The organism is Ensifer sp. ENS08 (assembly GCF_014852195.1).
GTDB classification, from domain to species: Bacteria; Pseudomonadota; Alphaproteobacteria; order Rhizobiales; family Rhizobiaceae; genus Ensifer; species Ensifer adhaerens.
Window position 1 is genome coordinate 56893 of record NZ_JACVBF010000015.1, and the last position, 114495, is coordinate 171387.

103 protein-coding genes (2 of these 103 cut by a window edge) are annotated in these 114495 nt (G+C 63.5%); 47 read left to right on the forward strand and 56 right to left on the reverse strand.

Features of this window, described 5'->3' with window-relative positions; genetic code table 11:
* From IB272_RS25735 to IB272_RS25775, 9 genes are all read right to left on the reverse strand, one after another.
* A protein-coding gene (locus IB272_RS25735; protein ID WP_034787086.1) for a Na+/H+ antiporter subunit E crosses the window boundary here: on the reverse strand, positions 1-128 show its start. Its footprint begins 358 nt before the window's first position; the window shows 128 of its 486 coding nt (coding positions 1-128); the start codon lies at positions 126-128; its stop codon lies off the left edge, out of view.
* Positions 129-131: 3 nt separating this feature from the next.
* Positions 132-1748 carry a monovalent cation/H+ antiporter subunit D gene (locus IB272_RS25740; RefSeq protein ID WP_034787084.1) on the reverse strand — a complete coding sequence of 539 codons (1617 nt, stop codon included), beginning with the start codon at positions 1746-1748 and terminating at the stop codon, positions 132-134.
* On the reverse strand, positions 1741-2088 hold the full coding sequence (locus tag IB272_RS25745; RefSeq protein WP_034787081.1) for a Na+/H+ antiporter subunit C: 348 nt from the start codon (positions 2086-2088) through the stop codon (positions 1741-1743). The genes IB272_RS25740 and IB272_RS25745 overlap by 8 nt, the downstream gene beginning before the upstream one ends.
* A complete protein-coding gene (locus IB272_RS25750; RefSeq protein ID WP_318267645.1) occupies positions 2088-5006 on the reverse strand; it encodes a monovalent cation/H+ antiporter subunit A in 2919 nt (972 codons plus the stop codon). Before IB272_RS25750 ends, IB272_RS25745 begins: the two co-directional genes overlap by 1 nt.
* 311 nt (positions 5007-5317) lie before the next feature.
* Complete coding sequence (locus IB272_RS25755; protein WP_060581251.1) at positions 5318-7957, reverse strand: EAL domain-containing protein; 2640 nt, start codon at positions 7955-7957, stop codon at positions 5318-5320.
* Positions 7958-8089: 132 nt separating this feature from the next.
* Positions 8090-8275: a DUF3008 family protein gene (locus IB272_RS25760; protein WP_034787077.1), complete on the reverse strand. Its 186-nt coding sequence runs from the start codon at positions 8273-8275 to the stop codon at positions 8090-8092.
* A gap of 63 nt (positions 8276-8338) precedes the next feature.
* Entirely contained in the window at positions 8339-9958 is a 1620-nt protein-coding gene (locus tag IB272_RS25765; protein WP_060581252.1) for a cisplatin damage response ATP-dependent DNA ligase, read from the reverse strand.
* Between the two features lie 4 nt (positions 9959-9962).
* Positions 9963-10973 (reverse strand): ligase-associated DNA damage response exonuclease, encoded by a 1011-nt coding sequence (locus IB272_RS25770; protein ID WP_060581253.1) that lies wholly within the window; start codon positions 10971-10973, stop codon positions 9963-9965.
* An 88-nt stretch (positions 10974-11061) separates the two neighbouring features.
* Positions 11062-12015, reverse strand: a complete 954-nt coding sequence (locus tag IB272_RS25775; RefSeq protein ID WP_113135909.1) for a nucleoside hydrolase — start codon at positions 12013-12015, stop codon at positions 11062-11064.
* A gap of 204 nt (positions 12016-12219) precedes the next feature.
* Between IB272_RS25775 and IB272_RS25780 the strand changes: the two genes are divergently transcribed.
* Both IB272_RS25780 and IB272_RS25785 read left to right on the forward strand, forming a co-directional pair.
* Complete coding sequence (locus IB272_RS25780) at positions 12220-12543, forward strand: hypothetical protein (protein WP_060581254.1); 324 nt, start codon at positions 12220-12222, stop codon at positions 12541-12543.
* A 199-nt stretch (positions 12544-12742) separates the two neighbouring features.
* Entirely contained in the window at positions 12743-13402 is a 660-nt protein-coding gene (locus IB272_RS25785) for a hypothetical protein (protein ID WP_034787288.1), read from the forward strand.
* A gap of 98 nt (positions 13403-13500) precedes the next feature.
* Here the strand turns inward: IB272_RS25785 and lysS are convergent, their stop codons facing one another.
* Positions 13501-14997: a lysine--tRNA ligase gene (gene lysS / locus IB272_RS25790; protein WP_034787063.1), complete on the reverse strand. Its 1497-nt coding sequence runs from the start codon at positions 14995-14997 to the stop codon at positions 13501-13503.
* A gap of 10 nt (positions 14998-15007) precedes the next feature.
* A complete protein-coding gene (gene gltX, locus IB272_RS25795) occupies positions 15008-16465 on the reverse strand; it encodes a glutamate--tRNA ligase (protein WP_034787058.1) in 1458 nt (485 codons plus the stop codon).
* Positions 16466-16722: 257 nt separating this feature from the next.
* Between gltX and IB272_RS25800 the strand changes: the two genes are divergently transcribed.
* Together IB272_RS25800 and IB272_RS25805 are read left to right on the forward strand one after the other, a co-directional pair.
* Positions 16723-17070: a metalloregulator ArsR/SmtB family transcription factor gene (locus IB272_RS25800; protein WP_060581255.1), complete on the forward strand. Its 348-nt coding sequence runs from the start codon at positions 16723-16725 to the stop codon at positions 17068-17070.
* Between the two features lie 226 nt (positions 17071-17296).
* The gene (locus IB272_RS25805) at positions 17297-17677 is read left to right on the forward strand and encodes a VOC family protein (RefSeq protein WP_060581256.1); all 381 of its coding nucleotides are present in this window, start codon (positions 17297-17299) and stop codon (positions 17675-17677) included.
* A gap of 239 nt (positions 17678-17916) precedes the next feature.
* On the opposite strand, the gene IB272_RS25810 is transcribed toward IB272_RS25805, so the two are convergent.
* From IB272_RS25810 to IB272_RS25820, 3 genes are all read right to left on the reverse strand, one after another.
* On the reverse strand, positions 17917-18666 hold the full coding sequence (locus IB272_RS25810) for a TerC family protein (protein ID WP_034787044.1): 750 nt from the start codon (positions 18664-18666) through the stop codon (positions 17917-17919).
* 169 nt (positions 18667-18835) lie between these two features.
* A complete protein-coding gene (locus IB272_RS25815) occupies positions 18836-19675 on the reverse strand; it encodes an AraC family transcriptional regulator (protein WP_034787039.1) in 840 nt (279 codons plus the stop codon).
* 111 nt (positions 19676-19786) lie between these two features.
* Positions 19787-20458, reverse strand: coding sequence for a TetR/AcrR family transcriptional regulator (locus IB272_RS25820; protein ID WP_226020723.1), 672 nt, complete (start codon positions 20456-20458; stop codon positions 19787-19789).
* 191 nt (positions 20459-20649) lie between these two features.
* Here IB272_RS25820 and IB272_RS25825 point away from each other — a divergent pair, with 191 nt between their 5' ends.
* From IB272_RS25825 to xylB, 5 genes are all read left to right on the forward strand, one after another.
* A complete protein-coding gene (locus IB272_RS25825; RefSeq protein ID WP_113135910.1) occupies positions 20650-21861 on the forward strand; it encodes an HlyD family secretion protein in 1212 nt (403 codons plus the stop codon).
* A 148-nt stretch (positions 21862-22009) separates the two neighbouring features.
* On the forward strand, positions 22010-23599 hold the full coding sequence (locus tag IB272_RS25830) for a DHA2 family efflux MFS transporter permease subunit (protein ID WP_089044924.1): 1590 nt from the start codon (positions 22010-22012) through the stop codon (positions 23597-23599).
* Positions 23600-23688: 89 nt separating this feature from the next.
* Positions 23689-24804 carry a metallophosphoesterase gene (locus IB272_RS25835; RefSeq protein WP_060581258.1) on the forward strand — a complete coding sequence of 372 codons (1116 nt, stop codon included), beginning with the start codon at positions 23689-23691 and terminating at the stop codon, positions 24802-24804.
* Positions 24805-24948: 144 nt separating this feature from the next.
* Positions 24949-25986, forward strand: a complete 1038-nt coding sequence (locus IB272_RS25840; RefSeq protein ID WP_034787022.1) for a LacI family DNA-binding transcriptional regulator — start codon at positions 24949-24951, stop codon at positions 25984-25986.
* A gap of 50 nt (positions 25987-26036) precedes the next feature.
* Positions 26037-27491 carry a xylulokinase gene (gene xylB, locus IB272_RS25845; protein ID WP_060581312.1) on the forward strand — a complete coding sequence of 485 codons (1455 nt, stop codon included), beginning with the start codon at positions 26037-26039 and terminating at the stop codon, positions 27489-27491.
* Positions 27492-27526: 35 nt separating this feature from the next.
* On the opposite strand, the gene IB272_RS25850 is transcribed toward xylB, so the two are convergent.
* A complete protein-coding gene (locus IB272_RS25850; protein ID WP_060581313.1) occupies positions 27527-27889 on the reverse strand; it encodes a nuclear transport factor 2 family protein in 363 nt (120 codons plus the stop codon).
* A 142-nt stretch (positions 27890-28031) separates the two neighbouring features.
* Here IB272_RS25850 and xylA point away from each other — a divergent pair, with 142 nt between their 5' ends.
* The 4 genes from xylA (at position 28032) to IB272_RS25870 (ending at position 33677) form a co-directional block, all read left to right on the forward strand.
* Positions 28032-29342 carry a xylose isomerase gene (gene xylA / locus IB272_RS25855; RefSeq protein WP_060581259.1) on the forward strand — a complete coding sequence of 437 codons (1311 nt, stop codon included), beginning with the start codon at positions 28032-28034 and terminating at the stop codon, positions 29340-29342.
* Positions 29343-29668: 326 nt separating this feature from the next.
* Positions 29669-30721 (forward strand): sugar phosphate isomerase/epimerase, encoded by a 1053-nt coding sequence (locus IB272_RS25860; RefSeq protein ID WP_060581260.1) that lies wholly within the window; start codon positions 29669-29671, stop codon positions 30719-30721.
* A gap of 260 nt (positions 30722-30981) precedes the next feature.
* On the forward strand, positions 30982-32163 hold the full coding sequence (locus IB272_RS25865) for a Gfo/Idh/MocA family oxidoreductase (protein WP_060517518.1): 1182 nt from the start codon (positions 30982-30984) through the stop codon (positions 32161-32163).
* A 146-nt stretch (positions 32164-32309) separates the two neighbouring features.
* Positions 32310-33677 (forward strand): GH1 family beta-glucosidase, encoded by a 1368-nt coding sequence (locus tag IB272_RS25870; protein ID WP_060581261.1) that lies wholly within the window; start codon positions 32310-32312, stop codon positions 33675-33677.
* A gap of 54 nt (positions 33678-33731) precedes the next feature.
* On the opposite strand, the gene IB272_RS25875 is transcribed toward IB272_RS25870, so the two are convergent.
* Positions 33732-34604: an NAD(P)-dependent oxidoreductase gene (locus IB272_RS25875; protein WP_034787004.1), complete on the reverse strand. Its 873-nt coding sequence runs from the start codon at positions 34602-34604 to the stop codon at positions 33732-33734.
* Positions 34605-35018: 414 nt separating this feature from the next.
* Between IB272_RS25875 and IB272_RS25880 the strand changes: the two genes are divergently transcribed.
* From IB272_RS25880 to IB272_RS25900, 5 genes are all read left to right on the forward strand, one after another.
* The gene (locus IB272_RS25880) at positions 35019-36101 is read left to right on the forward strand and encodes a methionine ABC transporter ATP-binding protein (RefSeq protein WP_034787001.1); all 1083 of its coding nucleotides are present in this window, start codon (positions 35019-35021) and stop codon (positions 36099-36101) included.
* Positions 36091-36756, forward strand: coding sequence for a methionine ABC transporter permease (locus IB272_RS25885; RefSeq protein ID WP_034786999.1), 666 nt, complete (start codon positions 36091-36093; stop codon positions 36754-36756). Before IB272_RS25880 ends, IB272_RS25885 begins: the two co-directional genes overlap by 11 nt.
* Before the next feature lie 36 nt (positions 36757-36792).
* Complete coding sequence (locus tag IB272_RS25890) at positions 36793-37569, forward strand: MetQ/NlpA family ABC transporter substrate-binding protein (protein WP_034786995.1); 777 nt, start codon at positions 36793-36795, stop codon at positions 37567-37569.
* A gap of 113 nt (positions 37570-37682) precedes the next feature.
* Positions 37683-38090: a GFA family protein gene (locus IB272_RS25895; RefSeq protein ID WP_063893522.1), complete on the forward strand. Its 408-nt coding sequence runs from the start codon at positions 37683-37685 to the stop codon at positions 38088-38090.
* A gap of 116 nt (positions 38091-38206) precedes the next feature.
* Positions 38207-38677, forward strand: coding sequence for a hypothetical protein (locus IB272_RS25900; RefSeq protein ID WP_060517522.1), 471 nt, complete (start codon positions 38207-38209; stop codon positions 38675-38677).
* 3 nt (positions 38678-38680) lie between these two features.
* Here IB272_RS25900 and IB272_RS25905 read toward each other — a convergent pair whose 3' ends face one another.
* The 3 genes from IB272_RS25905 to IB272_RS25915 all read right to left on the reverse strand — a co-directional run bounded on the left by IB272_RS25905 (position 38681) and on the right by IB272_RS25915 (position 41125).
* A complete protein-coding gene (locus IB272_RS25905; protein ID WP_060581262.1) occupies positions 38681-39637 on the reverse strand; it encodes a rhodanese-related sulfurtransferase in 957 nt (318 codons plus the stop codon).
* Between the two features lie 109 nt (positions 39638-39746).
* Entirely contained in the window at positions 39747-40655 is a 909-nt protein-coding gene (locus IB272_RS25910; protein WP_060581263.1) for a CHAD domain-containing protein, read from the reverse strand.
* Positions 40652-41125 (reverse strand): CYTH domain-containing protein, encoded by a 474-nt coding sequence (locus IB272_RS25915; RefSeq protein ID WP_034786982.1) that lies wholly within the window; start codon positions 41123-41125, stop codon positions 40652-40654. The genes IB272_RS25910 and IB272_RS25915 overlap by 4 nt, the downstream gene beginning before the upstream one ends.
* 201 nt (positions 41126-41326) lie before the next feature.
* Here IB272_RS25915 and IB272_RS25920 point away from each other — a divergent pair, with 201 nt between their 5' ends.
* From IB272_RS25920 to IB272_RS25935, 4 genes are all read left to right on the forward strand, one after another.
* Complete coding sequence (locus IB272_RS25920; protein WP_034786978.1) at positions 41327-41965, forward strand: 2-dehydro-3-deoxy-phosphogluconate aldolase; 639 nt, start codon at positions 41327-41329, stop codon at positions 41963-41965.
* Between the two features lie 206 nt (positions 41966-42171).
* Positions 42172-42885, forward strand: a complete 714-nt coding sequence (locus IB272_RS25925) for a tellurite resistance TerB family protein (RefSeq protein WP_034786977.1) — start codon at positions 42172-42174, stop codon at positions 42883-42885.
* A 120-nt stretch (positions 42886-43005) separates the two neighbouring features.
* Positions 43006-43701, forward strand: a complete 696-nt coding sequence (locus IB272_RS25930) for a GNAT family protein (RefSeq protein ID WP_060517647.1) — start codon at positions 43006-43008, stop codon at positions 43699-43701.
* 42 nt (positions 43702-43743) lie between these two features.
* Positions 43744-43950 (forward strand): hypothetical protein, encoded by a 207-nt coding sequence (locus tag IB272_RS25935; protein ID WP_034786975.1) that lies wholly within the window; start codon positions 43744-43746, stop codon positions 43948-43950.
* 22 nt (positions 43951-43972) lie between these two features.
* Here IB272_RS25935 and IB272_RS25940 read toward each other — a convergent pair whose 3' ends face one another.
* The 3 genes from IB272_RS25940 to IB272_RS25950 form a co-directional block, all read right to left on the reverse strand.
* Positions 43973-45025, reverse strand: a complete 1053-nt coding sequence (locus IB272_RS25940; protein WP_113135911.1) for a nickel/cobalt transporter — start codon at positions 45023-45025, stop codon at positions 43973-43975.
* A complete protein-coding gene (locus IB272_RS25945) occupies positions 45019-45663 on the reverse strand; it encodes a DUF1007 family protein (RefSeq protein ID WP_192445413.1) in 645 nt (214 codons plus the stop codon). Before IB272_RS25945 ends, IB272_RS25940 begins: the two co-directional genes overlap by 7 nt.
* Positions 45664-45764: 101 nt before the next feature.
* On the reverse strand, positions 45765-46658 hold the full coding sequence (locus IB272_RS25950) for a LysR family transcriptional regulator (RefSeq protein ID WP_060517532.1): 894 nt from the start codon (positions 46656-46658) through the stop codon (positions 45765-45767).
* Between the two features lie 695 nt (positions 46659-47353).
* Here IB272_RS25950 and odc2 point away from each other — a divergent pair.
* The 3 genes from odc2 (at position 47354) to IB272_RS25965 (ending at position 49996) form a co-directional block, all read left to right on the forward strand.
* Positions 47354-48493: an ornithine/lysine decarboxylase gene (odc2, locus tag IB272_RS25955; RefSeq protein ID WP_218686560.1), complete on the forward strand. Its 1140-nt coding sequence runs from the start codon at positions 47354-47356 to the stop codon at positions 48491-48493.
* A gap of 88 nt (positions 48494-48581) precedes the next feature.
* A complete protein-coding gene (locus IB272_RS25960; protein ID WP_060581264.1) occupies positions 48582-49172 on the forward strand; it encodes an N-acetyltransferase in 591 nt (196 codons plus the stop codon).
* 197 nt (positions 49173-49369) lie between these two features.
* Positions 49370-49996, forward strand: coding sequence for a LysE family translocator (locus IB272_RS25965; RefSeq protein ID WP_034786964.1), 627 nt, complete (start codon positions 49370-49372; stop codon positions 49994-49996).
* A gap of 6 nt (positions 49997-50002) precedes the next feature.
* Here IB272_RS25965 and IB272_RS25970 read toward each other — a convergent pair whose 3' ends face one another.
* From IB272_RS25970 to IB272_RS25980, 3 genes are all read right to left on the reverse strand, one after another.
* Positions 50003-50410 (reverse strand): VOC family protein, encoded by a 408-nt coding sequence (locus IB272_RS25970; RefSeq protein WP_034786961.1) that lies wholly within the window; start codon positions 50408-50410, stop codon positions 50003-50005.
* A gap of 144 nt (positions 50411-50554) precedes the next feature.
* Entirely contained in the window at positions 50555-51127 is a 573-nt protein-coding gene (locus IB272_RS25975; RefSeq protein WP_060581265.1) for a hypothetical protein, read from the reverse strand.
* A gap of 1 nt (position 51128) precedes the next feature.
* Positions 51129-51761, reverse strand: a complete 633-nt coding sequence (locus IB272_RS25980; RefSeq protein ID WP_060581266.1) for a LysE family translocator — start codon at positions 51759-51761, stop codon at positions 51129-51131.
* Positions 51762-52035: 274 nt separating this feature from the next.
* Here IB272_RS25980 and IB272_RS25985 point away from each other — a divergent pair, with 274 nt between their 5' ends.
* The 3 genes from IB272_RS25985 (at position 52036) to IB272_RS25995 (ending at position 55101) form a co-directional block, all read left to right on the forward strand.
* A complete protein-coding gene (locus IB272_RS25985) occupies positions 52036-52482 on the forward strand; it encodes a glyoxalase superfamily protein (RefSeq protein ID WP_060581267.1) in 447 nt (148 codons plus the stop codon).
* Positions 52483-52792: 310 nt separating this feature from the next.
* Positions 52793-53920: a multicopper oxidase domain-containing protein gene (locus IB272_RS25990; protein WP_060581268.1), complete on the forward strand. Its 1128-nt coding sequence runs from the start codon at positions 52793-52795 to the stop codon at positions 53918-53920.
* Positions 53917-55101: a metal transporter gene (locus tag IB272_RS25995; RefSeq protein WP_060581269.1), complete on the forward strand. Its 1185-nt coding sequence runs from the start codon at positions 53917-53919 to the stop codon at positions 55099-55101. The genes IB272_RS25990 and IB272_RS25995 overlap by 4 nt, the downstream gene beginning before the upstream one ends.
* 17 nt (positions 55102-55118) lie before the next feature.
* Here the strand turns inward: IB272_RS25995 and cysE are convergent, their stop codons facing one another.
* Genes cysE through IB272_RS26010 form a run of 3 tightly spaced genes read right to left on the reverse strand, consistent with a single transcriptional unit; the run spans position 55119 to position 58055 of the window.
* The gene (cysE, locus tag IB272_RS26000; RefSeq protein ID WP_060581270.1) at positions 55119-55946 is read right to left on the reverse strand and encodes a serine O-acetyltransferase; all 828 of its coding nucleotides are present in this window, start codon (positions 55944-55946) and stop codon (positions 55119-55121) included.
* Positions 55947-55956: 10 nt separating this feature from the next.
* Entirely contained in the window at positions 55957-56946 is a 990-nt protein-coding gene (locus tag IB272_RS26005; protein WP_060581271.1) for a WD40 repeat domain-containing protein, read from the reverse strand.
* A complete protein-coding gene (locus IB272_RS26010; protein WP_113135912.1) occupies positions 56946-58055 on the reverse strand; it encodes a GTP-binding protein in 1110 nt (369 codons plus the stop codon). The genes IB272_RS26005 and IB272_RS26010 overlap by 1 nt, the downstream gene beginning before the upstream one ends.
* 187 nt (positions 58056-58242) lie before the next feature.
* On the opposite strand from IB272_RS26010, the gene IB272_RS26015 reads away from it, so the two are divergent.
* On the forward strand, positions 58243-59334 hold the full coding sequence (locus tag IB272_RS26015; RefSeq protein WP_060581273.1) for a glycosyltransferase family 1 protein: 1092 nt from the start codon (positions 58243-58245) through the stop codon (positions 59332-59334).
* 15 nt (positions 59335-59349) lie between these two features.
* On the opposite strand, the gene IB272_RS26020 is transcribed toward IB272_RS26015, so the two are convergent.
* The 3 genes from IB272_RS26020 to IB272_RS26030 form a co-directional block, all read right to left on the reverse strand.
* Positions 59350-60228 carry a glycosyltransferase gene (locus IB272_RS26020; RefSeq protein ID WP_060517551.1) on the reverse strand — a complete coding sequence of 293 codons (879 nt, stop codon included), beginning with the start codon at positions 60226-60228 and terminating at the stop codon, positions 59350-59352.
* 77 nt (positions 60229-60305) lie between these two features.
* A complete protein-coding gene (locus IB272_RS26025; RefSeq protein WP_060581275.1) occupies positions 60306-61700 on the reverse strand; it encodes a hypothetical protein in 1395 nt (464 codons plus the stop codon).
* Positions 61701-61779: 79 nt separating this feature from the next.
* Positions 61780-62571 (reverse strand): creatininase family protein, encoded by a 792-nt coding sequence (locus IB272_RS26030; RefSeq protein ID WP_060581276.1) that lies wholly within the window; start codon positions 62569-62571, stop codon positions 61780-61782.
* A 113-nt stretch (positions 62572-62684) separates the two neighbouring features.
* Between IB272_RS26030 and IB272_RS26035 the strand changes: the two genes are divergently transcribed.
* The 3 genes from IB272_RS26035 (at position 62685) to IB272_RS26045 (ending at position 65367) form a co-directional block, all read left to right on the forward strand.
* Entirely contained in the window at positions 62685-63182 is a 498-nt protein-coding gene (locus IB272_RS26035) for a MarR family transcriptional regulator (protein WP_034786917.1), read from the forward strand.
* A gap of 169 nt (positions 63183-63351) precedes the next feature.
* Positions 63352-64374 (forward strand): LacI family DNA-binding transcriptional regulator, encoded by a 1023-nt coding sequence (locus IB272_RS26040; RefSeq protein ID WP_034786913.1) that lies wholly within the window; start codon positions 63352-63354, stop codon positions 64372-64374.
* 27 nt (positions 64375-64401) lie between these two features.
* On the forward strand, positions 64402-65367 hold the full coding sequence (locus tag IB272_RS26045; protein WP_192445414.1) for a 2-hydroxyacid dehydrogenase: 966 nt from the start codon (positions 64402-64404) through the stop codon (positions 65365-65367).
* 42 nt (positions 65368-65409) lie between these two features.
* On the opposite strand, the gene IB272_RS26050 is transcribed toward IB272_RS26045, so the two are convergent.
* Positions 65410-66168 carry a gamma-glutamyl-gamma-aminobutyrate hydrolase family protein gene (locus tag IB272_RS26050; protein WP_034787271.1) on the reverse strand — a complete coding sequence of 253 codons (759 nt, stop codon included), beginning with the start codon at positions 66166-66168 and terminating at the stop codon, positions 65410-65412.
* A 429-nt stretch (positions 66169-66597) separates the two neighbouring features.
* Here IB272_RS26050 and IB272_RS26055 point away from each other — a divergent pair, with 429 nt between their 5' ends.
* From IB272_RS26055 to IB272_RS26080, 6 genes are all read left to right on the forward strand, one after another.
* Positions 66598-68907 carry an EAL domain-containing protein gene (locus IB272_RS26055; RefSeq protein WP_192445415.1) on the forward strand — a complete coding sequence of 770 codons (2310 nt, stop codon included), beginning with the start codon at positions 66598-66600 and terminating at the stop codon, positions 68905-68907.
* 232 nt (positions 68908-69139) lie between these two features.
* On the forward strand, positions 69140-69913 hold the full coding sequence (locus tag IB272_RS26060; RefSeq protein ID WP_112771906.1) for a hypothetical protein: 774 nt from the start codon (positions 69140-69142) through the stop codon (positions 69911-69913).
* Positions 69914-70147: 234 nt separating this feature from the next.
* Positions 70148-70372 (forward strand): aa3-type cytochrome c oxidase subunit IV, encoded by a 225-nt coding sequence (locus IB272_RS26065; protein ID WP_034786900.1) that lies wholly within the window; start codon positions 70148-70150, stop codon positions 70370-70372.
* Positions 70373-70760: 388 nt separating this feature from the next.
* Complete coding sequence (locus tag IB272_RS26070; protein ID WP_060517563.1) at positions 70761-71906, forward strand: Re/Si-specific NAD(P)(+) transhydrogenase subunit alpha; 1146 nt, start codon at positions 70761-70763, stop codon at positions 71904-71906.
* On the forward strand, positions 71906-72316 hold the full coding sequence (locus IB272_RS26075; RefSeq protein WP_034786897.1) for a proton-translocating transhydrogenase family protein: 411 nt from the start codon (positions 71906-71908) through the stop codon (positions 72314-72316). Before IB272_RS26070 ends, IB272_RS26075 begins: the two co-directional genes overlap by 1 nt.
* 9 nt (positions 72317-72325) lie before the next feature.
* A complete protein-coding gene (locus tag IB272_RS26080) occupies positions 72326-73726 on the forward strand; it encodes an NAD(P)(+) transhydrogenase (Re/Si-specific) subunit beta (protein WP_192445416.1) in 1401 nt (466 codons plus the stop codon).
* A gap of 112 nt (positions 73727-73838) precedes the next feature.
* Here the strand turns inward: IB272_RS26080 and IB272_RS26085 are convergent, their stop codons facing one another.
* The 3 genes from IB272_RS26085 to rpsU all read right to left on the reverse strand — a co-directional run bounded on the left by IB272_RS26085 (position 73839) and on the right by rpsU (position 75814).
* Positions 73839-74315 (reverse strand): DUF992 domain-containing protein, encoded by a 477-nt coding sequence (locus IB272_RS26085; RefSeq protein WP_034786890.1) that lies wholly within the window; start codon positions 74313-74315, stop codon positions 73839-73841.
* A 135-nt stretch (positions 74316-74450) separates the two neighbouring features.
* Positions 74451-75338, reverse strand: coding sequence for a tetratricopeptide repeat protein (locus IB272_RS26090; protein WP_060517567.1), 888 nt, complete (start codon positions 75336-75338; stop codon positions 74451-74453).
* A 263-nt stretch (positions 75339-75601) separates the two neighbouring features.
* A complete protein-coding gene (gene rpsU, locus IB272_RS26095) occupies positions 75602-75814 on the reverse strand; it encodes a 30S ribosomal protein S21 (protein WP_034786884.1) in 213 nt (70 codons plus the stop codon).
* A 324-nt stretch (positions 75815-76138) separates the two neighbouring features.
* Between rpsU and IB272_RS26100 the strand changes: the two genes are divergently transcribed.
* The 4 genes from IB272_RS26100 to IB272_RS26115 are packed head-to-tail and all read left to right on the forward strand — an operon-like array spanning position 76139 to position 81272.
* Positions 76139-77392, forward strand: coding sequence for a sarcosine oxidase subunit beta family protein (locus IB272_RS26100; protein WP_034786880.1), 1254 nt, complete (start codon positions 76139-76141; stop codon positions 77390-77392).
* Between the two features lie 10 nt (positions 77393-77402).
* Complete coding sequence (locus tag IB272_RS26105; RefSeq protein ID WP_034786877.1) at positions 77403-77738, forward strand: sarcosine oxidase subunit delta; 336 nt, start codon at positions 77403-77405, stop codon at positions 77736-77738.
* Positions 77735-80728, forward strand: coding sequence for a sarcosine oxidase subunit alpha (locus tag IB272_RS26110; RefSeq protein ID WP_060581280.1), 2994 nt, complete (start codon positions 77735-77737; stop codon positions 80726-80728). Before IB272_RS26105 ends, IB272_RS26110 begins: the two co-directional genes overlap by 4 nt.
* Entirely contained in the window at positions 80721-81272 is a 552-nt protein-coding gene (locus IB272_RS26115; protein ID WP_060581281.1) for a sarcosine oxidase subunit gamma, read from the forward strand. Before IB272_RS26110 ends, IB272_RS26115 begins: the two co-directional genes overlap by 8 nt.
* Positions 81273-81339: 67 nt before the next feature.
* On the opposite strand, the gene nudI is transcribed toward IB272_RS26115, so the two are convergent.
* The 14 genes from nudI to IB272_RS26185 all read right to left on the reverse strand — a co-directional run bounded on the left by nudI (position 81340) and on the right by IB272_RS26185 (position 103856).
* Positions 81340-81777, reverse strand: coding sequence for a nucleoside triphosphatase NudI (gene nudI, locus IB272_RS26120; RefSeq protein ID WP_060581282.1), 438 nt, complete (start codon positions 81775-81777; stop codon positions 81340-81342).
* A 49-nt stretch (positions 81778-81826) separates the two neighbouring features.
* A complete protein-coding gene (locus IB272_RS26125) occupies positions 81827-82366 on the reverse strand; it encodes a GNAT family N-acetyltransferase (protein WP_060581283.1) in 540 nt (179 codons plus the stop codon).
* Positions 82367-82389: 23 nt separating this feature from the next.
* The gene (locus IB272_RS26130; RefSeq protein WP_034786863.1) at positions 82390-82878 is read right to left on the reverse strand and encodes a MaoC family dehydratase; all 489 of its coding nucleotides are present in this window, start codon (positions 82876-82878) and stop codon (positions 82390-82392) included.
* A gap of 74 nt (positions 82879-82952) precedes the next feature.
* On the reverse strand, positions 82953-84917 hold the full coding sequence (gene glgX, locus IB272_RS26135) for a glycogen debranching protein GlgX (protein WP_060581284.1): 1965 nt from the start codon (positions 84915-84917) through the stop codon (positions 82953-82955).
* 288 nt (positions 84918-85205) lie between these two features.
* The gene (locus IB272_RS26140) at positions 85206-86834 is read right to left on the reverse strand and encodes an alpha-D-glucose phosphate-specific phosphoglucomutase (RefSeq protein ID WP_034786858.1); all 1629 of its coding nucleotides are present in this window, start codon (positions 86832-86834) and stop codon (positions 85206-85208) included.
* A 6-nt stretch (positions 86835-86840) separates the two neighbouring features.
* A complete protein-coding gene (gene glgA, locus IB272_RS26145) occupies positions 86841-88283 on the reverse strand; it encodes a glycogen synthase GlgA (RefSeq protein WP_034786855.1) in 1443 nt (480 codons plus the stop codon).
* Positions 88284-88289: 6 nt separating this feature from the next.
* Entirely contained in the window at positions 88290-89552 is a 1263-nt protein-coding gene (glgC, locus tag IB272_RS26150) for a glucose-1-phosphate adenylyltransferase (protein WP_034786853.1), read from the reverse strand.
* A gap of 112 nt (positions 89553-89664) precedes the next feature.
* Positions 89665-91875, reverse strand: a complete 2211-nt coding sequence (gene glgB / locus IB272_RS26155) for a 1,4-alpha-glucan branching protein GlgB (RefSeq protein WP_034786849.1) — start codon at positions 91873-91875, stop codon at positions 89665-89667.
* Entirely contained in the window at positions 91872-94337 is a 2466-nt protein-coding gene (locus tag IB272_RS26160) for a glycogen/starch/alpha-glucan phosphorylase (RefSeq protein ID WP_089044955.1), read from the reverse strand. Before IB272_RS26160 ends, glgB begins: the two co-directional genes overlap by 4 nt.
* Before the next feature lie 204 nt (positions 94338-94541).
* Positions 94542-95906 (reverse strand): pilus assembly protein TadG-related protein, encoded by a 1365-nt coding sequence (locus IB272_RS26165; protein WP_348646819.1) that lies wholly within the window; start codon positions 95904-95906, stop codon positions 94542-94544.
* A gap of 136 nt (positions 95907-96042) precedes the next feature.
* A complete protein-coding gene (locus IB272_RS26170; protein ID WP_192445417.1) occupies positions 96043-96921 on the reverse strand; it encodes a transglutaminase family protein in 879 nt (292 codons plus the stop codon).
* Between the two features lie 2 nt (positions 96922-96923).
* Positions 96924-99332 (reverse strand): circularly permuted type 2 ATP-grasp protein, encoded by a 2409-nt coding sequence (locus IB272_RS26175; protein ID WP_060517588.1) that lies wholly within the window; start codon positions 99330-99332, stop codon positions 96924-96926.
* The gene (locus IB272_RS26180) at positions 99333-102659 is read right to left on the reverse strand and encodes a transglutaminase family protein (protein WP_192445418.1); all 3327 of its coding nucleotides are present in this window, start codon (positions 102657-102659) and stop codon (positions 99333-99335) included.
* A gap of 162 nt (positions 102660-102821) precedes the next feature.
* The gene (locus tag IB272_RS26185; protein WP_034786838.1) at positions 102822-103856 is read right to left on the reverse strand and encodes an aldo/keto reductase; all 1035 of its coding nucleotides are present in this window, start codon (positions 103854-103856) and stop codon (positions 102822-102824) included.
* A 129-nt stretch (positions 103857-103985) separates the two neighbouring features.
* Here IB272_RS26185 and IB272_RS26190 point away from each other — a divergent pair, with 129 nt between their 5' ends.
* Positions 103986-104897 carry a LysR family transcriptional regulator gene (locus IB272_RS26190; RefSeq protein ID WP_060581288.1) on the forward strand — a complete coding sequence of 304 codons (912 nt, stop codon included), beginning with the start codon at positions 103986-103988 and terminating at the stop codon, positions 104895-104897.
* On the opposite strand, the gene IB272_RS26195 is transcribed toward IB272_RS26190, so the two are convergent.
* The 4 genes from IB272_RS26195 to IB272_RS26210 all read right to left on the reverse strand — a co-directional run bounded on the left by IB272_RS26195 (position 104869) and on the right by IB272_RS26210 (position 109341).
* Positions 104869-106686: a GGDEF domain-containing protein gene (locus IB272_RS26195; RefSeq protein ID WP_192445419.1), complete on the reverse strand. Its 1818-nt coding sequence runs from the start codon at positions 106684-106686 to the stop codon at positions 104869-104871. The genes IB272_RS26190 and IB272_RS26195 overlap by 29 nt on opposite strands.
* Before the next feature lie 453 nt (positions 106687-107139).
* Positions 107140-107907, reverse strand: coding sequence for a VOC family protein (locus tag IB272_RS26200; RefSeq protein WP_060581290.1), 768 nt, complete (start codon positions 107905-107907; stop codon positions 107140-107142).
* 128 nt (positions 107908-108035) lie between these two features.
* Positions 108036-108512, reverse strand: a complete 477-nt coding sequence (locus IB272_RS26205) for a DUF1579 domain-containing protein (protein WP_060581291.1) — start codon at positions 108510-108512, stop codon at positions 108036-108038.
* 100 nt (positions 108513-108612) lie between these two features.
* Complete coding sequence (locus tag IB272_RS26210; protein WP_192445420.1) at positions 108613-109341, reverse strand: thioredoxin family protein; 729 nt, start codon at positions 109339-109341, stop codon at positions 108613-108615.
* A gap of 61 nt (positions 109342-109402) precedes the next feature.
* Between IB272_RS26210 and IB272_RS26215 the strand changes: the two genes are divergently transcribed.
* On the forward strand, positions 109403-109849 hold the full coding sequence (locus tag IB272_RS26215) for a MarR family winged helix-turn-helix transcriptional regulator (RefSeq protein ID WP_060581293.1): 447 nt from the start codon (positions 109403-109405) through the stop codon (positions 109847-109849).
* A gap of 11 nt (positions 109850-109860) precedes the next feature.
* On the opposite strand, the gene IB272_RS26220 is transcribed toward IB272_RS26215, so the two are convergent.
* Positions 109861-110334 (reverse strand): helix-turn-helix domain-containing protein, encoded by a 474-nt coding sequence (locus IB272_RS26220; RefSeq protein WP_113135924.1) that lies wholly within the window; start codon positions 110332-110334, stop codon positions 109861-109863.
* Between the two features lie 95 nt (positions 110335-110429).
* On the opposite strand from IB272_RS26220, the gene IB272_RS26225 reads away from it, so the two are divergent.
* Positions 110430-110837 (forward strand): GFA family protein, encoded by a 408-nt coding sequence (locus IB272_RS26225; protein ID WP_060581294.1) that lies wholly within the window; start codon positions 110430-110432, stop codon positions 110835-110837.
* A gap of 141 nt (positions 110838-110978) precedes the next feature.
* Complete coding sequence (locus IB272_RS26230) at positions 110979-111383, forward strand: GFA family protein (protein ID WP_060581295.1); 405 nt, start codon at positions 110979-110981, stop codon at positions 111381-111383.
* Positions 111384-111401: 18 nt separating this feature from the next.
* On the opposite strand, the gene IB272_RS26235 is transcribed toward IB272_RS26230, so the two are convergent.
* Positions 111402-111830 (reverse strand): lipocalin-like domain-containing protein, encoded by a 429-nt coding sequence (locus IB272_RS26235; protein WP_034786824.1) that lies wholly within the window; start codon positions 111828-111830, stop codon positions 111402-111404.
* A gap of 159 nt (positions 111831-111989) precedes the next feature.
* Positions 111990-113828 carry a dihydroxy-acid dehydratase gene (gene ilvD / locus IB272_RS26240; protein ID WP_060581296.1) on the reverse strand — a complete coding sequence of 613 codons (1839 nt, stop codon included), beginning with the start codon at positions 113826-113828 and terminating at the stop codon, positions 111990-111992.
* Positions 113829-114129: 301 nt separating this feature from the next.
* Here ilvD and IB272_RS26245 point away from each other — a divergent pair, with 301 nt between their 5' ends.
* Positions 114130-114495, forward strand: partial view of a hypothetical protein gene (locus IB272_RS26245; protein ID WP_113135919.1) — the 5' portion only. Its footprint extends 126 nt past the window's final position; only the first 366 of its 492 coding nucleotides appear in the window; the start codon lies at positions 114130-114132; the stop codon falls past the right edge of the window.

Consider the following 114495-nt stretch of genomic DNA (forward strand, 5'->3'; position numbering starts at 1 on the left):
ACCCAGCCAAGACCGGTTGCCAGTACCGTCCCCATCAGGAAGGTGCCGGGCGCAACCGACTGATTGAGCAGGAGCCAGATGATGAGCAGCCCGACGGAGAGCAGGGGATAGGGGAGCCAGGTGCGCATCGCCTATTGCCCTCCCGCCCGCGGCGCTGAGAGCACCCGCTCCGTATAACCCGCAGGATCGAAGAGCGAATCCGCTGTTGCCTGCATGTAGCGCATCGCCGGCCCGGCCTGCACGCTTAAGAAGATGCAGGCAGCGAGCAACACGACGACGGGGGTGATCTCGATGACCACGACGCGCGGCACGGTGTTTTCGATCGACGCCCAGAAGGTGCGGATGCCGACGCGGTTCATAGCGATCATCGCGGCGAGACCGGAAACGATCAGCAGCGTGACATAGGTCCAGTCGGCGGCGGAGACCGCCGGGGTGGCTTCCGCTCCCGACAGGCCGAAGAGACCGCCGAGGATCGCGAACTTGGCGACGAAGCCGGAGAGCGGCGGCAGGCCGGCAAGCAAGAGGGCGCAAAGGCAGAAGCAGAGGCCGAGGATCGCCATCGTGCCGGGGATCGCCGAGCCGACTTCTTCTTCCTCCTCGTCCTCGTCGGCGTCGCCGTAGGCTTCCATCGTCACCGCCAGAACGTCGGCGCCGGCGTCACGTCCGCGCTCGACCAGTTCGATCAGCAGGAAGAAGGCGGCGATCGTCAGTGTCGAGCTGACGAGGTAAAAGAGCGCACCGGCGATCATGCTTGGGTGGCCGAGGCCGATGGCGGCGAGCAGGGTGCCGGAGGAGACCAGCACCGAATAGGCGGCGAGGCGGCCCATGGCCTGCGATGCGAGCACGCCGATGGCGCCGAAGGCGATCGTCAGCAGGCCGCCGGCAAGCAGGATCGGCTGGCCGAAACCGGCAGACGCGCCGGCACTCGCGCCGAAGACCAGCAGCGACAGCCTGAGGATGACATAGATGCCGACCTTGGTGAGGATCGCAAAGACGGCGGCGACCGGCGGCGTCGCGGCTGCATAGGCCGTCGGCAGCCAGAAGCTCAAGGGCCACATGCCGGCCTTCACCAGGAAGGCGACGCCGAGCACGCCGGCACCGACCTCGACCATCTGGCGATCCTCCGGCGAGAGCGTCGCCAGCTTCATGGAGAGATCGGCCATATTGAGCGTGCCGGTCGCGCCATAGATCAGGCTGACGCCGATCAGGAAGAGCGAAGAGGCGGCGAGGTTGATCGCGACATAGTGCAGGCCGGCCTTGACGCGCAGCGGCCCGGAGCCGTGCAGCAGCAGCCCGTAGGACGCCGCCAGCATGATTTCGAAAAAGACGAAGAGGTTGAAAAGGTCACCAGTCAGGAACGAACCGTTGAGGCCGGCGATCAAGAGCTGGAACAGCGAATGGAAATGATGGCCCGCGGTGTGCCAGCGCGCGATCGAATAGGCCTGGGCGGCAAGCGCCAGTCCGCTCGTCAGGCACAGCATCAGTGCCGAAAGGCGGTCGAGCACCAGCACGATGCCGAAAGGGGCGGGCCAGTTGCCGAGCTGATAGACGCCGTTGCCTGCGGGCGCCCCATCCATCGAGGCGATCCGCATCAGCACGATCGAGAGGATGAAGAGCGCGAGCGTCGAGACGAAGCTCAGCACACCCTTGAGCGAGCGGTTGCGCTCGTCGATCGGGATCATCGCGGCGCCGACCATCAGCGGCAGCAGGATCGGCAGGATCAGCAGGTGGTGCATCCAGTTAGTCATGGCGCTGCTCCCTGCCGTCGACGTGGTCGGTGCCGGTGAAGCCGCGCGAGGCGAGCAGCACGACGAGGAAGAGCGCGGTCATGGCAAAGCCGATGACGATCGCTGTCAGCACCAGGGCCTGTGGCACCGGATCGGTGAAGCGGCTGAGATCGCCGACACCGCCTGGCTCCAGCACCGGCGGCGCGTTCACGCGAAGGCGCCCCATGCCGAAGATGAAGAGATTGACCGCATAGGAGAGCAGCGAGAGGCCGATGATCACCTGGTAGGTGCGCGGGCGCAAAAGCAGGTAGACGCCGGATGCCGTAAGCACGCCGATTGCGGCAGAGAGAATGATCTCCATCAGCGTGCCTCCTTTCGCAGGGCGCGTGCATGGGCTCGCGGCGCGCGGATCGACTGGTGGGCGAGCGCGATGAGGATCAGCACGGTTGCGCCGAGCACCAGCGAGAAGACGCCGAGATCGAAGAACAGGGCGCTCGCCAGAGGAAACTTGCCGATGATCGGCAGCGTCACGTATTGCGAATGCGACGTCAGGAACGGATAGCCGAAGAACCAGGAGCCGATGCCGGTCGCAGCGGCCACCAGAAGCCCGATGCTCATCCAGCGCAGCGGATGGATGCGCAGGCGCTCCTCGACCCAGCGGGTTCCGCCGGACATGTATTGCAGGATGAAGCCGATCGACATGGCGATGCCGGCAGCAAAGCCTCCGCCCGGCAGGTCATGGCCGCGCAGGAAGAGGTAGGCTGCGAGCATGCCGATGACCGGGAACATCCAACGCATGATCACCGATGGCACGAACAGGTATTCAGCCACGCTGTCACCCTTGTTGCGATCCGGGTGATCGTCGTCGAAGGCGTTCTGGACGCGCTGCTGTTCCGGAGCCTCCAGGCTGTCGGCCTGCGGGCGGAAGCGCAGCAGCAGGGCGAAGACGGTAAGCGCGACGATCGCCAGCACCGCGATCTCGCCGAGCGTGTCGAAGCCGCGGAAGTCGACGAGGATGACGTTGACGACATTGGTGCCGCCGCCCTCCTTGTAGGCGCGCTCGAGGAAGTAGCTCGCGATCGTGTCAGGCATGGGCCGGGTCATGATCGTATAGGCGATCAGCGCCACGCCGCCTCCGGCGACGACCGCCAGCAGGAAGTCACGCAGGCGCCGGAAGCGGACCTTCAGCGACAAAAGCTCGGTTTCCTCGGTGTCCTCGATGCGCTTCGGCAGCCATCGCAGGCCGAGCAGGATCAGCACCGTCGTGACGATCTCGACGAGGAGCTGTGTTACCGCCAGATCCGGCGCCGAAAGCCAGACGAAGGTGAGGCAGGTGGTGAGCCCGGCGCCGCCGAGCAGCACGAGTGCCGCCAGCCGGTGGAACTTCGCCAGGATCGCAGCACCGATCGCACAGGCGATGCCGACCGCCCAGAGGAGGGCAAAGGCCGGATCGATGCTGCGCACGAGAAGCGGCGGCAGCTCGAAATGATTGAGAAGCAGCGGCAGCGCGCCGGCGGCGATCGCGATGAAGACGAGGAAGCGCATCTGCGGCTGCAGACGCCGCGTGCCGAGGCGCTGCTCCAGCGAACGCGCCCATTTCCAGGAGAGCGTTACCAGCACGCGCTCGAAGATGCGCTGGCCGTGCAGCAGACGGAAGATCGGTGGCCCCTCGACGCTGGTGGCGAGGTAGTTGCGCATCAGGAAGTAGAGACCGATGCCGCCGGCAAGAGCGACGAAGCTCATGATCAGCGGCAGGTTCCAGCCGTGCCAGACGGAAAGGCTGTAATAGGGCGTGTTGGCGCCGAGAATGGAGACGACAGCCGTGTGCAGGAACGGGCCGATGGTGATCGCCGGAATGATGCCGACGACGAGGCAGGCGAGCACCAGGAACTCGATCGGCACACGCATCCAGCGCGGCGGCTCGTGCGGCACCTTGGGCAGGTCCTCCGGCGTCTTGCCGAAGAAGACGCTGTGGATGAAGCGCAGCGAATAGGTAACGGCAAACATGCCGGCGAGCGTCGCGACATAGGGCGTCATCGTATCGAGAATGTTGGCCTGGTGCGTTTCGATCGCTTCGGCGAAGAACATTTCCTTCGAGATGAAGCCGTTCAAGAGTGGTACGCCAGCCATGGCCGCGCTCGCGACCATGGCGAGCACCGCCGTTCCAGGCATGTACCTGATCAGCCCTCCGAGCTTGCGCATGTCGCGCGTTCCAGTCTCGTGGTCGATGATGCCGGCCGCCATGAACAGCGACGCCTTGAAGGTCGCGTGGTTGACGATGTGGAAGACCGCGGCGACCGCGGCCAGCGGGCTGCCGAGGCTCAGGAGCACGGTGATCAGGCCGAGATGGCTGATAGTGGAATAGGCGAGCAGGCCCTTGAGGTCCTGCTGGAAGATGGCGAAATAGGCGCCGAGCAGCAGCGTCGAAAGACCGGCAAGGCCAACGATCCAGAACCAGGCCTCGGTGCCGGCCATGACCGGCCAGAGGCGCGCCAACAGGAAGACGCCGGCCTTCACCATGGTTGCCGAATGCAAATAGGCCGAAACCGGCGTCGGCGCCGACATGGCGTGCGGCAGCCAGAAATGGAACGGGAACTGCGCGCTCTTCGTCAGCGCCCCGAGCAGCACCAGGATCAGTACCGGCATGTAGAGCGGCGAGTTGCGGATGAGGTCGCCGGAGGCGAGCACCACGTCGAGATCGTAGCTGCCGACGATGCGACCCATCAGCAGAAGGCCGACGAGCATGCAGAGGCCGCCTGTGCCGGTTACGGTCAGCGCCATGCGGGCGCCGTCACGAGCGTGGGCATTGTGGTGCCAGTAGCCGATCAATAGGAAGGAGACGATGCTCGTCAGTTCCCAGAAGACGGCGAGCAGGATGAGATTGCCTGATAGCACGACGCCGAGCATCGAGCCCATGAAGGCGAGGAACAGCGACAGGAAGCGCGGCACCGGGTCTTCCGCGGCCATATAGTAGCGGGCGTAAAGCACCACGAGCACGCCGATCGCGGTTACCAGGACCGTGAAGAGCCAGGCGAAGCCGTCCATCCGGAGCGTGAAGTTGAGGCCGAGTTCCGGCAGCCAGGCGATGTCATAGCGCAGGACGCCGCCCGAGGTGACGAAGGGATAGAGGCCGGCGGCGACGAGGAAACAAAGGAGCGCGATCGCTCCTGCAAACCAGGCTGTCGCACCGCGCTGATCGGGCGGAAAGAAGATTGCAAGGAGGCTTCCCACAAATGGGGCGAGAATGAAGACAGAAAGCAATTTTCCCGCGTATTCGATCGTACCGTTCCCTTCGTTCGGGTTCATGGAGAGCGGGCACCCGAGCGCCGTGCTTTCCAAAAGAATGCACAAGGGACGCACCAGGATTTTGATTCTAGAGCATCTTTTCCGCTTTCAGTGGTTCCACTTGAAGCGAGACACTCTAGAGGCCCGAAAGGGCGGTCGCATCAGCGACTGCCGCAGGTGATGCCGCCATTCCCAAGAATGTGGAGGCAGGCAATTGTTTTTATGGCGATTCGCGGCAGGGCTGCCAAGCCTCAAGCCTGCGAAAAATGCACGCACCTGCGCTTTTTAGCTGTGGCCGAAGCCTCTCAGGCTGCCAGCCACCGACGCTCGAAGGCGAAGGTCGCAAGGTCGTTGGCGCTCATGGGCCGCGCGAAAGCATAACCTTGCAGCCCATGGCAGCCGAGTTCCTTCAGGATGGCCGCGTGTTCGAGGGTCTCGACGCCTTCGGCGATCACTTCGATGCCGAGCGACGTGCCGATGTCGATGATCGACTCGACCAGACGCTTTTCGGCTGGGGATTTGAGGATCGGCAGGACGAGCTGGCGGTCGATCTTCAAGCGCCGCGGCGTCAGCTTCAGCAGGCTGACGATGGATGCATAGCCGGTGCCGAAATCGTCGATCTCGATGGCGATGCCGAGTTCCTTGATCCGGCGGATGTTCGACAGGACCGTCATGTCGCTTTCGTCGAAGGAGATCGACTCCAACAGTTCAAACGACAGGCGGCCGGTCGGGATCTGCAACTGTTCCAGGCGCTCGATCAGATTTTCGTCGTGAAGCCGGGCATAGGAGAGATTGACAGAGACCTTGGGGATACGAATGCCGCTTGCTTCCCAGCGATAGATCTGGAACAGCGCCTGCTCCAGGATCGCCTGGTCGATCGCGGCCACGACATTGATGTCTTCGGCCGTCTTCAGGAACGTGTGCGGGCCGAGCAGGCCCTTGGTGGGGTGGTCCCAGCGCGCCAGCGCCTCGACACCGATGATGTCGAGCGAGCGCGGGCAGAACTGCGGCTGGAAATGCGCGATGAATTCGTTGTGTTCGAGCCCGCGCAGGATCTCGTCGGCCGTCTGCTTGGTCTTGAAGACGGCCGTCTTCAGTTCGCCGGTAAAGATCTCGTGGCGGTTGCGGCCGCGGCGCTTGGCTTCATAGAGCGCGATGTCGGCGTTGACGAGCACGTGCGACAGCTCTTCGCTCGCCTGGCTTTGGGCGGCGATGCCGATGCTGACGCCGATGCGGCACTCCTGGTCCTTGTAGCGAACGGGCACGCTCATCGCCTCGATGATGCGTGACGCCAGCCGGGCATCCGGCTCGATGCCTCCATCCTGGCGGACGAGCACGAATTCGTCGCCGCCGATGCGGGCGACGAAGTCCTTTTCGTCGGCATTGCCGCGCAGAAGCTCGGCGGCATGCCGCAGGATCTCGTCACCCGCCGCGTGGCCGAGCGTATCGTTGATCTGCTTGAAGCGGTCGAGGTCCATGTGGAAGATGCTGAGTTTCGCCTCCCGCGCGAAATGCCGGTCGCGATCGGCCAGGACCTGGTCGAGGAACCGGCGGTTTGGCAGGCCGGTCAGCGGATCGTGCAGCGCGTTGAACTCCATGCGATGGCGCGCCGCTTCGAGTTCGACGCTGTGCGCCTCGGCGGTGCGCTTGGCTTCGAAAAGCGTTTCGCGGGTCTCGAAGTCGGCGGTCACGTCCCAGTTGACCCCGACGATCTTCCTGTGGCCGTCAGCGCCGATATAGAAGGAGCCGTTGGCCCGGATGTGGCGCGTGCTGCCGTCGGGCAGGCGAACGCGGAAGTCGGAATTGTAGGCGAGCCCGGATTCCAGCGCCTCGGCAAATTCCCGCTCGGCGCGGTCGAGGTCGTCCGGGTGCAGCGCGTCCTTCCAGTCGTCATAGGCCTGACGCAACGACGTCTTTTGCCCATAGAGTTCCTTGGTGCGCTCGTCCCAGAGCAGCTTCTTGCTGGCGATGTCGAGTTCCCAGATGCCGATCTGGGAGGAGTCGAGCGCGATCTTCAGCCGATGGGACAGTTCCTGGAGCTGCGCCTTGCTGTATCTGAGCGCACGAATGTTGCCTTGCCGCTCGCTCAAGAGGCGCCCGGTCAACACCATCGGCAGGATGATCATCAGTCCGCCGATGACGATGAGGCCGCGGATGAGCCAGGCGTTGCCCGCCGTCGTCGGCCAACCGCCCTTTGGAACGGCTGCGATATTCCAGGAACCGCCGGGTAGGAGCACGGTCATTTCGACCGGCGAGCCACGGAAAATATTGGCGTCGCCGTAAAAGACCGGACCTTGCGCGCCTGTGCCGTCCTGACCGGCAATGGCGACGTCTATGCCGAGTTCATCGGAAGAAAGGCCGCTGTCGCGATAGAGCCGGTCCACGTCGATGATGGCCGAGACGATGCCCCAGAAGCGGTTGCTGCCGCCGCCGGCGTCGATCGATACGGGGAAGCGGCCGATCAGCCCTTTGCCGCCCTGGACGAGATCGACAGGCCCGGCAAGCACCATCTGGCCGGTGTCCTTTACGCGCATGACGGCGGCGCGCTGCGCTTCGTTCCGGCGGTAGTCGAGGCCGAGTGCGCGGCGATTTTGTTCGAGCGGGTAGACAAGCGAGACGATCAGATTGGGCGCAGCCGCGATGCTGCGCAATTGCGAGCGCTCGGTGAAGACGCTGCGCGACAGCGCGGCGAAGCGCTGCTGATCCATTGCCGGCTCGGTGACCAGCGTGCCGATCAGCCCGCGCACGAGCTGGATGTTGCCGTTGACGTTGGCCTCGAGCTTGGAGCGGATGGGATTGAGTTCCTCGGCGACGCGCGCGCGCTGGCGCGCCTCGTCGACCACCTGGTTCTGGTTGTCCGCAAGGATGCCAGCGACCAGAACCACGAAGGCGGCAATGATCGCCGGAAGATAGCTCGGCGTCAAAACCCTGGAGAGCCTCTTCATCCCGAGGTTGAAAGCATGTCTGGCAGGCACGAAACACCCCGGCGGCACGCGAATGGCTATGTCTTGAGCCGGATAATCCCAAAAGGGTCTTAATAAACCTTGTTTTAGGTTCCGCTTTTATTCCTTCGCGTCTCAGTCACCTTTGTGCTCGGGCAGCTTCTTGTGCTTGGTTTCTGCAAGGTCTTCGAGTTCACCTTCACTCATGGATTTCTCCATTTCGCGCGAGGCGCCCTTGAGGCTGGATTTCTTGACGTCGCCGCGCTTGGCGGCAAGGGCAGCGCCGGCTGCACGCTGTTGCGCTTTCGACTTGGCTGGCATGGCACATCGCCTTTCGGTTGGTTGCCCTGGCCAACGCGAGGCAGCGCCGGATGTTCCGCGAAGCTAGGTATTCTCCCGCGCCTCGATCATCGCCTGCAGCGTCTCCAGCCGGTCGGCGTCACGCGGCAACTTGTCCTGTCTCAGGCGCGCGATGCGCGGGAAGCGCATGGCGACGCCTGACTTGTGCCGGCTCGAGCGGTTGATACCCTCGAAGGCGACCTCGACGACGAAACCGAACTCGGGCTCGGCCCTGACGGCGCGCACCGGCCCGAAGCGCTCGGTCGTATTGTCCCGGACGAAACGGTCGAGAATTTCCAGTTCGGCGTCGGTGAAGCCGAAATAGGCCTTGCCGACCGGTACCAGCGTTTCCTTTCCGTCGATGTCGGTCCAGACGCCGAAGGTGTAATCGGAGTAGTAGCTCGAGCGCTTGCCGTGGCCGCGCTGGGCATACATCAGCACCGCGTCGATGTTGAAGGGCGCGCGCTTCCACTTGAACCACGGGCCTTTGACGCGGCCCGGCGTATAGGGCGAATCCAGCCGTTTCAGCATGATGCCCTCGATCACCGGATCGGGCGGGTCGGCGCGCAGGCTGTCGAGTTCTTGCCAGGACGAGAAGGGCACCAGCGGCGACAGGTCGAAATGCTGCGGCGAGGCGCGCTCGACGAGGTCGGCGAGCCGCGAGCGTCGTTCGACGAAACCCAGTGGGCGAACGTCCTCTTCGCCTGAGAAGAGAATGTCATAGGCGCGGACGAAGGCCGGATAGGTCTCTATGAGCTTAGGGCTGACCGTCTTGCGGTTCAGCCGTTGCTGCAGGTCGGCGAAAGTTCGGGTTGCGCGGTTGGTGCGCGCGGTGCCGCCGACGAGCAGTTCGCCATCGATCACCCCGGTGAAATCGGCGGCCTCCAGGACGTCGGGAAAGGCGCCGGAAATCTCGTCGCCACTGCGGGAATAGAGCCGGCGCACGCCGCCGATATTGGCAAGCTGCACGCGGATCCCGTCCCACTTCCATTCGGCAGCGAAGTCCTTGGGGTCGAGCCCGTCGAGATCGCCGTCGCCGACAGGATTGGCGAGCATGACCGAATGAAAGACGGCCGGCGTCGAAAGCTCGGGCTTTTCCGCCTCGCCCGAAAGCCAGCGGAAGAGCGGCAGATAGGGCGGCGACAGGCCGTGCCAGAGGGTCTCGATCTCGGCGACGTCCTTGCCGCCCATGTCTGCGAGCGCCTGCTTGGCGAGCTTCGCCGATACGCCGATGCGAAGGCCGCCCGTCACAAGTTTGAGGAAGGCGAAGCGCGCCGACGTATCCAATCGGTCGAGCATGTCGCGAACGACGCCGCGCACATCGGCCCGTCCGGCCCTTTGCAGACGCTCGATGGCCTCGCCAAGCGGTATGTCCGCCTCTACGGTGCCGGCAGGCGGCTCCCAGACGAGCGACACCGTTTCGGCGAGGTCACCGACATAGTCGTAGGAATACTGGAAAAGCACCGCGTCCATGCGTTCGAGCAAGAGGTCGCGGATCATCGCCGGCTTGACGGTGTTGAGCGACAGCGTGCCGGCGATCGCCGCGAGCGCGTAGCCGCGATCCGGGTCCGGCGCGGTCCGGAAGTAATCGACAAGCAGGCGGATCTTGGCATTGCGCTGCGGGCTGAGGACGAGGCGGTCGAGCAGTTCGGCGAAGGCGCGCATCTCGTCACTCTCCCTCGTCGTCGTAGCCGACGAGGTGAAGCGGGCGGGCGGCAATGCCCTTGAGCTCGCACCAGCGCACCAGCGCTTCCTCGCGTCCGTGCGTGACCCAGACCTCGGCCGGTGCGATCTCGGTGATCGTTGCCGTCAGTTCGACCCAGTCACAATGGTCGGAGATGATCAATGGCAGCTCGACGCCCCGCTGTTTCGCTCGTTGCCGGATCAACATCCAGCCGGAAGCGAAACTGGCAATCGGGTCGGAGAAGCGCCGCGACCAGCGATCGGCGAAGGCGGCGGGCGGGCCGATCACGATCGTGCCCCTGAAATCCTGCTTTTCGTCGGCGGCAAGCGTTGCCGGGCGCAGGTCGCCGAGGTAGATGCCCTGACTCTGATAGTAGTCGCACAGCCGTTGCAGGGCGCCATGGATGAAGATCGGCTGGTGATACCCCTCTTCGCGCAGGAGTGCGATCACCCGCTGCGCCTTGCCGAGCGCATAGGCACCGACCACGTGCGTGCGCTCGGGAAACTGGGCGAGCGACGTCAGCAATTTGCGGGTTTCCGCGCGATCGTCCGGGTGGTGGAAGACCGGCAGGCCGAAGGTGGCTTCGGTGATAAAGACATCGCAGGCGACCGGCTCGAAGCCGGCGCAGGTCGGATCCCGTCGCCGCTTGTAGTCGCCAGACGCGACGATGCGCACGCCGTTTGCACGAACGGAGATCTGCGCCGAGCCGAGTACATGACCGGCCGGATGGAAGCCCACGTCGATGCCATTGACGACAAGGGGTTCACCGAGGCTGATCGCCTGGCTCGTGCCGCAGAAGTCGTCGCCGTAGCGGATGCGCATGATGTCGAGGGTCTCGCGGGTGGCGAGCACGTGGCCGTGCCCCGCGCGGGCATGGTCGGAATGGCCGTGTGTGATCAGCGCCCTTTCGACCGGTTGAACCGGGTCGATGTAGAAGTCACCGATCGGGCAATAGAGGCCTTTGGGGGCGGGGTAGAGCAGGGCGTCCGGTTTCATGGACTGAAAGATAGCCGGCGAATGCGCATTCGCCAGCCGTCTTGTTCAAGTTTTTCAAGGCGCAACATTCGCTGCGCCTCGATCAGGTTCAGCCGGCCAGAACCAGCGTGTCGATAATCAGCTTCAGCGTGCGGGCGGCATCGATGTCGATGCAGGCCTTCTGGCTCGGCAGATCGTCCCAGGGGCTTGGCGGGAACAAACGGTTGTCGGGGCTCTGGATCGTCTGGCCGTCGGCAATGCCGCCGCAGACGACACGGATCGATCCGCTCCTGACGGTGAAGAGGTCGGGCGCCACGACATAGGCGCAGGCGCAGCTGTCATGCACGACCATGCCGTCGGGCACGTGCTGCTCATAGAAGGTGACGTAGAATTTCGAGATATCGGCAAGCAGCTTGCCGGCGTCGCCGCCGCGTTCGGCGATATCGGCGATCATCGCCTTGGTCATCACGGTCTGGGTGGTGACGTCGAGGCCAACGACGGTGACCGGCCAGGGGGCCGTCATGACGACGTCGGCAGCTTCCGGGTCGCCGTGGATGTTGGCCTCGGCAGCCGGCGTGATGTTGCCGTTGACGTCGAAGGCGCCACCCATGATGACGACTTCGCGCACGAGCGCTGCGAAATCGGGATCCTCGCGCAGTGCCAGCGCCAGGTTGGTCATGCGGCCAACGGCGATCAGCGTCACTTCGCCGGGATGGGCGCGAACGGTGTCGATGATGAAGCGGTGCGCCGGGCGCGGATCGACCGGCAGGTCGACCGTCTCGGGCACGTCGATGTTGCCGAGGCCATCGTCACCGTGGATGAAGGTCGGCCAGCCGACATGCGGGCGGTCGGGATTGAAAGTCTTGTCGAGACCCTTGGCGACGGGCGCACCGATGCCCCAACGCTGCTTCAGGAACAGCGCGTTGCGGGTAGTGGTTTCGACCGAGGCGTTGCCGAATACGGTGGTGATGCCGATCAGGTCGATGGCCGGGTGACGGTGCAGGAAAAGCAGCGCCATTGCATCGTCGATGCCCGGATCCGTATCAAAGATGACTTTATGCATTCTCGTTCTTCTTTTCTTGTTCTTGTGTTTGACGGCTCGCAATGGAGGCAAGATGGCCGCGAATGTCAATCGCCCTCCGGGTTGACGCGGGGAACGGCCGCGCCTCTGGCCATGGTTTCCATGGGAACATCACCAACCGGGCGAGCATGGCAAGCTTTGCGTGTGGATGGGAACGGCTCATCCAGTCAATCGGGAGGTAATGTCATGCATCGGCTGGTCCTTGTTTCCATGATCGTCGTCACCGCGGCAACGTCGTTTGCCGCTCCCTCCTTTGCCCAAAGTGCCGGTGGCAAGGGCCGCGGTGGCGGTGGTGGCGGACACGGTTCTTCCAACAGCAGCGACTGGTATGCCGGCATCGGTTCCTTCACCCATGCCAACGACAGCTACAACCGGCGGCGCCCCAAGGTCATCCTGACGAAGTCGGGCGCCAATTGCGTCGAAAACCGCCGGTGGATCGATGCCTCGGGCAAGGTGCATCTTTCGCCTTATCGCGAGTGCCGCGACCGGATCGATATCGCCGTCGACTGATCGGCGTGCATGCTTCAGGCAGGAGGCCGGCGCACAATCACCGGCCTCCTGTCTGTTGATCTGCCACCCGCCGGTGTCTTGCGGGTTGCCGGCAGATCGCTACCGCAATTTAAACTTTCCGAAAGGTCGCGCGCCTAATGTTGTGCTGCCCGTTCCGGGCTTTCTGCAATTTCTGGATATGATGGCGGAGTCCACGCTCGTGAAGGCTATCCTCGGCAAGATCAGGCCATCAAAGAGACTGCTCGTCATTCTCACGGCGGCTTTCGGTGTTTCCGCCGCTTCGGGCGGAGCTGCCGTCTATGTCAGCCGCGATGCGCTCATGGCGGAACTTTCCAAGCCGAAGGTTTCGGGCCTCGAGTGCACGACCATTCGCACGTTGAAGCTCGGCCACAACGGCCAGCGCTGGATCCGCATGCACGTCAAGACCGACCGCGCCGACGGCCAGGCGCGCATGCGCACGGCGTTGCGCGTCGTGGGCGCCCTGGCGAAGGCCGAGCGGGCAGATCTCTATCAGGTCGTCGTGCTCGATTCCGCAGGTCCCGAAAACCGGGCTGACGTGCGCGGTGCGGCGATCGGTGCGGAGGTGCTCTTCGCCCCCGGTCCGCAGAGCGTTCCGGGCATGAGCGAGACGTTTCGGGCGTTCTACAATGACGGCACGGCAAATTCCGTCGGCGTCTTCCATGGCAAGACCGTCGACCTTTCGATGGACGACATCCGCACGATGATGGCGGCCATGGACGACCATTCGCCATGCATCGACCCGTCGGCCGCACCGGCCGATGGCGTGAGCGCCGAGGGCGGCGCCGGTGAGCAGGAGGCCAAGCCGGCCGAGACCGCCGAGGCGCCTGCGGGCCACTAGGCCCGGGTTACGTTCGGTAATCCGTTCTTTCTGAGAATTGAAAAAAGGCCCGGCGCGTGAGCGGCGGGCCTTCGTGTTCGTGGGTTTTGCGACCTTGATCAGTCAGCCTTCTGCCGGCGGGCCGGGAAGAGGATGACGTCGCGGATCGACGGTGCGTTGGTGAGCAGCATGATCAGGCGGTCGACGCCGATGCCGAGGCCACCGGCCGGCGGCATGCCTTGGTCGATCGCGTCAAGGAACTCGTCGTCGAGCTGCTTGGCCTTTTCGCCGCGGGCGTGCGCCTGCTCGAGCTGCTCGACCATGCGGGCGCGCTGCTCTTCCGGATCGTTGAGTTCCGAGAAGGCGTTGCCCAGTTCCCAGGCGTTGCAATAGGTCTCGAAACGTTCGACGAGGCGCGGTTCGCCCGGCACTTCCTTGGCAAAGGGCGAGATGTCCTTCGGGAAATGCGTGACGTGGGCCGGCTGGATCAGCGTGCCTTCGACCTTCTCTTCGAAGATGAAGGCGAGGCACTCGCCCCAGGTCCAGTCCTTCTCGACCTCAAAGCCTGCAGCCTTGGCGGCAGCGCGGGCTTCTTCGTCGGTCTTCATCGCCAGGAAGTCGATGCCGGTCGCTTCCTTGACAGCGTCGGGCATCGGCACGCGGCGGAACGGACCCTTGAAGGAGATTTCCTTGTCGCCATAGGCAAACTCGGTCGAGCCGTGGATCGCCATGGCAAGCTCACCGAACAGCCGCTCGACGAGGTCCATGATGTCCTCGTAGTCGGCATAGGCCCAGTAGCACTCCATCATGGTGAATTCCGGATTGTGCCGGGTGGAGACGCCTTCGTTGCGGAAGTTGCGGTTGATCTCGAAGACCTTGTCGGTGAGGCCCGAAACCAGCGTGCGCTTCAGGTACAGTTCCGGCGCGATGCGCAGGAACATGTCGAGCTTCAGCGTGTTGTGATGCGTCTTGAACGGCTCGGCGGTGGCGCCGCCGTAGACCGAGTGCAGCATCGGCGTCTCGACTTCCATGAAGCCGTCGTTTTCCATGAAGCGGCGGATGCCCGAGACGATCTTGCTGCGCTGCTGGAAGCGCAGCTTCGATTCCTCGTTGGTCATGATGTCGAGGTGGCGCTTGCGGTAGCGGATCTCGATGTCCGACAGGCCGTGCCACTTTTCGGGCATCGGCAGCAGCGACTTCGTCAGCATGGTGATTGCCTGGGCGTTGATCGTCAGCTCACCACGCTTGGTGCGGCGAACGACGCCGGTCACGCCGATGATGTCGCCAATGTCGATCATCGGCAGCAGCGCGCGGGCGTCTTCCGGCGTGGTGTCCTTGTGGCTGAAGATCTGGATCTTGCCGGAGGCGTCATGGATGTCCATGAACATGCCGGAGTTGCGCGAGGAATAGACGCGGCCGGCGACGGTCACGACATCCTGGGTCTCGGTGTCCGGCTCCAGGCTCTCGTACTTTGCGGTCAGCTCGGCATTGCTCATCGTCCGGTGGAAATGCGCCGGATAGACGTCGCCGATCTGCTCGCGCAAAAGCTTCAGCTTCTGTGCGCGCACTTCCGTGGCGTCGGAGGAGAGGCCAGTGGTCTCGGTCTTGTCGTTCATCGTGCTCTCCTTACTTTCCGCTGCCGACCATGGAGGCGACCACCTGGGACGCGACCTTGAGACGCTGGCGGACCACGGCGCGGCCGAGGATTTCCATGCTGTCGAACAGCGGCAGCGAGCGCTGCGAGCCGGATACAGACACGAAGAGCGGCGCCAGGATCACCTTCAGCTTCTTGCCCATGCGCTCGGCGACCGCGCGCAGTTCGGCTTCGATCGATTCCTTGTTCCATTCGAGGATCTTTTCAAGGTCCGGCTGAACGGTGTTGAGGATCTCGAGCAGTTCTTCGGGCGTCGACTTGACGCCGGCGAAGGCTTCGGGCTTAAGGCCGAGGTCGGACTTCAAGAGGAAGCTTGCGAGATCAGGCAGTTCGCCGAGCTTCGAAATGCGCGACTGGCTGAGCTTCAGGCCCTGTTTCAGGCGGTCGTTTTCCATGGCCCAGGCAAGGACGCGGGCGGCGAATTCTTCTTCCGAAAGCTTCTCGCGGATCCAGCGGGCGTTCAGCCAGTCGAGCTTCTGGATGTCGAAGATCGCGCCGGCCTTGGAGAGGTTCTCCGAGTCGAACTTTGCAGCCAGTTCCTCGATCGTCAGCAACTCCTCGCCTTCGGCGATCTGGATGAAGAACAGGCCGAGGAAGTTCATCAGCGCTTCCGGCAGATAGCCAAGCGCCGTGTAGTACGAGATCGACGTCGGGTTCTTGCGCTTCGACAGCTTCGACTTGTCGGCATTGCGCATCAGCGACAGGTGCATGAAGACCGGCGGCTCGAGGCCGAGATAGCGGTAGATCAGGATGTGCTTCGGCACGGAGGCCAGCCACTCCTCGCCGCGGGCGACGTGGGTGATCTTCATCAGGTGGTCGTCGACGACGTTGGCCATGTGGTAGGTCGGCATGCCGTCGGCCTTCAAGAGGACCTGCATGTCGACGGCATCCCACGGAATTTCCACGTCACCATAGACGCCGTCAGTAAACTTGCACGAGCCCTCGGTCGGGATCTTCATGCGCACGACATGCGGCTCGCCGGCGGCAACGCGCGAGGTCACTTCTTCGGCGGACAGGTGGAGACACAGGCCGTCATACTTCGACGGCTTGCCGGCGGCGCGCTGGCTCTCGCGCATCTGCTCGAGCCGCTCGGGCGTGCAGAAGCAGCGGAAGCCGTGACCATTCTCGACGATCTTCTCGACGTAGGGGCGGTACATGTCCTTGCGGTCGCTCTGGCGGTAGGGACCATAGGGACCACCGACATCAGGACCTTCCGACCATTCGAGCCCGCACCATTTCAGCGCGTCCAGCACCTTCTGTTCGAACTCGGGCGTCGAGCGGGTGGCATCGGTGTCTTCGATGCGCAGGATGAACTCGCCGCCGTGCTTTTTTGCGAAGAGGTAGTTGAACAGAGCGATGTAGGCGGTGCCGACATGCGGCTCGCCGGTGGGGGAGGGTGCGATGCGTACCCGGACTGCTGAATTTGCCATGGTCTTTGCCCGTCTGACGTGCTTTTCGCCCCTTGCCGGAGAAGAAACCGGCCGCCGGGGGCGCGCATTTTATGGGAAGGAAAGGCCCGCAAGGGTGCCGCAACAACGGTATCGGCAGGCTATTCCAATAGGCTCGCGTGAGACCATAGAACGCCGATCATGTCAACGGAAACCCGATCACGCCGGTTTTTGTTGACACTGCCGCCAGCGGGCGTTAATGAACCAAAAGGTTATTTAACTGAAAGGTTTTTTAGAAAATGCCGGAAGATCGCTTGTCGACGACGCTCTCAGCCCTGGCCGATCCAACGCGAAGGGCCATTCTCGCCCGCCTCGCACTTGGAGAGGCCTCGGTCGGCGAGCTGGCGGAGCCCTTCGAAATGAGCCTGCCGGCAGTCTCCAAGCATCTCAAGGTTCTCGAGCGCGCCGGGCTGATCAGCCGTGGCCGCGAAGCGCAGTGGCGACCATGCAAGCTTGAAGCCGCCCCGCTGAAGGACGTCAACAGCTGGCTCGACGGCTACCGTCGCTTCTGGGAGCAGAAGTTCGACCGTCTCGACGCCTATCTGCAGGAACTCCAGCATATCGACCCCGCTGCCGGCAAGAACTGATCGCCGCCCCGTCTTCCGTCCTTGGCCGTTCTGCGCTAAGCAGGGGACGTCGAAAAAGGCAGGACCGGATATGGTAAGCCCGGTCCCTTCGGTTTTCTAAACGAAGCTCTGCTCGAACGTCCCGTTCGAACCCGCGACGTGGTTCCGATGCAATCGCATCGGTCCGCGGCGGGGTATATGCAATCGACGCAGTCCGCCGCGTTTCTCGAACACGGAGACTGTAAACATGCGACTGAACCATATCGACCTCTATAGCCCTGTCGTTGCCGAAACGGCGTCCTTCCTCATCGATCATTTCGGCCTGACGCTGGTCGAAAAGCGCGGCAACGATGCCTTTTTCCGCCTGACGGACGGTTCCGGCCTGGTGCTCGTCGTCAGCCCGCCGATCACTGCGCTCGGCGGCGGCGACCAGGTCAGCCTCGGGACCCAGACCTACCACATCGGCTTTTTGCTGCCGGTGCGGGCCGACGTCGACGATGCCTATCAGCGGGTGCTTGGATCCGGCGCCCAGGTGATCCCGCCTGCCGATCGGCACGGCGCCTATGTTTTCTACGTAGTGATACCCGGCAACATTCTGGTCGAGGTCGGCCATCGCCCGGATGTTTGAGCGGCTGAAACCGGATCGGAACGTTTCCTGAGGAGATGCGTTGTCCAACCAGAAGGCGTGGGGACTGGCCCCGGCAAGCTTGGCGGAAAGAGGAAACGACCCCGTTTGTCTTGCCGCTGATGGCTCGCGGTTGACGGCCGGTCAGCCGGGCTCCGCGTCTTCCAGAACTCCCGCAAGCAGAAGGCCCGCATCTTGGATGCGGGCCTTTCTCATGACGGGATTGTTTTCGGCCCGGCGCGTCAGTCGAGCTTTCCGGCCTTCCTCAGGCGCGCATTGCGCGCGACCATGTTGAGGATTTCGACGAGCGCCGAGAAGGCCATGGCGGCGTAGATGTAACCCTTCGGCACATGCAGGCCCATGCCTTCGGCGATCAGTGTCGTGCCGATCATCAGCAGGAAGGCGAGCGCCAGCATGACGATCGTCGGGTTCTTCTCGATGAAGTTGGCGAGCGGGTTGGCGGCAACGAGCATGACCGTGACGGCGGCGATGACGGCGATGACCATGATCGGCAGGTGCGGTGTCATGCCGACGGCGGTGATGATGCTGTCGACGGAGAAGACGAGGTCGAGCAAAAGGATCTGGGCGATCGCGGCGCCGAAGCTGTTGATCGCCGAGGAGGCGATAAAGTCCTCGCCGTGATCGGCCGGATCGACATTGTGGTGGATTTCCTTGGTCGCCTTCCAGACGAGGAACAGGCCGCCGGCGATCAGGATCATGTCCTTCCAGGAGAAGCCGTGGCCGAAGGCCTCGAACACCGGCGTCGTCAGCTTAACGATCCAGGCAACCGTGCCGAGCAGCGCAAGGCGCATGACGAGGGCAAGGGCGATACCGATGCGCCGGGCCTTTTCGCGATGCTCGACAGGCAGCTTGTTGGTGAGGATCGAGATGAAGATCAGGTTGTCGATGCCGAGAACCACCTCCATGACGACCAGGGTGACGAGGGCGACCCAGGCGGCGGGGTCTTGAGCAAGCAACAGGATATCCTGCATCGGCGATCTTTCTCTTTCAGCACTTCAAAAGTTCCACAGCGCCGCGCGTCCGATGGACGCGCGGCGCTGTGGGGGATGGCGCGTCGACGCGCAAGAATCGCCGAAAGTATTTAAGAAACATTGCGGAAGAGACAAGCGCCGCTGCCCGATTGCAGCGGCGCTTTACCGTTTACGATTTGACAGGAATCCACATTTCGACCACGCCCATGCCCGAATGCGGGTCAAAGCGCGCATCATAGCGTTCGATGAGGTCGGGCGTTTCTCCATGCTGCAGTCCGGATTCGGGCAGCCATGTGCCGAAGACGTAGTCGGCGGTTTTGGCGATCGCGGAGATGTGCCCGCGATGCAGAAAGACGGCGTAGCGCTGCTTCGGCAGCCGTAGCGTCGAAAAGCCTTCCGCCAGGTCGTCGGCGTCGCTGATTTCGGCCGCCGCCATGTAGCGGAAGGTGCCAGCCTCGCCGTTGCTGTCGGTGCACACACCGTAGGCGATGTCGCCTCTCTGTCCGGGTATCGCGCCGAAATGGCGATTGAACCGTTGCCAGAGCGACGGGATGCCTTCGGTGCGGCCGTAGGTGTAGGTTTCCGAAAGGCCGGCCAGAAGCAATGGCGGGCTGTCTTCGAAGCGGGGCGGGTCGATCTTGAGAAGGCGGGTATCGTCCATTCTTAAAGGCTCCATCAGCTCGATGTTTCGAATGTGCCTTTGCTTGCGAACCGTTTCGGGTGTCACGCCGAACTGGTCGCGAAAGGCACGGGTGAAAGCCTCGTGCGAGCTGTAGCCCGCATCGAGTGCCACCGAGAGAATGCTGATGGAGCCATCGGCAAGCGCGCTGGCGGCATCGCTGAGACGCCGTCCGCGGATATAGGCGGTGATCGAGCGGCCGGTGACCAGCCCGAAAACGCGCGAAAGATGGAAGCGCGAAAGGCCCGCGGCCCCGGCGATTTCATCCAGCGATATCTCTTTTGCGAAATGGCTCTCGATGAACCAGACCGCCCGTCCGATGGCACTCATCTTCACTCCCCTGGCAACGCCCTTTTGATAGGGGCTCGGCTGAAGGCGCGCTTGATCGAAATTGCTCGATTGAAACGCAGGAGGGCTGAAGGAGGTTCGGCGTCAGTCCGCCTATTTCTTCTTCTTCGGACCGTAGGCGGACATGAAGACGCGGACGGCGGCGGTCACTGTCGCCTCGATCTGTTCTTTCGGCGGTGCCGAACACATGCCGCCGAAAAGCCGGTGCTTGAAGAGGCCGGCTTGGGCCATCTCGATAAACTGGCGGGCGGCCATTTCTGTGTTGTCGATGTCGAGCACGCCGGTCGGGACCTGGCGGTCGAGATAGGCCTTGAGCACAGTGTAGCCGTTCTCCGGTGCTTCGCTGAAGAAGCGTTCGGCCAGATGCGGCATGCGGTCGATCACCCCGATCACCATGCGCATGGAGCGGATCGTCTCTTCCGCCGTCATGCTCGTCGTCAGCGTCACGCCGAAATCGTAGAGTGATTCTTCGACGTCGTCGTGATCGTTGAGCGCGTGCTTGGCGGTCTGGACCACCCGGGTCTTGCCCTTGATGATCAGTGCCTTGAACAAGTCTTCCTTGTTCTCGAAATAGACGTAGAGCGTGCCCTTGGAGACGCCCGCCTCGCGGGTGATGTCGTTCATGCTGGCGGCATCGAAACCCTGGCTCAGGAACGCGCGTCGCGCGCCTTCGAGGATCTGTTCACGCTTGGCTGGATCCTCGCCGGCGGCGTGACGGCCGCCACCCGAACAGAGATCCTCATCCATGCCGGCTGCCGGCTGCATGACGTCCTGGGTTCCGTTCTTTGCCTCGCTCATGATGGTCGCTTGTTTCCGCCCTGCTCATATTAAATTTAAGTCATCGAACCACGCGGTTCGATTTCCTCTTGATATGCGACCAGAAAGGGCCTATGTCAAGTTCCAATCGAACCGAACGGTTCAGTTCGTTCAGCAATCCTTAACCAGGCCGGTGCCCAATGTCCGCATCCAACACGTCCAGCGCTGCCCGCGTCCGTCCCGTCGACGAGACTTTCGAAGTGCAGCAGGAAACCGCGCTTGAGGCGAAGGCGCCCGCTGCGGAGCAGGCGGTCGCGCCGGCTCCGGCAAAGGAAGCCGCTGCGCCGCAGAAGAAGGCGCGCAAGCCCATCCTTCCCGTACTCGGCCTGGCGCTTCTGGCTGCTGGTGCCTGGTATGGCTACGACTGGTGGACCAATGGCCGCTTCATGGTCTCGACCGATGACGCCTATATCGAAGGCGACATCGCGACGATTTCGCCGAAGGTTTCCGGTTATGTCGCCAAGGTCGACGCCGTCGCCAACCAGAAGGTGAAGGCCGGCGACCCGCTGGTCACGCTCGATGACGGCGACTACCGCATCGCCGCCGAGCAGGCCGAGGCGAAGATTGCCACCCAGAAGCTTGCGCTCAGCCGCTTCGATGCGCAGATCGCCGGCGCCAAGGCGAGCCTTGCCCAGACCGAAGCGCAGAAGAAGGCTCTCGAAGCGACGGTGCGCGGCGCCGAGCTCGCGCAGAAGCGCGCGAGCGACCTCCAGTCCAAGGCCGTTGGCACCGTCGCTTCGCTCGATAACGCCGATGTGGCGCTCGACCAGGCACGGGCAAACCTTGCCGGGGCGGACGCCAACATCGCCGCCGCCAACGCCAGCATCACCGTTCTCGAAGCGCAGCGCACGGAAGCCGAAAGCGAGATCCGTTCGCTGGAGCTTGCGCGCGACAAGGCCAACCGCGACCTCGGCTTCACCGTGCTGAAGGCGCCCTATGACGGCATCGTCGGCAACGTCGCGGTGCAGGTCGGCGACCTCGTGTCGGCCGGCCAGCGGCTTGCCGCCCTGGTTCCGGTCGACCAGCTCTATATCGACGCCAACTTCAAGGAGACCCAGATCGCCCATCTGGTGCCGGACTCCAAGGTGAAGGTGCATGTCGACGCCTATGAGGATCATGCGATCGAAGGCACGGTCGCCTCGATCTCGCCGGCCTCCGGTTCGGTCTTCTCGCTGCTGCCGGCGGAAAACGCCACCGGCAACTTCACCAAGGTGATCCAGCGCGTGCCGGTGCGCATCACCCTGCCGGCCGACGTGCTGGCTGAAGGTCACCTGCGCGCGGGCTTGAGCGTTGTCGTCGATGTCGACACGCGCACAGCGCCGGATCAGACCAAGGTTGCCGCGACCAAGTAAGCGGACGAAATGCCGGCGCGCCCTTGGGCGCGCCTTTTGTCGAGACCCCGGCGCTACGGAGCGCGGTGAAGTCCGGAACGCCGGCGCGGCGAAACGCGCATGTCCAGAACGCTGGCGCCCAAGCGCGCCCATGCAAGGAGTGGCTGAGATGGCCGCAACGGCAACAGCAGGCTCGGTGGCGGCCGCCGCACCGAAGGTCGAGGAACATATGGACCCGAAGAGGCTGATCGCCTTCTTCGCCATGGTCGTCGGCATGTTCATGGCCATCCTCGACATCCAGATCGTCTCGGCCTCGCTTGCCGAGATCCAGGCCGGCCTTTCGGCCGGTTCCGACGAGATCGGCTGGGTGCAGACCTCCTATCTCATTGCCGAAGTCATCATGATCCCGCTCTCGGGCACGCTGGCGCGCATCGTCTCGACGCGTGTGCTGTTCTCGGTTTCGGCGGCGGGCTTCACCGCGGCAAGCGCGCTTGCGGCGACCGCGACGAACATCGACCAGATGATCGTCTACCGCGCGATCCAGGGCTTCATCGGCGGCGGCATGATCCCGTCGGTCTTTGCGGCCGCCTTCACCATCTTCCCGCCGTCGAAGCGCAACATCGTCTCGCCGATCATCGGCCTGATCGCCACGCTTGCCCCGACGATCGGTCCGACGGTCGGCGGCTATCTTAGCCACGCCTTCTCCTGGCACTGGCTGTTCCTCGTCAACGTCATTCCCGGCATCATCGTTGCGACGCTCACCTGGACCTTCATCGACTTCGACAAGCCGGAGCTTGGCCTGTTCAAGAAGTTCGACTGGTGGGGTCTCGCCTCGATGGCGATCTTCCTCGGCGCGCTCGAATACGTGCTGGAAGAGGGCAACACCAACGACTGGTTCAACGACGAGCACATTGTTATCGGTGCCGTCGCTTCGGCGATTGCCGCCATCGTGTTCTTCTACCGCGCCTTCAAGGTGGAGTTCCCGGTCGTCGACCTCAGGGCCTTTGCCAACCGAAACTTCGCCTTCGGCTCGATGTTCTCCTTCGTCATGGGCATCGGCCTTTATGGTCTCACTTATCTCTATCCGCTCTATCTCGGCCGTATCCGCGGCTACGATTCGCTGATGATCGGCGAGACCATGTTCGTCTCGGGCCTCGCCATGTTCTTCACGGCGCCGGTTGCGGGTATTCTCTCGGGTAAGCTCGATCCGCGCGTGCTGATGACGATCGGCTTCACCAGCTTTGCCAGCGGCACCTGGATCATGGGGCACCTGACGGCCGACTGGGACTTCTACGAGCTGTTCATCCCGCAGATCCTGCGCGGCGTCGGGCTGATGCTGTGCATGGTGCCGATCAACAACATCGCGCTCGGCACCATGCCGCCGGCGCGCATGCGCGGCGCCTCGGGCCTGTTCAACCTGACCCGTAACCTCGGCGGCGCGGTGGGGCTTGCGGTTATCAACACGATCCTGACCCAGCGCCAGGACTTCCACTATGCCCGCCTTGCCGAGCATATCCAGTGGGGTAACCCGGAAGCCATGGAACGCTTCAACAACATGGCCGCCAACTTCAACGCCCATGGTCTCGACGGCACGACGATCGCGATCAAGCAGCTTGCGGGCATGGCGCAGAAGCAGGCGATCATCCTGTCCTTCGGCGACATTTTCATGCTGCTGACGGTGCTGTTCCTGTCGCTGATCCTCGGCGTCATGATGATCAAGAAGCCCGAGGGCGTCGGCCCTAGCGGCGGCGGTCACTAGCTCCCCCTCTTAAGCAGGACGCGACTCTCGATTTACGCGAGCCGCGCCTTGCGGCACACTTCTGTCCCAAGTGTGAGAGGGGGAGCGGCATGCGGCGATCGGGTTCTGACGGCATATCCAGGCGATCATTCGTTGCGGGCCTTGCTGGTCTCGGGGCAGCGCTTGCTGCCTCCCGAAGCCGCGCCGCAGTCCCGGCCATCGACGCGACATTCTTGTTTTCCAACGATATCCATGCCTGCCTCGTTTCGATCGAAGGGCTGGCTCCCAACTGCGCGGCCGAAGGCAAGACGGACGCCAATCTGCTGCGCCACGTCGCGGCGCTGAATGCCGTGCACGCCATGCGCTGGCCGGAGACGGTTGCCGGCAAGCCGAGCGGGCTTGCAAGCGCCGGGCGAGAGATCGGCAAGCCGCTCGGCCTGGTGCTCGGCGGCGATCTCACCGATGACGGCGGCGGCCAGGTGCGCCAGCCGCGCGAGGGGCGGCAGTTGCAGCAATTCTCAAGTCGCTACCAGGAAGGGGCGGGACCCGACCACGTCCACATGCCCGTCTATGTCGGCCTCGGCAACCACGACCTCGACCAGGATGGGCCCCCGCCGCATGTCGACTGGTATCGCCGCGAACTGCGCGACTATGTCGAGTTCAACCACCGCCAGTCGGTGTTCTACAAGCCTCCGGTGCCGGTCACCAACTACGATCCCCTGTCGGATTGCTACTCCTGGGACTGGGGCGGGCTGCATCTGGTGCAGTTGCAGCGCTTCGGCGGCGACGAGACCAAGGGTGCGGTCAATGCGCTGCCCTGGCTGAAACAGGATCTGGCGTCCTATGCCGCCGACGGCCGGCCGGTGATCCTCTTCCAGCACTATGGCTGGGACGCCTTTTCGACCGAGGTCTGGGATGCGAAGGCCAGGACTTTCGACGACGAAGGTGACGGCGCTCCGCATTGGTGGAGCATCCCTCAGCGCCAGGCGCTGCTCGACACCGTCAAAGGCAGCAACGTCATCGGCCTGTTCCACGGCCATCAGCACGAAACCGCAATGATCTACCGGCAGGGCGGGCTCGATCTCATCAAGCCGAAGGCGGCTTACATGGGCGGCTTTGCCCTCGTGCGCGTGACCGATGGCTTCATGGACGTGGCGCTGGCGGAGGCTGGGCAGAGCCATGGCGAGGTTGTCTTTACCGATGCCTTCAGCAAGCTCCTTTCATAGGTCGAAAACTCTATCTGAATCAAATATTTAAGGTGTCGAATTCCCTGTTTCTGGATAGCGGGGCGGCGCTCATTTCCCGCGTCTTGCGGATTTTTGATTTACGTACATCAGAAATTCCTCTAAAGGCAGAACCCGGAGGAAAACATGCGCCCGACAGTTCACGATATCGCTGCTAGAGCCGGGGTCAGCCTCGCGACCGTCGACCGGGTTCTGAACAACCGGCCGGGCGTGCGTGGTGTCACCCGCGACAAGGTCGAGCGCGCCATCGAAGCGCTCGGCTATGTGCGCGACGTCGCCGCCGCCAACCTCGCCAAGAGCCGGATCTACCCGCTGGTCTTCATCCTGCCGGAGGGCGACAACACCTTCATGCGCGGCCTTGCGGCCGAGGTGGAGGCGGCGAAGGCGCGCTCGGCAGTCGAGCGCACGGCGATCACGGTCTTTTCCGTGCCGGCCTTCGACCCGGAAGCGTTAGCTGCAGCGCTTCATAAAGCGCGGGCGCTTGACCCGGCCGGCGTCGCGGTCGTTGCGATCGATGCGCCCGAGGTCGTCAGTGCGGTAGATGCGCTGCGTGAAGACGGCGTCGCCGTCGTGACGTTGGTTTCCGACCTGCCGGGATCGTCGCGCGATCATTTCGCCGGTGTCGACAACGTTGCCGCCGGCCGGACCGCCGGCACCCTGATGGGACGTTTCCTCGGTGGCCGAAACGGCCCGGTGGCGATCGTAGCCGGCTCGATGCTGGTTCGCGACCATCGCGACCGTCTCGAAGGTTTTGGCGCGGCCATGGCAGAAAGTGCGCCTGGCCGCCGGCTGCTGCCCGTCGTCGAAGGCCATGACGATCCGGCCGAGGTCGATCGCCTCGTCTCCAACCTTCTCGCCGATCAACCGGAGCTTGCCGGCATCTACAGTCTCGGCGCCGGCAATCGCGGCCTGATCGCGGCACTGGAAAAGGCAGGTCGCGAAAAGGCTGTCTGCGCCATCGCCCATGAACTGACGCCGCACAGCCGCGCGGCACTTCTTTCCGGCACGCTCGACGCTCTCCTCAATCAGGACGGCGGCCATGAGGTGCGCAGCGCCATCCGGGTGCTGAAGGCCCGCGCCGACGGCCTTTCGGTGATCGGGGCGCAGGAGCGCATCCGCATCGAAATTTTCCTGAAGGACAACCTGCCGGTCGATCCGGCGTAGCGCTTTGAATTTACGCAGTTCTTTCGAAGAATTGCTCAATGGAGGCAAGCATGTATCTCGGACTGGATCTCGGCACTTCGGGCGTCAAGGCAATGTTGATCGATGGCGGCCAGCGCATCGTCGGTTCCGCCTCCGGCGCGCTCGACGTCTCGCGGCCGCATCCCGGCTGGTCGGAACAGGACCCGGCCGATTGGGTGCGCGCCACCGAAGAGGCAATTGCCGGGCTGAAGGCGGCACACCCGGCGGAGCTTTCGGCGGTGCGCGGTATCGGCCTTTCCGGCCAGATGCACGGTGCGACGCTGCTTGACGCCGACGACCGGGTGCTTCGGCCCTGCATCCTCTGGAACGACACCCGCAGCTTCCGAGAGGCGGCAGCGCTCGATGCGGACCCGCAGTTCCGCGCCATCACCGGCAACATCGTCTTCCCCGGCTTCACCGCACCGAAGCTTGCCTGGGTGCGGGCCAACGAGCCCGACATCTTCGCCAAGGTGCGCTGGGTGCTGCTGCCGAAGGATTATCTGCGCCTGTGGCTGACCGGCGAGCACATGTCGGAAATGTCCGACAGCGCCGGCACTGCCTGGCTCGATACCGGCAAGCGGCAGTGGTCGGAAAGCCTGCTTGCCGCCACCGACATGGACGAAAAGCAGATGCCGAGCCTGGTCGAGGGAACCGATGCGGCCGGGAAGCTGCGTTCGGAACTGGCCGCGCGCTGGGGCATTTCCGGTGACGTCGTGGTTGCCGGCGGTGCAGGCGACAATGCGGCTTCTGCCTGTGGCATGGGCACGGTCGGCGAGGGCAATGCCTTCGTCTCGCTCGGTACCTCGGGTGTTCTCTTCGCGGCGAATGCAAGCTACTTGCCCAACCCGGAAAGCGCCGTGCACGCTTTCTGCCACGCGCTGCCGAATACCTGGCACCAGATGGGCGTGATCCTGTCTGCGACCGATGCGTTGAACTGGTACTCCGGCATCGCCGGCCGCAGTGCTGCCGACCTGAGCGCCGAACTCGGCGATCATCTGAAGGCGCCTTCGGGCGTCACTTTCCTTCCCTATCTGTCGGGCGAGCGTACGCCGCACAATGACGCGGCGATCCGTGGCGCCTTTGTCGGGCTTGGCCATGAGAGCGGCCGGGTGGTGCTGACCCAGGCGGTGATGGAGGGCGTGTCCTTCGCCATTCGCGACAGCCTGGAAGCCTTGCGCGCCGCCGGCACGACGCTTTCTCGGGTGACGGCGATCGGTGGTGGTTCGCGCTCGCGCTACTGGCTCAAATCGATCGCCACGGCGCTCAACCTGCCGGTCGATCTGCCCGCCGACGGCGATTTCGGCGCTGCCTTCGGGGCGGCCCGCCTTGGCCTGATCGCCGCGACCGGTGCCGATCCCGTTATCACCTGCTACGCCCCACAGACGGCCGAGACCATTGCGCCGGAGGCGTCGCTGGTTTCGGCCTATGAGGCGAGCTACCAGCGCTACCGCCGGCTCTATCCGGCGATCAAGGGCGCCGTGTCGTGATACGGCGCCCCCTGTCTCGATCCGCCGCCGCGTGCTCAGCCGGCCGGAACCTTGTCGAGGAAACCGGTGACCGTCTTCAGGCGACCATCTTCGATCTGGCAGACATCGGTGCCTTCGATGACAGAGGGAACGCCGTCCGGACCGAGTGCCCAGGAAAAGCGGATCGTGTCGGCGTAACCGTCGGCGGCACCCTTCAGCGTGAAGCGGAAGCCGGGGAACTGTCCGTGCACACCGGCAATGAGCGCATCCACGCCGGCATGGCCGTCGCCCTGCATGATCGGGTCGCGATAGGCGACGTCGGCGGTGAAGGCCTTCTCGATCAGGCCGGCGCGGCTTGCGGCGTCGGTCGTGTTCCAGGCGGCGATGTAGGCTCTAGCGATAGCGTTGAAGTCGTGCATCGAAGTGTTCCTTTCGTTTGGCGTTTCGATGCTTCCGGTATCGCCGGACGAGGGAATGAAACCAATTACCTTCCACGTAATGGCCGCGCCTATCGCATGGGCGACGCCGGCCGACACCACTCTTGAAAGAGGAGCAAGACCCGTGAGCACTGGCTTTTTCGGCGATATCGCCAATATCAAATATGAAGGACCGGATAGCGCCAACCCGCTCGCCTTCCGCCATTACAACAAGGACGAGGTCGTGCTCGGCAAGCGCATGGAAGATCACCTGCGCTTCGCGGTTGCCTACTGGCACACCTTCGTCTGGCCGGGCGGCGACCCCTTCGGCGGACAGACCTTCGAACGTCCCTGGTTCAAGGACGACATGGCTGCGGCCAAGCTGAAGGCCGACGTCGCCTTCGAATTCTTCGACCTGCTCGGCGTCCCGTTCTATTGCTTCCACGATGCCGACGTGCGCCCGGAAGGCAAAAGCTTCGTCGAGAACACGAAGAACCTCAACGAGATTGTCGACTACTTCGAAAAGAAGCAGGCCGAGACCGGTGTCAACCTGCTGTGGGGCACGGCGAACCTCTTCTCCAACCGGCGCTACATGTCGGGTGCGGCGACCAATCCGGATCCGGATGTCTTCGCGTTCGCAGCCGCGACGGTGAAAACCTGCCTTGACGCCACCAAGCGCCTCGGCGGCCAGAACTACGTGCTCTGGGGCGGTCGTGAAGGCTACGAGACGCTGCTCAATACCGACATGAAGCGCGAGCTCGACCAGCTCGGCCGTTTCGTCAACCTCGTCGTCGAGTACAAGCACAAGATCGGCTTCAAGGGCGCGATCCTGATCGAGCCGAAGCCGCAGGAACCGACCAAGCACCAGTACGACTACGACGTCGCGACGGTCTACGGCTTCCTGAAGAACTACGGCCTGGAAAACGAGGTGAAGGTCAACATCGAGCAGGGCCATGCGATCCTCGCCGGCCACTCCTTCGAGCACGAGCTGGCGCTTGCCAACGCGCTCGGCATCTTCGGCTCGATCGACATGAACCGCAACGACTACCAGTCCGGCTGGGATACCGACCAGTTCCCGAACAACGTGCCGGAAATGGCGCTCGCCTATTACCAGGTTCTTGCCGGCGGCGGCTTTGCGACCGGCGGCACGAACTTCGACGCCAAGCTGCGTCGCCAGTCGATCGATCCGGAGGACCTGCTGATCGGCCATATCGGCGGCATGGATTGCTGCGCGCGTGGCCTGAAGGCAGCGGCAAAAATGATCGAGGACAACGCGCTCTCCGCACCGCTCGAAGGCCGCTATGCCGGCTGGCAGGTGCCGGAAGCCAAGAAGATGCTCGACGGCGGCTTCTCGCTGGAAGAGATCGAGGCCTGGGTGCTGAAGTCGGACCTCAACCCGCAGCCGAAGTCCGGCAAGCAGGAGCTGCTCGAAAACGTCGTCAACCGCTACGTCTGAGCGGAGATGGATATCGAAAGGGCGCCTCGAAAGCGCCCTTTCTCTTCGTCGACGCGCACGGGAGGCGATCATTGATGTCGCGGATTTCTGCAGCGAGGGCGTGCCGTGGCTGGTCTAATGCCGTGTGCAATGAAATCGATTACAAAACTTTTCGGAATCCGGTCGTGCGCTGTTGCCCCTCGCTGAAAATCTGCTAGCTTCGGCGCCTGCAACGTTTCAGATCCGGCAGTTCTGGGAGAAAACAAAGGCGTGCAATCGCCTTTCATGCCGGCTGTCAGGACAAGGCCAACACCAATTTCGGCCGTTCCATCGGGAGGAAAATCAGCATGAAGACCATCAAGGGGCCAGGGCTCTTTCTTGCGCAATTCGCCGGCGATGCCGCGCCGTTCAATTCCTGGGATGCGATCACCAAATGGGCGGCCGATTGCGGCTACAAGGGCGTGCAGGTGCCGAGCTGGGACGCGCGGCTGATCGATCTGAAAAAGGCGGCGACCTCGAAAGCCTATTGCGACGAGTTCGCCGGCACGGCGCGCGACAATGGCGTCGAGGTAACCGAGCTTTCGACCCATCTGCAGGGTCAGCTCGTCGCCGTGCATCCGGCCTATGATGAAGCCTTCGAGGGGTTTGCAGCACCCGAGGTGCGCGGCAATCCCAAAGCACGCCAGGCCTGGGCGGTGGAACAGGTGAAGCTGGCGCTGATGGCCTCGAAGAACCTCGGCCTCAACGCCATGGCAAGCTTCTCCGGCGCGCTCGCCTGGCCTTTCGTCTATCCCTGGCCGCAGCGGCCGGCCGGTCTCGTCGAGACCGCCTTCGATGAACTGGCGAAGCGCTGGAAGCCGATCCTCGACCATGCCGAGGATTGTGGCGTCGACGTCTGCTACGAGATCCATCCGGGCGAGGATCTGCACGACGGCATCACCTACGAGATGTTCCTGGAGCGCACCGGCAACCATGCCCGCGCCTGCATGCTCTACGACCCTTCGCACTACGTGCTGCAGTGCCTCGACTATCTCGACAATATCGACATCTACAAGGACCGCATCCGCATGTTCCACGTCAAGGACGCGGAGTTCAACCCGACCGGGCGCCAGGGCGTCTACGGCGGCTACCAGGGTTGGGTCAACCGCGCCGGCCGCTTCCGCTCGCCCGGCGACGGCCAGGTGGATTTCGGTGCGGTGTTCTCGAAGATGGCCGCCAACGATTTCGCCGGCTGGGCGGTGGTCGAGTGGGAATGCGCGCTGAAACATCCAGAGGATGGGGCACGCGAGGGTGCCGATTTCGTCAAGCATCACATCATCCGCGTGACCGAGAAGGCGTTCGACGACTTTGCCGGGGCTGGCACGGACGAGGCGGCCAACCGGCGCATGCTCGGTATCTGAGGCAGGTAGGACCTGAGGGTGCGACTGCCCGCTCTCCTCGGGTTAACCCGAGGACTGGCCCTCTTCCCGCAGGCGGGGAGAGGGGACGTGGATTGCCGCTGACCACGGGTTATCGTGGCTGCTGTTGCTGCGGTTTCGCAAGCGGGTGCGGCATGAGCCCTTCTCCCCGCGTGCGGGGAGAAGGTGCCGGCGGGCGAATGAGGGGCATCCCTTGCGCCAGGAAACGAACAAACAACACGGAACGAACAGGGGAGAAGATCATGGCAATCGAAGGAACGAGCGAGAAGCGCGAGCGTCGCATCCGGCTCGGCATGGTGGGCGGCGGCTCCGGCGCATTCATCGGCGCGGTGCATCGCATCGCAGCCCGTATCGACGATCACTATGAGCTGGTGGCCGGCGCGCTGTCGTCGACGCCGGAAAAGGCGGAAAGCTCAGGCCGAGAGCTCGGGCTCGATCCGTCGCGGGTCTATTCCGACTTCAAGCAGATGGCGATCCGCGAAGCGAAGCTGAAGGATGGCATCGAGGCGGTGGCGATCGTCACGCCAAACCATGTGCACTACGCTGCGGCCAAGGAATTCCTGAAGCGCGGCATCCACGTGATCTGCGACAAGCCGCTGACTTCGACGCTTGGCGACGCGAAGAAGCTGAAGAAAGCGGCGGACGAGAGCGATGCGCTGTTCGTGCTGACGCACAATTACACCGGCTATCCGATGGTACGGCAGGCGCGCGAGATGGTCGCCAATGGCGAGATCGGTGCGGTGCGGCTGGTGCAGATGGAGTACCCGCAGGACTGGCTCACCGAAAACATCGAGCAGTCGGGCCAGAAGCAGGCGGCCTGGCGCACCGATCCGGCGCGCTCGGGCGCTGGCGGCTCGACGGGTGATATCGGCACGCACGCCTATAATCTCGGCGCCTTCGTATCGGGTCTCGAACTCGAAGAACTCGCTGCCGATCTCGACAGCTTCGTTGGCGGCCGCCAGCTCGACGACAACGCCCATGTGATGATGCGCTTCAAGGCGAAGGACGGCGAGCGCGCCAAGGGGCTGCTCTGGTGCAGCCAGGTGGCGCCCGGCCACGAGAACGGCCTTATGGTGCGCGTTTACGGCACCAAGGGCGGGCTTGAATGGACGCAGAAGGACCCGAACTATCTCTGGTACACGCCGTTCGGTGAGCCGAAGCGCCTGCTCACCCGCGCCGGCGCCGGGGCGGGTGCGGCCGCAAACCGCGTCAGCCGTATTCCGTCGGGCCATCCGGAAGGTTACCTGGAAGGCTTCGCCAACATCTACACGGAGGCGGCGCGCGCCATCTTTGCCAAGCGCAAGGGCGAGAAGATCGATCCGGCCGTCACTTACCCGACCATCGACGATGGCATGAAGGGCATGGTCTTCGTCGACGCCTGCGTACAGTCATCCAAACGAAATGGGGCGTGGGTAAAGGTATAGCCGCAGGCCAATACCGGCGGAAGGACGGGGCTTTCCCGCCCTTTTTCGCGAGTTGACATTTGCCGGCATGGATTTAGGTCGGCCCGCTACAAACCGAAAACCAAGGTCCCGCTGGCAGCGGGGCCGGAACGAGACGAGACAAAGAGATGACCGATCCCAAGATCCTGGCAGAGCGCTTCCCGGGCGATTTCGTATTCGGGGTGGCGACCGCCTCCTTCCAGATCGAAGGCGCGACCAAAGCTGACGGGCGCAAGCCGTCGATCTGGGATGCCTTTTCGAACATGCCGGGCCGTGTCTTCGGGCGTCACAACGGCGATGTCGCCTGCGATCACTACAATAGGCTCGACGAGGATCTGGACCTGATCAAGAGCCTCGGCGTCGATGCCTATCGGTTTTCCGTTGCCTGGCCGCGGATCATTCCTGAAGGCACCGGCCCGATCAACGAAAAGGGTCTCGATTTCTACGACCGCCTCGTCGACGGTCTGAAGGCGCGTAACATCAAGGCCTTCGCCACGCTTTATCATTGGGATCTGCCGCTGGCACTGATGGGCGATGGCGGCTGGACGGCCCGCACGACGGCCTATGCCTTCCAGCGCTACGCCAAGACCGTGATCGCCCGCCTCGGCGACCGGCTCGACGCGGTCGCGACCTTCAACGAGCCCTGGTGCTCGGTGTGGCTCAGCCACCTCTATGGCATCCATGCGCCGGGCGAGCGCAACATGGACGCAGCCCTGCATGCGCTGCACTTTACCAATCTGGCGCACGGGCTCGGCGTCGACGCCATCCGCTCCGAGCGGCCGAGCTTGCCTACGGGCATCGTCATCAATGCGCATTCGGTCTACCCGGGTAGCGACAGCGCGGCCGACAGGAAAGCCGCCGATCGCGCCTTCGACTTCCACAATGGCGTCTTCTTCGGTCCGATCTTTAAGGGGGAGTACCCCGAAAGCTTCATGAGCGCGCTCGGCCATCGCATGCCGGCGATCGAAGACGGCGACATGGAGACGATCTCCCGGCCGCTCGACTGGTGGGGGCTCAACTACTACACGCCGATGCGGGTCAGTGCCGATCCGGCCAAGGGCGCAGAATATCCGGCAACCATCAATGCCAAGCCGGTGAGCCAGACAAAGACGGATATCGGTTGGGAGGTTTACGCTCCGGCGCTCGGCAGCCTGGTCAAGACGCTGAACGCGACCTACCAGCTGCCCGACTGCTACATCACCGAGAACGGCGCCTGCTACAACATGGGTGTCGAGAACGGCATTGTCGACGACCAGCCGCGGCTCGACTATATCGCCGACCACTTGTCGGTGACGGCGGATCTGATCGCCGAGGGTTATCCGATGCGCGGCTATTTCGCCTGGAGCCTGATGGACAATTTCGAATGGGCCGAAGGTTACAAGATGCGTTTCGGCATCGTCCATGTCGACTACGACACGCAGGTCCGCACCATCAAGAAGAGCGGTGAGTGGTACCAGGCTCTGGCCGAACAGTTCCCGAAGGGCAACCACATCTGACGCTCAAGCGGGCGGGCTCACCCGCTCGCAACGCTTCCGTGCGGCTCGGTCAATTCACCGCCGGACCGGCAGGACTTCCAGGCTCTGCCGGTCGAGCTGGGCCAGCACTTCCTTGAAACCGTAGCGCGGCTTCCAGTCGAGCTTTTCGATCGCAGCACTCGGGTCATACACCCGGTCGATGGTCGCGGGCAGCGGCCAGTCGCGATCGGCAAAGGCCTGCGACAGTTTTGGCGCACGCTCACGCAGGAGCCCTGCGGCATCCTCCGCCAGCCGGCGGCAATCCGTTGGAAGGAACGGCGTTTCGCCCGAGATGATGTAGCGCTGAAAAGCCGGGCCGCCATTGTCGAGTGCTGCCACATGCGCGGCAGCCACGTCGCGCGCATCGATGCCGCGGTGCAGGCGGTAGCTTGCGATACGATCGGCGACCTCCGGGAAACAGCGCGACATGCGCAGCACCCGCACATGCAAAGCACGATCCGCCGCGTTTTCGAGCAGAGCTTCGGCCGCAAGCTTGGTGTGGTGGTAGATGGTGTGCGGCTTCGGCGGCGTCTCCTCGGTGATCCAGGCGCAGCCGCCTTCCGTGACCGCGTGACCATAAAGTGCCGTCGTGCTGGTAAAGACGATGCGGCCGACGCCGGCGGCCTGGGCTGCGGCAATCACCAGATGGGTGCCCATCACATTGACGCGCTCGAACTCCTGGTCGGCGACGGCGTCTACATGTGGCGCGTGCAGGGCCGCCGTATGGATGACGGCGTCCGTCCCTTCCATCGCGCGCTCCAGCAGTTCGCCATCGACGAGATCGCCGACGACGGCCGTCGTGCCGAAGGGCGCGCGATCGATGCCGATGACGTCATGGTCGGCGGCGGCGAGCGCGTTGTAGATCGCTCTGCCGATGCGGCCGGAACTTCCGGTCAAGACGATGCGCATTTCTCACCTCATAATCCTGTTCCTGCCCGTTAGCATGAAATGCGGTCGGACACAGTCCGCCCGAGCAAGGATTTCCAAGATGGCGATTTGCGGGATGACGGCGCGTTGCGAAGCAAAAGAGCATGGTTTTGCCGTTGCTTGGCAAATTCGGAAAAATCATGCCTGTGAAAGGGCGTGGCAATTCTCCATAAGACCCGTAGATTATGTCGCATGCGGGCCATGCGGCAGCAAAGTTGAACTGACTGGTTGCTTGATGTTAGAGAAGTGCTCCCTGTTCCGAATGCGTTGTCGAATGTCGGCCTGACCAGACGCGCGTTCCATCCCGGCCAGGCCCGGGATCATGAGTTTTGAACATCCGAGAGCACTTATGTACCCGCACATTCCGACTGCGCCTCATTCGGGGAATTCCGAACGATGAGCGTTTCCGCCCAAAACGCCGCGCCATCGGCTGACGCGGCCGTCGTCTTCGACGGCGTTTCCAAGCATTTCCCCGCGTCCGGCACCAGCGGCGCCTTCACTGCGCTCGACAAGGTCTCGCTGACCGTCGACCGTGGTTCGATCACCGGCATCATCGGCCGCTCCGGCGCTGGCAAGTCGACGCTGATCCGACTGGTCAACGGGCTCGAAAAGCCGACGGGCGGCAAGGTGCTGGTTGACGGCGTCGATGTCGGCGGGCTCGACGAGGCGGCGCTGCGCAGCCTTCGCCGCTCCGTCGGCATGATCTTCCAGCACTTCAACCTGCTGTCCTCGCGCACCGTGTTCGGAAACGTCGCGCTGCCGCTCGAAATATCCGGCATGGACAAGCGCGCGATCGAACAGCGCGTTCGGCCGCTGCTCGATCTCGTCGGTCTCGCCGATAAGCACGGGCGCTATCCGGCCGAACTTTCAGGCGGCCAGAAACAGCGCATCGGCATCGCCCGGGCGCTTGCGACCGAGCCGAAGCTCCTGCTCTCCGACGAGGCGACCTCGGCGCTCGATCCGGAAACGACCCAGTCGATCCTGGAGCTTTTGAAGCGCATCAATGCCGATCTCGGCCTGACGGTGCTGCTCATCACTCACGAGATGGAAGTGGTGAAGGCGGTGACCTCAGACGTCGCCGTCATCGATCATGGCCGCATCGTCGAGCGTGGCCACACCTTCGACGTCTTCACCCATCCGAAGCACGAGACGACGCGGGCGCTGCTCTCGGGGCTGCCGGGTTCGAAGCTTCCAGACGCGGTCGCCCGCGCCCTGAAGCCTGCACCCGCGGCCGGCGATCGCGCCGTCGTGCGGCTCACCTTCTTCGGGGCTGCGGCCGAGAAGCCGCTGATCTCGCAGCTGATCAAGTCTGTCGGCGCCGAGGTCAACATCATCGCCGGCACGATCGACGAGATCGGCGGCGCGCCCTATGGCTCGCTGGTCGTCGCCTATGGCGCGGATGCCGAGACGTCCGGCCGCGCCGAACGCTTCTTTGTCGAAAACGGTCTGGTCACGGAGGTGCTCGGTTATGTCGCCTGATATTCTCCTGCGCATCGGCGGGGCCACGGTCGACACGATTTACATGGTCGCCATCGCCGGCCTGATCGGCTCGCTGATCGGCGGGCCAATCGGCATCTTCCTCGCCACCAGCGGCAAAGGTGAACTCTTCCCGGCGCCGACGCTCAACCGCATCATCGGGCTGATCGTCAACGCCACGCGCTCGACGCCGTTCATCATCCTCGTCGTCGCCATCATTCCGTTTACCCGACTGCTCACCGGCACCTCCATCGGTACGAAGGCTGCGATTGTGCCCTTGACGATTGCCACCATTCCCTTTGTCGCACGCCTGGTGGAAGCGGCGATCCGCGAGATCGACAAGGGCCTGATCGAGGCGGCGCGCGCCATGGGCGCGACCCCGATGCAGATCGTCTTCAAGGTGCTGCTCGCCGAAGCGCGGCCCGCGCTGACCCTGGCGCTCACCATGACCGCCGTCAGCCTCATCGGCTATTCGGCGATGGTCGGTGCCGTCGGCGGCGGCGGGCTCGGCGACCTCGGCATCCGCTACGGCTACCAGCGCTTCATGCCCGACGTGATGCTCGTCGTCGTCATCGTGCTGATCGTGCTGGTGCAGCTCGTCCAGAGCGCCGGCGACGGGCTGGCGCGGCGTTTCGACAAGAAAAACCGCAAGACCTGATTCCTCCCAAGACTGAACGTGAACAAGGAGACGACCATGAAGAAGCTTATCATCGCGGCAGCGATTGCCGCTCTTTCCGCCGGCACGGCACTCGCCGAAACCATCAAGGTCGGCGTCACGCCGGGCGAACACGCCCAGATCATGGAGAAGGTGAAGGAAATCGCAGCTCCCAAGGGCCTCGATATCGAGATCCTCGAATTCTCCGACTATGTCGTCCCGAACCAGGCTCTGGCTGACGGCGACCTCAACGCCAACTCGTTCCAGCACCAGCCCTATCTCGACAACCAGATCGCCGATCGTGGTTTCGACATCGTCAGCGTCGGCACCACCATCACCACCCCGATGGGCGTCTATTCGCAGAAGGTGAAGAGCCTCGACGAGCTCAAGGACGGCGCCACGATCGCCATCCCGAACGACCCGACCAATGGCGGCCGCGCGCTGCTGGTTCTGGCGTCGAAGGGCCTGATCAAGGTCAAGGAAGAGGTCGGCCTCAAGGTCACGCCGGCCGACATCACCGAGAACCCGAAGAACATCACGTTTGCCGAGCTCGACGCTGCCCAGCTGCCGCGCTCGCTGCAGGACGTCGATGCCGCCGTCATCAACACCAACTACGCGATGGAGGCCGGCCTGCACCCGAAGAAGGACGCGATCGCGATCGAAGGCGAGAAGTCGCCCTACGCCAACGTGATTGCCGTGCGCAAGGCCGACAAGGATGCTCCGTGGGTGAAGACCCTGGTCGAATCCTACCACGACGAAAAGGTGAAGGCCTTCATCAACGACACCTTCAAGGGCGCGCTGATCCCGAGCTGGTAAGCGTCTCTGGTAAAGAGAAACATGGACCGCGCGCTGCAACTTGCGGCGCGCGGTTTTTCTTTGACCGCATGGCTTGCTTGGCTATCCTCCTGGCACTTCGAGGAGGACGAACCATGAGCGTCTTGAAAGGCGGATGTCTCTGCGGTGCAATCCGGTATGAGCTGAACCGTGAGCCGCTCTTTTCCGGTTTCTGCCATTGCCGCGATTGCCAGCGCACGACAGGCACCGGTCATTGCTGTTACATGATCTTCGAGCGGGCCGATGTGACGATGTCGGGAACCGGCCGCGGCTACGAGACGCGCGCTGAAAACGGCAATCCTTCGATCCGCTATTTTTGCGAAACCTGCGGCAGCCAGGTTTATGGCTCCGGCCCGCCGGACGATCCGCGTGTGTCGATCTATGCCGGCACACTCGACGACCCCTCGGCGTTTCGCCCGACCGACGCCATTTTCACCCGCAGCCGCCATGAATGGGACCGCAGTGCGTTGGCACTTGAGGAATGCGAGGCGTTGCCGGGCTGACAGGGGAAGTCGGTGCTGTGTTGCTCTGGAAAACTGCCCTTGAGATTGTGGTGCTCACAAATACGCCTCAGAGTCGTGTTCATTGCGGTGCAACCATGTCGCCATTCGAGGCTTAGATGAGATATAGAAACAGCGGTGTTGGCCGGTTGTTTGTTGTGGCACTTGCCATGTTTCTGCCGACGGAGAGAGGGGCTGCGGAGCCGCTTGGCGAGGGCAAGTTTCACGTTCGCTACGCATTTTCGTTGGGCGGTAAGCTTCTTTCTTACGCTGAAGTCGCATGCGATTATGGAAAGACCTGCCTGCTCTTCACCGATCAAAAAGGTGTGGAGCTGAGTCTGCGTCCGGATAGGGACGGTGAAGGCGGAGCGCTGATGGTCAGCTGTGGTGACACTCACTGCGGCTTCTCAAGCCCGGCAATATGGTCGACTGACAACAGCCGGCTGGAAGAGTTTGTTGTGGTTGAACGGTCGCCATCCGACTTTGGTCAGGAACTTGTCATCCAGATACGCCGCCGAATCGGTAGTATCCTTCTGAAGTTTCCTCCAACCGAAAGCCCGGTGATCGTACAACCCGACATCAAGCTATGATTGTCAGCTACCGAGGTGGCGCTCGCCGCGCTTCTTGGCAAGTTCGATCTGCCGTTGGCGCTGGCGGTAGCGTTCGCGGTCCTCGTCGGTGCGGACCTCGTGGCAATGGATGCAGGAGACGCCGTCCTCGTGGTGCGGTGAAGCGAGGTCCGCCTTGGTCAGCGGCTGGCGGCAGGCGTGGCAGAGCGTGTGCTCGCCTTCCTCGAGGCCATGGGTGACGGAGACGCGATCGTCGAAGACGAAGCAGGCGCCTTCCCAGAGGCTTTCTTCTTGGGGCACTTCTTCGAGATATTTCAGGATGCCGCCCTTGAGGTGGTACACCTCATCAAAGCCCTGTTCCTTCATGAAGGCGGTCGCCTTCTCGCAGCGGATGCCGCCGGTGCAGTACATGGCGATCTTCGGCTTGTTGTGCAGGCCGGTGTTGTTGCGCACCCAATCGGGAAATTCGCGGAAAGTTTTGGTGTTCGGATCGACCGCGCCCTTGAAGATGCCGATCGCGGTTTCGTAGTCGTTGCGCGTATCGATGACGATCGTCTCGGGATCGGAGATCAGTGCATTCCAATCCTTCGGATCGACATAGGTGCCGACGATCTTGTTGGGGTCGATATCCTCGACGCCCATGGTGACGATTTCCTTCTTCAACCGCACCTTCATGCGCAGGAACGGCATGGACGATGCACGGCTTTCCTTGTGCTCCAGTGCGCCGAATTCGGGCTGCGCGCGCAGGAACGAGAGCACCGCGGCGATGCCGGCATCCGTGCCGGCGATCGTGCCGTTGATGCCTTCATGCGCCAGAAGCAGCGTTCCCTTGACGCCGTTTTCGTCGCAGACGGCCTGCAGCGGTTCGCGAAAATCGGCGAAACGCGGGAAGCGTGCGAAATGATAGAGCGCGGCCACCAGAAACTGGCCATGCGTCTCACCATGGGGCTCAGGGCGCGGGGTCGTGAAAATGTCGGTCATGGCCGGTGCAAATACAGCTTTCGCGCCGCAAGCGCAATCGCGGCGGGGGCCAGGGGCACTCTGTCGCGGCGCGGACAGTCGGCCCGCCCGCCGAAATTTCGCCAAAACATCAGCGCGCGGCGTCGAGCCAGAGCAACCGGATCGTTCGGCTTTCGTCGTCCGGTTCCTCCTGGAAGACCTCGGCGGCGAGATCAAGAGCGTGCTTGCGCAAGCTTCCCTGTCGGTCGATGACGGCCGCGATGAGGTGGGCCTGATCCTGACTGTTACCGGCAAGCCCCGGATCCTCGTTGATCAACTGGGTCATGACCGCGAGATCGTTGAGGTGCCCGAGCGTGTCGACCAGCGCTTTAGCCTCGGCGCGCTTGGCCTGCAGGGCGGAAGGCCAGACCGCGTGCATCAGGCCGAGATGCATGCGGTAGTCCTGCGCCCGCTTTCGCAGCTCGTGGAACGCCGGGGCTTCCGAAGTCTCGCTGCATGCCTGCCTGGCGCGCTTGGCCCGCCTCAGAGTGCGCCGCCATCCCTTCGTCAGCCGGTCTGCGGTCTTGCGGCGTCGATCGTCGAATGTCACTTGGCTGAGGGCCTGCAGTGCCTGCTCGCAGCGCACGATGGTGGCTGCCACGCGGTCCTCGATATCGGTCGCGCTTGCCGTGATGCGGTCCCGGCGTGTCGTCAGCCGCTCGCAGACATGGGTGAGCGCCCGTTCTTCCTCCTCGTTGCACGCGGCTGCCTTGAGGTAATGGGCGTTCTCGACCAGTGCGGCCGCGTCCCGAACGGTTGAGAGGTTGCGGGCCATGTCGCGGATGCGCGCATTCTCATGCTTCTGAAAAAGCGGCACGTCCGCTGCGACGAGACGGTACAGCGAGCGCAGGCGCTTGAAATTCTTGCGGGCGTCATGGATCGCCTCGTGCACCCCGTCAGGCCGATCCTCGAGTGTCATCACCGCCTGTGTGAGCTGTTCGGCGGCGATCGTGCGGAAGTCTTCGGAAAAAGGCCGTCCAGGTTCGAAGGCGTAAGTCATGGTTGCGGTTCCGTCAGTCCTTCTGTGGCGAGGGACTGGTTGGAGTAGCGGCGATCGCCCGTGATTTCCTGCCCGACCCAATCGGGCAGCGCCGGCATGTCGGTTTCGCGCTTCATCTCGACTTCCGCAACGACGAGGCCTTTGAGCGCGCCTCCATAGACGTCGACTTCCCAGGTGAACCCCTTGTGCGGCACCCGGTAGCGCCTCTTCTCGATGACGATCCCGACCGCCTGGGTCAGCATCTCGCGGGCATCGTCCATCGGCAGGTCGTACTCGTATTCGTTTCTGACCAGTGCCGACTTGCCGATCTTGATGGTCAGCCGCGCCCATTTGTCGCCGTGGATGCGCACGCGCAGCGAGCGGTCGTCCATGGTCACGACATAGGCCTGCCTGAGGTCAATGCCCTTGTCCGCACGCTCTCGCCACCCATCGGAAGCGACGAGAAACTTGCGCTCTATTTCCTTCGCCATGGAAAATCCGCCATTTCGAGGGCCCGCGGCCTTCAACCTATCGCTTTCACGCAAAGGCTCAAGTCATCTCTTTGTCGCAAGTTGCATATTACCGTTGCCTTACATGCGAAAGCCGCGCTCCCGCCGCCTTGGGTCTCGACAACCGGTGGCAGGGGGAGTATGCGGAGGGCATATTCAATCGTTTTAAAAAGGACGATCGGCATGAGCGCGAAATCCGACAGGCTTCTTTCAACCCTCAAACTGGCGCCGGTTGTTCCGGTGCTGGTGATCGACGACGTGGCGACCGCCGTTCCCCTGGCGCGCGCGCTCGTTGCCGGCGGGTTGAAGGCGATCGAGATCACGTTGCGCACGCCGGCCGCACTCGAAGCGATCCGCGCCGTTGCCAACGAAGTCGAAGGCGCTGTTGCTGGCGCCGGTACGATCCTCAACGCCGCCCAGTTCGAAGCCGCGGTCGAAGCCGGCTCGAAGTTCATCGTCAGCCCCGGCACGACGCAGGAACTGATCGATGTGGCCAACGACCACGAGGTGCCGCTGCTGCCAGGTGCGGCGACGGCGAGCGAAGTCATGGGTCTGCGTGAAGAAGGCTACGACGTCATGAAGTTCTTCCCGGCCGAGCAGGCCGGCGGCGCCGCCTACCTCAAGTCGCTGTCCTCGCCGCTTGCCGGCACGCTCTTCTGCCCGACGGGCGGCATTTCCCTTGCCAATGCGCGCGACTATCTGACGCTGCCCAACGTCGTTTGTGTCGGCGGCTCCTGGGTTGCGCCGAAGGAACTGGTTGCCAAGGGCGACTGGGCCGGCATCACCAAGCTTGCGGCAGAAGCCTTCGTGCTCAAGGGCTGAGCGGCAATCAACGCCTTCCGTTTTTTGAAAGGCCGGGTGGAGAGCCCGGCCTTTTTCTTTGGCTGTACAGCGTCGCTCGCCTCTGGCGCGAATTTGTATTTTCCCTGCAACGTTCCTATGTCTCAATCCATTCAGCGACGGGCGCGCGGGCGGCGCACCCTTGCGCTCGCCTTCAACCGCCCGGAACCGACAAGGAGCGAAACCCGATGTTCGACGCGAAGAAATTGCTGGATCAGTTTCTGGGATCGCAGGTGCCCGGTGCCGGCGGCACGGTGCGCGATCGCGCGACCCAGGCGACGCAGCTTGCCAAGGACAATCCACTGGCGAGCGGCGCCATTGCCGCTGTTCTGCTCGGCACCAAGTCGGGTCGACAGCTGGCCGGCAACGCCGCCGTGCTTGGCGGTCTCGCGGCGATCGCCGGTCTCGGCTACCAAGCCTACAAGAATTATCAGGCCGGCAATACGCCGGGCGGCGCAACGGTTGCCAAGGGCGAGCCGGAACTTCTGCCGCCGCCGGCCGATTCCGGCTTCGCCTCTGCTCCGGAAGCCGTCAGCCATGATTTTGCGCTGACGCTCGTGCGCGCAATGATCGCCGCTTCGCGTGCCGACGGCCATATCGACGAGGCCGAGCGCCAGCACATCATGGACAAGCTATCGGTCTCGGGCCTTTCGGCCGATGCCGCGGCGTTCCTCGAAGGCGAGCTTGCCAACCCGGTCGATATCGACGCGATCGTCGGCGCGGCAAAGACCGAAGAGGAGCGCGTGGAGATCTACACCGCGTCGCGCCTGACGATCGAGCCGGAAACCCGTGCGGAGCGCGGCTATCTCGACCTGCTCGCCGGACGCCTCGGACTTCCCGACGCGCTGGTCGATCACATCGAGGCGACGGTCTCGGCCGCCAAGGTGCCGGCCACCGCGTAGGATACCGTTCGGGGGGCATGGTTTCATCACCGGTTCGAACAGGGTTCATCACCAGTTTGAATTTGTGTCGGCCGCCACTCTGGCCTATGCCGAAGGGCAGGGATGAAGGAGGAGCGGCCGATGCAGGATCTGAAGAACTGGAAAGGGTGCCCGGCGCCGAAGGGCGTCGCGCTCGAAGGGCGTTTCGTCAAGCTCGAGGCCTATGAGCGCGACCGGCATCTGCAGGACCTCTGGGACGGCCTCGGCGGTATGGCGATCAACCCGCTGCTCAAATACTTCACGCAGCCGGATTTTAGGGATATCGACGCTTTCGATGCCTGGCTGACGGCGGCGCAGGAGAAATCCGGCTGGGTTACAGAGGTCTTCCGCGACAAGGCGACCGGCATTGTCGTCGGCATGGCCAATTACATGCGTGCCGATCCCGCCAACGGCGTCGTCGAAGTCGGCTCCGTGGCACACGGCGCCGCCATGGCCCGCTCGCCGCTCTCGACCGAAGTGCATTACCTGATGGCGAAGCACGCCTTCGAGGATCTCGGCTATCGCCGCTACGAGTGGAAATGCCATAGCGAGAACATGGCGAGCCGCAAGACCGCCGCCCGGCTCGGTTTTACCTTCGAGGGCATCTTCCGCCAGCACATGATATCCAAGGGCGGCAACCGTGATACGGCCTGGTTTTCGATGATCGACAGCGAATGGCCGCTGCTCAATGCCGCATTCGAAACTTGGCTTGCAGCTGATAATTTCGATGAAGACGGTCGCCAGAAGCGGCGCCTTGAAGATATACGTTCGGATCTGGAGCGGCAGGCGTCGAAATAGGCGCAGGCTGCTTAAGCCGCAGCAGACAACAACAGGGAAGTCATGCAGAACAAGGAAAAGTCACCGGCGATCGCCGCTGCGATCATTCTCGTCGTCGCCGGTCTCGGCTTCTTCGTTCTGCCGTCGATCATGCTCAAGCTCGGCGATATCTCGCCCTGGCTGGCCGCCGCCTTCGGCGTGATCTTCGTGCTCGGCTTCTTCCTGCTCTTCTGGCTCCGAGCCCGCTACCAGCGCAAGCGCGGGCTCTGACGGCCCGATCAGGCCGCGTGCGTCAGCTCTGCAGAGCCGCGCCGAGCAGCGCCAATCCCAGCAACAGAACCAGGGCAGCGCCGGCGATCTCGATGCCGTTCGAGATCCGGGCAGCCGCCGCGCCGTTTGCCGCATAGCGCAGCGCAACGCCCTTGGCGGTGACGGCCATGGTCGCGAGGATTGAGACGGTGATCGCCGTACCGATCGACATGGCGAAGACCGAAAGCACGCCGCCGAGGTAAAGCCCGTTCAGGAGTGCGAAGGACAGCACGATGAGTGCGCCGGAGCACGGGCGCAGGCCGACGGCGATGACCGCTGACCAAGCTTCGCGGAGCGCAAAACGATCCCCTTTCAGCATCGACGGGTCGGGCGCATGCGCATGGCCACAGCTTGAGCAGACTTCGCCCGGGCCATGGCTGTGCCCGTGGTGATCATGATGGTGGCTATGATGATGATCGTGATGATCGTGATGGTGATCGTCCGCGAGCTGGACGTGCCCGCCGCCGGCAACGGAAGCCAAGGCAACCGGACGCAGCATCGACCGTAGCTTGCGCAGGAGAAGCCAGCCGCCGAAGGCGGCGATCAGCGCGTAACTTGCGATCTCCAGCCAGCGCGTTGCGCTCGTCATGCTGATCGAGGTACCGCGCAGGATGAGGTAAACGGCGCCGATCAGGAGGATCGCGACCACGCCCTGCAGCAGCGAGGACAGGAAGGAGAGCAGCACGCCGCGCTTCAGTTCCGTCTCGTTGGCGATCATGTAGGACGAGATCACCGCCTTGCCGTGGCCGGGGCCGGCGGCATGCAGTACGCCATAGGTGAAGGACAGGCCGACCAGCGACCAGAGCTGCCAGGGGTTCTCACGCATCCCCTTCAGCGCATTGGTCATCAGCCGGTAGAAGCCCTGCTGCTCCATGTTGATCCAGGCGAAGAAGCCGCCGAGAAAACCGGTCGTCTTGAACGCGGGCTCGGCCGTGCCGATGCCGAGGGGCGACTGCGCCGCGGCGATCGTTGCAGAAAGCGCCGTGACGAGGAGCGCGGCCGTGACCAGACGTGCGATCCCGCGGGTGTTCAGCATGTGATCTCGATCCTGGTTGCAAACAGCTTCGACATGTCGGTGCCCGTCGGGTCGCTCCAGAAGGCGTCGGTCAAGGTGTCCTTGTTCTCGGCGAGAACTTCGTCGGGATCAGGGCGAACGACCTTGTGCTCACAGGCATTGATCTTGTCGCCGACGACGGTCAGGTCATCGTCGGTGGCGAAGTCCATGGCCGTATACATCGTTGGATCGTAGACGCCGAAGGAGAGCTTGCCCTTGAGCGGCGTCGGCTCGGCCGGCTTGACCGCGAACATCATCAGCAATTGCCCGTCCTTGTAGTCGACGGTGATGTGATCCGGCTTGTTGACCTTGATGGTTTTGCCGTTGTCGAGGATCGTCGTGTAATAATTGTACTCGGACAGGGACTCCATCACCGTCTGCCCGACTTCGGCCAATTCATCCGGATCGAGCGTCGCGTTCGAGTTCTTGTCGAAATCGAGCACCACGCTGGAGGAGAACAGTTCGTCGAAGCGCCAGACGTTCCTGAGTTCGCTGATCTCGTCCTTGTCGTCGGAGACGACCTCGAGGCGCGCTTCCGCAAAGATGTGCGGGTGGGCAAAGGCCAGCGACGGGGCAGCCAGGGTGGCAAGGCCGGCCATGACGAGGCGTTTGGTTCTCATGTGGCGGCAATCCTTTCGGCTGGAGCGATCGCTCCGCGATTCGTTTCCGGGAATGTACCGGAAATGGGACGGAATTGGGACTTTGAGGTGCCGGCGCCCGATCACCGTGGCTTGCGAAACCAGGCGTGCAGGAAGTCGACGAGGGTTCTGACCTTGGCCGGGAGGTAGCGGCGATGCGGATAGATCGCATAGATGCCGCGGTCGCGGGGGAGGAAATCGTCGAACAGCGTGACGAGTTCGCCGGTAGCGATTTTCGGGCGGGCGATGAAATCCGGGATGATCGATACGCCGAGGCCGGAGACGGTGGCTCTGAGGGCTGCAAGCGGGCTGTTGACCTCGATCGGGCCGCTGACGGGCACGGTGAAGGCCGAACCATCGGGCTCGACGAAGCGCCAGTTGGAGTAGGAGCGGCCATTGGTATCGAGAATGCAGGGCAGCTTGGAAAGGTCCGTCGGGTGAGCGATGGGGCCAGATTTTTCCAGGAATTCCGGGGCAGCGCAGATCAGCACCTGGAAATCGTCGAGCTTGCGGGCGATCAGCGTCGAATCTTCGAGCCGGGTGATGCGGATGGCGACGTCGAAGCCTTCCTCGACCAGATCGACGAAACGGTCGTCGGAGATGATTTCGAGCGAGAGTTCGGGATGCTGCTTGCCGAAATCGACCAGCGACTGGCCGATGTCGGCATCGACGAAGGTGCGCGGCGCGGTGATGCGCAGCCGTCCCTTGAGGTCGGAGTTGTTGGCGCGCACGAGATCGGCGAGATTGTCGATCTCCTTCAGGATTTCCGATGCGGTGCGATAGTAGGTGTGGCCAGCCTCGGTCAGCGAGAACTGCCGTGTCGTGCGGTTGAGGAGCAGCGCACCGAGTTCATCCTCGAGCTCGCGCACATATTTCGAAAGCAGCGCCTTCGACTTGCCGACACGCCTTGCGGCGGCCGAGAACCCCTCGGCGTCCACGACATCGATAAAGGCGCGGATGCGGGTGAGTGTGTCCATGGCGATCTTTCTTTCGTGCTCTCAATCGTGCTTCGCCGATTCGCCGGCGAAGGCCTCTTTCCGCGTCGATAATGCAGACGGCAGATTGTCCGTCGCTTGCGTCATTGCGCCGGGTTCTGCCTTCAGTGCCGGTTCTTATAAATAATAGTCTTCTTTCAATGCTTTAGCGTTGTGGACGATCTGGCGCCAAGCGTTCAAAATTTGTGAACATCGACAGTTTTGCCCGGCTGGAAAAAAATTCAACCGTGGTTGTGAAAAAACTCTTGATTACGACGGGCTTTTTTCTTACCTACGCCCTTGCCCAAAGTCGCACGTGCCTGTGGGTGTCCGCCGACCCTCGATTAGGTGAGGGTATCGGTAAGGTACCTGGAACTAACCCCTCCAGTCGCTATTCCGGCCAACCGGGAAATGCGAGGACATCTTGAAGCAACGACGGTGCGGGCCTTTCTGGTGTCTGCCGGCTTTCCAACAGCCGGGGTTACTGAAGAGGCACACCTTCATTGCCGGAAGTGCGGTTGGGTTATTCCCTCCAATCCATGGCAGACAAAGCCGAATTGAAGCCTAGGCGGGCTTTGATTCACCGTTCGCGCATCGAGCGCATGCATGGTTCCGGGGTCTCCACCGGCTGGTTCCAGAGCATGTGCGCGTATGCCCTTTGTCCTCCGCGAAAGCGGGGCATCTTGGATCAGGGGAATATGGCCATGACCACGGCTCGCATCATCGACTTCATCAACACCCGACGACCGGAAGGCCCGTGCCTTGTTGTCGACCTCGACGTCGTGCGCAACAATTTCAAGGCTTTCCGCCATGCGATGCCGGACAGCTCGATCTATTATGCGGTCAAGGCAAACCCGGCGCCGGAAATCCTGCGCCTGCTCGCCGGCATGGGCTCCTCCTTCGATTGCGCGTCCGTCGCCGAAATCGAAATGGCACTCGACGCCGGTGCGACCGCGAGCCGCGTCTCCTATGGCAACACCATCAAGAAGGAGCGCGACATTGCCCGCGCCCACGCGCTTGGGGTCAACCTGTTCGCGGTCGACAGCCACGAGGAAGTGGAGAAGGTTGCCCGCGCAGCCCCCGGCGCTCGCGTGTTCTGCCGCGTCCTGACCGATGGTGAAGGCGCCGAATGGCCGCTGTCGCGCAAGTTCGGCTGCGTCCCGCAGATGGCCGTCGACGTGCTCGTCTACGCCCACCAGCATGGCCTCGTTTCCTACGGCGTCTCGTTCCATGTCGGTTCGCAGATGACGAAGCTGGATGCCTGGGATCAGGCCCTTGCCGATGCCAAGCGCGTCTTCGTGCAACTGGCCAAGCAGGGCATCGAGCTCAAGATGGTCAACATGGGCGGTGGCTTCCCGACGAAGTACCTGAAGGACGTGCCGACGGCGGAAGCCTATGGCCAGGCGATCTTCGGCGCGCTGAAGAAGCACTTCGGCAACCACATCCCGGAAACGATCATCGAGCCCGGTCGCGGCATGGTCGGCAACGCCGGCGTGATCAAGGCGGAAGTCGTTCTCGTCTCGAAGAAGTCGGACAACGACGCCCATCGCTGGGTGTTCCTCGACATCGGCAAGTTCGGCGGACTCGCCGAAACCATGGACGAAGCGATCCGCTACCCGATCCGTACGGCGCGCGATGGCGACGAAATGGAGCCTTGCGTGCTCGCCGGCCCGACCTGCGATTCGGCCGACGTGCTCTATGAGAAGAACATGTATCCGCTGCCGATCACCCTTTCGATCGGCGACGAGGTTCTGATCGAAGGTACCGGCGCCTATACGACGACCTACTCGGCCGTCGCCTTCAACGGCTTCGAGCCGCTGAAGGCCTATGTGATCTGATCCGGCCTGCTCCCGTCCTCGGGCGGGAGCGCCACTTCACAATTTTCGTTCGGTCCGCCTGAAGCGGTTTTGATGACGGGAGGCCCCGATGGCCGCTGTTGTTGACGCCCTGCGCGCGTTTTTCGCGCCCACTACATTTGTAATCGATGCCGAGAATCCGGGCGACGTCGTCGCGCGCGAGAACCTGCTCGACCGTGCCATGGGGCCGGAGCGCCGCCGCAAGTCGTCGGAGAAGCTGCGCAGCGGCCGGCTGCCAGCCGAAGGCCTTGCCTTCGTCGCCCGCGATGTCGATGGTCACGTGATCGGCACGGTCCGGCTCTGGAACGTCGAGGCCGGCGTCAGCCGTGAGGGCCATGCCGTGCCGGCGCTGCTGCTCGGTCCGCTCGCAGTCGACCCCGCCCATGAGGGCAAGGGCATCGGCGGCATGCTGATGCGGGCTGCTATCGAAGAGGCCAAGAACCGCGGCCATGGCGCGATCCTGCTCGTCGGTGATGCTGCCTATTACGAGCGCTTCGGCTTCTTTGCCAGCCGCACCCAGCATCTGGTGATGCCAGGGCCGTTCGAACGCGGCCGGTTCCTGGCGCTCGAGCTTCGGGACAACTGGCTCGAGGGCACTGCCGGCCTGATCGTCGCCAGCGGCCGCAAGCTCGCCATGCCGCCGGTTCGCCGCGCCGCCTGAGATCTCTTTCCGCCGCCAACCCTGCGGTGGCGGATTTTTCGCTGCTCCCTCGCTGGTCCGATCTGATCGGCGAGGGGGCAGACGCATGACATGCCGGGCGCTCCCTGCTGATGGGTTTGTGATCTTCCTTGACAATGCGGCACCGCTGACCTGTCCTTGCGGCAAGGCCTCGTTGCAGGCGGATGGAAGTCTCGCGCATGGATCCGTTCATTTTCGGGGCAGCGACCCTGCTGCCCTTTCTACTGACATCCTTCATCATCGAACTGACGCCGGGACCGAACATGGCCTACCTCGCCATGGTCGCGGCCTCGGAGGGGCGCAGGCCCGGCATGGCGACCGTCGCCGGCGTGGCGCTCGGCCTGGCGATCGTCGGCCTTGCCGCATCCTTCGGGGTCGCCGAGTTCGTCGGCCAGTCGGACATGCTCTATGGGGCGCTTCGCTGGGCAGGCGTCGGCTTCCTGCTCTATCTCGCCTTCGAGGCCTGGAACGGTGACGGTGAGGAGGCGGGGCCGAGCGGCAAGCCCGCATCCTTCTATTTCCGGCGTGGCCTGATCACAAATCTGCTCAATCCGAAGGCGGCGCTGTTCTTCGTCACCGTGCTTCCGACCTTCGTCGACGATACACGCCCGCTCTTGCCCCAGAACCTGACGCTTGCCGCGCTCTATGTGGGGGTCGCGACCGCGGTTCATGCCGCGATCGTGCTTCTGGCCGGGGCGTTGGAGCCGGTCCTCAACTCGCCGGCACGCGAACGGTTGGTGCGGCGTGTGCTCGCGCTGATGCTTGCGGCCGTGGCGATCTGGTTCGGCTGGTCGACGCGCCGTTAAGGCGGGTCAGGACGGGCTCTCGACCTCGCGGGCGTCGTAGCAGACGAAGGCCAGCTTGTTGCCGTCGGGATCACGCACATAGGCCGCGTAGAAGCCATCGCCATATTGCGGACGGAAGCCTGGTTTTCCCTCTTCGCTGCCGCCGCGCGCCATGGCGGTCTCGAACAGCCGGTCGATGACCTCGGCGCTTTCCACCAGGAAGGCGGTCATCGCACCGTTGCCGACCGAGGCGGCTTTCCCGTCGAAGGGGTGGCAGGCAAAGAAACGGGGCGCCTTGTCATCATCCTTTCGACCCCAGGAGGAAACCTGCTCGTCGCAGTAGCAGCGCTCCTGGCCGATCAGCGCCATCACCGGATCGTAGAAGCGCTCTGCGCGCCTCAGGTCCGCCGTTCCGACCATGGTGTAGCCGATCATGCCTGTCTCCTCGCCTTGCCTGATGGGGGTGGTCTGTTTCGGTGGCAAGTCGTCTCACACCTGCTTTAGGCACGCAACAGCGGCGATCGGGATTGGAAGGAATGACCGATCGTGTCCGCGTCACCGCCCGCTTTTTCACGCGGGCTATTCGCCGTCGAGATAGGCGCGCCCGCGGCCGGACAGGCGATAGCCGACATCGAGGCTTTCGGTGAGGCCGAGCTCCTTCAATTTGCGGATGCGCGCCTTGAGCTTCAGTTTCTCCATGCCGATGGCAGCGCTCAGCTCCGCTGCGGTCGTCCCGTCACGGACGGCGATCAGCTGCAGTACCGGACGCGTCCAGCCCATGCCGGCGCTGTCGTCGAAGCGCGCGAGCTTGCGGTCGATTTCTGCCCGTCCTTCACCGTCGAGGTCAGCCGCTTCCCGCAGGGCGATGCGTGGATCGTCGCCGGTCCGGTGGAAGGCGATGCGATAGCAGCGCCCTTCGGTGCGCGCGGTAAGCTCCTTCGCGAGGGCGGCGCGATCGGCAAAGCCGGCTTTGCGGGCATCGCTGTCGGTAATCGCGCCTTCGTCGATCTCGTCGACGGCATCGATAGCGAGAACACCGACTGCCGTGCGTAAGCTACCGCCGGCCTTGACAGTCGGCTTGGTCCAACGCCGGAAGGCCAAGGTTACGTCGCCGCCGGCGATGCCAGCGAGCACGTTTTGGCGAAACAGCATTTCAGGCGGTGGCGCGGCGATAGAGGGCGAGCGAGCCGGCGAGCGCCAGCAACGCGCCGCCGCAGAGGCGGTCGAGCCAGACGGCGCCGGAGCGCTTAAGGAAGGCTGCAGCCTTCGCGCCGAGCAGCGCATAGCCGAACATCACGGTGAAATCGACGACTGCGAAGACGAGCGCAAGCATGGCGTATTGCGACGCCTGTGGTGCCGTCGGATCGATGAACTGCGGCAGGAAGGCGGTGAAGAACAGATAACCCTTGGGATTGGTGACAGCGACCAGGAAGCTTTTGAGGAAAATCGCGGCAGAGGAAACGGGAGCCGCGCCGCCGGCTTCGTTTGCCACCTGGATCGTCCCTTTCGACCGCAGCAGCATGATGCCGAGAAAGGCCAGATAGCCCGCGCCCAGCCATTTGACGACGGTAAACCAGAATTCGGAGGCCGCCAGCAGCGCGCCGAGGCCAAGCGCGACCGCGCCGATCAGCACGAAATCGGAGAGCACGGCGCCGACCATGCCCGCGGTTGCGCGCCGCACCCCGTAGCGCGATCCGTTGGTGAGTGCGAGGAGGACCGTCGGGCCCGGTGTCGCGATGCCGATGAAGGCAACCAGCGCGAATGCGAGTATCGTCATTTCGGTCATGAGTTCCTCCCTCATCGTCTCCTTCAGTCGTCCCACAGCTTTTGCGCGTGCGCAATCGTGTTTCGCGGGGTCGCAGCCGCATTTCCGGGCCTGGTTTGACAGTCGAGGCGGCATCCCCTATGGAAGCGGCAGGGTGAAGGTCCCTGCCGTCCGCGAGCGTCATGCTTTGGTGAAGTCCTTCTTTTGAGACACGGTCAGCCGAAACGGCATGCGAACCGGTGGCAATGCGGGCTCCCATCTTCAAGGAATGCATGCCGCTGCAGGAGACCTTCTCATGACGCGCGGATCAATCCCGCTTCCCTCGCTCGACGCCCTGAAAGACCAGGCCAAGCGTCTGCGCACCCGCCTCGCATCCGAAGGCGAAACCATCGGCCATTCCCGCTCGCTCGAGCTGATCGCCGCACAATATGGCTATCGCGACTGGAACACGCTGCATGCCGCCGTCGGCAACCGGCCGCCCTTCAATCCCTGGATGCTCGGGTCCCGCGTGAAGGGGCGCTATCTCGGCCAGACCTTCGAAGGCGAGATCCTGGGCGTCCAGGCGATCGCGGCGCAGCCGGGACGCTATCGTCTGACGATGAAATTCGACCAGCCCGTCGACGTCGTCACCTTCGAGAGCTTCTCGGCCTTCCGCCAGCGGGTCACCGCGACGGTGGACGAGAGTGGCCGTACGGTCGAAAAAACCTCCAACGGGATCCCGCAACTCGAACTTGAATGGTGAGGCGCGGCCACCGCCTGCCGAGGCCCTGCGGACATGTTCGTTTCCGTTCCGGCGCCGAAGTTCAACCCAACGTCCCCGAGGCCAGCGCCTTCCGGGGGCGTTTTCGTTTACGGGATGATGACGGGCGCGCCGTGCTGAGCGCGCGGTCCTGCCGGCCCCTTCGGACATCACGCTTCCCAAGTCAGTTGCGAATGGGATGCATTTGCACTATTGATGTTGTTGCAAATGATTTGCAGAAGCAGGTGGATCGTTGCTTGCCCCAGTCAGGCGCGGTGCGGTGCGTGTTACCCAATGAGGGAGAGGGGCGAATATGGACAAGCCGACAAGACCGGACCTACTGCGAAGGCGCAGTCTGCTGATGGGCGGGCTGGCGGCAGCGGGTGGAACGGCGATCTGCACCAGCGCCGCCTTGGGTCAACAACAGGCGAGCCATGTCGGTCATGCCGCGCCATCGGGAGCGGCGGGACAGGAGCCGATGCTGGCCATGGGGCATGGCGCGATGATGACGGTCGGCGAGGTCGATAGCGCCGTCAACGGCTTCGACCCGACGGAGATGCTCACAGATTGGGACACGGGTACGGTTTCGACGCTGCCGGACGGACGGACGCTGCGCACCTTCGAGATGACGGCGGAGGACCGCGAGATCGAAATCGCGCCCGGCATCAAATTTCCCGCCTGGACCTATAACGGTCGGGTCCCCGGGCCGGCGCTCCGGGCGAAGGAAGGCGAGCGGCTGCGGATCGTCTTTCGCAACTATGCTTCGCATCCGCACTCGATCCATTTCCACGGTATTCACGCGGCGCGCATGGACGGCGTTCCTGGGGCCGGCATGGTCGATCCGGGTGACGAATTTATCTATGAGTTCGATGCCAAGCCCTTCGGCTGCCATCTCTACCACTGCCATGCGATGCCGTTGCGCCGGCACATCCACAAGGGCATGTACGGCGCCTTCGTGATCGATCCCGACCCGGAGCGCCGGCCGGAGCATGTGGAGGTCGCCCGCTCCAGGCTGCTCGGCACACCAGAGAATGCCGGTTGGCAGGAACTGGTGATGGTGATGAATGCCTTCGACACCAATTTCGATGCCGAGAACGAATTCTATGCGGTCAACACCATCGCGCACGCCTTCATGAAACGGCCAATCCGGATCGTGAAGGGCAGGCCGGTGCGCATCTATCTCATCAACGTCATCGAGTTCGACCCGATCAACTCCTTCCACCTGCACGCCAATTTCTTCGACTATTACGATCAGGGCACGACGTTGACGCCGACTTTGAAAACCGTCGATCTCATCACCCAGTGCCAGGCGCAGCGCGGCATCCTCGAATTCACCTTCGCTGAGCACGAACCCGGCCTCTACATGTTCCACCCGCACCAGACCGAGTTCACTGAGCTTGGTTGGGTCGGCGTGTTCGACGTGGTGGAGGCGCTCGCATGAACGAGATGCCAAGAGCTGCCATTCGCGCGGCAAAGACCAACCTGGTGTGGCTGGCGTTGCCTCTTATCGTCTTTGGCATCGCCGTTGCCTGGCTCGTATCGACCGATCCGTTGTCGGGCTTCCGCAACGGTGCGCCGCCGGTCGAAAACCTCACCTTCGAAAGAACCGTTCTCGACGATAGTGGTCTCAGTCTGCTTGTTCGCGCCGGCGGATCGGAACCGATGACGGTGGCACAGGTCCAGGTGGACGACGCCTATTGGCAATTCGCCCAGGACCCGCCGGGGCCGATCGCACGCGGTGGGGCCGCATGGCTGAAACTGCCATTTCCCTGGATGCTCGGTGAGGCGCATGCCGTGAAGGTGGTGACCAACACCGGCGCCACCTTTGCGCATGACATTGCGGTTGCCGTGCCGACGCCCCAGGCGACGACGGGCCAATTGCGGCTGCAAGCCCTGGTCGGCATCATCGTCGGCATCGTGCCCGTGGCCGTCGGGCTGATGTTCTATCCGGTGCTGCGTGGTGTTGGGCGCGAGGGCATGGCCTTTCTGCTGTCGCTGACGATCGGCCTGCTCGGCTTCCTGCTGGTCGATGCGAGTGGCGAGGCGCTCGAGCTTGCCGGCGAAGCCGCGGCGATCTTCCAGGGGCCAGTCATGGTGGTGCTGGCGGCTTTAAGCAGTTTCCTCCTGCTGATGGCAATCGGCCGGCGAAGCGGTGCGCCGACCGGGCTGGCGCTCTCCACCTACATCGCGCTCGGCATCGGCCTGCACAATCTTGGCGAGGGGCTGGCGATCGGGGCCGCCTTTGCGGCCGGCTCGGCCGGGCTCGGCACCTTCCTCGTGCTCGGCTTTGCGCTCCACAATGTCACCGAAGGCATCGGCATCGCCGCGCCGATCCTGAAGAAGAGGCCGCCGCTCTCGGTCTTCGTCGGATTGACACTGCTGGCGGGCAGCCCGGCCGTCATCGGCATGTGGCTCGGCAGTCTTGCCGCCTCGGCGCAATGGTCCGCCTTGGCGCTGGCGATCGGGGCAGGCGCGATCCTGCAGGTGATCGTCGAAGTGGGCGCCTATCTGATGCGCCAGAGCGAGCGCCGGAGCGACGTGTTCCTGACGCCGCCGGTTCTGGCCGGCCTCGCAGCCGGTGCGGCATTCATGTATGCCACCGCGGCGCTGGTGAAGATCTGACGGGCAACAGGATGGGATCAGACGATCGTCTGGTCCATCTCCGCTGCCGGAATTTCATCGACGCGATGGATGCGCACGACGGTTGCCGGCACGCCCGCGACGGTGGTGCGCGGCGGAACGGTCTTGAGGACGACGCTGCCGGCGGCGACCTTGCTATAGGCGCCGACCTCGATATTGCCGAGGATCTTGGCGCCGGCGCCGAGCATCACGCCGCGGCCGATCTTCGGGTGGCGGTCTCCGGTTTCCTTGCCGGTACCGCCGAGCGTGACGTTCTGCAGGATCGAGACCTGATCTTCGATGACCGAGGTTTCTCCGATGACGATGCCGGAGCCATGGTCGAGCATGACAGCCTTGCCGATGCAGGCGGCCGGATGAATGTCAGGTCCGAAGACGAGCGAGGCGAGGTTCGAAAGCCAGCTCGCGACCTCACGGCGGCCATCGACCCAGAGCTGGTGAGCAGCGCGGTAGGTCTGCAGTGCCTGAAAGCCCTTGAGGTTCACCAGCACATGCTTGAGGCCCGGGCAGGCCGGGTCACGCTCTTTCACCGCCTGAAGATCGGCTTCGGTCGCCAGCAGGATCTGAGGGTTTGCCTTGAAGACGTCGGTGAGCAGCTGCGCAAGCGAGCGTTCGTCGACGCGCGCGACGGCCAAGCCGGCTGCGAGCACGCCGGCCAGCAATTCGGCATCCGATCCGGCATCGATGATCGGCATCAGGGCGGGCGCCATGACCGGTTCACGTGCGGCAAGCGCGCGCGCTTCCGCCCGGATCAGGCTCCAGACCGCGCCATCGGCGAGCGGTGCCGCAAGCGAGCCTTCGTACCGTAGCGTCTCAATCAATGCGGTCATGCGCCACCGTTTATCCCGCGATATCGACGACGCCGCAGTCGCCCTCGGCCGAGCCGAAGGCCAGCTGTCGGCCATCCTTGTTCCACGCCATGGCGGTGATTGCGCCCTTGCCAGGACGGCGCAGCAGCACTTCCTTGCTGTCGGCAAAGCGTGCGCCGAGGATCATGCCGTCCTGATAGCCGATGGCGACGATATCTTCAGCCGGATGGCAGCAGACGGAGGTCACCATGATGTCGGCGCGGGTGCCGAGTTCGAGCGGCGCCTTGCCCATCGGGCCGTCCTTGCCCTGGAAGGGCCATACGATGGCAGCCGGCGCGCCCGAGGATGCGAGCCACTTGCCCTTGGCCGACCAGGAAAAGGACTTCACCTTGGCCGGATAGCCGGTCATGCGCATGTGGCGCGCTTCGGCGCCGGGCTTGGCGTCGAGCTTCCAGCCGTGCAGCGCGTTTTCCTGCATCGTGGTGACGAGGAAGCGGCCGTCGGGCGAGAAGGTGACGCCGGTGTGGGCGCCCTTCCATTCGAGGTCGATCGGCTGGCCCGATGTGCCGACCCAATGCAACGACACGCCGTTGTAGCGCGCTGCGGCGACGCGAAGGCCTTTCGGCGCGAAGGCGAGGCCTTCGACCGTGCGTTGCTCGGCGAATTCCTTCGTCGTGCCGTCGGCAAGCTTCACGTGCGTGGTCTTGCCATAGGCATAGCCAACGGCACCTTGCGGGCCGGCGGCAACCTGGGCGATCCACTTGCGCGGCGCTTCGGCGACCAGCGCCGCGGTACCGTCGGCGGCCGTGCGCATGACCTTGCCATCTTCGCCGCCGGTCAGCAGCGTATCGTTGGCTTCGTCGACCACGAGCGATAGCAGGCCTTCGTGGACCTCCGTCGTCTTGTGGCCGAGGTCGAGGCGGTGGATGGCGCCGGTGGCTTCGGCGAAGAAGGGGACGCCTTTGAGAAAGGCCACGCCGACGACGTGACCTTCGAGATCGAGGGGAGCGACAGTCGGCATCAGTTCGGCTGCGCCTCGCAGGCCTTGAAGGTGCGCTCGAGCTTTTCGCGGTCGAGGTCACGGCCGATGAAGACGAGGCGGCTTTCGCGCTTTTCGCCTTCCTTCCACGCACGCTGGTGATCGCCCTCGATGATCATGTGAACGCCCTGAACGACGTAACGCTCGGCGTCGCCAGCAAAGGCGATGATGCCCTTCAGGCGCAGGATGTTCGGGCCGTCCGTCTGGGTGATCTTCTGGATCCAGGGGAAGAAGCGATCCGGGTTCATCTCGCCGCCGCGCAGCGAGATCGACTGCACCGTCACGTCGTGGATCGGCGAGGGGGCATCGTGGTGGTGATGATGGTCGTGATCGTGATCGTGGTCATGATCATGATGGTCGTGATCATGGTGGTGATGGTGATGATCGTGGCCGCAATCCGGACCGCAGGTGTGATCGTGTTCGTGATCGTCCTGGTCGAGGAAGTGCGGATCGTTTTCCAGCGCCTTTTCGAGATTGAAGGCGCCCTGGTCGAGGACCTTGGCGAGATCGATCTCGGAGCGCTGGGTGCGATAGATGCGGGCCGACGGATTGATGACGCGCACGGTCGCCTCGATGCGCTCCAGTTCCTCGGGCGTGACGAGGTCGGTCTTGTTGAGCAGAACGACATCGGCGAAGGCGATCTGGTCTTCGGCCTCGCGACTGTCCTTCAGCCGGAGCGGCAGGTGCTTGGCGTCGACCAGCGCGACGACGGCGTCAAGCTCGGTCTTGGCGCGCACGTCGTCGTCCATGAAGAAGGTCTGGGCGACCGGGACCGGGTCGGCAAGGCCCGTGGTCTCGACGATGATCGCATCGAAGCGGCCGGGGCGGCGCATCAGGCCTTCCACCACGCGGATCAGGTCGCCGCGCACGGTGCAGCAGACGCAGCCGTTGTTCATCTCGTAGATTTCCTCGTCGGATTCCACGATCAGGTCGTTGTCGATGCCGATCTCGCCGAACTCGTTGACGATGACCGCGTATTTGCGGCCATGGTTCTCGCTGAGGATGCGGTTCAAAAGCGTCGTCTTGCCGGCGCCGAGATAGCCGGTGAGCACGGTGACGGGGATCGGCTTCTGCGGGGATGTTTCGGTCATGGGAACCTCTGGGATTTCCGGATGCGGGAGCAGGCATCCTAGTCGCGTCTCATATAGGAGATGCGGCGGCGATGCGCAAATGGCGCAGGCGATTTTGCCGGTCGGGCGGCGTTGATCGCTGCGATCCCGATAACCCTCCTTTCATCAAGATCGGCGAGAGTGCGCGGCACATCGAAGGGGTGCGCACGTGAAGACGATTTCCATCAACGGCCGGTTCCTGACCCAGCCGCTTACGGGCGTGCAGCGCTTCGCCCGCGAGATGACCCGGGCGCTCGATCAGCGCATCGCTTCGGGTGCGGTGCCGCATGCGCTGAAGGGCGTGCGCTGGCGGCTCCTTGCTCCCGGCAAGGCTGTCGACGATCTCGGCCTCAAGGCGATTTCGGTGGAGCGCTTCGGCTCCGGCCCGGGCCATCTGTGGGAGCAGGGGCCACTCTTCTGGCGGTCACGCCGCGACACGCTCATCGGCTTCGGCGGTAGCGGGCCGGTGCTGCATGGCGACCAGGTGGTGGTGATCCACGACGTTACGCTCTTTCGCCATCCGGCCTCCTTTGGCCGCGGCTACCGACTGTTCCACGGAACGCTCGGCTATCTCCTCACACGGAGGGCGAAGATCGGCACGGTCTCGAACTTCTCGCGCAAGGAACTAGCCGACGTCTTCCGCGTGCCTTCGGCCGGTATCGACGTGATCTACAATGCAACCGATCACTTCGCCGGCCTTCAGCCGGACGACGGTGTCATCGCGCGGCTCGGGCTGACCGATACGCCCTTCTTCCTGCTTGTCGGCACCCTGAAACCCAACAAGAATGTCGAGTTCGCTGTCCGCGCCTTCGAGACCCTTGGCGCCCGGGACCACAAGCTTGTCGTCGTCGGCGGCACCGATCCCAACGTGTTTCGCGACATCGCGCCGACGTCGAAGGGCGACCTGATCTTTCCGGGGCGCCTGACCGACGCGGAGATCGCCGGGCTGCAACGCCGCGCTGTCGCCTTCGTCTTTCCGAGCCTCTACGAAGGCTTCGGCATCCCGCCGCTCGAAGCGATGACGCAAGGCTGCCCGGTGCTGGCCGCCGACATCCCGCCGGTGCGCGAGGCCTGCGGCGACGCGGTTCGCTATTTCGATCCGTTGAAGACGGAAACGCTGGTCGAGGCAATGCGGATGATTTCGGCCGACGCGACTTTGCGTCGTGAGTTGACGCATGCCGGTTACGACAATGCCAAGCGCTTTTCCTGGGATGGAAGCGCGGTGGTGCTGCTCAACATGCTGGCTGCCAGCCGGGCTTGATGGCTGCGGAGGGCGTTAGAGGTCGAGCACGCGCATCGGGTCCAACCGTCCGCGCAGCATATCCAAGACGGCGATGACGTTGCCCTTCAGCCGACCGCGGCGGTCGACGAGGCCTTGCGACCTGACGCTGCCGAGGATGTTGGCAGCGACGTTGCCCCCCATCAGACGCAGCGCCCATTTGAGGCCGACCGTGCCCTTGTTGCGCAGATAGAGCGGATTGGCGACCTGCGAGTAGCCGAAACGCAAACCCGAGGTGCGGCCGCGCTTGTTGCCGAGATGGACGCCGCGCAATCTCGGCGACTTGACGATGCGCCCGCGTGACGCAAGTCGCCGGCAGAAATCGACGTCCTCCTGCCAGCCGTAGAGCGGCAGGCGCTCGTCGAAGCGGGTGTGCTCGACGGCGATCGCCGCAACACGGAAGGCCATGTTGCAGCCGTAGGCATTGAAGGCGGGTGTGATTTGATCCTCGGGCGCGGGACCGGCGTCGCCATCGAGGATCGCCTTCGCATCGGCCACCGAAATGCCGGGTCCGTGAATGCCGTCTGCCAGAACCAGGCCGGTTGCAACGACGATATCCGCCTCGCGCGCAAACAATCGCTCGGACTCTGCGAGAAAGTCGTGGTGTGGCAGGAAGTCGTCGTCGAAGAAGACGATCAGGTCGGCGGTCGTCGCGTGGTCGAGGATCGCATTGCGCTGCGCGCTCGAGCCTTTGCTGCCCTTAACGACGCGGACGTCGACTGCGAGGGCACTGAGGCGGTTTTCGTCGATGTCCTCGGGCGCGCTCGGGCAGACCAGGATGGAGTCCGGCAAGCGGGTCTGCCGCGTCAGATGCAGCAGGGTCTCCGAAAGGACTTCGCGGCGGCCTGCGGTCGCTATGCCGACGACGATGTTCATGGCGGACTCTCCGAACGTTTCGGCGGCGATCTAACCGGAAATTCGTGCAGTTTTTCTTAGCGCAATTGTTTCCAGCCCTATGGGGCCGGAGCCCGCATCATCAGCCGCAATTGGTTGAGTGCGAGGAGGCACAGGACGCCGCCCCCGAGGATGCCGGCGCCGATCGCGAGATAGCTGGTTTCGCCGGCGAGCGCGAAGGCGAAACCAGCCGTGGCGAGCCCTGCGGCGGCAAGAAGCACCGGCGACCAGGGGAGGTCGAAGGGAAGCACCGCCATCAGGCGCAGACCGAAGGCGGTCGCAAGGACCGCGCCGATCGCACCACCGGTCGCAAGCGCCGTATCGCTCGGGCCTGCGACAACCAGCGCCGCGAGCGCCCCGAGGTTCAGCAGCAGGCAGTCGATGACGGCGAGCAGAAGGATCAGCGCAAGACGCTGCTTCAGGTGCAGCGGCGTCGGCAACATGATCTGCGTCAGCGTGCGGGCAAGCGAAATGAGGATGATCGCGGGCGCCGTGGCGAGGAACCCCTGCTGCAGGTCCGGGCTGATGACGACCCACGTGACCGGCAGGAGCACTGCAAAGATGCCGGCCGCCATCATCAGCGCGAAGCTGGCAAGCAGGGCATAGTATTGCCCGAGCGTCCGGGCGAGGTCCGCGCGGTTGTCGGTCCGGTCGTGGGCGGCGACGATTTCGGGGTACTGGATCGCCTGAAGCGCCGAAACGATGAGCACGAAGGGCCGCTGCAAAAGGTCGAGCGCCAACAGCGCGCCGGCGGCACCCGTCGCTCCGAGAACGGATGTCAGCAGCGTCTTGAGGGCGAGCGGCGCGAACATGGCGGCCGTTGCAGCGCCGGCCGAAACGCTGCCATAGACGAGGTGCTTGCGGAAGCGCGCAGTCTCCAGTGCAACGGTCGGTCGCGCTGCCGGGCTGCGGGAAAGAACCGAGGCGAGCAGGCCGTAGGCAGCGTAGCCGGCCAGAAGCCCCGTGACCGTTGAGAGTAAGGTGGGCGAGGCCAATGCCCCGGCGAGCGTGCCGACTGCCAGAATTGTGGCGCGTGATCCCTGCAACACGGAAAAGGCGCGAAAGTCCTGACGAAACCGCAGCATCGTCAGATGCAGGTCGCTGCCCCCTTGCGCGATCGACACCAGACCGCCGACAAGGGCGACGACCGGCGGCACGCCGAAGAACACGGCTATCGAGGCTGCGGCCAGGCAGAGTGCTGCGCAGACCGTCGCTTCAACGAGGATCGTGCGCCGCTCAGCCGCCTCGCTGTCAGCGTCCGGCCCCGGATAGAAGCGGGTGCAGGCGAAGCGCACCCATTCGAAAGCGGCGATCGCTACGAATTGGCAGATCGAGACGAACAGCGAATAGCTGGCGTAGTCCGCAGGCGCCAGCCAATGGGCGACGATGATCAGCAGGCCGAAGGCGATGACGGCCTGATAAAAATAGGCGCCGAGCGCTATGATCTTCGCCATGGGTTCTCTGCTCTTCCAACGGACGTCCTTGATAGCGCAAAACCGCAAAGAAAGTGTTTGCCGGGCGTCGGTTCACGCGTCAGGCGAGTTCAGACGGGTCGAAATTCCTGACGTCTTCGAGCAGTTCGACAAGGCCTTTGACGGCATGGGCAAGCAGCGCCTCGCCGCGCGCAGCCGTTGCGGCTGACGCGTTGCCGGCAACGCCATCGGCGTTGAGGTCGCGCATCTTCCAGCCGAAGGCATGCGGGCCGTAGGCACGCAGATGCTTGAAGCGACCGGCAAAGTCGCGCTGACGCGAGGGGAAATCGGACGCTTTTGTCGTGTCCACCTTGTCGGGATGCAGCGCCAGCATCACCGAAGTCTCGATATCGCCGCCGTGAATGTCGAAGGCCTTGTCTTCTGGCGCGATCCAGCCGTCCGGCTGGCCGAAGCGGGTCCAGCTGGTTGCGACCGCCAGCATGTTCAAGCGCACGCGCGCTTCGGTCGCGACGATCGTCATCAACGGCGAATTGCCGCCGTGGGCGTTCAGCATCACGAGCTTGCGAATACCAAGGCCATGGAGATCCCCGGCGATGCCGAGCCAGCGCTCCACGGCCTCGTCATAGGCGAGCGTGCGGGTGCCGGCGACATCCATGTGCTCGATCGAGTAGCCGACCGGCTCGGCCGGCAGGAAGGTTACAGGCAGATCGGCGGGAAGGACGGCGATGGTGCGGGAGACGATCCCCTCGGCAATCAGCGTGTCGGTTTCGAAGGGCAGGTGAGGTCCGTGCTGCTCATGCGCGCCGAGCGGCAGCACCGCGATCCAGTCGCGACGGGCGTCAGGCGGAAGATCGGCCGGATTGTCCTGCCATCGCGGCTCGGGCATCGACATTTCTCTTCGATCCTCCACGTCAATTGTCGTAAAATTGTTATTTGAGTCATACAGTTCGTAATCGCAAGCTGTATTGTTATAAGTGTTCGAGACGGGATTCGGCAGGAGGTCCAATGGGCAAGAAGAACAAGGCCGAAAAGAAGGGCAAGAACGGCAAGAAGAAGGACGAGCTCCTGATCGAGCCTCACGATCTTGCCGCCGTCCTTGTCCAGGCTGCGCGGTCGATGCGCACCGTGCTCTCCCGCAATCTGCTCGAAAGCGGCCTCTATGCCGGACAGGATGGCGTCATGCTGGCGCTGGCCGAGACCGATGGCCTGACGGCCGGCGGGCTCGCGGTCAAGCTCGGCGTCAAGGCGCCGACCATGACCCGCACCATCGGCCGCATGGAAGCGCAGGGCTTTCTCGAGCGGCGGCCGGACGACGATGATGCCCGGCTCACCAAGGTCTATCTCACTGAGCCCGGCCGCAACCGGCTGCAGACAATCGCCGAGGCCGGTCAGCACTCGGAAAAGCTCGCGACCCGTGGTCTGACCGACAAGCAGGTTCGCACGCTGATGAAGCTGCTGCGCGCCGTCGACAGCAATCTTCAGGCTGCGCGCGCGGCCGACTGAACCGGATTTGCCGCATATTGCCGCGGCGATTTAAACAGTTTAAATAGGGATTTAAATTTGTGGCACGCGTGCCGTCTCAAAGGCGCGCGAAGGGTGCCGAATGGTTTGACGCACCGCTCCTGGCTGGGGTTCGTGCGGATGGGGCGAAACAGGGCTTACAGGGGGCATCGTGGCGCAAAAGGTCAAGCTTTCGACGATCGCGGAAACACTCGGTCTTTCGACGGCGACGGTATCCCTGGCCCTGCGTGACAGCCCGCTGGTGGCGACCGTCACCCGCGACAAGATCAAGGAACAGGCGCGCGCGCTCGGCTATATCTACAACCGCCGCGCCGCCAGTCTCAGGACATCGCGATCGGGCATCATCGGCGTCGTCGTGCACGACATCATGAACCCGTTCTACGGGGAAATCCTGAAGGCGATCGAGGCCGAACTCGACCGCGACAAGCAGACCTTCATTCTTTCCAATCACTACGATTCCGTCGACAAGCAGCGCGATTTCATCGAGACGCTGCTGCAGCTCGGCGGTGACGGCGTCATCATGTCGCCGGCGATCGGCACGCCGCTGGAGGACATCCAGCTCGCCGAGGACAACGGCATGCCGGCGATCCTGATCGCCCGCTCGATCGAGGGCGTGGACGTGCCGATCTTCCGCGGCGACGACGCCTACGGCATCTCGCTTGCCGCCAACCACCTGATCGGCCTTGGCCACCGCTGCATCGCCATGGTCGGCGGCACGGACGAGACCTCCACCGGACGCGACCGCTACCAGGGCTACGTCAACGCGCTGCGCAAGGCCAACATCGAGGTCGATCCGGAACTGCGCATTCCCGGGCCCCGCACGAAGCAGGGCGGCTTCGAGGCCGCAGTGCACCTGCTTTCGCTGCCGCAGAAGCCGACCGCGGTCGTTTGTTGGAACGACCTCGTGGCGATCGGCATGATGAACGGCATCGCGCGCGCCGGCCTCGTGCCGGGCGTCGACATCTCCGTGACCGGCTACGACGACCTGGAAGAGGCGTCGATCGCGACGCCGGCGCTCACCACCGTCTGGAATGGGCAGGCCGATGTCGGCCGCAGTGCTGCCCGCGCACTACTCGACAAGCTCTCCGGCAGCCATGAGCCGGATGGAATTCACCTGATCAAGCCGGAGATGCGCATCCGGCAGTCGACCGGCCCCTTGCGGGTCATCGCCTGAGGTCCATCACCCGCAAGGAAAATTGCCATGTCTGCCCGCATTCGCGTTCTCGTGCCCGGAAAAATCAATCCGCGGGTGATCGATCGTCTGGCGGAACGGTTCGACGTGGTGCGGATCGAAGGTGCCGATGCGACGCTGGTGACGCCGCAGATGCAGGACGTCAAGGCGATCGCCGTTTCCGGGCGCGTGCCGGCTGCACTGATGGACGCCCTGCCGCAGCTTGAGATCATCGCCAATTTCGGCGTCGGCTACGACGGGGTGGAGGTCGGGCATGCCGCGGCCAAGGGAATTGCCGTCAGCAACACGCCCGACGTCCTGACGGAAGAAGTGGCCGATACCGCGGTCGGGCTGCTGCTCAACACGCTCCGTCAATTGCCGCAGGCGGAGCAATGGCTGCGCCAAGGTCGCTGGAGCCGCGAGGGCGCGTTCCCGCTATCTCCGCTGTCGCTGCGGGGTCGAAGCGTCGGTCTTTACGGTCTTGGACGCATCGGTCTTGCGATTGCCAAGCGGCTCGAAGCCTTCGGCGTATCGATCGCCTACCATACGCGCAGCCCGCGCGAAGGCCTTGCCTATGCCTACCATTCGACGCTGACGGGGCTCGCAGCTGCGGTCGACACGCTTGTTGTCATCGTACCCGGCACCGAGGCGACGCGGCGGACGGTCAATGCCGAGGTGCTTGCCGCGCTTGGCGGCAATGGGGTGCTGATCAATGTCGGACGCGGCTCGACGGTCGACGAGAAGGCCTTGATCGCGGCGCTTCAGGCGGGCGTGATCGCCGGTGCCGGTCTCGATGTTTTCGAGAACGAGCCGCAGGTGCCGGAGGCGCTTGTGGCGCTGCCGAATGTTTCGCTCCTGCCGCACGTGGCCTCTGCCTCGGTGGTGACGCGCAACGCCATGGCCGACCTCGTCGCCGACAACGTCGTGGCGTGGTTCTCGACCGGCAAAGCGCTGACGCCCGTGCCGGAAACACCGTTCACGCGACGCGCGGACTAAGGCCCGACGTCGACGCGCCAGGCGCAAGGTCAAACAGATAGCTCAGGCGGCCAGACGACCGGCGGCGTAGGTTCTGACCGCATCGCCGAACGCCTTGAACAGGCTCGCGGACGGCGTGTCCGTGCGCACCCAATATTCCGGATGCCATTGCACGCCGACGGCAAAGGCCTTGGAGCCGATCACCGAGACGGCCTCGATCGTGCCGTCGTCGGCAACCGCTTCGACCGCAAGACGGGGCGCGGCAGCGCCGATCGCCTGGCGATGGAGCGAGTTGACGCGGATGCGGCCGGCGCCGAGCACCGGTGCGAGGCAGCTTCCTTCCTTGACGATCACGTCCTGGCGGATGCCGTAGGCGACGTCGAGTTCCTTCACGTCGGGCTTGCGGTGATCCCAGATGCCCGGCTGATCCTGAATTTCGGAGGCGAGCGTGCCGCCGAGTGCGACGTTCAGTTCCTGAATGCCGCGACAGATGGCGAGAAGCGGCACGCCGCGCTCCAGCGCGCGGGTGATGAGCGGCAGGCTGGTCGCGTCGCGGCCGGGATCGAAGGGGCCATCACTCTCCTTAGCCTCGGCTCCATAGAGCGAGGGATGGACGTTCGAGCGGGCGCCACTTGCCAGCACGCCGTCGACGCGGTCGAGGATCTCGTCGATGTCGTTGCCGGTCTCGAGTGCCGGGATGAGGAAGGGCATGACGCCGGCGCCTTCGACGGCGGCGCGGACATATTGATGGGCAACGACATGCCAGACATTGCCGTCGAATTCGCGGAAATCGCACGGGATGGCAACGACAGGTTTCGACATCATTAGGCTCCGTTGGATGCTTGAGAAAAGCCTTGCCTTCAGTTGCAGATGAAAGTCAACTGAGAAGGTGGTGAGCGCGATCGTCGCGCCGATCCCTGGCAGCGAGACAGGAGGAGCGATCCGAAACGGCAGGAAATCGCAGGTATTTCTTCAAGAACGAGTAACCATCACAGGCGCAAGTTTGGGATCATCTACGGGCGTCGCAGAATTGTCGAAGTTGCGATCAAGCCGTTTTATTGTGCGAATGCCTATGTTTGGTTGTAGAAACCGAGTATTGTCCCGTGCGGTTCGCACTACTGAGTTGAACTCTTGGGCGATGCCGGCGAAGACCCGTGGTTTTGCTGGGATTCGGTACATTTTTCGGGGCGTTAGACGAAATCTTTCGTTAAGTCATCACCCCTAACAATCCGGTAAACCGGAGCTTGGTTCATGATGCGACTTGGACAGAGCGCTCTTCCGACTGACGTGTATCTGTCATCCGTGAGCTCGCTCTACGAACATCGCAAAACGCTGGTGATCGGCATGCTGTCGCATGTCGTGACGTTCCTGCTCGTCTATCTGAAAACCAGTGATCCGCTCTATCTCGCCTGCTCCGGTGTGATCTTCGTCCTCTGGGCGCTGCGCAATCTCGACATGGCGCGGTTCGACCGGCAGGATTTCTCCAATGCCGATCGGGCGATGGTCCGCAAGTGGGAGAACCGCTACATCGTCGGCGGCGTCAGCGTCACGCTCACCTGCGGTATTGCCTGTGGCTACGCCATCGCCATCAGCCAGGACTCCTTTTCCGAGCTCGCCACCATTTCGGTGACGCTTGCGTCGATGATTTCGCTCGTCGGGCGCAATTACGGCTCCGAGCGGGCCGTGCTCCTCTTGTCTTCCTCGGCCTGCCTGCCGATCGTCATCGGCCTGATCACGCTGCAGGACGTGTTCATGCTGGCGCTTGCCGTGCTGATCCTGCCCTTCATCCTGTCCACCTGGATGATGGCCAACAATGTGCGCGCCTTCCTCTATGAAAACGTGATGGCAGCGCGCGAGATCGCCACGATCGCCGGCCAGTTCGACACGGCGCTCAACAACATGACGCATGGGCTGTTCATGCTTGATGCCGATGGCCGGGTGGTCGTCGCCAACGAGCGGGCCTGCGAATTGCTGGCCCTCGGCGACCGCACCGAACTCAAGGGCTGGTTGCTCGATGATGTGATCCGGCGCGGCGCCCGGCGCATGCGGCTCGATCCGGACAAGACCAAGGCCATTTCGCGCCAGCTCGACCTTCTGCTCAAGGGCAAGCGGCCGCAGGTGCTGATCCCCGTCAGCGAAGAGCTGCATCTGGAATTTTCGGCGAGCCGCCGCGATAACGGCGACACGGTGCTGATTTTTGAAGACGTGACCGCGCGCGTCCAGGCGGAAAAGCAGATTCTGCATATGGTGCGGTTCGACAAGCTGACGCAGCTGCCGAGCCGCGACTATTTCGGGGAGCTGGTGCAGGCGACGGTGAGCGCGGACGACACGGCCGAACGGTTGGTTGGGTTGATGGTTCTCGACGTAACGGAATTCAAGCACGTCAATGACATGCGCGGCCATATCGTCGGCGACAGACTGCTTCATGCGATTGCCGGCCGGCTAAGGGTGCTTGCCGGTGACGATGCGATCGTCGCGCGGCTGATGGGCGACGAGTTCGTCGTGTTCATTCCCGATGGCAGTGACGCTATTGCACTCGAAGAGCGGATGCGCGGACTTCATGCCGATCTGCGCGACACTTACGAAGCCGGCGGCTTCACCTTCAGCATGACGATGAGCGCTGGCATCGTCATCGCTTCGAGCCTCGACCTCAAACTCGAGGACTTGCAGATCAAGGCGGATCTTGCGCTTTCGGAAACAAAGCTGCGCAACCGCGGCGGCTGCACGGCCTTCGAGGCCGAGATGGATGCACGCTACGTCGATCGCCAGAAGCTGAAGGCGGACCTGCGCGAGGCGATCAACGCCCGCAGCCTGACGCTCTCCTACCAGCCGATGTTCGCCCCGAACGGCGGGCGCGTGGAGTGCTGCGAGGCGTTGGCGCGATGGACCCATCCCGAACGCGGGCCGGTGCCGCCGAACGTATTCATCCAGCTTGCCGAAGAGCTCGGGCTGGTCACGGAAATCACCCTCTTTGTTCTCGATCAGGCGTGCCGGGACTGCATGAACTGGCCGGGCGACGTATCGGTGTCGGTCAACCTGTCGGTGCTCGACCTTCGCAGCAGCGAAATCGTGGTCATGGTCACGGACGCACTTCGCGTAACCGGTCTCGATGCCGCGCGGCTGCATCTGGAAGTGACGGAAAGCTGCCTGATGGACGAGCCGCTGAAGGTGCAGGCGATCCTGCGCGAACTGCGCGGACTGGGCATCACGATCGCCATCGACGATTTCGGCACCGGCTACTCGAGCCTCAGCTATCTCGATGCGCTGCCGGTCGACATCATCAAGATCGACCGTTCCTTCGTGCGCAACATCCGCGAGGATTCTCGGCGCTTCAAGCTTCTGCGCGGGACCGCCAACCTTGCCCGCGCGCTCGGCCTGCGCATCGTCGTCGAAGGTGTCGAGACGGCGGACCAGCTACAACTTATCAACGAGCACAATTGTGCCGATTTGATACAGGGCTTCGTCTTTGCCGCGCCCATGCCGGCTTCGGCCATTGCTACGCTTTGCAAGAATGGTGTGCCAAAACGAGGCACAAAAACCACCAGCAAGCGCATCGCCTAACCCCTGAAGTCTTCTGGAAACTGTCCTGTTTTACTACTGGTTTTCCGGTAGCAAGTCATTGATTAGGTGCGCCAAATTGATCCCGCTTTGGTGCGCTTGATTTCAAATCGAGCAAATAAGTTCACGAATTTTTATGGTTAACGAAAAGTTAACGGTGAACTGTTTCGATTTGCGGTTGCCGCCCCATCACCCGTCAATAGGTTAACGATTTGTTAACCATGAGGTGTTGAGTATGGGTGAGACGGTTCACCAGGCTGAGCCTGGGCGCTTTTCTGAAAAACTGATGCAATTGCTCGATCGCGTCGAATACCGGCGGGTCGAAACCGGCGAGGACATGGAGGACATCGCGCGGCTGCGCTACAAGTCCTACAAGTCCGTCAATCTGATGGAGTTGACCGGCTCGACGCTGATCGACGATCTCGATTTCGACAGTCACGCCTATGTCTTCGGTCTCTATCTCGACGAAGTGCTTGTCAGCACCGTGCGCGTTCATCATGTGACGCCGGATCATCGCGCCAGCACGTCGGGCATGATCTTCGCTCCCGAGATCGACGCGTTCCTCGATGCCGGCATGGTGCTGGTCGATCCCGGCCGGTTGGCGGTTGATCCTGACGTGATCGGCGACGAGATGCGGGCGCTTCCCTATCTGACGCTGCGACCGGTCGCGATGGCGTGCGAGTATTTCGCTGCCGACCGCTGCCTGACGGCCTGCCGTCCACGCCACGCGGCTTTCTACAAGCGCATCTTTGCGTCGGAGACGGTTGTCGCCAAGCGCGAGAACCTCGGTGTCTACAATGCCGATGGCGCGCTTCTGGTGGCACAGGTGCGGGGGCAGCGGCCGTCGATCCTCGACCGCTACCCGGTCTTCGATTCCGAACCGTTCGAACGCCGCATGATGTTTGCCGACCGCAGCGAGGTGCCGTTTGCGCCGCTAACGATCCTGCCGACCGCGCGCATGGCGCAGACCGGCTACGGCCGCTCCTACCGGACGTCCGTCTTCCGGTAAGCGGCCTTGATTGCGCATGCGAATTCGGGGCGCGTCGAGGCGCGCCGCACCTTGCTGTGTGGCGTGACATTTCGCCCCATCAGGTACGGCTAAAGAACGGGTTTTCGTTGCGCCAGCCGTGCGCATTGTGTAAGGGCAGCTATAAGGGTTTTGCGGCTTTTCGCGAGACCATGCTTCGATAGGGCGGCGATGACCCCAAGGTGGCGCCGCGGCATTCAGGGAGAATTTTGAACGATGGCTGAGCATCATTCTGGACCGGTCGATGTGGGCGCTCCGATGGACTATCCGGAACACGAGAAGACCTACCTCATGTTCCTGAGTGCCTCGAAGTACGGCACGCTTTTCTGCGTCGCCCTGCTGATCGCGATGGCTGCCGGCTTCTTCACGACGATGGGCCTGATCTCCTCAATCGTGCTTTTCATTCTGATCAACGTCGCCGGTTTCTTCTTCCTTCGCTAATCGGCGCGACCAAACCGACCGTTGAGGGAGCGCAGACCGTGCTTCCTCGGCGACCGGGCGTTTGCCCGGAAGAAGCTGCATGTCGCCGGCTGGAGGTGCCGACGCATATGGCTTGAGGCCCGGATGCCCGTCGTAGGGCAGGGGGCGGATAATCCTCACCCGCGTGAGGGAGGAGTGGACAGCAGGCCCGCAGAGCCCGATTGCGGCTCGATGCCGGTGGATCGCCAAAGGTCCCGCATCCAGGCGATGGCTTGTTCCAGACGATTGCGCCGGGCACAGGTGTGCCGCGCACATGAGGGCGTGTCGGCCCGGTAGGCCACCCGCTTTGCAGTCGGAGAGAATGCCCGCATTCCGGCCCTGGCTCGATTGCGGCCAGGAGGGGGGACTTGTGAGCGAGATCGTCTTCGTCGCCAAGGAAACGGATCCGAACGAGGGTCGCGTTGCCGCATCACCGGATACTGTGAAGAAACTGAAAGGTCTCGGCTTCGACGTCGTCGTCGAGGCGGGCGCCGGGTTTCTGTCGCGCATTCCGGATGCCGAGTTCGAAAAGTCCGGAGCCCGGATCGGCACGACGGCAGACGCCAGGACGGCGGATGTCGTGCTCAAGGTCCGTCGGCCGACGAGTGCCGAGATTGCCGGCTACAGGTCCGGCGCCATCGTCATCGCCATCATGGATCCCTACGGCAACGAAGCGGCGATCGCCGAGATGGCGAATGCCGGATTGACTGCTTTTGCGATGGAGCTGATGCCGCGCATCACGCGCGCGCAGTCGATGGACGTGCTGTCCAGCCAGGCCAACCTCGCCGGCTATCAGGCGGTCATCGACGCGGCCTACGAATATGACCGGGCGCTGCCGATGATGATGACGGCGGCCGGCACGGTTCCGGCCGCCAAGGTCTTCGTCATGGGCGCCGGCGTTGCCGGTCTGCAGGCGATCGCGACGGCCCGCCGTCTCGGGGCCGTGGTCTCGGCAACCGACGTGCGTCCCGCCGCCAAGGAGCAGGTCGCCTCGCTCGGGGCCAAGTTCATCGCCGTCGAGGACGACGAGTTCAAGGCGGCTGAGACCGCCGGCGGCTACGCCAAGGAAATGTCCAAGGACTATCAGGCCAAGCAGGCAGCACTGGTCGCCGAGCATATCGCCAAGCAGGACATCGTTATTACCACGGCGCTTATCCCCGGCCGCCCGGCGCCACGGCTCGTTACCCGCGAGATGCTGAAGAGCATGAAGCCCGGTTCGATCGCGGTCGACCTTGCGGTCGAGCGCGGCGGCAACGTCGAGGGGGCAGAGGCCGGCAAGGTCGCCGAGGTCGAAGGCGTCAAGGTTATCGGCCATCTGAATGTGCCGGGCCGCATCGCCGCCTCCGCCTCCGGGCTTTATGCCAAGAACCTCGTCACCTTCCTGGAGACGATGGTCTCCAAGGAGACCAAGGCGCTCGCGCTCAACATGGAAGACGAGCTCGTCAAGGCGACGGCGCTCACCCATGGCGGTCAAGTCGTGCATCCGAACTTCGGCGCCAGCAAGGGGGACAAGTGATGGCGAATGAACTTCTCGACAAGGCGCTCGCCGATCTCGACAGGGCTGTGGAAGCGGTCCGCACCGCCGCCGAATACGTGCCGGATGCGGCCGGTGCCGTCGCCCATGGCGCCACCGGCGGGGCGATCGACCCCTTCGTCTTTCGCCTGGCAATCTTCGTGCTGGCCATCTTCGTTGGCTATTATGTCGTCTGGTCGGTGACGCCGGCGCTGCACACGCCGCTGATGGCGGTCACCAACGCGATCTCCTCGGTCATCGTCGTCGGCGCCCTGCTGGCCGTCGGCATTTCCGCCTCGGGGCTGGCGACCGGTTTTGGCTTCATTGCGCTGGTGCTGGCCTCCGTCAACATCTTCGGCGGCTTCCTCGTCACCCAGCGCATGCTGGCCATGTACAAGAAAAAAGACAAGTGAGGCCGGCCGATGAACGCCAACTTCGCAGCCTTCCTCTATCTCGTCTCCGGCGTCCTGTTCATCATGGCGCTGCGCGGCCTCTCGCATCCGACCACCAGCCGCAAGGGCAATACCTACGGCATGGTCGGCATGGGCATCGCCATCGTCACGACGTTGCTGCTCGCCAAGCCGAGTTTCGGCGGCCTGATGCTGATCGTGCTCGGCCTTGCCATCGGCGGCGGTATCGGTGCGTTCATCGCCCGCCGCATCGCCATGACGTCGATGCCGCAACTTGTTGCTGCCTTTCACTCGCTGGTCGGTCTTGCGGCCGTCATGGTGGCGGCTGCCGCCATGTATGCGCCGGAAAGCTTCGGCATCGGCACGGTCGGTGACATCCACGCGCAGGCGCTGGTCGAAATGTCGCTCGGCGTCGCCATCGGCGCGATCACCTTTACCGGCTCGGTCATCGCCTTCCTGAAGCTCGACGGTCGCATGTCCGGCAAACCGATCATGCTTTCGGGTCGCCATGCGATCAATGCCGGTCTTGCCGCGGCGCTCGTCGTGCTGGTGATCATGCTGGTCCTGACCCAGAGCACGACGGTGTTCTGGCTGATCGTCGCACTGTCGCTGGCGCTCGGCGTGCTGATCATCATTCCGATCGGCGGCGCCGACATGCCGGTAGTGGTCTCGATGCTCAACTCCTATTCGGGCTGGGCGGCGGCCGGCATCGGCTTCACACTCGGCAACCTGGCGCTGATCATCACCGGGGCGCTCGTCGGTTCGTCCGGTGCGATCCTCTCCTACATCATGTGCAAGGGAATGAACCGCTCGTTCATCTCGGTCATCCTCGGCGGCTTCGGCGGTGAGACAGCAGCGGCCGCAAGCGACGACGGCGTCCAGCGCACGGTCAAGCAGGGCTCGGCCGATGACGCGGCCTTCCTGATGGCGAACGCCTCCAAGGTGATCATCGTGCCCGGCTACGGCATGGCGGTCGCCCAGGCGCAGCATGCGCTGCGCGAAATGGCCGACCAGTTGAAGGCGGCCGGCGTCGAGGTCAAATATGCGATCCATCCGGTCGCGGGCCGCATGCCCGGCCATATGAACGTTCTGCTGGCGGAAGCAAACGTTCCCTATGACGAAGTGTTCGAGCTCGAGGATATCAATTCAGAGTTCGCGCAGGCCGATGTCGCCTATGTCATCGGCGCCAATGACGTCACCAACCCGGCGGCGCGCGACGACAAGTCCTCGCCGATCTACGGCATGCCGATCCTTGACGTCGACAAGGCCAAGACCTGCCTGTTCGTCAAGCGTTCGCTCGGCTCCGGCTATGCCGGCATCGACAACACGCTGTTCTACAAGGACGGCACGATGATGCTGCTTGGTGATGCCAAGAAGGTGACGGAAGACATCGTCAAGGCGCTGCACGCCTGAGGGCTGCTCGCATCGACCGATAAAGAAACGCCCGCCTTTCGGCGGGCGTTTTGCGTTGAAGGAGATGCGCGCGCCGTATGCGGCGATGTGTCGAGCTTTAGTCCAGGTCGACTTAGCCAGCCGGTGCCAGTGTCAGCTCGTCAATGCCGACGGCGAGGTTCAGGCCTTCCTGCACCTGGACATTGACCGGCTGTAGCATAAACGCCTTGTTGGTGCCGCCGCCGATCACCTTGGCGCCACCGCCGACGGCGAGACTCGCATCGGCGCCGACGCCGTAATACTCACCGGCAAGCGCGAATTCGCTGATCGGTGTGCCTGTCTTGGCAAGCACGTCCCAGATCATCGTGCTCTTTCCCGTCTTGCCGATGTCGATGCCGATCTTGCGGATCGTGCCGGCATAGACGGCCTTCGGTGCGCCATTGGTGGGCGTGAAGGTGCACATCAGGTTCTTGGTTGAGGTCAGGATCATGCCAGTGCCGCCTTCCGAACCACAAACGAGGCGGCCAAGGGCGACATAGTTTTGCGCGGCGGCCGGGCCCGTGGCAAGCGCGGCGAGCGCCAGCGCAGTGACGAGGGTTCGTTTGATCATGGCTAGTCTCCGTTCTTGATGCTTCAAGCAAACGGATGGCGGGCGGGAAGGTTCCGCTGTGCAGGGGGCAATGCCTGCAAACGAAAACGCCCGCGATGCGGTCGCGGGCGTTTCGAAATGCGTGATCGGGTTGGCTCAGGATGCCTTGACGCGGGCAAGGCCTGCGCGGGCCGGCTCGTATTTCGGGTCGAGCTGCAGCGCGTGCGAATAGGATTTCGACGCTTTGGCCTTGTCGCCCTTGCGCTCGTAGATCAGCGCCTGGTTGGCCCAGGATTCGGCGACCTTGCCGTTCAGGTTGATCGCGGTGTTGAAGTCGGAGAAGGCGTTGTCGTCGTCGCCTTGTGCGACATAGGAGATGCCGCGGCCGTTATAGGGTTCCGGCGAGCTCGGCGACAGCGAGATCGCGGTCGAGAAGTCTTCGATCGCCTGACCGTGCTGGTTGCGTGCCTGGTAGATCAGGCCGCGATTGTGATAGGCGCGCGGATCGGTGGTATCGAGCTGGATGGCCTTGTTGAAATCGTTGAAGGCGGAATCGAGCTGGCCGGCCTGGCGATAGAGGTTGCCGCGGCCGATATAGGCGACGTCGTAGTTGGCGTTGAGCTGCAGTGCCATGTTGTAGTCGGCCAGCGCTGCCTGGGTGTTGCCCATGTTGCGGTGAACGAGCGCCCGGTTGGCAAAGGCCTGGTAGAAGCGCGGGTTCAGCTTGATCGCCTGGTCGAAATCGGCAATCGCGCGGCGGTATTCGCCGGCGCGGCCGTAAGCCGAGCCGCGGACATTGTAGCCTTCCGGATCGCTTGGGTTGGAGGCGATGACGCTCGAAAGCGAGGCGATGTTTTCCTGCGAGCCCTGTTCGCGCTCGACCTTGTTGGTGACGGAGTCCGGACCGTCGGTCGTGCAGCCGGCGATGAGGAGGGCCGAGCCGAGAAGCAGCATGGCGGCAAGCCTCGGCTTGCGCTGGTGGCGGCGAGACGCCTCATGGACATTAAAACCGGAGACGTCCGCAGTCATGGCAGCAAGTGTCAAAGGTTGATCCCTCAAATCGACAAGGTCTCGAAAGCCATCGGCTTTCCGTTTCTGGAGCCGCTGAACTCCCCGCGGGCTCCTCAAGCCGGGCCAAAGTCGGCCTTGGCAGACCACCGGTCCAAACACTCCGGTCGGTCGTCCGTCGGTGGCAGCGTCGAGCACGCTAGCCTGTCGGCGGAAAAGATGTCCATACCAAAAAAAGGCGGTGGCGATATTTCGCCCCCGCCACGACTTACATCGAATAGCGTCGAAAAAACGACAAATCAGCGAGCCAGGAGGCCTTCGCGCTGTGCACGCTTGCGTGCCAGCTTGCGGACGCGGCGAACGGCTTCAGCCTTTTCGCGAGCGCGCTTCTGGGACGGCTTCTCGTAGTAGTCACGCATCTTCATTTCGCGGAAAATGCCTTCGCGCTGCATCTTCTTCTTGAGAGCGCGGAGCGCCTGATCGACATTGTTATCGCGGACTAGTACCTGCACGTGAATCCCGTTCCTTGGTTCGTGTTGTTTGCTGCTCCGTCAGGTGCGGAGGCAAAAGAGTGACATTCGCTAAGCTGGAAGCTTTACGATTAGATGAGCGGATACCAGATCATCAGGCGAAAGTCCAGCGACGACATGAGGCGGCGCTGAAAAAAACCTGAGATACGAGTGTCGCGCGACTTATCCCCTGCCGCTTAACCGATCCATAGTCATGTCGCAACTGCGCGCAAGTCCACGCAAATGCGTCGCAAAAGAAACGTTGCGCAGGTCTCGGATTTGCGATTTCTAACTCCAACGAGAATGATCACCGGGAGTAACGGGCCGATGCGCAAATATTCAGTTTTCGCCGTGGCGCGCGAGGCGCTGCGCGGCCACAAGGGATGGGGCCCGCACTGGGCATCGCCGGAGCCGCGCAAGGAGTATGACGCCATCATCATCGGCGGCGGCGGCCATGGCTTGGGAGCAGCGTATTACCTTGCCAAGGAGCACGGCATCACCAATGTCGCGGTGCTCGAAAAGGGATGGATCGGCGGCGGCAATACCGGCCGCAACACGACGATCATCCGGTCCAACTATCTCTATGAAGAGAGCATGGACATCTACGAGCATTCGCTGAAGCTCTGGGAAAACCTCTCGCAGGATCTGAACTACAACGTCATGTATTCGCCCCGCGGCGTGATGATGCTGTCGCACAACATCCATGACCAGCAGTCGTTCAAGCGCCACATCAATGCCAACCGTCTCTACGGCATCGACAACGAGTGGCTGACGCCGGAGCAGGCCAAGGCCTATTGCCCGCCGCTCGATATCGCCAAGACTGCGCGCTACCCGATCAACGGGGCGGCCCTGCAGCGCCGTGGCGGCACGGCCCGCCACGATGCGGTTGCCTGGGGCTATGCGCGTGCGGCCTCCGACCGCGGCGTGCACATCATCCAGAACTGCGAAGTGACCGGGATCCGCCGCGACGAGACCGGCCGGGTCGTCGGGGTCGACACCAATCGCGGCTATATCGGCGCTAAGAAGGTCGGCATTTCCGCCGCCGGCCACACCTCGGTGCTGATGCAGATGGCCGATGTGCGCGTGCCGCTGCAGAGCCAGCCGCTGCAGGCGCTGGTCTCCGAACCGCTGAAGCCGATCTTCCCCTGCGTCGTCATGTCGAACTCGGTGCATGCCTATATCTCGCAGTCCGACAAGGGCGAGTTCGTCATCGGCGCCGGCACCGACCAGTACAATTCCTATTCGCAGACCGGCGGCCTGCAGATCATCACGCACACGCTGGACGCCATCTGCGAGCTCTTCCCGATGTTCCGCCGCGTCAAGATGATGCGGCAGTGGGGCGGCATCGTCGACGTCACCCAGGACCGCTCGCCGATCCAGGGCGTCACGCCGGTTCCGGGCCTCTACCTGAACGCCGGCTGGGGTACGGGCGGCTTCAAGGCGACGCCGGGCTCGGCCCATCTCTTCGCCCATCTGATCGCCAAGGGCGAGCCGCATCGTCTCGCCGCAGGGCTGACGCTGGAGCGCTTCCGCACCGGCCGGCTCATCGACGAAGCGGCTGCCGCCGCCGTTGCGCACTGAGGATTTCGAGATGCTTCTGATCTACTGCCCCTATTGCGAGGAAGAGCGTTCCGAGCTCGAGTTCCGCGGTGCCGGCGACGCCCATATCGCCCGTCCGGAAAACATCGCCGACATCACCGACGAACAGTTCGAGGAATATTTCTTCCTGCGTCAGAACCCCAAGGGTCTGATCTTCGAACGCTGGCGCCACATCCATGGCTGCGGCCGATTCTTCAACGCCGCCCGCGACACGGTCAGCGACCGTTTCTACACCACCTACAAGGCTGGCGAACCGAAGCCTGACATCGCCACCATTCTCCAGAGCGAGCAGGACAAGAACGGCCAGGATAAGGGAGCCGCGAAATGATGGGCGCCAATCGCATTCCAGGCGTCGGCCGCCTGACCCCCGCCCGCACCGCGCGCTTCACCTTCGATGGCCGCACGCTGACGGCGCTCGAGGGCGACACGGTCGCCTCGGCACTGCTTGCCAACGGCATCCATCTCGTCGGCCGCTCGTTCAAGTACCACCGCCCGCGCGGCATTCTTTCGGCCGGTGCCGAGGAGCCGAACGCGTTGCTCGACGTCTCGCGGGATGCCGCCCGCCGCCAGCCGAACGTGCGCGCCACGGTGCAGGAAGTCTTCGACGGCATGAAGGTGGAATCGCAGAACCGCTGGCCGTCGCTCGCCTTCGACGTAGGCGGTCTCAATGACCTGATGTCGCCGTTCTTCGCCGCCGGTTTCTACTACAAGACCTTCATGTGGCCGAAGGCCGCCTGGCACGCGATCTACGAACCCTTCATCCGCCGTGCTGCCGGCCTCGGCGTTACGCCGACGGAAGCCGATCCAGATCACTATGCCAGCCGCTACGCGCATTGCGATGTGCTTGTCATCGGTGCGGGTGTTGCCGGTCTATCCGCAGCACTTGCCGCTGCCAAGGCCGGCGCCAAGGTGATCATCTGCGACGAGCAGCCGGAAGTCGGTGGTGCGCTTCGCTACGAGAGCGGCACGACCATCGACGGCAAGGATGGCTGGGACTGGGCGCAGGAGACCGGCAAGACGCTTGCCTCCATGGACAACGTCACGGTGCTCACCCGCACCACCGGCTTCGGCTACTACAACCACAATTTCGTCGGCCTCGTCGAGCGCGTGACCGATCATCTGGCGGCCCTCGACAAGTCGCTGCCGCGCGAGCGGCTGTGGCAGGTGCGCGCCAAGAAGGTGATCCTCGCCAACGGCCAGATCGAGCGGCACATGGTGTTCGCCAACAACGACCGCCCGGGCATCATGCTCGCTTCGGCCGGCCGCACCTATCTCAATCACTTCGGCGTCGCAGTCGGCTCCAAGGTTGGCGTCTACACGGCGCATGACTCGGCCTATGAAGCGGCCTTCGACCTGAAGCGGGCCGGTGTTTCGGTTCCTGTTATCGTCGACTGCCGCGAAAATCCGGGCGAGGCGGTGCTGGCCGAAGCGCGCAAGCTCGGCATCGAGGTGCTGACCGGGCATTCGGTGATCAAGGCCGGCGGCAAGCTCCGCGTCAACTCGATCAGTGTCGCCCGCAATGGCGGCGGCTCGGCCCGCAAGTTCGCCGTCGACGCGCTTTTGGTCTCGGCCGGCTGGACACCGTCGGTGCACCTGTTCTCGCAGTCGCGCGGCAAGGTGAAGTTCGATGCGGCGACGCAGCGCTTCCTGCCAGGCACGTACCTGCAGGACTGCCTGTCGATCGGCGCCTGCAACGGCACCGACGACCTGCAGGCAACCATCGACGAGGCGCTTGCGGCCGGCGAACTGACCGCGCGTGCGGCCGGTACAGAGGGCGGTGCGCAGGTGACGCTTTCGGGCGAAAACCGCTACGGCTGGACCGGCGGCATGATCGGCGCTGCCGAAGGCGCTGGTCCCGATACCACGGTTAAGGCCTTCATCGACTTCCAGCACGACGTCTGCGCCAAGGACATTCGTCTGGCGGTGCGCGAAGGCATGCACTCGATCGAGCACATCAAGCGCTTCACCACTAACGGCATGGCGTCCGACCAGGGCAAGCTTTCCAACATGCATGGTCTGGCGATCGCCGCCGAAGCGCTTGGCAAGGACATTCCGCAGGTGGGTCTGACGACCTTCCGCCAGCCCTACACGCCGGTGACCTTCGGAGCGATCGTCAACCACTCGCGTGGTGCCCTGTTCGACCCCGCGCGCAAGACGCCGATCCATGCCTGGGAGGAGGCGCATGGCGCCGAGTTCGAGGATGTCGGCAACTGGAAGCGCGCCTGGTTCTACCCGCGCTCCGGCGAAGACATGCATGAGGCGGTCGCGCGCGAGTGCAAGACGGTGCGCGACGTGGCTGGTGTCTTCGACGCCTCGACGCTCGGCAAGATCGAGGTTGTTGGCCCGGATGCGGCCCAGTTCCTCAATCTCATGTACACCAACGCCTGGGACAACCTGAAGCCCGGCCGCTGCCGCTACGGCATCATGCTGCGCGACGACGGCTTCGTCTATGACGACGGCGTGGTCGGTCGCCTGGCCGAGGATCGCTTCCACGTGACGACGACGACCGGCGGTGCGCCGCGCGTCATGAACCACATGGAAGACTATCTGCAGACCGAGTTCCCGCATCTCAAGGTCTGGCTGACCTCGACGACCGAGCAATGGGCCGTCATCGCCGTGCAAGGACCGAAGGCGCGCGAGATCATCGCGCCGCTCGTCGAGGGCATCGACCTCTCCAACGAGGCCTTCCCGCACATGAGCGTCGCCGAGGGCAGGATCTGCGGCGTGCCGACACGGCTCTTCCGCATGTCGTTCACCGGCGAGCTGGGCTTCGAAGTCAACGTGCCGGCGGACTATGGCCAGGCGGTATGGGAAGCGATCTGGGCACGGGCCGAGCCGATGGGCGCCTGCGCCTACGGCACGGAAACCATGCACGTGCTGCGCGCCGAGAAGGGCTATATCATCGTCGGCCAGGACACCGACGGGACCCTGACGCCGGACGATGCCGGTCTTTCCTGGGCCGTCTCGAAGAAGAAGCCCGACTTCGTCGGTATCCGCGGCCTGAAACGCCCGGATCTCGTCAAGGATGGCCGCAAGCAGCTTGTCGGTCTTCTCACCAAGGATCCGAAGGTGGTGCTGGAGGAAGGCGCGCAGATCGTCGCCGACCCGAACCAGCCAAAGCCGATGACCATGCTCGGTCACGTGACGTCGTCCTACTGGTCGGCAAACTGCGGTCGCTCGATTGCGCTGGCCATGGTGGCCGGTGGCCGCGAGCGCCTCGGCCAGACGCTCTACGTGCCGATGACCGATCGCACCATTGCCGTCGAAGTGAGCGACATGGTGTTCTTTGACAAGGAAGGGGGCCGCCTCCATGGCTGACCAGGTTACTGCAAGCCGCAAGGCGGCACTCACCGCGCGCGGGGGCTCGGCCGAGGCGATCCTGACGCCTGCACCGGCAGCAACGCGCATTTCGCTGCGCGCCGGCTCCGACGCACTGCCGGCCCTTTCGGCCGCACTTGGCGTGACGCTGCCGACCCGGCCGAAGACCTCGGCTTCGTCCGGCCAGCGCCATGCGCTGTGGATCGGCCCGGACGAGTGGCTGGTCATCGATGAGAGCCAAGCCGACCTGATGGCGGCAGCGGCCTCAAGCGGCACGCTGCATTCGGCGGTCGACATTTCGCATCGCAACGTCGCCGTCATTGTCAGCGGTCCGGGCGCCGACGTGGCTATCAACAGCGGCTGCCCGCAGGATCTGTCGCTGGCGATCTTCCCTGTTGGTGGCTGCTCGCGCACGATCCTCGGCAAGGCGGAGATCATCCTCTTCCGCACTGCCGAGGATCAGTTCCGGGTCGAGTGCTGGCGGTCGTTCTCGCCCTTCGTCTTCGGACTGCTTTCCGAGGGCGCTGCTGACGCCGGCCACTAAATGAAAAAGCCGGGAGGTGCGAGCAAGCACCTCCCGGCATTCGAAGACTGTTTGAAACAGCTCGCTCTTATTGCCGAGCGAGCAAGATGCCTTTTTCGAGGAGCGTGCGCTTCGTCGCATCGTTCAAGTCGTAATCCTGAAGGTGCTCGTGTTCGACCCAGGCATGTTCGACGAACTCGTCGTTGAGGCTGACCTCGCGATTTTCGGCCTCACAGTCAAAGATCAGATAGATCATATGAAGCTGCTCGGTTGAGCCGTCGGCATAGGACTTTGTCCGGATGTCGTCCCGGAAGGTCCAGGGCTTGATCGTTCCGATCTCCAGACGGTCTCCGAGCTCTTCCCGGATTTCACGGCGCAAGCCCTCATCGAGACGTTCGCCCGGCTCGAGGCCGCCACCCGAAAGCGCCCATTGCCCGGGAAACACGCCGCGATCGGGCGGCATCTTGCAGAGCAAGTAGGCGCCCCTGTTCTGAATGAGCGGGCAGACGATGATACGCTGGCGCAATGACTTCTCCATTTACTGATTTTGCGACCACGACAGCCGCCTTTCTTTTTTACGCGAAGCGCAAGTACCAGTAGAGCGCAATCTCGTGCGTTCCCGGCGTCAATGCCGAATAGAGGTGTCGGTCGTGGCCGGCGAGCTCGAAGCCGTAGCGCTCGTAAAAGCGGCAGGCGGCGACATTGTTCGATTGGGTCTCAAGCCTGATCCCCGGCGGGCCCCGTTCCCGCGCCCATGACACTGCCCTGTCCATGAGAGCTCGCGCGACGCCAGCGCGGCGCGCGTCCTTGTCGACGGCGATACCGTCCACCTCGGCATAGCCGTTCCACGCCTTCGAGAGTGCAATGTAACCGGCGAGCTGGCCGTCGAGACGCGCTGTGAAGAGGGCGTCATCCGGCCCGGCCGCGGTCTCAACAAGCTCGTCCGGATCGGATCCATAGGTCTTGATGTAGCTCTCGACCGGAGCGACGTCGCCGAGACCGGGGCCGGTGAAGGGCGGCAGTGCCTCGGACGTGACCTCGAAGAAAAAGTCGCAGCCGGCAAAGTCGCTGACGAAACGCCCGTCGGCCGGCTCGACGATGACTGCTGCTGTCATGGGATCTGCCTGCTCAAACCGCCTCAGGCATCGGCGGGGCGATCCTTGGGATCGAACTGGATGATCGTCTGCCAGGTTGCCGTCAGCGCCGGCTTGCGCTCGCCTTCGATCTCGACGCTGACGTCGTAGGTGATCATCAGCATGCTGGCGCCGCGGAAGCGGGCATCGGCCATGGTGAAGTGGCCGCGCACCTTGGCGCCGCTCTTCACCGGCGCGATGAAGCGCACTTTCTCGAAGCCGTAATTGATGCCCATGGTTTGTTCGCGGATTTTCGGCAGGCAATTGTAGTTCATCGCCGAGAGCAATGAGAGCGACAGGAAGCCATGCGCGATCGTGCCGCCGAAGGGCGTTTCGGCAGCGGCCCGCACCGGGTCGACGTGAATATACTGATAGTCGCTGGTTGCCTCGGCGAATTTGTCGATTGTTTCCTGCGTGACCGTGATCCAGTCGGAAACGCCGACCTCCTTGCCGACCAGCACCTTGATCTCAGAAAGTGAAATGTCGTGCAGCATGTAAACGCCTCGAAACAAGCCCCCCAAGCGATCTATAGGCTCGCCCGTTGCAACCTGCAAGTGGTGGAAAAGCTTTAGAAAACCTCGACGAAGAAGGCAACGGAGCGCGGCGCCACGTGATCGGCGGGGGATGACGCTGCGAGCGCATCCTGCCATTTTCCATTGACGCTGTCGGGCAGGCGGAGGGGATGCGGCGCATGGCTGCGATTGATGACGACGGCAAGCCGCGTTGCCCGCTTCTGGGTGCGGTCGGGGGTGGTCAGCACCATTGTCAGATTGTCCGTTGCCGGATGCTCCCAGTCGGTCACGGTCATCGGGTGACCGTCGAGACGGCACCACTCGACGTCGCCGTTTCCTGTCAGGAACGTGGTCTCGTCGAAAACGCCGAAGCGGGAGCGCATGGCTGACAGGGCTGCAGTATGGGCGACGATCTCATCGTCCATCGCCGTCCAGTCTAGCCAGGTGATGGCGTTGTCCTGGCAGTAGGCGTTGTTGTTGCCCTGCTGGCTGCGCCCGGCTTCGTCGCCGGCGGTCAGCATGATCGTGCCGCGGGTGGCAAAGAGCGTGCCGATGAGCGCCATCACGTCATGGCGGCGGGCCGCCTTGATTTCCGGATCCGCGGTCGGCCCTTCGGCGCCATTGTTCCAGGAATGGTTCTCGTTGTGGCCGTCGCGATTTTCCTCGCCGTTCGCCTCGTTGTGCTTGCCGGCATAGGAGACGAGATCGGCCAGCGTGAAGCCGTCATGGGCGGCGATGAAGTTGACCGTGCGCGTGCCGCTCTCACCCCAACGGGCGAAACTGCCTGAGGAGCCGGCAAGCGCTGTCGCCAGCGCGCCGATCGAATGGCGATCGCCGCGCCAGTAGATGCGGAGGTCGTCGCGGGCGCGGTCGTTCCACTCGAGGAAGGGCGCGGGGAAATTGCCGAGCTGGTAGCCACCGGGACCGATATCCCAGGGCTCGGCGATCAGCACCCGGTCGGCAAGCAGCGGATCGGCCGCAATCGCCTGAAAGAGTGGGGCATCGCGGTGGAAGCCGCCCATGTCGCGGCCGAGGATCGAGGCGAGATCGAAGCGGAAGCCGTCGACGCCGGCAGCGCTGACGAAGTGGCGCAGGCTGTCGAGGATCAGTGCCTCGACAACCGGATTGTCGCAGGCGATCGTGTTGCCGCAGCCGGTATCGTTGATCAGTTCGCCCGGGCGGTCGGTGGCGTGACGATAATAAGTCAGGTTGTCGAGGCCGCGCATCGACAGCGTTGTGCCGAAGCGATCGCTTTCACCGGAGTGGTTGAAAACGAGATCGAGGATGACGCCGATGCCGGCCTTGCGCAACGCCTCGACGGACTTTCGCAGCTCCTTGATGCCGCCCGGCACCAGGCGCGGATCGAGTGCCATAGGGGCGATCGGATTATAACCCCAGCCGTTCTTCAGACCGAGCGGTGGCAGATGGCGTTCGTCGATCCAGGCGACGATCGGCATCAACTCGATGGCCGAGACGCCGAGGCGCTTCAGATGTTCGATGATGGCGGGCTCGGCGAGGGCGGCCACCGTGCCGCGCTTGGCTTCGGGCACGTCGGGATGGAGGATGGTGAAAGGCTTGACGGCGATTTCGTAGACAAGGCCGCCGGCGCGAAAGAGCGGCGTCTTCACCTTGGCAGCCTTCACTTCGGTGACGATCGCTTTCGGTACGAGGTCGGCGGTGTCTTCGCCAAAGATCGTCAGGCGCGGATCATGGCCAAACGGGCGGTCGAGTTCGATGGCATAGGGATCGACGAGAAGCTTGGATGGATCGAACCAGAGACCGTGATCGGGCGAATAGACGCCATCGGCCCGGAAGCCGTAGCGCGTTCCTTTCGGCGCGTCGGCAACCTTCAAGCTGTGAATGTCGCCGTTCCGCGTCATCGGCAGCTGGCGCAGCTGTTTGGCGCCTGATTTGTCGAAAAGGCAGAGATCGATACGGGCGGCATTGTGCGACCAGACCGAAAACACGGTGCCTTCGGAGGTGATGGTGGCACCGAGGGGTGGGTTTCCTTTGGTCGGCATGAAGGCGGCCCTCTTCGTGGTGTCGTCGGTGTGTGTGACCCACCCCCCTCTGCCCGGCCGGGCATCTGCCCCACAAGGGGGAGGTTGACTTGTGGCATCCTCCCATTCCACCGATAAACCGATGCGTTGGTTTACGGGCGAGGGGATCCCTGCGACGTCAACGCCATCTTAGGGCAAGGCCGTGCCGCAGATCGATCTCCCCCTTGTGGGGGAGATGCCCGGCAGGGCAGAGGGGGGTAAGCGGCAAACGAAAAAGGGCCGCATCAGCGGCCCCGATAGTGCGGTATTTCAGGTAATGACGCTCGGCTCGGTGCGGCCGGTGCGGGTCTTGATGCTGGCGATCTCTTCGGCAACGGCGATGAGATCGGCGAGCGCCGTCTGCGTCTCGATATCGTGACGCGAGGCGTCCGGCTCGAAGCGCTCGATATAGACGCGCAGCGTTGCTCCCGATGTGCCGGTGCCCGACAGGCGGAAGACGACGCGGGAGCCGCCTTCGAACAGGATGCGGATGCCCTGGTTCTTGCTGACGGAATGGTCGACCGGATCGTTGTAGGCGAAGTCGTCCGCGGTCGCGACCTTGAGCGCGCCGAAGGACTTGCCGGGCAGCGTGGCAAGCTGGTCGCGCAGGTTGGCGATAAGGCCATTGGCCGCATCAGAATCGACCTCTTCGTAGTCGTGGCGCGAATAGTAGTTGCGGCCGTAGGTCGCCCAGTGGTTCTTGACGATGTCGAGCGCGCTTTCCTTGCGCACCGCCAGAATGTTGAGCCACAGCAGGACTGCCCAGAGCCCGTCCTTCTCGCGCACGTGGTTGGAGCCGGTGCCCGCACTTTCCTCGCCGCAGATCGTCGCCATGCCCTCGTCGAGCAGGTTGCCGAAGAACTTCCAGCCGGTCGGCGTCTCGTAGATGCCGATGCCGAGCTTTTCGGCGACACGGTCGGCAGCACCACTGGTCGGCATCGAACGGGCGATACCTGCAAGACCCTTGGCATAGCCGGGTGCCAGATGCGCGTTGGCGGCGAGCATGGCCAGACTGTCGGACGGTGTGATGAAGATGCCGCGGCCGATGACGAGGTTGCGGTCGCCGTCGCCGTCGGAAGCGGCGCCGAAATCCGGTGCGTCGGGCGCCATCATCGTCTCATAGAGTGCGCGGGCATGAACCAGATTCGGGTCCGGGTGGTGGCCGCCGAAATCGGGCAGCGGGATGAAGTTCATCACCGAGCCCTTAGGCGCGCCGAGTCGCTTTTCGATGATCTCCTTGGCATAGGGACCGGTAACGGCGCTCATCGCATCGAAGACGACGCGGAAGCCGCCTTCAATCATTTTGCGGATCGCGCCGAAGTCGAACAGGCTTTCCATCAACTCGGCATAATCGGCGACGGGATCGATGACGGTGATCGTCATGCCGTCGATGTCCTGCGTGCCTTCGGCATCAAGGTTGATGTCGGCGACATCGGAGATCTTGTAGCTGTCGATCACCTTGCTGCGCGCGAAGATCGCGTCAGTGATCTTCTCCGGTGCCGGGCCGCCATTACCGATGTTGTACTTGATGCCGAAGTCTTCGGTCGGGCCGCCAGGATTGTGGCTGGCCGACAACACGATGCCGCCAAAGGCTTTGTACTTGCGGATGACGTTGGAGGCAGCCGGCGTCGACAGGATGCCGCCGCGGCCGACGAGCACGCGGCCGAAGCCGTTGGCCGCCGCCATCTTGATGGCGATCTGGATGACTTCGCGGTTGTAGAAGCGACCGTCGCCGCCGATGACAAGCGTTTCGCCCTGAAAGCCTTCGAGCGAATCGAAGATCGACTGGATGAAGTTCTCGGCATAGTTCTTCTGCTGGAAGACCGGGACCTTCTTGCGCAGCCCTGACGTGCCAGGCTTCTGGTCGCCGTAGGGGGTTGTGGTAACCGTTCTTATCATGCTGACTTAACCTTTCCCGAGAAGTCCGGAATAAAGAGAGACGTAACGCTCGGCACTTGTGGCCCAGGAAACGTCCGATTTCATGCCCTGGGTCTGAATTTTCGACCAGACTTTGGGCTCGCTGTATGCACGCAGCACCCGCCGGATCGCAAGCCGCAACCCATCGGCATTGACAGGCGTGAACTGGAAGCCGGTCGCGACCTTGGCCGCAAGCCCGGCCTCGTTGGCGTCGATGATGGTATCGGCAAGGCCGCCGGTGCGGGCGACGACCGGCACGCAGCCGTAGCGCAGGCCATAGAGCTGGGTAAGCCCGCAGGGCTCGAAGCGCGACGGAATGAGGATGGCGTCGGAGCCCGCCTGCATCAGATGCGACAGCGGCTCGTTGTAGCCGGTGACCATGCCGATATGGCCGCGATGGCGGGAGGCAGCGGCGAGCAGCGCGCCTTCGAGCGCCGCGTCGCCGGAGCCGAGCACCACGAGCTTGCCGCCCATGGCGACGAGCTCGTCGGCGATCTCGGCGACCAGATCCATGCCCTTCTGCCAGGTGAGCCGGCTGACAACGCAGAAGATCGGGCCGTTGCCTTTTTCAAGGCCGAAGCGTTCCTCGAGCGCACGCCGGTTGGCCGCGCGCTGCTTCAGGCTCGTTGCGCTGAAATGCTGGGCGATGTGCGGGTCGGTCTGCGGATCCCAGATGTCGGCGTCGATGCCGTTGACGATGCCAGAGAGGTCGGCGACGCGGCTCTTCAACAGGCCTTCGAGGCCCATGCCGAATTCGGGCGTCAGGATTTCCTGCGCATAGGAGGGGCTGACGGTGGTAATGGCGTCGGCGGTCTGCAGGCCGCCCTTCAGGAAGCCGACGTCGCCGTAATATTCGACGAACTGCATCGAGAAGGCTTCGGCGGGAAGGGCAAGCTCGGGGAAGACTAAGGCGCCGAACTGGCCCTGGAAGGCGATGTTGTGGATCGTCATCACCGTCGGCGTTGCGGCCGCCGGGCCGAAATGCATGTAGACCGGCGTCAGCGCCGTCTGCCAGTCATGGGCGTGAACGATATCGGGTTTCCAGCCCGAGACGACATCGCCGCCGGCAATTTCTGCCGCCGCAAGCGAGAGTGCGGCAAAGCGGCGGAAATTGTCGACGTAGTCGCGGCCGGTGGCATCGACATAGGGGCCGCCGTCTCGGGCGTAGAGTTCAGGCAGGTCGAGGACCAGCAGATCGAGCCCGTCGATTTCGGCGGCGAGAACTGTCGCCGGATTGCCGAACAGGTTTTCGAAACTGCCGACCTTCTTTTTCTTCTTCAGCTTCTGCAGCACGGCCGGATAGCCGGGCACCAGCGTGCGGGTCTTGACGCCGTGCGGCAAAAGCGCTGCCGGAAGCGCGCCGACGACATCGGCAAGCCCCCCGGTCTTGATCAGCGGATAGACTTCGGACGCAACGGACAGGACGTTCATGGATGCCTACATTCCCAGCTTGTCGATCATCGTTTGCGTGATCAGGCAGACGCCGTTTTCCGAACGCCGGAAACGCTTGGCATCGAGCACCGGATCGTCCCCGACGACGAGGCCCTCGGGGATCACGACACGGCTGTCGATGACCACGTTGCGCAGCGTCGCGTGGCGACCGATCTTCACATCGGGAAGAACTACGGCATTCTCCAGACGGGAATATGAATTTACGCGGACACCTGTGAACAACAGGCTGCGGTTGAGCGCGGCGCCTGAGATAATGCAGTCGCCGGAGATCAGCGACGAGGTTGCCGAGCCGCGGCGGTTTTCATCGTCATGCACGAATTTCGCCGGCGGCTTGATCTCGGCAAAGGTCCAGATCGGCCAGGTGCTGTCGTAGATGTCGAGCTCCGGCGTCACGTGGGTCAGGTCGATATTGGCCTGCCAATAGGCATCGATCGTGCCGACGTCGCGCCAGTAGGCCTCGCGCTCGAAGTCCGACCGCACGCAGGACTCTGCGAAACGGTGGGCGACGGCTTTGCCGTTATCGACGATGTAGGGGATGATGTCCTTGCCGAAGTCGCGGCTCGATTTCGGATCGGCGGCGTCGCGGCGCAGAAGATCCATCAGGAACTTCGTGTGGAAGACATAGATGCCCATGGAGGCAAGCGCCATCTCCGGATTGCCGGGAATGCCCGGCGGATCGGCCGGCTTCTCGACGAAGGCGATGATGCGGTCCTTTTCGTCGACATGCATCACGCCGAAGCCGGTTGCTTCCATGCGCGGCACCTCGAGGCAGCCGATGGTGACGTCGGCGCCGGAATCGACGTGCTGCTGCAGCATCAATTCGTAGTCCATCTTGTAAATATGGTCGCCAGCAAGGATTACCATGTATTCGACGCCATGGTCTTCGATGATGTCGATGTTCTGGTAAACGGCGTCGGCCGTGCCTTCGTACCATTGCGTTTCGGAAACGCGCTGGCTGGCCGGGAGAATATCGAAGCTTTCGTTTCGCTCCGGGCGGAAGAAGTTCCAGCCACGCTGCAGGTGGCGGATCAGCGAATGCGCCTTGTACTGGGTGGCGACGCCGATGCGGCGGATACCGGAGTTGAGCGCGTTCGACAGCGCGAAGTCGATGATACGGGCCTTGCCGCCGAAATAGACTGCCGGCTTCGCCCGTCGGTCGGTCAGTTCCTTCAGGCGACTGCCGCGACCGCCGGCGAGAACATAGGCCATGGCATCACGTGCCAGAGGTTGCGTACGCTTTTCCACCATTTGTCCTCCCCATTCATTGACCTTAAGGGGTCGTCACGGCGGCCTTCTGCGACGCCTTGCGGCCCTCGATATTTGCAGTCTTCCGCCGCCTTCGGCTGGCGGGTCGGATAAATTACTCCTGTTCCAGCATCAGTGTCGCGAGCGGCGGCAGGGTGATGTTGGCCATGATCGCTCCCGTGCTGTTCTTCTCGGCAAAAACCGCGCCGCCATTGCCCTTGCCGCTTCCTCCATAGATTTCCGCGTCGCTGTTGAGGATCTCCTTCCAGCGACCCTTGACCGGCAGCGGGATGGCGTAGCTTTCCCGGTAGACGGGGGTGAAATTGGTGATGACGGCGACGAGTTTTTCGCCGGGCGCCTTGCGCAGCCAGGCAAAGACCGAGTTGTCGCGGTCGTCGGCCAGCAGCCATTCGAAACCTTCGCCTTCGCAATCGCGCGCATGCAGCGCCGGCTTGGCGCGGTAGGTGCCGTTCAAGTCACGCACCAGCCGTCGCATGCCCTCGTGCAGATGGTATTCGAGCAGGTTCCAGTCGAGCGCCCGATCCTCGGACCATTCGCGCCATTGCGCGAACTCCTGACCCATGAACAAGAGCTTCTTGCCGGGATAGCCCCACATGAAGGCGTAGTAGGCCCGGAGATTGGCGAACTTCTGCCAGTCGTCGCCGGCCATCTTGGCGATCAGCGAGCCCTTGCCGTGCACGACCTCGTCATGGGACAGCGGCAGCACGAAGTTCTCGTTGAAGGCATAGAGCAGGCCGAAGGTCAGGTCGTTGTGGTGGAACTTGCGGTGCACCGGCTCGCGCGACAGATATTGCAGCGTGTCGTGCATGAAGCCCATGTTCCACTTGAAGCCGAACCCGAGACCCCCCGCATGGACCGGATGGGAGACCTTCGGCCAGGAGGTCGATTCCTCGGCGATCGTCAGAATACCCTTGTGAGAGCCGTATATTTCCGTGTTCAGCGTCTGCAGGAAACGGACGGCCTCGAGGTTCTCGTTGCCGCCATATTCGTTCGGCACCCACTCGCCGTGCTTGCGCGAGTAGTCGAGGTAGAGCATCGAGGCGACCGCATCGACGCGCAGGCCGTCGACATGGAATTTTTCCGCCCAGTAGAGCGCATTGTTGACGAGGAACGACAGCACTTCCTGGCGGCCGAAATTGTAGATCGCCGTGTTCCAGTCGGGGTGGAAGCCTTGGCGCGGATCCTCGTGTTCGTAGAGTGCGGTGCCGTCGAACCAGCGCAGGCCGTGCTCGTCGGTCGGGAAATGCGCCGGCACCCAGTCGAGGATGACGCCGATGCCGACCTTGTGGCAGCCGTTGACGAAGCGGGCAAAACCTTCGGGCTCGCCGAAACGGGCGGTCGGCGCATAAAGACCGGTTGTCTGGTAGCCCCAGGAGGGGTCGAAAGGAAACTCCGAGATCGGCAGAAACTCGATATGGGTAAAGCCCATGTCGACGCAGTAGGGGATCAGCCGGTCGGCAAGCTCGTCCCAGGAGAGCATCTCGCCATTGTCGCGGCGCTGCCAGGAACCGGCGTGCACTTCGTAGATCGAGATCGGTTGCCGTCTTGCGTCGGCCGAGGCCCAATGCTTGCGGTGTGCCTCGTCGTCCCAGGTCTGCGCGATTTCCGGCGTGGTCATCGAGGCCGTGTTCGGGCGTAGTTCGGAGCGCCGGGCAAAGGGATCGGCCTTGAGCGGCAGACGCGTGCCGTTGCGGTCGAGGATCTCGTACTTGTAGACAAGGCCCGCATCGACGCCGGGAATGAAGATTTCCCAGATGCCGGTGTCGGTGCGCAGCCGCATGACGTGGCGCCGGCCGTCCCAGTCGTTGAACTGGCCGACGACCGAAACACGCTTCGCATTGGGTGCCCAGACGGCGAAATGGTAGCCGCTGGCACCGTCATGCTCGATCGGGTGCGCCCCCATCTTGTCGAAGAGCCTGAGATGCGAGCCTTCGCGAATGTAATAATCGTCCATCGGTCCGAGAACCGGACCGAAGCTGTAGGGATCGACGACCACCCATTCGCCGCCCTGATTGCGGGCGCGGTAGCGGACGGGCTGTGGCTTCTTCAGCGCCACCGGGCCTTCGAAGAAGCCGGCATCGTCGCGCCGTTCGATCGCCCCCAGGTCCTTGCCCGAGAGCGTTTCGACCGTCACCGTCTCGGCATCGGGGATGAAGCAGCGGGCAAGGACGGTCTTGCCGACGGGGTGCACGCCAAGAACCGCAAAGGGGTCGTCATGCGTGCCCTTGAGGATGGCCGCGATATCCGGGGCTGACAGCAGACCTGAAGCTGCGGGTTCCGGGTCCTTGCCGGCCGAGGGCGTCATCCAGCTCTCCAGATTTCCCCGGCATATTGCCGGATGGTGCGATCGGACGAGAACCAGCCCATCCGTGCGGTGTTGCGGATTGCCTGCGCGTGCCAGTCGGACGGCGTCGTCCAGAGCTGGTCGAGCTCGCGCTGCGCCTTGGCGTAGGCTTCGAAATCGGCAGCGACCATGAACCAGTCGTGATTGTAGAGCCCTTCGACGAGGCTTGCGAAGCGATTGCGGTCATCGGGCGAGAACACGCCGGACGCAATCGCCTGCAGCGCCTGCGACAGCTCGCGCGAGCCTTCGATGATGGCGCGCGGATTGTGACCTTCGGCGCGTGCCCTGGTCACCTCTTCGGCGGTCATGCCGAAGATCTTGATGTTTTCCTCGCCGATCCAGTCGCGCATCTCGACATTGGCGCCGTCGAGCGTACCGATCGTCAAGGCGCCGTTCAGCGCGAACTTCATGTTGCCGGTGCCCGATGCTTCCATGCCGGCCGTCGAGATCTGCTCGGAAAGGTCGGCAGCCGGAACCATGATCTCGGCGAGCGAGACGTTGTAGTTCGGCACGAAGACGATCTTCAGGAGGCCGCGCACCGCCGGATCGTTGTTGACGACACGGGCGACGTCGTTGGCCAGTTTGATGATCAGCTTGGCATTGTGATAGCTCGGCGCCGCCTTGCCGGCAAAGAGCTTGACGCGCGGCACCCAGTCGAGCTCCGGATGGGAGCGGATCTGGTCGTAGAGCGCCACCGCCTCGATGATGTTGAGGAGCTGGCGCTTGTACTCGTGGATGCGCTTGATCTGGATGTCGAACATCGCCGACGGATCGAGCCGGATGCCGAGGCGGCTCTGCACGAGCTGCGCGAGGCGCACCTTGTTGGCGCGTTTGACCGCGGCGAAATGCTCCTGGAAGTCCGCCTTGTCGGCGAAGACGTCGAGCGCCTGCAGCGCCTCGGTATTGTCCATGAACTCGTCGCCGATCGCGTCGCGGATCAGTCCGAAGAGACCGGGATTGCACTGCATCAGCCAGCGGCGCGGCGTAATGCCGTTGGTCTTGTTGTTGATGCGGTCCGGGTAGAGCTTGTGCAGGTCGGCAAATACCGTTTCCTTCATCAGCTCGGTGTGCAGTGCCGAAACGCCGTTGATCGAGTGCGAGCCGACAAAGGCGAGATTGCCCATGCGCACGCGTCGTTCGCCGCTTTCGTCGATCAGCGAGATGTTGCGGATTTCGTCGTCCGTGGCGCCCTTCTGGCGGCGGGCCTCGATCAGGATCTTGGCGTTGATCGCATAGACGATCTGCATGTGGCGCGGCAGCAGGCGCTCGATCAGCGGTACCGGCCAGCTTTCGAGCGCTTCGGGCAGAAGCGTGTGGTTGGTGTAGGAGATCGTGCGGCGGGTGATGTCCCAGGCCTGCTCGAAATCGAGGCCGTGCAGGTCGGTCAAGAGCCGCACCAGTTCGGCAATGGAAATGGCTGGATGGGTGTCATTGAGCTGGATGGCGACGGCGTCCGGCAGCGAGTTGAAATCCGGGTATTGCTGCAGGTGACGGCGCAGGATGTCCTGCAGCGAGGCCGAGGAGAAGAAGTATTCCTGGCGTAGGCGCAGCTCCTGGCCCGCTGGCGTCGCGTCGGCCGGATAGAGAACACGCGTCAGGCTTTCCGCCTTGTTGCTTTCGCGAAGGGCGCCGATGTGGTCGCCGGCGTTGAAGGCGGCCAGCAGGATCGGGTCAATCGGCTGCGCGGTCCACAAGCGCAGCGTGTTGACGCGTTTTGCCCGCCAGCCGACGGCGGGCGTGTCGAAGGCGGTGGCGATGACGCGCTCGGCCGGTTTCCACACGAAACGCTGGATTTCCTCGTCGACATTGGCGGTTTCGACCACGCCGCCGAAGCCGATTTCGTAGGAGCTTTCGCGGCGTTCGAATTCCCAGGGGTTGCCGTGGGCAAGCCAGGTTTCGGGTAGTTCCACCTGCCAGCCATCGGCCATCTGCTGGCGGAAGAGGCCATGCATGTAGCGGATGCCGTAGCCATAGGCGGGTACGTCGACGGTCGCCATCGATTCCATGAAACAGGCAGCCAGCCGTCCGAGACCGCCATTGCCGAGGGCCGCATCCGGCTCGAGCTGGGCGACGACATCGATATCGACGCCGAGGGAGGCGAGCGCATCGCGCATCTCGTCCATCAGGCCGATATTGGTCATGGCATCGCGCATCAGCCGGCCGATCAGGAATTCGAGCGAGAGATAATAAACGCGCTTGGCGCCGGTCGCGTAGGTCTTGCGGGTGGAGTCCATCCACTTGTCGGTGATGCGGTCACGCGCAACCAGGATCGCCGCCGTCAGCCAGTCATGGGGCTTGGCGACCTTCGGGTCCTTGCCGATGCGGTACTTCAGACGTTCGAGGATTTCGACGGCGAGCTGGCTAGGTTCAGACGACCTTGGGGCGGGCTGCGGCACGTCGTTGGTGGAGAGCCTGTTCATCATGAAACTGTCTTTACCCTTTTGCGTTGGGAGATCGCAGGCCGGACCCGACCGGGGATAAAGCCAATTTATGCATCGATCCGAAGCGCTTGCAACAGATGTTTTTAAATGGATTAGACTTGTCTCAGACGGTGGAGAACGTATCCCGCCGAAACGCAAAATGCCGCCCGGCGGGGCCGGGCGGCATCGTCAGCGATGTGGTCTGTCTTACCTTGTCAGGCGTGCCATCTTGCCCGAGGTGGTGGCGCCGATTTCACCGAAAACCTTGACCAGAGCTGCGGCATCTTCCGGCGACTTGTAGTCGGCTGTGCTGCTGGCGCATCGGCTGAGCACCGATTTTCCCTGGATCGGCGCCATGAAGGCGATGGTGAAGACGCGAATGCCGGCGTCCTTGGCATCTTGGCACGCCTGGAGCGTTGCCGTGTCGGATTTGGAATCCTGGGCTTTGTATTTGTCGAGTTCCGGTTCCGGCTTTGGCGCCGCCGGGATGGTCAACGCCTTTCCTTCGAAATGTGTGTTCGCCCCATCGGTCATGAAGACGATGTACTTTTTCGGCGTCAGGCCGTTGGATGCCGTGTGCGCGTCGTTTTCGCCCTTGAGCTTCAGATCCGTGACGGCCTTGGCGAAGGCGCCGCTCGAATCCGTGCCGCCGTTCGCCTCCAGGTTCTTGACGTAGGTACTGGCCTTCGTCGTGCCCCAGGCCAGTTTCTCTTCCGGGAAGATGGAGCTGCTATAGGAAACAGCGCCGACACGGACATACTTGTTGTCGGGGTCCATCTCGGTGAGTGGCTTCAGCAGCGTCTCAACCGCGGATTTCAAGGTCGTGATCTTGTCGATCATGCAAGGGCTGGTCTCAGAGATGCTCTTGCCCCAGTTCTCCGCCGTCCAGTTCTTGCACTTGGTGCGCTTCTCGTCCTTCACATTCGTCACGAAGGCCATCGAGCCCGAGCGGTCGAGCACGAGATACATCGACATGGCGTTCTTGGTTTCCGTCGCGCTCTCGGCAACGGCTACCGTTTCCAGATTGACGGACTTCTGTCCGAGCAACCGCGTCATGGGGTTGAGCTGAATTGTCTGCTTGTTGACGATCGTGACCTTGAAGGCCTTGTCGCTCTTGCCGACAGTCGTCATGACGATGTCGACCGTCGGCTGAACCTGGGTCTCCGTCGGGTCGGTCACGCCGCCCGCGGAAGCGCTGCTGGTGCCCGGGTCGCTGCCGCCGGCTCCACCGGGCAGATCGGTCGAGCTTGCGCCCGACTGCGCCTTCAGGAAGTTCAAGGCGATTTCCTTGGCCTTCTCGGTCGCCAGGGTATCCTTGTTTGCAACGAGTGCGGACGCAGCCGCAAGTGCTGCCGCGTCGGCTGCATCCTGCATCTGGTTTTTCGTCGTCATCATGGTGGCCAGATCGACGGCGACGCCGCCGGCTGCCAACACCAATGGCGCCGCGAGTGCTGCCATGATGCCAAAATTGCCACCCCGGTCCTTGAGCATAGCTACGAAGGACCGGCCTACCGTGTATCGTCTTCCCATCTTTGCACACCCCAAAGGAACACGTTGCAAGCTTGGGGGCATCAATAGCGGCGATGGCTTACGATATCGTTCCGGCAATCCTTGCAATTTTAATGGATTGCCGGAAAACCGGTTGTTGTAAGGGGTTCTGCGGCACCCTGTCTGTTCCGAAGCGGGAATCGGCCTGTGCCAAATCGGGTCACGCTACCGGAATGACGTCGACCGCCTGTTTCGTCGTTTGGCTGCCGTAGCTTTTCAGGACCCCGATGACGGGCGCGACATCGCCGTAGTCGCGGCCATGGCCGACGACGATATGGTCGGTTCCAGCCGGAATATTGTTGGTCGGATCGAGTTCGAGCCACCCACCGGTTGTGCCGCACCAGACGCGCACCCAGGCGTGCATGGCATCGGCCCCCTCCAGGCGCTCCTTGCCGGGCGGAGGGATCGTCCTTAGGAAACCGCTAACATAGCCGGCAGGGATGCCGAGGCTTCTGAGCGCTACGATCATGACATGGGCGAAATCCTGGCAGACGCCGCGCTTGAGCTTGAACGCTTCTGCCGGCGTCGTGTTCACGGTTGTCGCCTCGCCGTCATAGGCGAAGTCGCGATGGATGCGGTCGCACAATGCGACGGCGATCTGGCGCACGGTCATCGTGTCGGTAATGGTGTCACGCGCGTAGGCGGCAATGTTGGCGACCTCGGGCAAGAGTGGGCTCGGGCCGGCGAAGTGATGCGGCGCGTCGGCATCGACGGACCAGCAGGCCGCAAGCTCTGCCGGCAGGCCGGTGAGGTCAGGGGAGAAGTCCGCGGTCAGGGCCTGTGCTTCCACCTGCACTCGCGCCTGCATGCGGATTGTCAGGTCGGCATGCGAGGTGCGAAAGAGGATCGACGTAAACGGGTTGGCGAAGAAGTCGATGCTCTCGGTACGTTCGGCCGGCATGGGATGGCAGCTGAGCGAGCCGACGACGAGACGCTGGCGACCGGGCAGCGTCGCCGGCAGCACGCGCACGAGGTGGCGGCCGCCGGACACCGGCACTTCGTAGTCATAGATGATCTTCAGGCTGATGTCGTAAAGCATGGCTAGCCGAGATAGGTGCGCGCGAGCAGATCGGACAGGCTTTCGAGATCCCGCTCCAACCGATTGTAGACGCCGAGGTTCATGGCTTCCGGTGTCATCACCGCCAGGCCCGAATGCAGCCGCATCGCCTCGCGGTAGAAGGAGGACATCTGGCCGTTGACGAAGGCGTTCGGCAAGAGCTCGACCTCGGTCTTGATCTCATTCAACTGGTAAAGCACCGAGCGCGGATTGAGCGGATCGAGCGCCAGGAGGTCGGTGACCGTCAAGGCGGCGGTGCTGACATTGTAGCGCCGGCGATGGGTCATGACGCTGTCGCCGATTTCGAGCAGCATGTCATAGGCGCCATCGGGCGCATCCGGCCCCGACATGTGGCCGAGCAGCCGGGTCATGTGCAGGCCGCGCTCGATATAGCGGCCGATCGAAAGAAAGCGCCAGCCGGTGAAGCGGTACATGTTTTCATGCACGAGACCGGCAAAGCCGGCGAGCTTGCGCAGGAGCACGGTGATCGCGCGGGTCGCGTCGTCGCCGGCCTGCACCGTCGCGTGGAACTTGCGCGCCGTCTGCGACAGGTCGTTCAGTGCCAGCCAGCCGTCTGGCGAGAACCGGTCGCGGATGTTGCCGGCGCTGAAGAGGGCGCTTGCGATATTGGCGAGCAGGCTGTCGGGCACCGGCTGGCGCGCATCGATGTCGAGGGCTGCGAGATAGTCGCCGACATCCTTAAGGAGCGGCAGGTCCGGATCGGCGGTTTCGGCGAAGCGGCCGTGCCAGGCGCGCAGGATGCGCAGCGCCCCTTCCGCACGCTCGATATAGCGGCCGAGCCAGAAGAGATTGTCGGCCGCCCGGCTCGGCAGGCTTCCCGGCATGTTGCGGGTGAAACTTTCCTCGGCCGGAAGCAGCGTCGTGCGCTCGACCGGTCGATCGCTGACGATCCAGACATCGGCGGCGGTGCCGCCCGCCTGCATCGCGATCGCGGCGACATCGTCGCCGGAGCCGATGCGGGCAAAGCCCCCTGGCATAATCTGCCAGCCGTCGCGGGTGCGTGCCGCAAACACCCGCAGGCTCATCGGCCGCGGCGTCAGCCGCCCGCGCACCCAGGCAGGGGTGGTCGAGAGCGTGACCACCTCCTGGCCCACGAGCTTGCCGCCCTCGGCGCTAAGCCAATCTGCGATCGAGGCTCGAGCCTTCTCATCAAGCGTACGGCCGAGTACCGACTGGCCATTGTCGTCGAAGAAAGGGCGGGTCTGGTAGGCGGGGCCGATGACCATGCGGTCGAGGTTGGCGGCGACCTGTTCGCGTTCGGCGCCCTGGCCGCACCACCAGGTGGCGATCGAGGGCAGCTTCTGTTCCTCGCCCAGCAGATGGCGGCAGATCGCCGGCATGAAGGCGAGGAAGGCGCGGGTTTCGACGATGCCGGTGCCGAGCGCGTTCACGATTGAGACCGAGCCGGCCCTGAGCGCCTCGACAATGCCGGGTGTGCCGATATGCGAGGACTGATTGAGCTCGAGCGGATCGGCAAAGGCCGCGTCGAGACGACGCCAGAGCACGCCGATGGGCTTGAGGCCGGCGACGGTGCGCACCATCACCCGGCCGCCGATCACGGTCAGATCCTCGCCTTCAAGCAGCATGAAGCCCAGATAGCGGGCGATATAGGCATGTTCGAAATAGGTCTCGTTGGCGATCCCCGGCGAAAGAACGGCGATGCGGTCGTCCGGGTGCAGTCGGCGGCTCTGCAGCGTGTCGCGGAACTCGCCAAAGAAGCCGGCCAGCCGGTGGACGTGGCTTTCGGCATAAAGATTGGAGAAGGCACGCGTGGTCGCGACCCGGTTCTCCAGGGCGAAGCCGGCGCCCGAAGGTGCCTCGGTGCGATCGGACAGGACCCACCAGTTACCGTCGGGGCCACGGCCGATCTCGAAGGAGACGAAATGCAGGAAGTGGCCGTCGGCCGGTTTCACGCCGACGAGAGGGCGCAGGAACTCCGGATTGGAGGCGACCAGCGCCGGCGGCAGCAGCCCTTCGCGCACCAGCCGGTTCTCGCCATAGATGTCGGCGACCACCTTTTCCAGAAGTTCGGCGCGCTGCACGAGGCCTTGCGAGACGTGCGCCCATTCCTTTTCGTCGATCAGAACCGGAATGTGCGACAGCGGCCAGCTTCGCTCGGAACTCTCCTTGGCGCCATAGACGCGATAGAACACGCCGGCGTCGCGCAGATAGCGGTCGGCGCGCGCGAAGCGGTTGGCAAGTTCGGTCTCGTCGAGCCGCCCAAGCGTCGCGAGCAACCGCTGCCAGACCGGGCGGACATTGCCCTCCTGATCGAGCATTTCGTCGGCAATGCCCGGTAGGGCACGGTAGCCGAAGACCGGATCGTCGTCGGTGCCCGGATGGTTTGCGGCCGCTGTCTGCTTCTTCGGCATTTACGCTCCTGGTGGACGCCTGAGATCAAGCGTCATCGGGAATTCCGTCGACGGGCTTTCGGGGCGCAGCGGATAGCCTCCCGGCGTATGGCCCCAAGGCTCGAACCGCGCCAGGCGCCGCGCCTCCGCCTCGTTGCCGTTGACCGGAAACGTGTCGTAGTGGCGCCCACCCGGGTGGGCGACATGGTAGATGCAACCGCCGATCGCCCGATTCGACCATGTATCATAGATATCGAATGTAAGGGGAGTGTTGACCGGTAGCACCGGGTGTAGCCCAGAGGCCGGCTGCCACGCCTTGTAGCGGACGCCGGCCACCGCCGTGCCATTCGAACCAGTGCGTGTGAGCGGCACGGGCCGACCGTTGCAGGCGACCGTATATCGCTCGGGATTGGCGGTATCGAGCTTGACCTGCAGCCGTTCGATCGAGCTGTCGACATAGCGCACGGTGCCGCCGATCGCGCCCTGTTCGCCCATCACGTGCCAGGGTTCGAGCGCCTGGCGGATTTCGAGCTTTGCACCCTCGTATTCGACCTCGCCGCAGAAGGGGAAGCGGAACTCGAGCTGGGCCTCGAACCATTCCGGCTTCAGATCGAAGCCATGCGCCCGGAGATCGGCGAGCACGTCGAGAAAATCCTGCCAGACGTGATACGGCAGCATGAAACGATCGTGCAGCGCGGTGCCCCAGCGCACGAAGCGACCGTCGACCGGGTGCTTCCAGAAACGGGCGATGAGGGCGCGCACCAGCAATTGCTGGGCAAGCGACATGCGGGCGTTCGGCGGCATCTCGAAACCGCGGAACTCGACGAGGCCGAGGCGGCCGGTCGGCCCGTCAGGCGAAAACAGCTTGTCGATGCAGATCTCCGCCCGATGGGTGTTGCCGGTGACATCGACGAGCAGGTTGCGGAACAGCCGGTCGACGAGCCAGGGCAGGGGCGGCGGCGTTGCAGAGCCCGGCATCGGCACCTGCGCCAGGGCGATTTCGAGTTCATAGAGCTGGTCGTGCCGGGCTTCGTCGATACGCGGCGCCTGCGAGGTCGGGCCGATGAAGAGGCCGGAGAACAGGTAGGAGAGCGAGGGATGCCGCTGCCAGTGCAGCACCATGCTTTTTAGCAGATCCGGGCGGCGCAGGAACGGGCTGTCATTCGGATTGGCGCCGCCGACGACCACGTGATTGCCGCCGCCGGTGCCGGTGTGACGGCCGTCGATCATGAACTTGTCGGCACCGAGCCGGCTCTGGCGCGCCTCCTCGTAGATCGCCGTGGTGATATCGACGCAGTCCTGCCAATGGGCGGCCGGATGAATGTTGACCTCGATGACGCCCGGGTCCGGCGCAACGCGGATGACGTTGATGCGCTCGTCCTGCGGCGGTGCATAGCCCTCGATGTGCACGGGCAGGCCGATCGCAGCGGCAGCGCGCTCCGCAGACGCGATCAGATCGAGATACTCCTCGACGCTTGTCGTCGGCGGCATGAAGACGCAGAGCCGGCCGTCGCGCGGCTCGACGCTGATGGCGGTGCGCACCAATCCGGCGATCTCGTCGCGCGGCGCCGGGAGCGGCGTTTCCGGAACTTCCGAGGCCTGGAAGCGTGCATGCTGCGTGCGGGCGCTGCTTTCGCTGAAGTCCGGCAAATCGTCGCGCGGGACCGTCGGATCGACCGGATGGATATAGGGGTAAGCGGAGGGCGCGACATAGGGTAGGGCGCCGAGCGGAAGGCGATAGCCGACGGCGCTGTCGCCGGGAACGAGGAAGATGCGGCCACGGCGCGTCTGCCATTTCTCGCTCATCCACTTCACGCCGGTGGCGCGCGCGTTCCAGGCTTGCACCGGCAGAACATAGCCGGTCGGCGCCGTCAGGCCGCGCTCGAACACGCGGGCCATGCGGCTGCGCTCCTCGGGATCCTTCAGCTTGGAGTTGGCAGGATCGACGTTGTCGGGGAGGTTTGCCTCCTTCAGCAGCCAGTCGGCCGGGTCTTCGAAGGCCGGCACGACCATTTCGGTCGGCACGCTCAATTCGCCTGCGACCAGATGCAGCAGGCGTTCGGCATCCGCTACCGTCACGTCGTGGCGGCCGGTCTCCTCGGCGATCAGGTCCGGCCGGCGCCAGATCGGCACGCCGTCCTTGCGCCAGTAGAGGGAGAAGGTCCAGCGCGGCAGGGTTTCGCCCGGATACCATTTGCCCTGGCCATAATGCAGGAAGCCACCGGGGGCGAAGCGTTCGCGCAGCCGGCGGATCAGTGTGTCGGCCTTCTCGCGCTTGGTTGGTCCGACGGCCTCCGTGTTCCATTCCTCGGACTCGAAGTCGTCGATCGAAACGAAGGTGGGCTCGCCGCCCATCGTCAGGCGGATGTCGTTTTCCTCAAGCTCCCGGTCAACCTTCCCGCCGAGTGCATTCAGCGCATCCCAGCTTTCGTCGGAGAAGGGTTTGGTGATGCGCGGGTGCTCGGTGACGCGCCTCACCTTCATGTCGAAAGCGAAGTCGGTGCGGGTCTCGGGATCGCCGAAAAATTCTCCGGAGATCGGCGCGGCGTTGCGGTAATGGGGCGTTGCGGCAAGCGGAATGTGGCTCTCGCCGGTCAGCAGGCCCGAGGTCGGGTCGAGCCCGACCCAGCCGGCACCGGGCAGGTAGACTTCGGCCCAGGCATGCAGGTCGGTGAAGTCGTGGTCGGTGCCGGAGGGACCATCGAGGGCTTTCAGATCCGGCGTCAGCTGAATGAGATAGCCGGAGACGAAGCGGGCGGCGAAGCCGAGATTGCGCAGGATCTGTACGAGCAGCCAGCTGGAATCGCGGCAGGATCCTCTTGCCGATGTCAGCGTCTGCTCCGGGTCCTGCACGCCCGGCTCCATGCGGATCACATAGCCGACTTCCTTCTGCAGGCGTGCGTTGAGCCCGACGACCATGTCGATGGTGCGCTGGCGGGAACGGTCGACCGTTGCCATGAAGGCGGAGAGCGCCGGGCCGAGCGGCTCCGGCGTCATATAGATCCGGAGATCGTCGCTGAGATCCTCGGGGTAGGGGAAGGGCCAATGCTCGGCCTCTTCCTCGACGAAAAAGTCAAAGGGGTTGTAGACGGTCATGTCGGCGACGAGATCGACTTCGATTTTCAGCTCGCTCACCGGATCGGGAAAGACGAAACGGGCGAGGTAGTTGCCGTAGGGGTCCTGCTGCAGGTTGACGAAATGGTTGCCGGGCGAAACCTTCAGCGAGTGGCTGATGACCTTGGTCTTGGAATGGGCAGCGGGCTTCAGCCGGATGATCTGCGGCGAGAGCCTTACGGGACGGTCATAGATGTAGTGGGTCAGGTGATAGATACTGGCCTTGATCGACATGCCGGATTTGATCCCCTTCGTGGCGGGTCTGACGCCCCCCATCGCCACGAAGTTTGTGCAATGCAAATCGAGAATGCAAGCGCGAAAGCGCCCGCAGAAAATCAGGGCGGCGCAACGCATTCGCACGCCCGGACGGGCGTGCGAAACATTGGCCATCCTCGGTCAGACGATCGGCGGATTGATGCGGGCAAAACCCTCCTGGCGGTAGTAGGGGAAGTAGGGGTAGGCCGGCGTCGTTCGGCTCGCCGCGTCGAGTCGGGCGATCTGGTCCGCTGACAACGACCAGCCGACGGCGCCGAGGTTCTGGCGAAGCTGCTCCTCGTTGCGGGCGCCGATGATGACGCTCGAGACCGTCGGGCGCTGCAGCAGCCAGTTGATGGCGATCTGCGGGATCGTCTTGCCGGTTTCCTCCGCGAGCTGGTCGAGCACGTCGACGACATCGTAGAGCTTCTCATCATCGACCGGTGGGCCGAAGGCCGCAGTGTCGTGCAGGCGGCTGCCTTCGGGCCACGGCTTGCCGCGGCGGATCTTGCCGGTGAGACGCCCCCAGCCGAGCGGGCTCCAGACCAGAGCGCCGACGCCTTGGTCGGCGCCAAGCGGCATCAGTTCCCATTCGTAGTCGCGTCCAACCAGCGAATAGTAGACCTGGTGGGCGACGTGGCGCACGAGGCCGTGCTTCTCCGAGACAGCCAGCGATTTCATCAATTGCCAGCCGGCAAAGTTCGAGGCACCGACGTAGCGCAGCTTGCCGGCGGCAACCAGACTGTCGAGTGTCGAAAGCACCTCCTCGACCGGCGTTCCCGCGTCGAAGGCGTGCAGTTGCAAAAGGTCGATGTAGTCGGTGCCGAGCCGCTTCAAGGCATCGTCGACGCCCTTGACGAGACGCGTGCGCGACGTGCCGGCGTCGTTCGGTCCGTCGCCCATCGGCAATGCCATCTTGGTGGAGAGAAGCACGGCATCACGCCGGCCCTTGATGGCCGCGCCGAGCACGCTCTCGGACGCACCGTCGGAGTAAACGTCTGCGGTATCGAAGAGATTGACGCCGGCTTCGAGCGAGATGTCGATCAGCCGCCGGGCTTCCGCGGCGTCGCTGTTGCCCCAGGCGCTGAAGAGCGGCCCCTTGCCGCCAAAGGTGCCGGCGCCGAAGCTCAAGGCAGGCACTTTCAGTCCCGATGATCCAAGCCGTCTGTATTCCATGTCGTCAAACTCCTCGTTGGTTTTGTCTTTGCGAGAGCGGAAGTCCGCTCGCCCACCAGGAGAAGGTGGTATCGCGGCCATTTGCGATGTAGACCGGATGAAAGAACATCATTTGTGAGTTGAAGTCACATGTCGCGCTTGTCTATCAACCGTTCGGGGGAGATGGCGGTTTTCGCCAAGGCGGTGGAGCTCGGCGGCTTCTCGGCCGCGGCAAAGGTCTGCTGCATGACACCCTCGGCCGTCAGCAAGCTCGTGCAGAGGCTGGAGGAAAGGCTCGGCGTCCGGCTCATCAACCGCTCGACGCGGCGGCTGCAGCTGACGGCGGAAGGCTGTGCCTTCTATGAACGGGCGGTGCGCATCCTTGCCGATATCGACGAGGCGGAGCGCGAGGCGGGTTCAGGCGAAACGCCCGAGGGCCGCGTGCGGCTAAACGTCAGCGCTTCCTATGCGGTGCACGTGCTGATGCCGGTGCTGCCGGAGTTTCTCTCGGTCTTTCCATCGGTCTCGCTCGATATCCTGCAGACCGACGCCGTGGTCGATCTGATGGCGGAGCGGGCCGACATCGCCGTGCGCGCCGGTCCTCTGAAGTCTTCGAGCCTGATCGCCCGCAAGCTCGGCAGCACGTCGATGACGATCGTGGGCGCGCCGTCCTATCTTCAACGGTTCGGCATGCCCGAGAGTGTCGGCGACCTCGAAGCGATGAACAGGCTGAGCCATAGCTATGCGCGTTCGATCGATGGCTGGCCGCTCCTGTCGAACGGGGAGCCTTTCACGCTGGCGCCGACGGAGCAGGTCCGCGTGAGCGACGGCGAGGGTTTGCGCCAGCTTACGCTCGCCGGTGTCGGCCTGGCGCGACTGCCCACGTTTACGGTCAAGGAGGATATCCGTTGCGGCCGGCTGACGGCGGTCGCCGAGCACTTGAACCCGGGCGACATCGAGGCCTTCCATGCGGTGTTCCACGGGCAGGGTGGAGCCCTGCCGGCGCGCGTGCGGGTGGTACTTGATTTCCTGGCTAAGCGCGCGCGGATTTCATCGCCTTGAACGGCTGGTGCGTCGCGTCGGCCGGCTGGCCGCAGACGCGATTGCGGCCCTCGGACTTGGCGCGATAGAGCTCGTTATCGGCAAGTTCGATCAGGTGCTTCCAGCCACCGTTCGCGCTGCGGCCTTCGGCCACGCCGAAGCTGGCGGTGACGTTCAGCTTCCGTCCGTCGGCAAGGACGATCGGTTCGTGCGCGAGGTTGATCCTGATCCTTTCGGCAAGGGCAAGGGCGGACTCGATGCTGTCGCCGGGCGTGATCACGGCAAACTCCTCACCGCCGAAGCGGGCGACGAGATCGGAATTGCGCACGGAATTGCGGATGATGCGGGCGGTTTCCTGAAGCACGATGTCGCCGATCAGATGGCCGTGGGTATCGTTGATCTGCTTGAAATGGTCGATGTCCATCAGGATCAGACAGGCGTCCTGATCCTTTCCGTCCGTGTCTTCCGCGCCGCCGATCAGCTCCAGCGCGCGGCGGTTCAGCAGGCCGGTCAGTTCGTCGGTTTCCGCCTGGCGTTCGAGATGCTGCATCAGCAGCGTGCGCTCGTCGAGGCGCTGGCGCAGAATATCGATCGCATCGAACAGGCGTCCCATTTCGCCTTCTCCACCCTTGCCCTGAAGGCGCGCGATCGGGCGATCATTGGCAAGCTCGATGATGCTGTGGCGCGCAAGAAGCAGCGGTTCGAACACCAGCGATCGGGCGCGCCGCATCAAGATCAGCAACATCAGGAAGAGCGAGAAGGTCGCAAGGCTCGCCACGGCGAGCTTGATCGACGCGCGGGTCTTGTTGGCGGACAGGCGCTCGACGGTCGAATCCATGAAGGCGCGACGCAGATCTTCGAGCGGTTTCATCTTCGGGACGAAAAGGTCGGTGAGCTGTTCGGCGGTCATCGGGTAGTCGCCCGAGCGTTTACCGACGGCGACGATGTTGTCGATGATTGCAAAACCTTCCGCAAAGAACTCGCGGTCGATCTTGGCGAGATCACCGATCTTCGACGGATCCAGGCCTGGAAGCGCGCCCGGCTTGCCGACGATCGCCCAGACCTCCTGCAGCCTGCCGCGCGTGCGCTCGCTGTCGGCCAGATTCTTGATCGCGAGCGGCTTGCCGACGGCAACGGGCGCCATGACGTGCGAGCCGAGGCGACCGCCGTCCTCACGCAGATTGGCAAGCATCTGGGCTGCAAGGGCAATGCCCGCAAGGTTCGGGTCGGTGTTGGTCAGGCGCTGAATGTTCCAGTCGATCGCGGGGCGAAGCGCATCGATCACGCCGAACATGGCCTCGATCGTCGCTTCGATTTCGGCAAGGTTCCGCCGTTCCGGCGGAAGGGCCGCAATGCGATCGACTTCCGCACGCGCAAGCATCAGCCGACGATGGACCTCGACCAGGATGGGCGAAAGCGCGCCGGCCGGTTCGGAGCGGCTGGCATTGTCGATGTCGGCGGTGATCTGAGCCAGTGCCGCGTCGCTGCGGGCACGAAACTCCGCCAGCCGCGCCTGGACGGTCGAGCCGGGCGCTACGCCAAGGCCGAGCACACCGTTGGACGGGCCACGTTCGGCCGAGAGGTAGTTTGCGGCGTCGAGGACGCGGCAAAAGGCCATGACTTCCGTCAGGTTGCGGCGCGCGACGACAAAGTCGCTATAGGATGCGGCGATGATTTCGGTCGCAAGAATGCCCGTGCAGGCAACGACGATCGCCACCAGCCATTGGAGCTTGCGTCGCAGGGCCTTGGCCGTACCCGCTTCCCCTACGCCCATCTGAGGGGACGCATAGGTGCTGCCCTTATTGCTCATTTGCGCGAAGTTGCTCCACTCATGTCGCCGCCCGTCTGCTCGACAATCGCGACAAATTCTTGCCACCCGACAAGAAACCCATCCGAAATCAGTGTGCTTGCCGCCCCTGCTATCGTATAAGATGTTAAATAAGCTTGAAATACCCTGAAATACTAGGGGCTAATCCGCAACCGAGGGATGCGCTCGGCGCACGGCAGACCCCAGCTTTGCGGCCCCCGTATTCGCTTTCCGGTCCATGATCGCAATAAATCCTGCCCGCCTTCTTGCCGAAAGCGGGCCTGGACTTGGTTGGTCGTCATTTTACTTCAGCAACTCTTCACGGCAACGTGATCTGTGCTGCGGCGCTAAAGCGCCGCGCGTCTTATCAGACGGGTTAAGGTCGCTGTAACACTTTGATTTTCTGCAAGTCTGTTCCCTTACGTCGAGGACGATTTAAGGAGACATGCAGTCGTCTCAGCGCTTCGGCCCGACCAGTGCGAAGAGGGCGCCCTGCGGGTCGAGCGCCTGAACGATCCAGGCGCCTCCGGGGACCTCCATCGGCTCCAGCACGATCTTGCCGCCGCCAGCCTTGATGCGTTCGATGGCGGCATCGATGGCCGGTACGTTGATGTAGTAGAGCCAGTAAGGCGCGGGCACTTCCTTCGGCTTGGTCATCATCCCGCCGATCGGGGCGCCGCCATGGGCGAAGATCTGGTAGATGCCCATTTCGCCCATGTCCATGCCCTGGTCCTTCGTCCAGCCGAAGAGTTCGGAATAGAAGGGAAAGGCGGTGTCGAGGTCGCCCGAGGCAAGCTCGTGCCAGCCGATCAGTCCGGGGGCCATCGGGTCGGTGACCGGCGGCGGATCGCCCGTACCCTTGAAGATCGAGAAGACCGCGCCGTGCGGATCGGTGACCACGGCGAAGCGCCCTATCCCCGGGATATCGTCCGGCGCCCGGTGCACCTTGCCGCCCTTGGCGGTGATGCTGGCGGCGCTCACATCGACATCGTCGACGCCGACATAGCCGAGCCAGGCGGGCGGCACGTTCATTTCGAGCGCGCCTTCCGGCATGGTCATCAATCCCGCCACCGGAATCTCGCCGACGTTGAACAGCGTGTAGCTGATGCCGGCCATGCCGGCATCGCTGGCGGCCCAGCCGACCACGTCCTTGTAGAACGTCTCGGCGGCCGCCATGTCGGTGGTCATCAGTTCGTACCAAACGAATTTGCCGTGATCTGCCATTGCCTTCCTCCGGTTTGCTCTGGCGCGGCGTATCTGGCGCCACTTGTTTGCCTGTTCGAATGAACTGTCGTCGGGTCAGCCTGACATGATGCGTGGCCGAACAGCCAAGGCCGTCGTCAGCGCGGCTTTCAATCCCGACGTAGGTATTCCGCCGTCATCAAGTCTTTCCAGTTTCCGTCCGCTGTCTGCGCCTGCGCCGTCAGCAGCCGACGGGATGGCCCGGCAAGCGTGATGACGTCGCGGTAGCGCATGGTCCTGCCGGGGTTTTCGAAATCCGGTCCCTCGCAGTGGAGGGAGAGGGACGTGCCGTCCGCGTCCAGTTCTCCGTCATAGATCCACATGTGGCTCATCATCGAACCGACCCAGGTGCCGACGTAACGTTTTGTCTGCGGATTGAAGCCGAGCGTCATCAGCGTCTGGCCGAAGCTGCCGCCCGGCATCGTTCCCTGACCCTCGCAGACGATCCAGAGGCCTTCGAGTGACCGGACATGCTCGGTCCAGGGCCCGCTGCCATCGGGCTTGCCATCGGAGCCGGCCGTGCGAACGTGCCAGTCGCCCAGCAATTGCTCGAGCCAGCGGTGCGCTTCTTCCGGTTCTGCTCTCACGTGATTTCCTTCTTGACCGGGCGCAGACGTTCGGCCCGGCACGCGAGCGTTCTCAAAACGATTTTGCGGGCGAAAAGTTCCGTCCGCCGGGATGCGGAATTCAGCCCGCCTTGCGTCCGGGCTCCCGATCATATTCGTCGTGGCGGCGAACGAAGCTCATGGTCCCGTCCTCGTTGCGCCCCTTGGGTGCGCGGTCGAGCAGCATCAGTGTGCCCACGAGTTCCTCGAGCCCGCGGGCATAGGACGAATAGGTGTGGTAGATCGTGCCGTCCTCGCCCTTCTGGAAGGCGCTGAGACCGGGCAGTTCCTCATGCGCATTGGCGCTTTCTATGTCGGTGAAGTTGTACCCGACTTTGCCGCTTGCGAGCTCGTCTGGCGAAAAGGCCACGTGGAAGTCATGGTTGAAGCCGTTGCCTTCCGCCGAGACCCAGGGGAAATGCCACTCCATGCGTTTCTTGTAGGTTTCGATCTTTGCGAGCGGTGCGTTCGATGCGGCGACCAGCGTCACGTCGTGATGGTTGAGGTGCGGCAGCATGCCGGCGAAGTGATCGACCAGGAAGGAGCAGCCGGGGCAACCGGCCTCCCAGGTGGGGCCGAACATGAAATGGTAGACCATGAGCTGGCTGCGGCCGTCGAAAAGCTCGGACAGGGATTTGCGGCCCGCCCGCGTATCGAAGACGTAGGTCTTTTCCATCTTCACCCAGGGCAAGGCCAGCCGGGCGGCATTGACCTTGTCGCGTGCGTGGGTGTGTTCCTTTTCCAGCGCAAGCAGATCTTTGCGCGCTTTCAGCCACTCTCCAGGCGATACCACTGCGTTATCCTGTCTCATGCCCGTTCCTCCTTCCAACGTTGCACTTGACTATTTACGTTGATATCAACATTAATCGGGCATGTCAAAAATGCCGCTTGTTTCGTTCGACACTACCCTGCATGTGAAGGACACCTGCCTCTGCCTGCATGTGCAACGCGCCGCGCGCGCCATTGCCCGCCGGTTCGACGAGGCGCTGCGCCCGCTCGATATCACCAACGGACAGTTCTCTCTCCTGATGTCGCTCAACCGCCCGGCGCCGCCCAATATGGGCTCGGTGGCGTCGCTTCTCGCCATGGACCGGACGACCTTGACGGCGGCGTTGAAGCCGCTGGAACGGCGCGGCCTGGTCGAAAGCTTCCCGGATGCCGACGACCGGCGGTCGCGGCGATTGCGGCTGACGACCGAAGGGCAGGCGCTGCTGGCGCGCGCCGTGCCGATCTGGCGGAACCTGCATGACGCGCTCGATCCGGTGCTCGATGACGGCGGTTCGGACCGCCTGCGTGCCGATCTCTTAAGGCTGGCTTGACGGGCGGCCGGTCAGTCCTCGGACGGCTCTGGCGCGGGGCGTTCCTTGAGCACCTCGATCACCTCGGCGATCAAGGCAGAGGCCTGCCGCAGCCGTCGTTCGCCGAGTGCGCCGCCCAGGCCGTCCGCCCAGGCCGCCTGCCGATCCTTGATGTCGTGCAGTGCCGTTTCTCCCGCCGCAGTCAGAACCATGAGCTTTGCCCTCTGGTGGGTCGGGTTGTCCCTGTAGGCGATCAGCCCTTCGGCCTCCAAGAGATCGGCGATGCGCTGCACCCCCTGGCGCGCAAGGCCGAGCGCGCGTGCCGCATCGGCAACCGACATCGGCGCATGGTTTGCCGCGGCCAGCACCTGCCAGCGGGCGCTCGTCTGTCCGGAAGGTTTGGCGAGTGCGTCGCCGGCCTGCGTCAGCGGGCCCGCTAGCCGCAGTACCGATATGGCGAACTCCGCAAAGGCGTCTCCGGCGGGTGTCCGATCGGGATCTTTCATGTTGACAGCACCACCGTCGTGTGAATGTTTGTATGACATCATGTTGTCATGATGCGGTCGTTTCAGCAAGTCAATTTAGCAAGGGAGATGAGAGCATGGCGAGAAGGACTTACAGCGGCGGTTGCCATTGCGGCAAGGTCAGATACGAGGCGACTTTCGATCTAGATGCCGGGACGACGCGATGCAATTGCTCGTTCTGTGGCAAGGCCCGCTACTGGGGTGCACAGGTCCAGCCGGGGGATTTTCGCCTCCTGTCACCGGAAGATCAGGTTGGGCTCTATCAGTTTGGCGCCAAGGTTGGCAACCACCGCTTCTGCCCTGCCTGCGGCATCGCCTCCTATAGCCATGGTTATGTCGAGGAACTCGGCGGCGCCTATTGCAGCATCAATGTCGCAACGCTGGACGATGTCGATCCGACGGTCCTGGCTAAGGTGTCGGTGCAATATCTGGATGGCCGGAACGACCGCTGGGATGAAACGCCTGCCGAATTCCGTCATCTCTGACGCGTGCGAGATCTCGCTCCTATTTGACAATATGTTGTCAATATGGCATATGGACTGCATGAGCTTCACCTGGCAGCATATCGCCTGCCGGGTGGGCGGCAATAGGGGGCCTGTCTGGCCCGCCACGCAGGAGCGACGGGTATGAAACTGACCTATAAGGGAAGCTGCCATTGCGGAAACATCCGCTTTGAGGCCGACATCGACCTCGATGCCGGCACCGGCAAATGCAACTGCTCGATTTGCTGGAAGCGGCGCTACTGGGGGGCGGTCGTGAAGCCCGACGCTTTCCGGCTGCAGTGCGACGAAGCCAATATCGCCGACTACCAGTTCGGCAGCGACAGCGTGCATCACCGCTTCTGCAGGACCTGCGGCGTTGCCGCCTTCGGTCACGGCTATATCGAGGAGATTGGCGGCGCCTATTACTCCGTCAACCTCGCCTGCCTCGACGACCTCGATCCGGCGGTGCTGGCCGAAGCACCGGTGCAGTACATGGACGGGCGCAACAACAACTGGTTCCACGCGCCAGCCGAGACCCGTCACCTCTGAAGCCCACAGCGAAGCTGGTTACATCTTGCGAAATTCGAGGTGGTAGATGACCTCCTCGCCGGTTGCCGGGTCCACGCCCGGCGCGCCGTAGATCACCAGCTTATCCCCTTGCAGGACAAAGGGGCGGATCAGGTCGGAGACCCCCCAGGCCGGGTTCCAGCTTGCCTCGACATGATGGATGATCCGGCCGTCCTTGAGCGAATAGGAGCCGGAATAGGCGAGCATGGAATCAAACAGTGCCGCCTTTTCGTCGTGAGACGGCACGAGTCCTTTGAGCTGCGGTCGATCGCGTTTCACCACAACGGCGGTCATCCGGCCATCGGGAAAGTACGAGAGATAGCCGATAGGATCGGGGCCCATGGCATCGGTGACTTCGCCAGTGGCGACGACCTCGCGCGTCCAGGAAAGCATCTTCCAGGTGCCGAGCAATCCAGACTCGTCCGCCATGACCCACCTGTTTGATTTTAGGGTAAACTAAAATAGCAGATGCTTCCTGTCCGGCAAAGTCGGGCCGATCCCTAGGATGAGATCAAAGAAAAGGGCCCCCGACGCGCAGGAGCCCTTCGTCGTTCCTTGCGCCGCTCGGGCGCTGCCAGAACGTAGCTGTCAGTGTTCGCCGAGGTCGCGCACAGCACCGCGGTCGGCGGAGGTGGCAAAGGCGGCATAGGCCTTGAGCGCCGTCGTCACCTTGCGCTTGCGCTGTTCGGTCGGCTTCCAGCCCTGGGCGTCCTGCTCAGTGCGGCGACGGCTAAGTTCCGCCTCGTCGACGCGCAGGCTGATCGTGCGGTTCGGGATGTCGATGTCGATCATGTCACCTTCGCGCACCAGGCCGATTGTGCCGCCATTGGCCGCTTCCGGCGAAACGTGGCCGATCGACAGGCCCGAGGTGCCGCCGGAGAAGCGGCCGTCGGTGATCAGCGCGCAGACTTTGCCGAGGCCCTTCGATTTCAGGTAGCTCGTCGGATACAGCATTTCCTGCATGCCCGGGCCGCCCTTGGGGCCTTCATAGCGGATGACGACGACGTCGCCGGCCTTGATCTCGTTGCCGAGGATCGCCTTGACCGACGCATCCTGGCTTTCGAAGACGCGGGCCGGGCCGGAGAACTTCAGGATGCTCTCGTCGACGCCCGCGGTCTTCACGATGCAGCCGTCGATCGCGATGTTGCCCTTCAAGACGGCGAGGCCGCCATCCTTGGAGAAGGGATGTTCGACCGAGCGGATGACGCCCTTTTCGCGGTCGGTGTCGAGCTCGTCCCAGCGCGCTTCCTGGCTGAAGGCCACTTGGGTCGGGATGCCGCCCGGTGCCGCGCGGAAGAAGTTGCGAACGGTTTCGCTGGTCGTGCGGGTGATGTCCCAGCGGTCGATGGCGTCGCCGAGCGTGGCGCTGTGGACCGTCGGGCAATCGCGGTTGATGAGGCCGCCCTTCTCGAGTTCGCCGAGGATCGACATGATGCCGCCGGCACGGTGCACGTCTTCCATGTGCACGTCGCTTTTCGCCGGAGCGACCTTCGACAGGCAGGGAACCTTGCGCGACAGGCGGTCGATGTCCGCCATGGTGAAATCGACCTCGCCCTCGTGGGCCGCGGCGAGAATGTGCAGCACGGTGTTGGTCGAACCGCCCATGGCGATATCGAGCGCCATGGCGTTTTCAAACGCCTTCTTCGAGGCGACCTTGCGCGGCAGCACGTTCTCGTCTTCCTGCTCGTAATAGCGGCGGGCGAGATCGACGACCAGGTGGCCGGCCTCGACGAAGAGGCGCTTGCGGTCGGCGTGGGTGGCGAGCGTCGAGCCGTTGCCGGGCAGCGACAGGCCGAGCGCTTCGGTCAGACAGTTCATCGAGTTGGCGGTGAACATGCCGGAGCAAGAGCCGCAGGTCGGGCAGGCCGAGCGTTCGATGACCTTGACGTCCTCGTCCGAGACGTTGTCGTCGGCTGCGGCGACCATGGCGTCGACCAGGTCGAGTGCATGCGTCTTGCCGTGCAGCACGACCTTGCCGGCTTCCATCGGGCCGCCGGAAACGAAGACGGCGGGGATGTTGAGGCGCAGCGCCGCCATCAGCATGCCGGGCGTGATCTTGTCGCAGTTGGAGATGCAGACCATGGCGTCGGCGCAGTGGGCGTTGACCATGTACTCGACGCTATCGGCGATGATTTCGCGCGACGGCAACGAATAGAGCATGCCGTCGTGACCCATGGCGATGCCGTCGTCGACGGCGATGGTGTTGAATTCCTTGGCGACGCCGCCGGCAGCCTCGATCTCGCGGGCGACGAGCTGGCCAAGATCCTTAAGGTGCACGTGGCCGGGCACGAACTGGGTGAACGAGTTCACCACCGCAACAATCGGCTTGCCAAAATCGCTGTCCTTCATGCCCGTCGCGCGCCAGAGGCCGCGGGCACCGGCCATGTTGCGGCCGTGGGTGGTGGTACGTGAGCGATAGGCAGGCATGGCATGTTCCTTCACGGACAAGGGGTATTGCTCGGGAATGGCGATCCCTGATCGCCACCGAAGGGGCTACCTAGCGCAAAATTGCGCGCGCGTCATCTTTTGCGTCAGATTATTTCGACGCTACGCGCGCTGTCGCGCCAGGCTTTCGCCGCTTCGGAAATCAAATCTAGACCGCGGCCGGCGCCTTGGACAACACCCGTCGAAGCGCTTTACGGAAATCTTATGTCGAGCGCCTGAAGTCGCAATCGAAACTGGACGCCTGCCGGGTCTAGCCTTGTCGCATCGAATAGGGATGCGTGCCATGTCTCTCCAGGATTTCAACATCCACCGTCATTTGCCCGGGGCTCTACGCGAGGTCGATGCGGGCCGTGAACTCACAGGTGGCGAAAGGGCTCCGGAAGCGCTCGATGCGCTCATGCTGCGGCTCACCGCCGTTCGCCGCCTGCGCGAGCATCATGTCTGGGAGGCGGTGCGGGTGATCGCGGACCTGCCGGACCTGACGGCTGGAGAATGGCCGTCGCGTCGGTTCCGTGAACTGATGGCCGCCGATGCGCTGGTCGATGCCGTCATTCACCTGACGTCGGCGACCGAAGCGAAACTGTGCCTTCGAACGCTCAGTCACGAGTTCGGGCTGTGGACCTGCGCGCTGCGCTATCAGCCAACCGGA

Coding starts and splice junctions, on each gene's coding strand:
- IB272_RS26160 (WP_089044955.1), bottom strand. CDS start 94,337: ATGATGAACAGGCTCTCCACCAACGACGTGCCGCAGCCCGCCCCAAGG.
- IB272_RS25975 (WP_060581265.1), bottom strand. CDS start 51,127: ATGCTGTTTCGCCAAAACGTGCTCGCTGGCATCGCCGGCGGCGACGTA.
- odc2 (WP_218686560.1), top strand. CDS start 47,354: ATGGCCATGACCACGGCTCGCATCATCGACTTCATCAACACCCGACGA.
- IB272_RS26010 (WP_113135912.1), bottom strand. CDS start 58,055: ATGACCGAAACATCCCCGCAGAAGCCGATCCCCGTCACCGTGCTCACC.
- IB272_RS26065 (WP_034786900.1), top strand. CDS start 70,148: ATGGCTGAGCATCATTCTGGACCGGTCGATGTGGGCGCTCCGATGGAC.
- IB272_RS26100 (WP_034786880.1), top strand. CDS start 76,139: ATGCGCAAATATTCAGTTTTCGCCGTGGCGCGCGAGGCGCTGCGCGGC.
- IB272_RS26045 (WP_192445414.1), top strand. CDS start 64,402: ATGTCTGCCCGCATTCGCGTTCTCGTGCCCGGAAAAATCAATCCGCGG.
- IB272_RS25825 (WP_113135910.1), top strand. CDS start 20,650: ATGTCCGCATCCAACACGTCCAGCGCTGCCCGCGTCCGTCCCGTCGAC.
- IB272_RS25780 (WP_060581254.1), top strand. CDS start 12,220: ATGCATCGGCTGGTCCTTGTTTCCATGATCGTCGTCACCGCGGCAACG.
- xylB (WP_060581312.1), top strand. CDS start 26,037: ATGTATCTCGGACTGGATCTCGGCACTTCGGGCGTCAAGGCAATGTTG.
- IB272_RS25950 (WP_060517532.1), bottom strand. CDS start 46,658: ATGGACACACTCACCCGCATCCGCGCCTTTATCGATGTCGTGGACGCC.
- IB272_RS25830 (WP_089044924.1), top strand. CDS start 22,010: ATGGCCGCAACGGCAACAGCAGGCTCGGTGGCGGCCGCCGCACCGAAG.
- lysS (WP_034787063.1), bottom strand. CDS start 14,997: ATGAACGACAAGACCGAGACCACTGGCCTCTCCTCCGACGCCACGGAA.
- IB272_RS25805 (WP_060581256.1), top strand. CDS start 17,297: ATGCGACTGAACCATATCGACCTCTATAGCCCTGTCGTTGCCGAAACG.
- IB272_RS26140 (WP_034786858.1), bottom strand. CDS start 86,834: ATGATAAGAACGGTTACCACAACCCCCTACGGCGACCAGAAGCCTGGC.
- IB272_RS25965 (WP_034786964.1), top strand. CDS start 49,370: ATGGATCCGTTCATTTTCGGGGCAGCGACCCTGCTGCCCTTTCTACTG.
- IB272_RS25930 (WP_060517647.1), top strand. CDS start 43,006: ATGCAGGATCTGAAGAACTGGAAAGGGTGCCCGGCGCCGAAGGGCGTC.
- gltX (WP_034787058.1), bottom strand. CDS start 16,465: ATGGCAAATTCAGCAGTCCGGGTACGCATCGCACCCTCCCCCACCGGC.
- IB272_RS25760 (WP_034787077.1), bottom strand. CDS start 8,275: ATGCCAGCCAAGTCGAAAGCGCAACAGCGTGCAGCCGGCGCTGCCCTT.
- IB272_RS25865 (WP_060517518.1), top strand. CDS start 30,982: ATGGCAATCGAAGGAACGAGCGAGAAGCGCGAGCGTCGCATCCGGCTC.
- IB272_RS26220 (WP_113135924.1), bottom strand. CDS start 110,334: ATGAAAGATCCCGATCGGACACCCGCCGGAGACGCCTTTGCGGAGTTC.
- IB272_RS25985 (WP_060581267.1), top strand. CDS start 52,036: ATGACGCGCGGATCAATCCCGCTTCCCTCGCTCGACGCCCTGAAAGAC.
- IB272_RS26125 (WP_060581283.1), bottom strand. CDS start 82,366: ATGACAGCAGCAGTCATCGTCGAGCCGGCCGACGGGCGTTTCGTCAGC.
- IB272_RS25835 (WP_060581258.1), top strand. CDS start 23,689: ATGCGGCGATCGGGTTCTGACGGCATATCCAGGCGATCATTCGTTGCG.
- IB272_RS26110 (WP_060581280.1), top strand. CDS start 77,735: ATGATGGGCGCCAATCGCATTCCAGGCGTCGGCCGCCTGACCCCCGCC.
- IB272_RS25890 (WP_034786995.1), top strand. CDS start 36,793: ATGAAGAAGCTTATCATCGCGGCAGCGATTGCCGCTCTTTCCGCCGGC.
- IB272_RS26190 (WP_060581288.1), top strand. CDS start 103,986: ATGTCGCGCTTGTCTATCAACCGTTCGGGGGAGATGGCGGTTTTCGCC.
- IB272_RS25775 (WP_113135909.1), bottom strand. CDS start 12,015: ATGCATAAAGTCATCTTTGATACGGATCCGGGCATCGACGATGCAATG.
- IB272_RS25960 (WP_060581264.1), top strand. CDS start 48,582: ATGGCCGCTGTTGTTGACGCCCTGCGCGCGTTTTTCGCGCCCACTACA.
- IB272_RS25820 (WP_226020723.1), bottom strand. CDS start 20,458: ATGCAGCCGGCAGCCGGCATGGATGAGGATCTCTGTTCGGGTGGCGGC.
- IB272_RS25840 (WP_034787022.1), top strand. CDS start 24,949: ATGCGCCCGACAGTTCACGATATCGCTGCTAGAGCCGGGGTCAGCCTC.
- IB272_RS25980 (WP_060581266.1), bottom strand. CDS start 51,761: ATGACCGAAATGACGATACTCGCATTCGCGCTGGTTGCCTTCATCGGC.
- IB272_RS26195 (WP_192445419.1), bottom strand. CDS start 106,686: ATGAGCAATAAGGGCAGCACCTATGCGTCCCCTCAGATGGGCGTAGGG.
- IB272_RS25875 (WP_034787004.1), bottom strand. CDS start 34,604: ATGCGCATCGTCTTGACCGGAAGTTCCGGCCGCATCGGCAGAGCGATC.
- IB272_RS26080 (WP_192445416.1), top strand. CDS start 72,326: ATGAACGCCAACTTCGCAGCCTTCCTCTATCTCGTCTCCGGCGTCCTG.
- IB272_RS25870 (WP_060581261.1), top strand. CDS start 32,310: ATGACCGATCCCAAGATCCTGGCAGAGCGCTTCCCGGGCGATTTCGTA.
- IB272_RS25745 (WP_034787081.1), bottom strand. CDS start 2,088: ATGGAGATCATTCTCTCTGCCGCAATCGGCGTGCTTACGGCATCCGGC.
- IB272_RS26025 (WP_060581275.1), bottom strand. CDS start 61,700: ATGGCGAAGATCATAGCGCTCGGCGCCTATTTTTATCAGGCCGTCATC.
- glgC (WP_034786853.1), bottom strand. CDS start 89,552: ATGGTGGAAAAGCGTACGCAACCTCTGGCACGTGATGCCATGGCCTAT.
- IB272_RS26180 (WP_192445418.1), bottom strand. CDS start 102,659: ATGTCGATCAAGGCCAGTATCTATCACCTGACCCACTACATCTATGAC.
- IB272_RS26020 (WP_060517551.1), bottom strand. CDS start 60,228: ATGAACATCGTCGTCGGCATAGCGACCGCAGGCCGCCGCGAAGTCCTT.
- IB272_RS26055 (WP_192445415.1), top strand. CDS start 66,598: ATGATGCGACTTGGACAGAGCGCTCTTCCGACTGACGTGTATCTGTCA.
- cysE (WP_060581270.1), bottom strand. CDS start 55,946: ATGACCGCATTGATTGAGACGCTACGGTACGAAGGCTCGCTTGCGGCA.
- IB272_RS26230 (WP_060581295.1), top strand. CDS start 110,979: ATGAAACTGACCTATAAGGGAAGCTGCCATTGCGGAAACATCCGCTTT.
- IB272_RS26050 (WP_034787271.1), bottom strand. CDS start 66,168: ATGTCGAAACCTGTCGTTGCCATCCCGTGCGATTTCCGCGAATTCGAC.
- IB272_RS26170 (WP_192445417.1), bottom strand. CDS start 96,921: ATGCTTTACGACATCAGCCTGAAGATCATCTATGACTACGAAGTGCCG.
- IB272_RS25815 (WP_034787039.1), bottom strand. CDS start 19,675: ATGAGTGCCATCGGACGGGCGGTCTGGTTCATCGAGAGCCATTTCGCA.
- IB272_RS25755 (WP_060581251.1), bottom strand. CDS start 7,957: ATGAAGAGGCTCTCCAGGGTTTTGACGCCGAGCTATCTTCCGGCGATC.
- IB272_RS25770 (WP_060581253.1), bottom strand. CDS start 10,973: ATGAAACCGGACGCCCTGCTCTACCCCGCCCCCAAAGGCCTCTATTGC.
- glgX (WP_060581284.1), bottom strand. CDS start 84,917: ATGCCGACCAAAGGAAACCCACCCCTCGGTGCCACCATCACCTCCGAA.
- IB272_RS26085 (WP_034786890.1), bottom strand. CDS start 74,315: ATGATCAAACGAACCCTCGTCACTGCGCTGGCGCTCGCCGCGCTTGCC.
- IB272_RS26175 (WP_060517588.1), bottom strand. CDS start 99,332: ATGCCGAAGAAGCAGACAGCGGCCGCAAACCATCCGGGCACCGACGAC.
- IB272_RS26130 (WP_034786863.1), bottom strand. CDS start 82,878: ATGCTGCACGACATTTCACTTTCTGAGATCAAGGTGCTGGTCGGCAAG.
- IB272_RS25970 (WP_034786961.1), bottom strand. CDS start 50,410: ATGATCGGCTACACCATGGTCGGAACGGCGGACCTGAGGCGCGCAGAG.
- IB272_RS26005 (WP_060581271.1), bottom strand. CDS start 56,946: ATGCCGACTGTCGCTCCCCTCGATCTCGAAGGTCACGTCGTCGGCGTG.
- IB272_RS26165 (WP_348646819.1), bottom strand. CDS start 95,906: ATGCCCCCAAGCTTGCAACGTGTTCCTTTGGGGTGTGCAAAGATGGGA.
- IB272_RS25850 (WP_060581313.1), bottom strand. CDS start 27,889: ATGCACGACTTCAACGCTATCGCTAGAGCCTACATCGCCGCCTGGAAC.
- IB272_RS26115 (WP_060581281.1), top strand. CDS start 80,721: ATGGCTGACCAGGTTACTGCAAGCCGCAAGGCGGCACTCACCGCGCGC.
- IB272_RS26075 (WP_034786897.1), top strand. CDS start 71,906: ATGGCGAATGAACTTCTCGACAAGGCGCTCGCCGATCTCGACAGGGCT.
- glgA (WP_034786855.1), bottom strand. CDS start 88,283: ATGAACGTCCTGTCCGTTGCGTCCGAAGTCTATCCGCTGATCAAGACC.
- IB272_RS25920 (WP_034786978.1), top strand. CDS start 41,327: ATGAGCGCGAAATCCGACAGGCTTCTTTCAACCCTCAAACTGGCGCCG.
- glgB (WP_034786849.1), bottom strand. CDS start 91,875: ATGACGCCCTCGGCCGGCAAGGACCCGGAACCCGCAGCTTCAGGTCTG.
- IB272_RS26225 (WP_060581294.1), top strand. CDS start 110,430: ATGGCGAGAAGGACTTACAGCGGCGGTTGCCATTGCGGCAAGGTCAGA.
- IB272_RS26200 (WP_060581290.1), bottom strand. CDS start 107,907: ATGGCAGATCACGGCAAATTCGTTTGGTACGAACTGATGACCACCGAC.
- IB272_RS25935 (WP_034786975.1), top strand. CDS start 43,744: ATGCAGAACAAGGAAAAGTCACCGGCGATCGCCGCTGCGATCATTCTC.
- IB272_RS25900 (WP_060517522.1), top strand. CDS start 38,207: ATGAGATATAGAAACAGCGGTGTTGGCCGGTTGTTTGTTGTGGCACTT.
- IB272_RS25990 (WP_060581268.1), top strand. CDS start 52,793: ATGGACAAGCCGACAAGACCGGACCTACTGCGAAGGCGCAGTCTGCTG.
- IB272_RS25880 (WP_034787001.1), top strand. CDS start 35,019: ATGAGCGTTTCCGCCCAAAACGCCGCGCCATCGGCTGACGCGGCCGTC.
- IB272_RS25910 (WP_060581263.1), bottom strand. CDS start 40,655: ATGACTTACGCCTTCGAACCTGGACGGCCTTTTTCCGAAGACTTCCGC.
- IB272_RS25895 (WP_063893522.1), top strand. CDS start 37,683: ATGAGCGTCTTGAAAGGCGGATGTCTCTGCGGTGCAATCCGGTATGAG.
- IB272_RS26215 (WP_060581293.1), top strand. CDS start 109,403: ATGTCAAAAATGCCGCTTGTTTCGTTCGACACTACCCTGCATGTGAAG.
- IB272_RS25915 (WP_034786982.1), bottom strand. CDS start 41,125: ATGGCGAAGGAAATAGAGCGCAAGTTTCTCGTCGCTTCCGATGGGTGG.
- IB272_RS25925 (WP_034786977.1), top strand. CDS start 42,172: ATGTTCGACGCGAAGAAATTGCTGGATCAGTTTCTGGGATCGCAGGTG.
- IB272_RS26030 (WP_060581276.1), bottom strand. CDS start 62,571: ATGTCGATGCCCGAGCCGCGATGGCAGGACAATCCGGCCGATCTTCCG.
- IB272_RS26185 (WP_034786838.1), bottom strand. CDS start 103,856: ATGGAATACAGACGGCTTGGATCATCGGGACTGAAAGTGCCTGCCTTG.
- ilvD (WP_060581296.1), bottom strand. CDS start 113,828: ATGCCTGCCTATCGCTCACGTACCACCACCCACGGCCGCAACATGGCC.
- IB272_RS25940 (WP_113135911.1), bottom strand. CDS start 45,025: ATGCTGAACACCCGCGGGATCGCACGTCTGGTCACGGCCGCGCTCCTC.
- IB272_RS25995 (WP_060581269.1), top strand. CDS start 53,917: ATGAACGAGATGCCAAGAGCTGCCATTCGCGCGGCAAAGACCAACCTG.
- IB272_RS25885 (WP_034786999.1), top strand. CDS start 36,091: ATGTCGCCTGATATTCTCCTGCGCATCGGCGGGGCCACGGTCGACACG.
- IB272_RS25810 (WP_034787044.1), bottom strand. CDS start 18,666: ATGCAGGATATCCTGTTGCTTGCTCAAGACCCCGCCGCCTGGGTCGCC.
- IB272_RS25800 (WP_060581255.1), top strand. CDS start 16,723: ATGCCGGAAGATCGCTTGTCGACGACGCTCTCAGCCCTGGCCGATCCA.
- IB272_RS25905 (WP_060581262.1), bottom strand. CDS start 39,637: ATGACCGACATTTTCACGACCCCGCGCCCTGAGCCCCATGGTGAGACG.
- IB272_RS25945 (WP_192445413.1), bottom strand. CDS start 45,663: ATGAGAACCAAACGCCTCGTCATGGCCGGCCTTGCCACCCTGGCTGCC.
- IB272_RS25765 (WP_060581252.1), bottom strand. CDS start 9,958: ATGCGCGCCTTCGCCGAACTGCTCGACCGCCTCGTCCTCAGCCCGCAG.
- IB272_RS25860 (WP_060581260.1), top strand. CDS start 29,669: ATGAAGACCATCAAGGGGCCAGGGCTCTTTCTTGCGCAATTCGCCGGC.
- IB272_RS26210 (WP_192445420.1), bottom strand. CDS start 109,341: ATGAGACAGGATAACGCAGTGGTATCGCCTGGAGAGTGGCTGAAAGCG.
- IB272_RS26235 (WP_034786824.1), bottom strand. CDS start 111,830: ATGGCGGACGAGTCTGGATTGCTCGGCACCTGGAAGATGCTTTCCTGG.
- IB272_RS26060 (WP_112771906.1), top strand. CDS start 69,140: ATGGGTGAGACGGTTCACCAGGCTGAGCCTGGGCGCTTTTCTGAAAAA.
- IB272_RS26035 (WP_034786917.1), top strand. CDS start 62,685: ATGGGCAAGAAGAACAAGGCCGAAAAGAAGGGCAAGAACGGCAAGAAG.
- IB272_RS26105 (WP_034786877.1), top strand. CDS start 77,403: ATGCTTCTGATCTACTGCCCCTATTGCGAGGAAGAGCGTTCCGAGCTC.
- IB272_RS25740 (WP_034787084.1), bottom strand. CDS start 1,748: ATGACTAACTGGATGCACCACCTGCTGATCCTGCCGATCCTGCTGCCG.